The organism is Epilithonimonas xixisoli, from assembly GCF_004365655.1.
Taxonomy (GTDB): Bacteria; Bacteroidota; Bacteroidia; order Flavobacteriales; family Weeksellaceae; genus Epilithonimonas; species Epilithonimonas xixisoli.
The window spans coordinates 576,715-692,057 of sequence record NZ_SOEO01000003.1; the positions used below are offsets into that span (position 1 = coordinate 576,715).

Consider the following 115,343-nt stretch of genomic DNA (forward strand, 5'->3'; position numbering starts at 1 on the left):
AAAATCTATTGATGCTTCCAAGAAATATTCTGATAAATCTCAAGAAAAAGAATTTGCAGTTTTGGGCGTTGCTGATGTGAAAAATACAATAATTTCCATCTATCCAAATCCTGTGAAAGATGTCTTGAATGTGAAATCTACAAGCAAAATCAAATCGCATAAAGTTTACAATCTCTCTGGTCAAATTGTGAATGCGAGATTGACTTCTGATTCTACGATTGATTTCTCTCGTTTGGAAAAAGGAATTTACGTTGTAGAAATCCAATTGGAAAATGGTAAAAAAACGACTCAGAAAATAATTAAAAACTAATAACCAAAGTTTTCATATCCATATCTACATTTTAAAGAAAATCCCATTCACTTGTTTGAATGGGATTTTCGATTTTATTTGTCGTGAAAAGAAATGCAAAATGTGAACATAGCCCTGATGGGAACGGCATCCTTTTTTGTTTTTTTTGATTGATCTTCGATGGGAAAAGCAAACGTTGTAAAAAACAAAAAAGATATAGTGGACAGCAGGCAGGAAATGTCCTACGATAAAACAATCGTCTTGCTCCTAAAATTTATAAAAAGCTTCCGTCAAAAGAAAAAGGCAGTAAATCTCTTACAGATTTTGTTTTGATGATTTCTCCGTCGGGTGCGGCAAAATAGATTTCTATGACTTCTTTTTGCTTGGCTTCATACTCCAAGATTGCTTGTCTGCAACCGCCACAAGGCGGGATTGGAACAGAGCTGGCGATGTCTTTTGGGCCTCCAATCACAAATATTTTTTTGATTTTTACATCGGGATAATTGGCAGAAGTCCAGAAGATTGTGGTTCTCTCGGCGCACAATCCAGATGGATAGGCGGCGTTTTCTTGGTTGCTTCCGGTGATTATTTCGCCATTTTCCAATAGAAGAGCACATCCAACGGCGAAGTTTGAATACTTGGCGTAAGCTTGCTCGCGGATGGTTTTGGCCTTTTCGAAAAGTGTTTTTTCTATATCGCTGAGTTGATTGTAATTCGGGATTACATCAAATTGTATTTTTATTTCTTTTTCCATTTTTTAAAATGAGGGGAGGTAAAAATACAAGTTTTGTGGATATAAATTAACATTTATTCAAAAAATTAATCCAACAGTTATGCTAAAACAAATTTTGATTCTCATTCCTCTGTTTTTCTTAGGATTCACCAAGGCTCAGGACAAGATTTTCTGGGACGAAAACCGCAAGTTGGAATGGATAGATTTCCAATCCAAAACTCAACCCAATACTTCCAAAACCGCTGCGACAACATTTTGCGGAATCTCTTATTTGCTGAGTAGTTCTACCAAAAAATTCACGTCCAAGCAGGTGAAAATTGAGTCGTTCTTCGTTCCGTCCAAATCTTGGGCGCATCGGGATCATCGGACAGATTTGATCTTGATGCACGAGCAAAGTCATTTTGATATTGCGGAATTGTTTGCGAGGCGATTCAGAAAAATAATCAGTGACAAAACGATGGATGCGAAAGCTTTGCAAAAATATTACACCGAGATTTATGATGATTATAAAAATTATCAGCAAGATTATGAAACGGCTACAAATCACGGCAGAATCCGGGATAAACAACTTGAATATTCTGCTAAAATAGATGCGGAAATCGAGAAGTTGTCGGATTTTAAAATTTAAATTTCCGATTCTCCTTTTTGTCCGACAATTTCTTTTTGTTGTCCAATCTTTTCTGGACTTGACCTCTTGAAGGTTTGGTTTTGAAACGTTTTTTCGGGATGAAAAGTGCTTGTTCTACCAATTCCAACATTTTCTCTGTCACGATTTTCTTGTTCGCAAGTTGCGTTCTGCTTTCCGACGATGTCATTTGAAGAAGCCCTTCGGAATTGATTCTGTTTTTTAGTTTTTCCGAGATTCTCAGTTTTTCGTCGAAGGTGAACATTGCGCTTTCCATCACGTTCCAAATCGCTGTGACAGCCGTTTCCACTTTGTTCACGTTTTGTCCGCCAGCGCCTGAGGAACGGGAAGTTTTGTAAGTTATTTCGGTAGAAAAATCTTTCATAAATTGATGATTTTGGCAATTGCCACAGATTTCCAGCGCCAATTCCATTCCAAAATCTGTGTCACCGCGCTATCCACTATTATCTTTCTGCTTGCCTAGCAAGGCAAGCAAAAAGGATAACCGTTTCTATCGCTATTGCGGACGTTTGCTTATTCTTTTCAACATTTCTTTCAGTTCCATCCGGTTCACTTTTCCGTTTGGCGTTCTTGGGATTTCTTTTACAAAAATAATCTCTTTTGGTTTATGAAAAGACTTTTCGAATTTGAGATTTGAGATTTGAGATTTGAGATTTTGTAGTTCAGAATTTGGATCATTATTTGCCAAACCTTGCAACTTGCACCTTTCATCTTCTAAAACTAAAATCAATTTTTGTCCGAGTTTTTCATCCGCAATTCCAAGAAAGATAACTTCATTTGGAATGTTTTGTTTGACTAATTTTTCTAATTCTTCAGGGAAAATCTTTGCGCCTGCGGAGTTGATGACGTTATCAATTCTTCCTAAAAATCTGAATTGATTTTCATTATTGATTTCAACCAAATCATTTGTCTGCAAAACCTCCGAATTCAATTTTGGCGCAAATATTTTCAAGCAATCTCTCTCGTCCAAAGAAATTTCAACGCCTTCAAAAACGGTGAACCAATTTTCCTGATTGGGAAAAATTTGTTTTAGAGCAATGTGAGAAAGCGTTTCGCTCATTCCGTATGTCTCGAAGATTCGAGTTGGAGAGTTTGAGAGTTTGAGAGTTTTAGAGATTTTTTGTTTTAAAGTTTCGGAAACTGATGCTCCACCTATGATTAGATTTTTTATCAAATGAAGTTTGTCCAGAGAGCTCTCAACTTGCAAAGGCGTCATCGCGCAAAAGTCAATTTCTTGATTGATATTCTCTAATTGATTTATGGAAGGTTCGACGATTTTTAGTTTTAATTTTCTAAGAATACTTCTCACAACCATCATTTTTCCGGAGATGTATTCTATCGGAAGGCAAATTAATGCAATATTTCCTTCTTTTAAACCCAGAAAATCACAAGTCATTTCCGCCGAATTCAACATTTTTGATTTTTCTACCTCAAAAATTTTTGGAATTCCAGTAGAGCCAGAACTTTGGATTTTAACCGTTTTTGAGTCCGAAAAGCATTCTTTGATGAAGTCTAAAACTTTGGTTTCAAATTCGTTAGATGGTGTTTCTTGATTGGATAAAGGTTTGTAAAGGTCGATTAACATTAGGTTGAGCGAAAATTTATTTTATAAAATTATGCAATTTTTTTTAAAAATAATTTGGAAGTTCAGAAAAAAGCTCTAAATTTGCACCACAATAAAGGACAGACCTATGGTGTAGCGGTAACACTACTGTTTTTGGTGCAGTCATCTGGGGTTCGAATCCCTGTGGGTCTACAATTGTAAACTAACAATCAACTGAAAATCAGTTGATTGTTTTTTTTGGAGTATAGTGTTAAAATTAATAGGAGATTCCAAATCTGAAATCTCCTCTAATATTTAGTAAACTCAAAAGACTAAATGATTCCAAAGTCTTTGCAAAATGCCACAAGTTGCTCGTTGCTGCTAACTTCCAAAGAAATTTTGATGTCTCTCAATCTTTTTTCGACTGAGCTCATTCCGTTGGGTTTGATGTCTAATTCTTTCAAAAGCGTGGGAATTTCTTTCACCAAAATTCCTTGCGAAATGTAAGAAATAAGAAGCGTGTCGTAGGTTGTGAACTCAAATGCATTTTTTTCTATTCCCTTCAAGTCATAAGTCAAATGTTTTTCATTATTATAAACAGCTTTTACAGCACGTTTTAGATCTTTCACGTCCTCTCTGGCTTTTCTTACATAGGCATTGATTTGCTGCTCCTGAAAGAGTTCGTCTATAATAGATTGCTTCTTGTTGACAGAGAAAACGACGACTTTTATCTCGGGCTGTATTGCTTTGATAGCGTTTATCAATTCTTTCCCATTCTTGATTTTTTGTTCTCTATGATCCTCTTCAAAGGAAAGATCGGTAATCAATAGCTCGTAGGGATTATTTTCTACGAGAGCCATTTTTACTCGGCTTAGCGCATCATCACAATAGCTTACAAAACTTGGATGCGGAACTCTAAGATCTTCCAAAGCTTTTTGTACAGATATGTTGGAACTTTCATAGTCTTCAGCGATTAAAATTTTCTTGAACATTTGTTGTTTTTTTTAGATCGGAAACGAAATATTAATTTTCAGTAACCGGTTTGTTTCGGTGTCAAAAGTAATTGTTCCGTGGATAGTATTAATACGGTTTTCCGTATTTTGAAGTCCATTTTTTTTGGAAAGTTGTTGGATGCCTATTCCATTGTCGATGTAGGCTATGTTTATGACGGATGTTTCGTCGGAAAATTTGATAAAAACTTTTTCTGCTTTGCTGTGTTTTTTCATATTGGTCATCAACTCCTGTAGAATGAGATAGATCTCGGTTTTCTGAAGGTGATTCGTTTTTTGCCAGATTTCTTCTTCGTTTCCGGTGATGAAAATTTTTATCCGCTCAGAAGCGTAAGATCTCAGCATATTAGAAAGTTGAAGGCGAAAATTCTGAGTTTCGGAAACATCAGCATTCTCATAAGATATATCCCGCGATGTTTCATAGACGTTTTCTAGATTGAATAAAAGGGCATCTCTGTCAATATTTTCGGTGTTTTCCACCTGAGACAAAATCTGATAAATCCTATTAGCAACGCGGTCGTGTACTTTTTTGGAATATTTGAGTTCCGTGTTCTTTACTCCCAAAAGTTTTTCCTGCTGATGTATTTTTTTTCTTCTGTTGAGGTAAAGATAAAGTCCGATGATGACGAGTAACGCAATAGATAAAAATACATATTGAGTGATGATGTGATTTTCCTTCTCAATACCCTCAGCTTGCGCTTTCAAAAAATCTGCTTTATTTTTTTCGGTTTCGTAGCGGACGAGTGCAAACTGATTTTTCGCTTTGCTTCTCGCGGTTTGCAGGCTGTCATTTAGTTTTTGATAAGCTTTGAAATATTGTTTTGAATGATTGGCATCTTCCAAAGAAATTAATTTTTGAAGAGCTTCTACTTGATCGTCGGGGCTTTTAATTTCTTTTGCTACGAGTAGCATTTTTCTCGCGTACACAAGAGCAGAATCCTTTTGATTTTCAATATAGTAATCCGCAAGGTGTGCATAGCTGGAATTGAGTCCCCAGTTATCTTTCTCTTTTAATCTTATTCTTAAAGCTTTCTTGAATTCTGGAACAGGATTATAATTTGGGTTTTGAAGAAATTTGTTTTCAGCAATGTTTGTGATAGTTCGAGCAAAATCTTTGTCGTTTTTCACAGAATTGTCCATTAAAATTTTTTGATAAATATTTAATGCGTTTTTATACTCTTTATTTTTTCTGTAAGCATTGGCTTTGTTATTCAAATAGACTTTTGTATCCAAAGGACTATCTGAAAAATCTATAGCTAATTTGTAGAATTCTATAGCTTGTTTGTACTCATTAATTTTGGAGCTTGTAATCCCTAAGTTATTGTAATTGGTACCCAGATAATGCTGATGAGAACTATTGCTTTTATTAAAGTATTTTATCGCATCTAGACCCGTCTCCTGACTTCCAAAATAGTCTCCTTTGTCATTTAGGATAATAGCTGCATTTATCAAACACTTACCAGCACCAAAACTGTCATTACTTTTAAGAAATGTTTCTTTTGCCTTGTAAAAATAGAAAAATGCGCTATCTAGATTTTTATTATCCCTATATTCAATTGCTTTCTCATAATACAAACTATCATTCGTGTTCATTTGCTTAATGACTGGGTCATTTTGGGAACAAGAGAGTAGGATGAGAAAGACTAAGAGTAAATTGAGTTTCAGATTCAAAGTTTTTAGTAAAATTAAAAAAAAATAAGCGAAACTGCTGTTTCGCTTATCATTAATGGTTTATTTTCTTGGTGGAACTTGTCCGTCATCACCGCCAGTTCCTCCAGGATTGGGATTAGGTTGTGGAGCTGATGATGTAGTTGTTGTACTTCCATCATTTCCAGAGTTTGAAGTGTTATTTGAGTTAGGATTCGAAATCAATCCCAATAAGATTAAAATTAAGTTTAACATAGTTGTAAAAATTTAAAAAATTGACATTCGTGTTCTTTCCCGCAAAGCTGATTGCGAGCAGTAGACACAGATTGAAAAAGAAGCGCTTCTTAAATTTTTGGGAAGTCAACCTTCAAAAACGGAAGAGAAATTTCTGCTTCCCAAGCCAGAGATTTTCCTCCGTCTTATCGGGTTGTTTTTTGGAGATCAGTTTTGTAACTTTGTGTTTGTAAAGTTTTGTTTATCACTGATTTCTGAGGCAAAGATGCAGAGGAAATGAAAGCAGATGTTAGACAATTCTTGGACACGGATGGACAGCTAGGAATATGGATTACGGATTTCCGTAAAATTGAGTGTCAGAAAATCATCAATTTTACAAGAACTAAAAACTAACTATGTCCAAAAAATTACTAATTCGTGAGATTTTTGAAAAAGGAAAAAAAGAATCGGGGAGAGATAGCAAAAGTGGAATAGCGCTTTATCTCAGCCTTTACTTTTATGATGAATGGAAATTTGAAATATCAGAAAGAACTTTTGTAAGATATTATGATTCATTTCTGATAGATAATGAAGATAAAAATATTGATTCGCAAACGCTGGATAAACTCAGTCAATATCTGGAATTTAAAGATTACAAAGACTTCTGCAACACAGCGACTTTGACGAAAGAAAACCCGGATTCGTCTTTTACAAGTGTGAAAGTTAGCATTGATGATGATTCCGATTCAGATAAAAAGCATCCAAATATTACAGTTAACATCACGACCAATCCTATTCTAAAACTGCAAGAATTTTTCGCAAAGCAAAGCGGTTTTGGAATTATTGGAATATTGATTTTCGGTGGATTTCTGACGAATAATTATTTGAAAAAAGAAGAAACTCCGGTTGCTAAATTTGCAGAGATAAAAGATTCTATTGTAAGTGATGACAATGTTCCCAAAGAGAATTCAAATGCTTCAGAGATAAAAATTATTCCAATTGAAGTAATTGTGAACAAAGAAGAAGATAAGGAGGAAAAAATGCAATGTATGTTTTGGACTGGGAAAGAATATATGCCGGCGCATTGCAGTGAAACGCCAAATGGTTTGATTGCTCTTGATATGAAATTGGTCAATAATTTCAAAAAAATCACAACGCCAGACACGATTACTTCAATTAAAAACATTTGGTATTCCAAACATCAAAATGTGGTGGAATTTTTCACCGCGGATGGGGTAAATCCCGAAAATGGAAAAGCATTGCAAAAATTATCAGAACACATGTTTGATAAATATATCAGAAAGAATGGAGAATAATTAGAGTAAAAATGAGTTTTATTTTTTATAAAATGTTTCACTGGAGTCTTTCAAATCTTTACGACCAGTCCAAAAATTTCTGATAACTAATTTGTTACCGTCATAAAATTCAACTTTACGTATCCAAACAGGAGGTGCACAATCATCATCTTCCGATTGGTTAAAAATTGTGACAAACGTATTTCCATCAATCCATTTCAGTCTCATAGAATGGGGATCCATCGGGAACATTTCGTTCGTCCAAGTGATGGTATTCGAATCAATAAATTCGAATCCTGCATAGTCTGCACCAGCCAGAATATATTTTCCTTTTAATGTTTTTGAAAAATTCTGCTCTGTTTGAGTTGAACTGCTCATTTGCTTTTGGTTCGTACTACTATCGATATTTTTCTTTTGAATGCTATCATTAGTCGTGCTCACAATTTTCATTTCGGATTTTTTTTCCTTATAGATCTTCGCACCTGCAAATCCTAAACAAAGACAGACAAGGCATAAAATAATGATCAATAAGATTTGCTTGGCTTTCATAATATTCTTTTTTAATAAATTTCATTCGAATGAATACGATAAATTCAGAAGAACTAAGTTAACTGAAAAATTAATAATCTAAATTGAATAAAATTAAAAATGCGTCAAACTCAATTATTCCAAGTCACAAAAAAACTCCGCCAAAGCAGAGTTTTAATATTATTTTCAAATCGAAAGCCAATCGCCAAAAGCAATCCACCATCAGCCAATTACATTCTATTCACTACATTGATTCCCAACATCGTCAAAGCTTTCTTAATCGTCTTCCCAACCAAATCAGAAACCTGAAGACGGAACTGTTTCGCATCCAGATCTTCCTGTTTTACAATCGGATTATTCTGATAAAATGAATTGTAAGATTTCACCAATTCATAAACGTAATTCGCTACCAAAGCTGGACTTAGAGATTCCGCAGAACGAGAAACAACTTCTTTAAATTCAGCCAAAAGCATAATCACTTCTTTTTCGCTTTCATTCGGAACGTAAGCGCCAGAATTTCCTTTTCCAGCATATTCAGCCTTAGTCAAAAGCGACTGGATTCTCGCGTAAGTATATTGAATAAATGGCCCCGTATTTCCATTAAAATCAATACTTTCCGCAGGATTGAAGAGCATTTTCTTTCTCGGGTCCACTTTCAAAATGAAATATTTCAAAGCACCCAGTCCAACCGTTTCGTAAGATTTAACTTTATCTTCGTCAGAAAGCGTTTCCAATTTCCCCAATTCCTCAGATTTTTCTTTCGCAGTGGAGATCATTTCTTCAACCAATTCGTCCGCATCAACCACGGTTCCTTCTCGGGATTTCATTTTTCCTTCGGGCAATTCCACCATTCCGTAAGACAAATGGTAAAGCTGATCTGCCCATTCGTAACCTAATTTTTTCAAGATTTTGAATAAAACCTGGAAGTGATAATCTTGCTCATTTCCAACTGTATAGATCAATTTCTGAATATCATTTTCCTTAAATCGCTCCACCGCAGTTCCAAGATCTTGTGTCATATAAACCGAAGTTCCGTCCGAACGCAAAAGTAGTTTCTGATCCAAACCTTCATCCGTCAAATCGCACCAGATAGAACCGTCGTCTTTTTTGTAAAGAATCCCGCTGTCAAGCCCTTTTTGAATCAAATCTTTCCCAAGAATATAAGTATTACTTTCATACTGAACTTGGTCAAAATTAACGCCCAATCGGGAATATGTTTCATTGAAACCAGCATAGACCCATTCGTTCATCATCGCCCAAAGTTTTCGAACTTCCGGATCGTTATTTTCCCATTTCAAAAGCATTTCCTGAGCTTGGATGATGCTTGGAGCCTGCTTTTTCGCCGTTTCCTCATCTATGCCGTCCGCGACCATTGCTTTGATCTCGGATTTGTATAGCTTATCGAATTCCACGTAGTAATTTCCGACCAATTTATCGCCTTTCAGACCAGTAGATTCAGGTGTTTCGCCGTTCCCAAATTTCTCCCAAGCCAACATCGATTTGCAGATGTGAATCCCACGGTCGTTGATGATCTGAGATTTAATTACATTGTAACCATCAGCTTTCAAAATCTCAGCAACAGAATAACCTAAAAGATTATTTCTAACGTGTCCAAGGTGCAAAGGTTTGTTGGTGTTTGGCGAAGAATATTCCACCATTACTGTAGAATTTTTCGGCGTTACGTTGTCAAAATCATCCTGAAGTTCGGACAATTGATTCGCAAAAACCACGTCTTTCAATTTAAGATTAAGAAAACCTTTCACGATGTTGAAGCTTTCGATAAAATCGATTTCATTTTTGATAGCTTCTCCAAGTTCGTTTCCAATAGCATCCGGACTTTTCTTAGCCAGTTTTACCAATGGAAAAATAACGATAGTAAAATCACCTTCGAACTCTGTTTTATTTTTTTGAACATCCAGATTCACACCTTCCACATTGTAAAGTTTCGGGATGATCTCGGATATTTTTGATTGTATATGTTGTATGATATTCATTTCAGAATTTTGTGTTGCAAATTTAAAAATTTAAAATAGCTTTTTGAAGCAAAGTCGCAAATTATATAATTGAGATTATTTGGGCAGCTATTTCCGCCTTCCACTCCCAATCTTTTTTGCAGACGATTTCAGTTTAAATAGAACTTTAGTCCACGCAAAAAAGGATTTCCGTTCAAGTCGGGCTGCAGATTCGGTTTCCTAATCTCGTTTTGTCTCTAAAAGTTTGTGTCAGTGTCAGTCTGAGCGGAGTCGAAGACTTATTCCCGATTCCAACTTGGCGACTTGTAAACATATCAATAGGAAAAAAATTGCGCCTTTGCAATAAAGTATTAGCTGATTACAGCCAAAGCTTTCCTCTTACTCAATCTCAAAAACCTGATGACCAAAAGAATCGCAGAGATCGTCAAACCAATTCCCAAAGCGATCCACATCCCAAATGCGCCCATTTTCATCGTTACACAAAGGAAATATCCAACCGGAATCGTGAAAACCCAATATGCCAAAAATGTAATTACACTCGGTATTTTTACATCCTGAATTCCTCTCAAGCAACCTAAAGCAGTAACCTGAATTCCATCAGACAACTGGAAAAGTGCTGCAATAATCATTAGTTTTGAGGCCAATTCGATTACCAAAACATCACTTTCTTTCGTGAAGAAATGCGGCAAAACATTTCGGAAGAGAATGAACATAACGCCACAGAATCCCATATAAATTAGAGTTAATTTAAAATTATTAATTCCGATTTTTCTTAATCCAACAAAATCATTCACACCCATTTTGTTTCCAATCATCACGGTCGAAGCGACGCTGAATCCAATACAAAGATTGAAGGTAAATGACGCCATCGACAAAGCAATCTGATGCGACGCAATATCTTGAGAACTTACTAATCCACAAATGAAAGCGGCTGCCGCAAAAGCCGTTACCTCAAAGAACATTTGTAAAGCCGTTGGCAATCCAAGTTTGAACATTTTACTGAACATTTCTCTGCTGAATTCTGCAATTTTTAAAGAGAATTCTTTGATGTAGCGTCTTGTTTTTGGCTCTTTTACTAAGACATAATATAGAAAAACCACCATAAAAATTCTGGCAATCAATGTTGCCAAAGCAGATCCTTCAACGCCCATTTCTGGGAATCCAAACATTCCTTTGATGAATACATAATTCAAAATGATGTTTATCACATTCGCAATAATTGTTGCTTTTGTTACACCAATCGTAAATGACAAACCTTCCGAAACTTCTCTCAAAGTCTGGAACATCATAAATGGAATCATCGTAAATGCCATAATGCTTAAGAAAGCAATCGTGTCCGGGATAATTTCCGCTGGTTGATCCATGTGATAAATCAAAGGAAGTGCAGCCAATAAAATAATCATCAGCAAAATCCCTATTCCCAAATTGATGACAAATCCGTGTCTGAAAACTGAATTAATTGTATCGTGTTTTCCTTGTGAATTAGCCTCGGAAACCAAAGGTGGAATCGCGAAAGAAAATCCCAATGCCAAAACGAAGATGGAAAAGAATAAGGCATTTCCCAAAGACACAGAAGCCAAAGCCTGCGCGCCCAAAAGTTTCCCAACGATGATATTATCGAAAAGGTTTACGGACACTTGTCCGACTTGTGTCAACATCACAGGAAGTGCCAGTTTCAACCCTTGCTGTGTGTATTGTTTATCTAAAAATTTCATTTTTTTAAATGGTGTTTATTATTGTCAAATGAAAAATAATAATTGGTGATTTTTCATTTTTATTCAAAAAAAAACCGCAGAATAAACTGCGGTTAAATATAATATTTAATTTAGTTTATTTCTTTACAAAACTCGCAACGTCATCAGCAGTCACAGGATCAGCTCCAAGAATAATCAAACGCTCCACAACATTCCTTAGTTCACGGATGTTTCCAGTCCAGTCATATTGCTGCAAAGCTTTGATGGATTTATCATCAAATTTCTTTGGCGCAGAACCATTTTCTGAAGCAATTAAATTGGTAAAATGCTCTACCAACAATGGAATATCTTCTGCTCTGTCATTAAGAGACGGCACGCTGATTTCGATCACGGAAAGCCTGTGATACAAATCCTCACGGAATTTTCCTTGCTCAATTTCTTTAGCCAAATTTTTGTTGGTTGCAGCGATGACACGAACGTCAACTTTGATTTCTTTGTCGCTTCCCACAGGAGAAACTTTGCTCTCTTGCAATGCCCTAAGCACTTTTGCCTGAGCAACCAAACTCATATCACCAATCTCGTCCAAGAAAATTGTTCCGCCAGTTGCCTGCTCGAATTTCCCTGATTTGTCTTTGATTGCGCCAGTGAAAGAACCTTTCACGTGACCGAATAATTCGCTTTCTATCAATTCTGATGGAATCGCAGCACAGTTTACTTCTACCATTGGGCCACGTGAACGTTCGCTTTGGGAATGGATGGCGTGTGCTACCAATTCTTTACCAGCACCGTTGGGTCCTGTGATAAGAACTCTAGCGTCAGAAACTGCCACTTTTTCTATGATTTCCTGAATCTTCTTAAGCGCAGGCGATTGCCCAACCATTTGGTATTTCTTATTCACTTTTTTCTTCAGCTGGGAGTTTTCCTGCTTCAGATTGGTGTTTGCTTTCAGGAGATTACCTTTGTCTAATGCATTTTTGACGCTGGTAATCAATCTGTTGATGTCGATCGGTTTTGAGATGAAATCATAAGCGCCTTCTCTCAAACAGCCGACTGCAGTGTCTATGTCTGCGTGCCCGGAGATCATCACAAAAGTGGTTTCAGGTTTTAGCTGAAGGCTTTGTTTCAGAAGTTCGGTTCCGGAGATTTTTGGCATTTTGATGTCAGAAATCACCAAAGCAAAATCTTCTTTTTCTATGAATTTGAAACCTTCAAGACCATCTTCGGCTATTTCGAATTGGTAATCAGGAAGTTCGTCCGATAAAATACTGTGTAGAACGCCGGAAATTGCTTTTTCGTCTTCTACTATTAAGATTTTCTGCATAACGGCAAAGATACAAATTTTAAAATTCGTAAAGTGAAATTATTATGATTGTTTATTCGCGAAAATGAAAATACGATTTACAAATTCTAATTTGATATTTTTTAGAATTCTATGTTTTCTTGAAAACCAATTTCCATTTTGAGATTTTTTCCAAATTTTCCAATGATTATCAGATAGTTTAAAAGGTAAATTAGTTTTTAATTCATTAATATATTCTTTTTCAAATTTGTTGATTTCTTCAAAAGGAAAAGCAAACCAAGTAGAAATGGTTGATTTTTTCGAAATTCTCAAATAAATCTGTGAGTTTTTATTTCTAAAATCTATTTCTGGGATTAAGTTTTGATTTGGAAAGGTAATGTTTGTTTTGTTATTCTTAAAGTGGAAATTCCATTTGAAGTTTAAAGATATTGGACCGAAAGGATTATTTGGTAATTGATTATTTAACTCAAGAATTTCAAATCCTTTTTGAAATTTTTTTTGAGATAAATTCCAAGTCCAAGATTTTAACAAACCATCATTTAAATATTTTGGAAGTCCAAATTTCAGAATTAATTTAAATAAAAGTTTGAATGTAGAATATGTTTTTTCTTTTGATTCATATAAAGAGACTTCAATTTGGTTTAATTTTACATCCGAAGCAAAATTTTTCAAAAAGAATGAAATTTCATTATAGATTTCTTTTGAATCTTTTTTATTTAATTTATGTGCACCACCTGATTTTATAGGCAAACCTTCGTACGAGATGAAAGTGTTCATAATTGTCAGGTAGATTATGTTTTGAATAAAGAATTAATTAATCGATAATAATTTTCTTTGTGATGGTTTGGTCTTCTACTATGAAAGTTCCGAGGTAAATTCCTTTCGGAAGTTTGGAAACATCAATCCTTGTTTGATTTTGGGTTTCACTCACGGTCTTTCCTTCCAGACTTGTAATCGTAAAACTAAATTTTTGATTTTTGCTGTTTTGAAAGTCTAATTGAATGTAATCTTTTGCGGGATTTGGAGATACTGTGAAACTTGAGATAGCTTCTTTTGCATTGTCAACACTCAAATTCTGGGTGGCAACTGCAAAATGCTGAACTGCGCCTGTTGTAGCTTTCGCAATGTTGTAGATGTAAACGGGATCGAGATTGATGTATTTGTCATTCGCGGTGTGGGCGTGAGGCGTTTCGTTGTACTCGAACAAGCCTGTGATGATTTCGCCGTTGCTTTGGAAAGGCATATAATCTGAAGAATAGGCATGGCTAAGATTGGTCTTGAGCGGAGAATAAAGCTTCACACAATTGATTAATTGTTGTGTGAAAGTGTTTGATGCGGTGTTGTTTGTGCTTGGATTGGGAGATTCGTCTCGTTCGCAAGTGACGGTGTCATTGGTTTGTCCTTTGATTCCGCCAACTTCATCGATGTTTAGAACCAATCGGATGTTCATTTTTGGGCTGGTGGCATTCACGACATTGTTTACATAATGAGATGAACCAATCAAGCCTTGTTCCTCGCCAGAGAAATTGATGAATTTGATAGAATATTCTGTGTTGATGTTTTTCAAAAGTCGCGCTACTTCCAAGATGACGGAAACGCCACTTCCGTTGTCGTTGGTTCCGGGGCCATTGATGGTGTCGTAATGTCCGCAGATGATGACGAAGATGTTTGGATATTTGGAGCCTTGTTTTGTGACGATGATGTTGGAAGACGACTGTCCGCCGTAAGTGAAATTATCTTTTGTGATTTGATTTTCCAAATATCCAAAAGATAGATACTTATTTTTCAACCAATTGTAAGCATTGTTGTTGGCTGTGGAACCTGTTGTCTTGACGCCCAAATCTTCGAATTCTAACAAATTATTATTGATGTTGGTTTGAGAAACCAGATTGCTGACATTCGCATAATCTTGATTGAAAGTTTGAGAATTTGCAAAGAATCCTGAAAATATAACGGCGAAAAGTAAGTTTTTCATTATGAATAAAATAGGACGCAAATATAAATAAAAAGGAGAAGACTTGATAACTGTCTTCTCCTTTCGTTTGAAAAACTATTACTAACTTAAAACTAATTCGTTGCTTTTCTGACTTCTGCTTTTACATCTTCGCTAGCATCCTTGGTTTTTTCCCAAGCGTCAGAAGCGGTATCTTTTGTGCTTTCCCAAGCTTTCTCTGCAAAGTCTTTGGTGTCTTCCCAAGTTTCTTTTGCATTTGCTTTTAGGTTTTCAAAGAATCCTTCTTTTGTAGATTCCTGATTGGTTCTTTTTTGTTCGTCAATGTAATTTCTTGCTCTGTCTGCATATTCATTGACTTTGTTTTTAGCATTTTCTGCTGCGTTTTCTAATGAGTTTTCAGTTCTGTCAACTGCTCTTTCTGCGTCATTATATTTTTCGTCTTGCGTACTCATAATATTTTGTTTTTGTGATTAGTATTGAAAAATTTGATTTGATACTCATCAATTATTCAATTAGAATGCCGAGAAATCTTAATGAACGTTAAAGTAATTATAAATAAAACCAAACACGAAAAAAGCAACACTCATTTCTGAATGTTGCTTCTCATATCTAAAGTCTAAGCTCTAATGTCTTATTTAATGATTCTCTCAAGAACCCACTCAATCATCATTTTTTCTGATGCGTGGTGGTCGCTTGCAAATTCGCCACGTCTTCTGTTGGCGATGACGCAGTTTACAGTAAGTGCTTTGTGGCCTAATAGTTTTGATAAACCATAGATTGCGGAAGTTTCCATTTCAAAGTTGGAAACGCCAAGGTCATTCAACGTTTCAAGGAATTGGTCATCCAAAGCTTTCAATCTCAACTGACGACCCTGAGGTGCGTAGAAACCTGGGAAAGTTGCTGTGTTCCCTCTGTATTTTGCATCAGCATAATAATCCGAAATATCCTTTGCCCAATCTGAAAAATACAACATTGGTTTGATGTTAGCATAAGGAAATTTCTCCAAGAAATTTTTACTGAATTCATTCTCAAATTGATAATCTTGATAGAAATGCAAAAGTCCGTCCAGACCAACTACATTTTCTGTCACCAACATATTATTAACCTCGATGTCCGGATTTACACTTCCGCAAGTTCCCAAACGGAAAAGTTCCAAAGCTTTATGGTCGGTTTTGAATTCCTTAGCTTTCAAATCGATATTCACCAAAGCATCCAGCTCGTTCATCACAATATCGATGTTCTCTGTCCCGATTCCCGTTGACATTACGGTGATTCTTTCACCACGCAAAGTTCCCGTGTGCGTGTAGAATTCTCTTTTATTTTTTTTAACGTCAATCGTATCAAAGTATTTTGAAACTTTCGGAACTCTGTCCGGATCGCCCACCAAGATTACTTTTTCGGCAAGGTCTTCGGGTAGAAGGTTAAGGTGATAAACACTTCCGTCGTCGTTTAGAACCAGTTCGGAATCTGCTAATTTGTTAATCATATTTATAATTTATTTATTTGAATATTTTGAAAATAAAAAGGTCTTAAAGTTAACAAAATTCTTCATCCGCAAAAGGATTGAGGCTTTTTAATTTTGAAAACATTTAAAATTCTAAGAATTTTCGATTTGATTGGCAATCCAATTTCCCGTGCTGAAACAAGCCTGCAAAAGATAACCGCCAGTTGGCGCTTCCCAATCTATCATTTCGCCAGCGCAGAAAACATTTGGGAATTTTTTCAATTCAAGTTTGTCATTCAATTCTGAAAATGAAACACCGCCAGAAGTTGAAATCACTTCATCAATCGGTCGATAACTGAGAACTTCTATCGGGAATTTCTTGATTAATTTTGAAAGAATTTCAATGTTGGTGTAGCTTTCTTTGTCTAATGTTTTCAGCAGATTGAGCGCAGTTGTCGAGAGTTTTAATTTCCGTTTTAAAACCTGACTTATCTTTTCAGTTCCGTTGAGTTGTCTTAAGATTTCTGCTTCTGAGAGATTTGGTTTTAAATCGATGTTGATGATTAATGGAAAATCGTGTTTTCTTGTGAATCGATTCAGGTAATAAATTGGACTTCCTTCGATGCCGTATTTTGTGAAAACAACTTCTCCAATTTTATCATTATTCTCAAATGAAACTTTGATGTTTTTAAGGTATTGACCTTGTAATTGATGGAATTTAAAATCTGTGTCATAACCGGAATTTGCAGATTCCAAAGGTGTGATTTCTATGTTTTTTGATTTTAAAATCTCAATCCATTTCGCATCAGAACCTGTCTTTTTCCAAGAGCCTCCGCCCATTGCTAAGATTAATTTTGAATATTCAATTTTAATTTCGTTCTCTTTATTTTTAAGAGTGACAGAATTCTCATCGAAATCAATAAAAGTATGTTCGTAATGAATTTTAACTCCAAGTTCTTCCAATCTATCCAGCCAAGCTTTCAAAACCTGAATTGGCTTGAAATTCTTCGTAGGAAAAATCTTCCCCGAACTTCCAACATAGGTCGCAACTCCCAAGTCAGAAAGCCAATCCACCACTTTTTTATTATCGAAATTTTTTACAATCTCCCGAATTTCTGGCGCGTCATATTTTTCGATAAAACTTTCTAATTCTTCACTGTGCGTTAGATTGAAACCACCATTTCCTGCCACCAGAAATTTTCTTCCGGGAGCTTTATTTTGTTCAAATATTTGAACTTTGAAACCTTTTTTCGCAAGGATTTGTGATGCCATCAATCCTGCAGGACCAGCGCCAATGATGACAATGTTATCCTCCAACACGTTTGGTTTTGTAGCCCATTTCTTTTAGGATGGTCATTATTTTATCGCGGTTGTCACCTTGGATGATGATGACGCCGTCTTTTTCCGAGCCACCGATGCCGAGTTTTGTTTTGATTTTTTTAGAGATCTCTTTCAAACTTTCGTCATCGCCTTCCCAGCCCTCTATGATGGTGACTGGTTTCCCGTTTCTGCCTTTCTTCTCGAATTTGCAAACGAGCGGTTCTTTCTGTTTGAAATTTTCTTTTTCTTCGTCAGGCATTTCAAAATCCTGCTCATCGTGTTGTGGAAAAAGGTTTTTCAGTTGGTCTCTCAAGTCCATTTTATCAATTTAAATAAGGGTTTTAAAGGTAGTGATATTTATTATTCTGGAAAAGATGTGGTGGGGGGGGTGTTGTGGTTTTTATTTTGAGAATTAAATGTGAGGAGTTTTTATATTGCTTGTTGAGCAAAAAAATACTTACAAATTTTATACTTATATTTGGTTTTTTACTTCTTAATTTTACTAAAGTAGAGCTTATTACAAATTGAATTTTAGTTACTTAATTTAAAAAGAAATCTAACAAAGTGAAACCTCAAGACTTAATTGACGAAATTTTAGAACAATTTTATAATGGGATTGGTATTAAATATAAACATCAAAAAGATGAATCTATAAGTTTGTCAAGATACTTTAATTTTCGATTAAAATTAATCGCCGTAAGACCAAGAAATGTCTATGTTTCTAAAGAATCTTTACCAAATATTTATTTTTCTGAAAATAGAGAAAGCATTTTTCTTTTACTTGAAAAATTAAGAAATGGAATTGATGTTAATCCTTTTCAAAGCAAACAATTTTTCAATTCAGATTATCACGATATGATGTTCAACGATTGGGCAATTCATCATTTACATTTAAATCATACAAAAAAGAATTCAACGGATTACTTTAATATTAGAACGGGAGAACTTTTATTTGTGAAAATATCTGAAGATACGGCATATGTTTTAGATTTAAAGAAGCATAATGACAAAAACGTTTGGAGTAATAAAGATATTATTCGAATAATCAGAAATAATTGGAATTATCTTATAGAACCTTATGAAGTTGGAGGAGGGCAATGGTATCCAAATTTAAACGATGAAGAAATAGGAATTATGCGAAATAAGGGATTTTCATTTTCAATTAATGTAGATGATAAAACATATCTTATGATTGGTCACGGATATTCAGTTTCTGGAGATAATGGAACGGCAGTAGAATTAGCAAATGAGATTTATAGATGGATAGGGAAAAATATAGATTTATTTGATAGTGATATCAAAAAATTTAAAATTCTTTTAAAAAAGCAAATGCAATTGTAAGCTAAGACTATATTTAATATTAAGTTATTGTGGCCTCAAACTTTGCTTTTTTAAGCATCTCAAAAAAAACACCCACCAAAATTCCCCCATTCCCCATTCCATTTCGTAAATTTGTAGTAACAAAACAAAATTAAAAATGTCAAAAAAAGCAATACTAGCCATATTAGACGGCTGGGGAATCGGTCTTAATGACGAAGTTTCCGCTCTCAAACAAGCCAAAACGCCTTTTATAGATTACGCCCTTCAAACTTTTCCAAGCACAACCCTCGAAGCAAGTGGTTTGGCAGTTGGTCTTCCCGCCGGACAAATGGGAAATTCCGAAGTTGGACATATGAATCTTGGCGCCGGTAGAGTCGTTTACCAAAATCTCGTAAGACTGAATATGGCGGTGGAAACTGGAAGTCTCGGCAGAGAAAACGTCATCCAAAACGCTTTCGAATATGCAAAGGCAAACAACAAAAAAGTACATTTCATAGGTTTAGTTTCCAATGGTGGTGTGCATTCTCACATCAATCACTTGAAAGGCTTATTGACAGCCGCTCACGAGTTTGGATTGGATAAAAATGTCTTCGTTCACGCTTTCACAGACGGTAGAGATTGTGACCCAAAATCCGGGAAAGGTTTTATTGAAGAGCTTTTGGCGCATATGAAATCTACAACCGGACAACTGGCGTCGCTCATCGGCCGTTATTACGCGATGGACAGAGATAGACGTTGGGAGCGCATGAAGTTGGCGTATGACCTGATGGTAAACGGTGTTGGAAAGGAAAGTAAAGATTTTGTACAATCGATTCAGGATTCTTATAATGAAGATGTGACGGATGAGTTTATCCAGCCAATTGTTGCAATTCAAAACCATTTCCCAATTGGTAAAATCGAAGACCACGATGTTGTGATTTCTTTCAATTTCCGGACTGACAGAGGCCGTGAGATCACAGAAGTTTTAACGCAACAAGACTTCCCAGAGTATGGAATGAAAAAGCTGGATTTATATTATGTTACTTTGACCAATTATGATAAATCTTTCCAAAATGTAAAAGTTGTTTTCGATGAGAATGTTCTACAAAAAACAATGGGCGAAGTGTTGGAATCTGCAGGCAAATCCCAAATCAGAATTGCTGAAACAGAAAAGTATCCGCACGTAACTTTCTTCTTCTCAGGCGGTCGCGAGGCAGAATTTGTTCAAGAAAGAAGATTGCTATGCCCAAGTCCAAAAGACGTTGCAACCTACGATTTGAAACCAGAAATGTCCGCTTACGACATCACAAACTCAATCGTTCCAGAATTGGAAAAAGGAACAGCAGATTTTGTGGTTCTCAACTTTGCAAATACAGATATGGTAGGTCACACAGGCGTTTTCTCCGCAGCGGTGAAGGCCGCAGAAGTGGTGGACGAGTGCATTCAAAAAGTGGCAACTACGGCTTACGACAATGGTTATGCGGTTTTCATCTTGGCAGATCACGGAAACTCAGATGTAATGATTAATCCGGATGGTTCTCCAAACACGCAACATTCCACAAACTTGGTTCCTCTCATCGTGATGGATAAAGACCACACTTGGAATCTGACACCAGGAAAATTGGGTGACGTCGCTCCAACGATTTTGAAAGTAATGGGCGTGGATATTCCGGAAGAAATGACTGGGAATATTATTGCAAATTAAGATTAAAACAATAAATTAAATAGAAAGTCGGTTTTTACAGCCGGCTTTTTTTATTAAAATTATTTGGGCAGCTTTTCCGCCTTCCGTTCCCAAACCTAACGAAGTGGTTCGATGAAGTCAATCTTTTTTGCAGACGATTTCCATTTCAATAGAACTTGAGATTACGCAAAAAAGGATTTCCACTCAAGTCGGGCTGCGAGAGATTCTATTATAAAATCAAACTTTATCCATTGTAACACAACAGCTTCATACTCAAAAACAATCACAAACTTCGGTAGTTCAATATCATTGGTATGATTTTGTTATATTTGAAACCATAAAATAATTTTCAGATTAATGCACGAAAAAGAGTTACAAATAGAGGTAATGAGATCGATGGAAAAGAATATGGACGAGTTTATCGCATCATATCTCACCCCGATCGAAAAAATATGGCAACCTTCGGATTTCCTTCCGGACAGTTCTAGCGACAATTTCAAATATGAAATCGAAGAACTTCAAACGTTTGCCAGAGAAATGCCTTATGATCTTTTTGTAACATTAATTGGCGATTGCATCACAGAAGAAGCGTTGCCAACTTACGAATCTTGGTTAATGAACCTAGACGGTGTAAATCAAGAAAAAAACACAGGCTGGACCAAATGGATCCGAGCTTGGACCGCAGAAGAAAACCGTCACGGTGATCTTCTCGGAAAATATCTTTATCTCTGTGGCCGCGTGAATATGCGCGAAATGGAGATCACAACTCAACATTTGATCAGCGACGGTTTCGATATCGGAACAAGTTCAGATCCTTACAAAAACTTCGTTTATACAAGTTTTCAGGAAACAGCAACCAATATTTCCCACAGAAGAGTAGGAACTTTGGCAAAGCAATCCGGGAACAAAAAATTAGCACAAATGTGTGGCGTCATCGCAGCAGATGAAGCAAGACACGCAAAAGCTTACAAGGATTTCTCAGCCAGAATTTTCGAAATGGATGCCAGCGGAATGATGCTCGCCTTCGAAGATATGATGAAAAGAAAAATTGTTATGCCAGCACATTTACTCAGAGAGTCTGGACAAAAAGCTGGTGAACTTTGGGAGCATTTTTCCGATGCAGCGCAGAGAGCAATGGTTTATACAGCTCAAGATTACATCAATATTCTTTCTGATCTCTTGGACGAATGGAAAATCGATCAAATGAAAAATTTGAACGACCAAGCCGAAAGAGCCAGAGATTATCTAATGAAGTTACCGGACAGATTGCAAAGAATCTCAGACAGAATCAAAACGCCGGAACTGCCTTACAGTTTCAAATGGGTGAAAAGTTAAAATATCAATGCGTCAAACAGACGCATTTTTTACGGGTTATAAGTTATCATCTTAAAAATTGCTCTGGATCCAATATCTAATTCTATCTTAAAAAAGGAATTTATATAATTCGTATATTTGCTCACTTATTTTCATAAAAAAACAGTAATGATAAAAAGTAATAAAAAACTAGCAATCGATTTTGATGGAACTATTGTAGATGACGCTTATCCGGGAATCGGGAAGGCAAAAACATTTGCATTCGAAACTTTAAAAAAACTTCAGGGAGAAGGTTACAGATTGATTCTTTGGACTTACCGTCACGGAAAATCTTTGGAAGATGCTGTGGAATTCTGCAGAAAAAACGGAATAGAATTTTATGCAGTGAATTCCAGTTTTGAAGGCGAAGTTTTCGATTCTGAAACTCAATCAAGAAAATTAGACGCCGACCTTTTCATCGATGACAGAAATCTTGGTGGATTCCCAGGTTGGGGAGAAATCTATCAAATCATCAACGAAAGAATAGAGTTCCAAGTAGCAGGAGGCGAAGTTCACGCTTACTCCAAAATGAAAAAGGAAAAGAAAAGAGGGCTTTTTTGGTAAGTCTTTTTGTACAAAGTAAAATGTAATTAAGTACAAAGTATCGCATTGAAAATACATTGTACATTTTACATCATACATTAATACAATTATAAATGATTCAACTCAAAACAATAGAGGAGCTTCGGTTGATGAAGCAAAGTGCAAGATTGGTTTCCCAGACTTTGGGAATGTTGGCGAAAGAAATTAAGCCGGGCGTTACAACCTTACATCTGGACAAATTAGCTTACGATTTTATCAAAGATCACGGTGCAGAACCAGCATTTTTAGGTTATGGCGGATTTCCTGCATCACTTTGTATTTCACCGAATGACCAAGTTGTTCACGGAATTCCTAATTCTGAACCTGTAAAAGAAGGGACAATTTTGTCCGTAGATTGCGGTGTTTTCTGGAATGGATTTGTGGGCGATCACGCTTACACTTTTGAAGTGGGTGAAGTTTCTGCCGAAGACAAAAAATTGTTGAAAGTTGCGAAAGAATCACTTTATAAGGGAATTGAGCAATGTGTGAGAGGAAAACGTGTTGGTGATATTTCCAACGCAATCCAAAAACACTGTGAGAAAGAAGGCTATGGCGTTGTCCGCGAATTGGTAGGACACGGCGTTGGTAGAAAAATGCACGAAGACCCACAGGTTCCAAACTACGGAAAACCGGGAAGCGGAAAAGTCCTGAAAGATGGAATAGCGCTTGCCATCGAGCCCATGATCAACCTTGGAACTGAGAAAGTGAAATTCCATAATGATGGTTGGACTGTAACTACGCTTGACAACAAAACATCCGCACATTTTGAACACGATGTTTGCATCATCAATGGAAAACCGGTTCTGCTTTCCACTTATGATTACATCTACGAAGCTTTGGGAATCAAGTCGGATGAGGAAAAATCGTTTCAGCTGGATTTTTAATTAATGAAAAAATTCACCAAATTTCTACTCAATAAAATCCCAAGACCAATGCTTATTAACTTAAGCATTTTTTTGCGTCCGTTGATTGTTCTCTTTTTCAAAGGCGATAATTTTACGGATCCGATTGATGGGAAATCATATCGCAAATTTTTACCTTACGGCTACGGAAAACAGCGTGCGAATGCCCTTTCACCAGGAACTTTGTCATTGGAAAGACATCGCCAAATGTGGCTTTATCTTCAAAACGAAACTGACTTTTTTACAGCGAAACTGAAAGTTCTTCATATCGCTCCAGAGCAAGAATTTTTGAGAAAGTTCAAGAAGATGAAGAATTTGGATTACACTTCAGCCGATCTTTTTTCACCGATTGTGGATGTGAAAGCTGATATTTTGGATTTGCCTTTTGAGGATAATACTTACGATGTCATCATTTGCAATCACGTTTTGGAACACATTATCGATGATAGAAAAGCGATTTCCGAACTTTATCGCGTAATGAAACCAAAAGGTTGGGGAATCGTGCAAGTTCCGATGAAAAATTCTCTTGAAACAACTTACGAAGATTTCACAATCACAGATCCGAAAGAACGTCAGAAACATTTTGGACAGTACGATCACGTTCGTTGGTATGGAATGGATTATTTTGATCGTTTGAGAAGCGTTGGCTTCGAGGCTGATGTCAATTTCTATTCTCAAAAATTCTCAGAAACGGAAATCAAAAGATTTGGCCTTAATAAGAATGAGATTCTTCCTGTCGTAAGGAAATAAAAACTATTGTTCTGTTAGGAATTTAGATTTATTGACATAATAATCTAAGATTGCCACGCCTAAATAATAGATTCCGCCAAACATCAGATTCATCTTGATTTCGTTGTCATCAAACAAAAAATAAGACAAAGAAAAGAGTAAAAGGAAAAACCATAACAATAATTTTCCTGCATAAACACTTGCAAATCTCACTGTCATTTCTTCATCTTTTATGGTTTGAGATTGAATCAAACATTGAATCAAAATCACCAAATAACCGCACAAAAGTTCTTCTTGCTCAAACAAATCGAACGTGTAGAAATACAAAACCGGACCAGACAAAACCAATCCAAAAATCACAAATTTGAGAAATATATTGGCATTGGCACCTTTCGAAAAAATCAGAATCGAGAAGATGAAAAGCGGATATACCAAGAAGACGGAATAGAGTGCGTATTTATAAATCAAATATTCGGGCGTTTCAAAGCCATTAGAAACCCAAAATAACCTGAAGTATAGAAACGACAGGTATAATGAGTTGAGGCTGAATATGATTGGAAGTTGTTGAGGTTTCATTTGCATCTAGATTTAATTAAGAATATCTTTTAAAAAGACTTCTGTACTATCTTTTGAGCTGTAGATTTCTTGTCCATTTCCGTTGGTGTCATAATATTTGAACGTCAAAATACTGTCGCCCATTTTTTCTGGCTCAAACCAATCATCATCGCTGGAAAGTCCGGATGTTTTTATTTTTTCAAACTCAAATTCTTTTTGGGCTAATATTCTTTTCAATTCTTGCGGACAAGTTTTGAAATGAAGCAAAATGGCATAATCAATTATTGGAGCTGTCTGGTCTTGATAATTCAAAATCTCGACACAATTAGTTTCTGGTTTTCCAAGTAAACTATCATAAATTTCCATCCCAGTTCTTGGTTTGCTCAATTCTGAAACCTCGTTATAAACCTTTTTTGTGATGTGATAAGTTTTCTTCGTAATTGTGAAAATCGCAATGGATCCAGCAATTATTGAAATAAATAAAATGACGATTGACGTGATTACCAAATTCTTTTTCTTTTTTAAAAGTCCAAGAATTAAAAATACCACGAAAAACATAAACGTGATTCCAGCAAATAAAAGTTCGAAAAAGACTTCTTTCATAGACAAAATTATTAAATGTAAATATAAGTGATATTGGTAATCAATTCTGTAATTCAGGTAAGTGGTTTGTGAAAATTAGAACATAGTTTTGTTGCGAGCAAATTTATCAAGATCAAAGATGGAATATTTGAAATCAAATTTTTGATGTTGAAATCAGGATTTATCTTTAAAAAAAATCAAAATTGAAAAGGTGTTTCAAACATTTGTTTGATTGCGAAGTGTTAAATATTCATTAAAATTATTTTTTAACTTATTGAAAGTCAATTGTCATAGTTTTGTTGATTATATTTGATAGATTTTATTATTGAATACGTAACGTGTATTTTGTATTTAATCAATAAATTTGAACGTTTGTTTGAAAACATATCTAAAAAATTAGTATTTATGAGGAATATCGCGCTTAGCTTTTTTGTTGTTTTAGGTCTTCTGACTTCTTGTTCCAAGTCAGAAAACAAAGACGAGAAAAAAGAATTACCGCCTCAACCATATCAATATATCGTTGCAAAAAGTGGTCCCGCTGAAAATTTGACACAATATCCTGCCAGATTGGAAGGTGTAGAAAATGTAGAAATCCGTCCGAAAATTGACGGTTTTGTAGAAAAAATCTACATTGATGAAGGTAGCCAAGTCAGCAAAGGTCAGCTTTTATTCCTTATCAGAAATCCACAATACGAGCAATCTGTTTTGGCAGCACAAGCAACAGTAAACAGCGCAAGAGCTGCAGTTGCAACCGCGCAAATGCAAGTCACAAAAACCAAACCTTTGGTTGATAAAAAAATCATCTCTGCTTACGAACTTCAGGCGGCGGAGTTGGCGCTTAAATCTGCAAAAGCATCTTTGGCAGAAACACAAGCTCAATTAACCAATGCACAAGTAAATCAAGGTTATACGAAACTTTACAGCCCAGTGAGTGGAGTAGTTGGAACACTACCATACAAAGCGGGAAGTTATATCAGCACAGCTACAGCGCAACCGTTGACAACGGTTTCAAATGTTTCAAAGATATTCGCTTATTTTTCAATTAATGAAAAGCAACAGTTAGACTTCTTCAAACATTCAGAAGGTGCAACCATCAAAGAAAAATTGAAAAATTCACCTTTAGTCGAATTGATTTTATCAGACGGAAGTAAATATGACGAAAAAGGAAAAATTGAATCCATCAGTGGATTGGTTGATCCAAACACAGGCTCATTCTCTATGAGAGCAACCTTCGCAAATCCAAAAGGTTTGCTCAGAAGTGGTTACAGCGCAACGGTTCAATTGCCAAACAATCTGGAAGATGTGATCATCGTTCCTCAAGCGGCAACTTATGAACTTCAAGGGAAATTTTTTGTTTATCTAATTGGCGCGGACAACAAAGTAAAATCTGCAGAAATCAAAGTTGAAAATCTCCCAGACGGTGTGACTTACGCCGTGACTTCTGGATTGAAGGCAGGCGACAAAGTGGTTGTAGAAGGTGTTGGGCTTTTGAAAGATGAAACCGTCGTAGTTCCAAAAGAAACGACTTTGCAAAATGTCATCAACAGAAAATAGTCTTTCGAATTATTTTATTAATGTCAAAAGTGAGAATTTGAAAGCTTTTAATTTTGAAAGTTTTTTATCCTTCATCTTTTTTCTTTTAGTCTAAAAATATATGTTTAAAAAATTTATAGAACGTCCGGTATTATCCACCGTTATTTCCATCATCATCGTGATCCTTGGTGTGTTGGGAATCGTGACTTTGCCGGTTTCTCAATATCCAGATATTGCGCCGCCAACGGTTGTGGTGAACACAAGTTACCAAGGTGCGAATGCCGATGTAATCCTGAAAAGTGTAATCGTTCCTCTCGAGGAGCAGATCAATGGTGTGGAAGGAATGACGTATATGACTTCTTCCGCTACCAACGACGGGTCGGGATCGGTGACTGTTTATTTCAAACAAGGTGTTGATCCGGATATCGCCGCGGTAAACGTTCAAAATAGGGTTTCCAGAGCGAATTCTCTTCTACCTCGAGAAGTAACACAAGCCGGAGTTACCGTTTTGAAAAGACAAAGTTCCAACGTATTGATCTTCTCGCTCTACAGTGAGAATCCTGCGTACGATATGACTTTCCTTCAAAATTACACCAATATCAATATTGTTCCTCAAATCAAAAGGGTAACGGGAGTTGGTGATGTAACGGTTTTTGGTTCTAAGGATTACTCAATCAGAATTTGGTTGGATCCAAACAAGATGGCTTCCTACGGACTTGTACCATCGGATATCAGCACGCTTTTGGCTGAACAAAATATCGAGGCGGCGCCGGGAAGTTTAGGAGACGAAAGTAACCAAAGTTTCCGATATACTTTAAAATATAAGGGAAGATTAACGCAAATTCCAGAATTTGATAATATCATCATCAAAGCCACTGAGAACGGACAAACCTTGAAACTGAAAGATGTGGCAAGAGTTGAACTTGGTGCGCAAGATTATACAGGAACCAGTGTCACAGACGGAAGCCCTTCCATTGGTATGGCGGTTGCACAGACGGCAGGTTCCAATGCGCAGGAAGTTATCGACCAATCGATTGCGGTTCTTGATAAAGCACAAGAATCTTTTCCTAAAGGCGTGAAATATGTTGCGCTTGTCAACGCCAACGACTTTTTGGATGCGTCTATCGAGAAAGTGATTCATACTTTGTTTGAGGCGTTTATCCTTGTATTTATCGTGGTTTTCTTATTCCTTCAAGATTGGCGTTCTACTTTGATTCCGGCGATTTCGGTTCCGGTAGCCATTGTGGGAACATTTTTCTTTCTAAGTATTTTTGGATTTACAATCAATCTATTAACGCTTTTCGCCTTGATTTTGGCGGTAGGAATTGTGGTCGATGATGCAATTGTAGTTGTAGAAGCGGTTCACAGTAAATTGGAAAATGGCGAGAAATCACCACTTCGAGCTTCCGTGAATGCGATGGATGAGATCAGTGGCGCAATTATCAGTATTACTTTGGTAATGGCAGCGGTTTTCATTCCGGTGAGTTTTATCTCCGGTTCTGCTGGGGTTTTCTACAAACAATTTGGATTGACATTAGCCATTTCGATTATATTATCCGCCGTAAATGCCTTGACATTGAGTCCAGCATTATGTGCGATTTTCCTTAAGCCTCATTCTCACGAAGAAAAGAAAAAGAATTTCTTGGAAAGATTTTTCACCAATTTCAACATCATTTTTGATGCAATGGTAAAACGTTATACACGAGGAATTTTATTTTTATTAAGAAAAAAATGGATGGCCTTCGCAGGTCTGGCAGTTTTCGCTGGAATCTTTGTTTGGTTAATGAACACGACGCCTAAATCCTTCGTTCCAAGTGAAGATATGGGTGGGATTTTTATGGATATCTCGCTTCCAATCGGTTCCAATGAGAATCGGACGAGAGAAGTGATGCAGAAAGTGGAAGACATCGTCAAAAAACAACCGGAAGTTCTACACATCTTCAAAGTTTCTGGTCGAGGAATGATCAGTGGAAGTGGTTCTAACAACGGAATGCTCATCGTAAAACTGAAAGACTGGAAAGATAGAACAGATAAAGGAACCGACTTGCAATCTTTCGTTGCGAGGATGTACAAAGAAACTGCAGGAATCAAGGATGCAAAAATGACTTTCTTCGGAAGGCCAACGTTGCAAGGTTTTGGTAATGCCGCAGGTTTCGAAATGCAAATCCAAGATCAGAAAGGTGGAAGCATTGCCGACCTTACAAAAGTGACCAATGATTTTATCGATAAAATGAATCAGCAACCGGATATCCAGAGAACATTTACATCTTTCAACCCCAATTATCCGCAATATATGATTGATATTGATATTGCTGCAACCAAAGCCGCAGGATTCACCATCAATGATATTTTGACGACGATGCAAGGTTATTATGGTGGTGTTTATGCCTCGAATGTCAATCTCTTTGGTAAGCAATATCGTGTAATTTATCAAGCACCTTTCGAAGACAGAGAAAATCTGGAAAGTTTCAATATGATCCAAGTTCGAAATTCAAATGGCGAAATGGCACCATTAAGCAGATTCATCACAGCAAGAAAAGTTTATGGTCCGCAAGCCATTGGGCGATTTAATTTATTTACAGCAATCTCTCTGAACGGAACACCAAATCCTGGTTTCTCTTCTGGAGACGCAATCAACACTGTTGAAAGAGTTGCAAAAGAAACTTTGCCACAAGGCTACGGCTACGAATTTTCTGGATTGACAAGAGAAGAAGTTACCGCAGGAGGACAAACAGTTTTCATCTTTATTTTATGTTGTGTTTTCGTTTATTTCCTTTTGGCGGCGCAGTATGAGAGTTATATTTTACCATTTGCAGTAATGTTATCGTTGCCGGTTGGTTTGGCAGGCGTAATGATGTTCAGTAGCTGGATTGGTGGTTCTAATAATATCTACACGCAGATTTCACTCATTATGTTGATTGGACTTTTGGCGAAAAATGCGATCCTAATTGTGGAATTTGCCCTCGATGCGAGGCGAAAAGGTTACACAATTGCCCACGCAGCAATTAGTGGCGCTAAACAAAGGCTTCGTCCGATTTTGATGACCTCGTTTGCGTTCATTTTCGGTTTGATTCCGTTAGCGATTTCTACAGGAGCAGGAGCGGTCGGAAACCAGTCCATCGGAATTGGAGCGATTGGAGGAATGTTATTCGGAACTATTTTCGGTGTGTTTTTTATCCCGATTTTGTTTGCTGTCTTTATGTATTTGCAAGAAAAAGTGAGCAGCAAAAAAGTCTCTGATAAATATGAAGGCGAACTTAGCGAATAACCAAAATTGAGAAAAATGAAACGCAAAGCGTTCCATATGATCTCTTAAAAATTAAATCTAACAGATGAAATTAAAAAATCTAATCATATTAGCAGGTGTCGCTGGTTTCTTTTACTCGTGCAAAGTCACGGATACTTATCAGAATCCGGAAGTGGAGCAGTCCAAAAAAGACAATCTCTTCCGCGAGAAAACCAGTTCTGACACGCTTTCCACAGCAAACGTAAGTTGGAATCAGATCTTTACGGATGTCAAGCTACAGAATATCATCAAAAAAACGGTTGAGAACAATCTGGACCTAAAAATTGCAATTACAAGAATCCAAGAAGCGGATGCTGTTTTCAAACAATCAAAACTGCAAAACCTTCCAACTATAGATGGAATTGCATCTGTCCGTGATACCAAAAACAGTGCAGCGGCGCAAGGTGCAAATTTCAGAATGCCAGATTTAATGAACTACCAACTCGGACTTTCCGCAGGTTGGGAAATCGATATTTGGGGAAGAATCAAATCTTTGAAGAAATCTGCTTATGCCAATTTCCTTCAGACCGATGCTGCCAAAAGAGCTGTTCAAACGCAATTGGTTGCTCAGGCGGCAACTTTGTATTATCAGTTGGTGTCACTGGACAAACAATTGGAAATTACGAAACAAACCATCGAACTTCGTAAAAAAGATGTGGAAACTGTCCAATTGTTGATGGATGCTGCTTATCTTACCGGAGCAGATGTGGAGCAGAGCAAGGCCAATCTTTATTCTGCACAATTGATGATTCCGGATTTGGAACTTCAGATCCAACAGACGGAAAATTCTTTAAGTATTTTGATGAATGACAATCCGCAAACGATTGATAGAAATTCTATTGATTCTCAGTTAGTTTATTCAGATTTGAAAACAGGCGTTCCGGTTTCATTGTTGAAAAATCGACCGGATGTTCAAGCTTCAGAGTTGGCTTTTCGCGCCGCATTCGAAAACAAAAATGTTGCAATGGCAGAGGTTTACCCATCTTTGAACATCACTGCAACTCTGGGATTATCCACAAGATTATTAGAAAACTTCTTCACCAATTCTCTTTTTTATACATTGGGTGGAACTTTGACGCAAAATATCTTCCAGCAAGGAAGCAGAAAAGCACAGGTCAAAATCACAGAAGCGAGAAAAATGCAGGCTTATTATACTTTTGAAAAAACATTGTTGACAGCAGGTTCCGAAGTGTCAAATTCTCTATTATCTTATCAAAAAGCGAAGGAAAAAGAAACCACAAGACAACTTCAAATTCAATCTTTAGAAAAAGCGTTGGAATTTAATAAAGAATTATTAACCTATTCATCTAATGTGAATTATGTCAATGTTTTGACTTCCGAACAATCATTATTATCGGCGAAACTAGCAGCTGTGAATGACAAGCTTCAGCAATTGCAAGCTGTTACGGAATTTTACCGCGCACTCGGAGGAGGACAATTTTAGACCACCAAATTTTTTTATTATATTTTGAAACCCGACAATCTTGTTGGGTTTTTTGTTTCAGATATTTTCAAAAATTTAATATAGTCCTATCAAAAAAATCATTAGTTTAGTCTTACTAAAAAATACAACTATGAGCAAATTTTCTATCGAAGCTTTCGTCAACGAAACCAAAGAAAATCCACACGAAAGAGACTATTTCGAGCTGGAAAAACCAGAACTTCTGGAGATCAATCTTAGCAACCAAGCCGTTTGGACAAAGGCCGGAAGTATGGTTGGCTATGTCGGGAACATCAATTTTGAAAGACAAGGAATGTTGTCGGGCGGACTGGGCAATCTTCTCAAAAAAGCCATCTCCGGAGAAGGCACAAAACTAATGAAAGCTGAAGGTTCAGGAAGACTTTACGTTGCAGACAACGGCAAAAAAGTAAGAATTCTTCATCTTGAAAACGAATCGATTTCTGTCAACGGAAACGATATTTTGGCGCACGACCAAAGCATCAAAAGCGACATCAAAATGCTAAAAAGCATCGCAGGCGTAATGGCAGGCGGACTTTTCCAAGTCAAGTTGAGCGGAACGGGTCACATCGCCATCACAACGCACGGACATCCACTCACGCTTTTGGTAACGCCAGACGCGCCAGTTTTCACAGATCCCAATGCAACAGTTGCGTGGTCCGGAAACCTGACGCCAGAACTTAAAACCAACGTATCCCTCAAAAGTCTCATCGGCAGAGGAAGTGGCGAAGAATTCCAAATGAAATTTGCTGGTAGCGGTTGGGTTTTGATTCAACCTTACGAAGAAGTTTACGTCGTAACAAAATAAATATTTAGGAGCTTAATCCCGCTATCCGCTATTACTCCTCGCGCCAACGCTTTTCCCAAGGCTAGCTGTGGGGTAACCGCTACTATCGGGGCTATGAGATACCACAACCTCAGACGATTTGTCTGAGGTTTTTTGGTTTTTAAAAATCTTTGATGAGTGATAACGTCCTTGCGAATCTTAAAAGCAATCACATTTATCAAAAATCTTTGCGCGCTTTGCGTTTAAAAATCATCCATAATTCCACAAAACACTAAATTTGCCCAATGATTGCTTTAGAAAAATTCGGGGTTGAGATTTTTACTCAGGAAACAATTCATCAGAGAATTTCTGCTGATAAACCTTTCCGTCCAGAAAACCCTGCATTTTTGTTTATAAAAAGTGGAAGCATAAAACTAAAACAACATCTCAATGATATCGAGCTTTCTGCCAATACTTTCATCGTTACAGACCCGCAAACTGTATATGAGCTAATTTCCATCAGCGATGATTTTCAGTCCAGGATGGTTTCTTACAAACGGGATTTTATTTCTGCCTTATCTTTGAAATTCAACAGATTAATTACGTATCGATATTTTCGTCAGCAGATGAATGTCGCAGTTCCATTTTCTCAAGATGATTTAGATGTCGTCTGGAAAAGCGTCAATTTCCTCAAATATATTCTCGATTCCGAAACGGAAATGACCTATAAAAAGGAAATTGTAGAACATCTTTTCTCGGTTTTCTGTTATCAGATGGCGGGAATTATTTCTAAGGAGGACAATAACTCGATGAATCAGATGTCCAGACAGGAAGAAATCGTTTTTGTTTTCCTGAATGATTTGTCAAACAATCACCTCAATAACCGGAATGTTGAGTTCTACGCAGAACGGCAGTCGATTACAACCAGACATCTTTCATCGGTTGTCAAGTCGGCTACAGGAAAGTCTGCAAGTCAGATTATTGCCTCCATTGTAATCAATGAAGCTAAAGTGTATCTTAATTCCTCTAAAATGCCTATTTCAGAGATTTCAACTGTTCTTGGTTTTAGCGACCAGTATTCGTTTTCGCACTTTTTTAAGAAGCATTTGGAGATGAGTCCGAGTCAATACAGACAACAATACCAATAATTAAATCCTACATTTGAACATCTTTTTCCAAAATTCAAACATTTGTTTGAATTTGTTATCGCCATAACTTTGCATCTGTAAAACAAGGTAAAATGGTTAAGAACATAAAAACAGCACTATCAGTTTTGATAGGTCTTTTTCCTGCGCTGTTTTTTTCACAAGAAATAAAACAGATGACAGCAGATGAAGTTGCCAATTTGGCAATTCAGAATCATCAGCAAATCAAAGTTTCTGCCCAAAATATCGACATTGCAAAACAGCAGATCGATATTATAAAACTTCAGAAACTTCCTACAATCACCGCTTCTACAAGTCAATTTTACTTGGGAAATGTGGTGGCAATCGACAAAGATTTTTCCAATTCAACAACGATTCCGATGCCACATTACGGGAGTTCGTATGCGGTTCAGGCAAATCAATTGATTTTTAAAGGAGGATTAGTTAATAAGTCTATTGAATTGGCTGGACTTCGTGAACAACTTTCTGAATTGGATTTAGAGAAAAATAAACAGGATGTGAAGTTCCTGGTGATTTCAAATTATTTAGATATTTATAAAATCATCAATCAGGAAAAAGTTTTTCAGAACAACAAAAAATTGGCTCAGGAAAGATTAAAAAACATCAACGATTTTTATAAACAAGGGATGATTACTAGAAACGAAATCATCCGCGGAGAATTGAACATCAAAAACCTTGACCAGGGAATTTTAGCCTTAGTCAACAACAAAAAAATCCTTAATTATAATCTAAACATTGCTTTAGGTTTAAATTCTAAAACACAGATTGTTCCTGTAGAAGATTTAGGAAACAAGGAAACTGGAATCGGAATGGATTATTATCTTAATCTCGCTCACGACAGTAATCCTCAGATGAAATCAGCAAAAACCAACATTGCAGTTGCCGATAAAAATATCGAAATCATTAAAACCGATAAAATGCCAACGCTCGCAGGTTTTGGAGGTTATACTCTGCAAAGACCGATTACGACGAGAAATCCTGTTCTGGATATGTATTCCAGCGGTTGGCAAGGTGGCGTTTCTTTGAGTTACAATATCGATAATTTATATAAAACCAAAGAAAGAGTAAAGCTTGGTGAACTACAGAAAAATCAGGCGAATGATGCGATGACTTTGGTACAGCAGAATCTTGATATGGCGGTGAATGCGGCCTACACAAAATATCAGGAAGCGATTCAGCAGGCAGAAATTCTGAATGATGCTAAAAATCTGGCCGACGAAAACTACAAAATTACAGAAGCCAAATATCTGAATCAATTGGCTGTTCAGGCAGAAATGATTGATGCGCAAAACCAAAAACTGCAGTCGGAATTAGACTTTGCCAATGCAGAAATCAATGTGCTTTATCAATATTACAATCTTTTGAAATCAACGGGAACGCTTTAACACCGGAATAGTCAAAAATTTTTAACGCAAAGTTTTTAGGTTATTGAAAATTTGATTTAGTGGGCAAAGATCAATCAACAAAGTTGATTTTATGAAGCTAATGTACAAGCTTCGCATAGCAAATTTATTTGCCTTTGCACACTTAGAAATCATCACTTTCAAAATGAAATCTTTGCGTTTAAATTAAGTCAATACAAAAATTATTTAAAACTGAAAATCAAGATAATGGAAAACAAGGAACAAAATACTCAAGATACAAAACCTGTGGTTTCAAGCGCAGAAGCTAAGAAAAAACAAAATAAAAAGAATAAAATCAGAGCCATCATTTCAAACGTTATCGTTTTTGCGGTGATTGGTTTCGGATTGTATTGGTTGGTTCGTCAGTACTTTCACATCGGCGACAAAACTTATACGGAAGCCGCTCAGGTGGAGGAATTTATTAATCCAATCAATACGAGAGTTTCGGCTTACATTAAGGAAATTAAATTTATCGAACACCAACAGGTGAAAAAAGGCGATACTTTGGTGATTCTAGATGACAGAGAAATTCTGACACAGCTTGGTCAGGCGGAAGCGGCTTATCAAAATGCAATGGCTCAAAGGTCAGCAACAAGTTCATCTGTGAACACTGTTTCTAATAACGTAAGCGTAATAGAATCTAATATTGCTGGAGCAAAAGCCAGACTTTGGAATGCCGAACAAAACTTAAACCGATACAAAAATTTATTGGCTTCAGAAGCTGTGACAAGACAGCAATACGACCAAATGAAAACCGAATACGATGCGCAAAAAGCAGCTTACGAAACATTAGTCAACCAAAAGCAATCGGCAAATCTTTCAACGACCGAGGTGAAATCTAAATTAGGAATCAACGATGCAGAAATCAAAAGAACAAAATCGGCTTTGGATATGGCGAAAATCAATCTTTCTTATACGGTAATTATTGCACCTTACGACGGTGTGATGGGAAGAAGAATGATTTCGGAAGGTCAGCTCATCCAGCCGGGACAACAGGTTGGAACCATCGTTTTGAACAATCAAAAATGGGTAACCGCCAACTTTTTGGAAAGTCAAATGCCAAATATCAAAATCGGACAAAAGATAATGATGACTGCCGATGCGTTAGGCGGAAAACAGTTTGAAGGAACAGTCACTGCGGTTTCTGCGGCAACAGGTTCAAGATATTCCAGCGTTCCAACAGATTATTCTACAGGAAATTTCATCAAAGTTCAACAGAGAATTCCGGTAAGAATCGAGTTTACAGATTCCAACAAAAAAGAAGATGTAGCAAAATTGAGTGCGGGAATGAATATGAATGTAAATATTAAATAAATGGCTGGAAGAAGGATGATGGAAGTAACATCTGACATCCAACTTCCAGCATCCAACAACGTTATGTACAACAAAGGTCTTTTCAGTGATTGGGTTCCCAAACCTGTTCAGCTGTTAATCATAGTTTTGCTTCTCACAGCCGTGATGCCTTTGGGAGGTGTTTACACGGGGAATATTAGCTTTATGGTAAGCGGAACGGGACAACTTACCGAATATTTTTTGTGGGCAAATTATGCCACCACCATCGGGATGGGCGCTTGTATGCCGGTTGTTCTCAGATTCAAAATGAGATATAAAGTCCGTAATAAAGTCGTGCTTTTACTCGTGCTTTTAGGATTGCTGAGTTACATCAACGGTTCTACAATGGAACCTGCAATTATTATCGTCAGTGCTTTGATTATCGGATTTTTAAAAATGATGATTACCATCGAGCTGTTTCTGCCTTTGATGGCGATGATGGGCGGAAGAGGAATTTTTTACGGGGTGTTTTACACTTTCGTTTTGACGTTGAATCAGATTTCAAGTTATTATGCGGTAGAGATTTCCATACTTTACAATTGGCAACAGTTTTTCATCATCGCAGCGATTCAGTGTTTTGTGATGGCTTTGATTTGCTGGATTTTTATGCACGATAAATATTTTGCTATAAAAGTTCCGTTGCATTACATCGATTGGTTAAGCATTTTATTATTCGTTTCTACGTTTATGTTTTCCGCTTATGTTTTTTCATTTGGTAAACAACAGGATTGGCTGAATTCAACCAAAATCATCAATGTAAGTATCGCAGCATTCGTCAGTTTTGCACTATTGGCAATTCGACAGCTGACTTTGAAAAGACCTTATCTGTCTTTCAAAATATTTACCCGAAGTAATGTTCAGAACGGATTATTTATGCTATTTTGTCTGGGGATGTTTTTAGGAACAACTTCCATTCAGAATATATTTTCAGTTGGCGTTTTAGGTTATGACCAATTGACCAATGCGAAACTCAGTCTGATGATGATTCCGGGCTTAATTTTGGCAGGAATTGTCGCAGTTTTCTGGTTTAAAAAAGAAAAACCGCTCAAAATGTTCATCTTCTCAGGATTTTCAGCAATGCTGGGATATACGATCATAATGTACTTTTCGATGGTGTTGGAATTCAATTATGAAAACTGGTATTTACCGATGTTCTTGAAAGGTTTCGGGATGGGCTCGCTTTTTATTTCCGTTTGGTATTACACTTTAGATAAATTGGAATTAGATGATATGTTGGCCGCTATCGGATTGGTTTTGGTATGGCGAACGTTCCTTGCAGTAGGATTTTTCTCCGCTTTGTTTTCGTGGTTTCAATATCAGTTTCAGGTTGAGAGTCTTGGTGATTTAGCAGTCTATTTAGACGGAATGACATTGACTTCTCAAAACCTTTCAACCAATTTAAAAAGCATTCAGCTCAATGCGATTCTTGCAGCCAATAAGAAAATTTTCGGATATATTATTGTGGCTGGTTTCGGAGTTTTGTTGTTCGTTTTGACACATCATTTCGGTGAAGAGAAATTCAAATATCCAAGATTGATTAGATTGGTAAGCGGAAAATCTGTGATTGCAAGAAGAAGATTGCGGGAGAGAAAGAGATTATTAGAAGAAATAAAAGACGCCGCTGGGCCTGTAATATAAAAGTTAACCTTTGTTTTTACTTGCGAAGTCCTGTTTTGTTTTCAAAGCGGGGCTTTGCTTTTCAGATTGGTATCACCATTGGGGTTTTAATTGTTTTATGATGTTAATTTTAAAATATCGGTTTTGTTTGGTTGATATTGTTGTTGATTTAAAATTAATATCTAATTAATTTTATCATATTGATTTCAATTGTTATATTTACTTAAAACTAAAACTTTGGAAAAAAACACCACTAGCATTCAAAAACTGCACGATGTGTGGTCTCTCAGCCGTTCAAAAGACTTGCAGGCGTCGGATCAAATTGGGTTTGATGATTTGATTAATTCCATTATTTCCACCGGTCCATTTTATTATTACATCATTGATTTTTTTGACTTGAGTCTTTCAAGTATCAGTCCTAGTATTTATGATATTCATGATTTTCAGACTGGCCCGTTGTCATTGGATTTGATACTGGAAACCATACATCCCGATGATTTGGAATTCGTAGTGCAGGCAGAGGCATTTATTACCCAATTTTTTTATGAAAAATTAGGAAAAGACAAGCTTCTGAATTACAAAATGAGTTACAGCTTCCGAAGCAAAATGAAGGATGGAAAGTACAAACTGCTCAATCATCAGGCGATTATGCTGTCTATGAGCGGGGATGGACTTACCGGAAAATCGCTCAACATTCACACCCAGATAGACCATCTCAGTCATCAGAATACCTACAAGATTTCTCTCATTGGCCTCAATGGTGAGCCTTCTTATATGAATCTAAGCCTAGAGGACAAAAATAACAGCCGGATAGAACTCTCCAAAAGAGAAATTGATATCATCCGATTAATAAGTGACGGCAATAGCAATGAGCAGATTGCAATCCTGCTATCCATCAGTCCTCACACCGTCAAAAAGCACAGAAGCAATATTCTGGAAAAGACAGAATGCAACAATACGGCTCAGCTGATTAAAAATTGTATTCAGCAGGGAATTTTTTAAAAATAGATTTTATATAATCATAATCAAAAAACATGCTCTTGAGTGTGTTTTTTTTACGAATATGATTAATTTTTCATTAAAAATAATATTGAATATTTTTCATTTTTAAACCTTATTGATGATGATTAGTTGTGTTAATGATAATAAAATGAGGATAATTTATTTTTTAATATTAAATTTTATTAATTTTAAAATCAAATACTGGACGAGCTGGTATGATAATTTCGCATTAAAAAACATACACAAATGCCAATCACAAATCTAAACAACACGCATCTCTCTGTGGCACAAATTACCGCTGCCAAGGATTCTGTAGCAGAACTGGAAAATGCACTTCAACCCATCAATGTCACGCTGACGCCAGAAGACCGCAAAAAGTATGGAAGCATCAACGAGCAGAATAAGCTCTTCGTGAACAAAGTGAGTGACTTTCATCAAAACCAATCTCAGCTGGACACTGCGCAGGTGGACTGGTCAGAGTTTGAGAAAGACCACACCAGCCGATTGGGGATGGAAAACATCATCAGCCGTCTGGAAAGTCTGATCATCAAACTGAAAAATGCCAAGATTCTGCATGATTACGACAATTACCAAGCGGCACTTACAGACTACGCCTACACCTGCTACATGGCTGGTACCGGCGCCGCCGATGGTTTTGAAAACAAGATGAATGAACTAAAACAATTCTTCTCCAAAACCCCAGCGAAGGACACCCCGAAAGATCCGGAGAACTAAAACAGACCTTCCGATACGTTATTTAATAGTCGGTTGTGGTAGTCTTACCGCAACCGACTTGTTTTTTACCTCAAGGTTGCGGTCTCTCACCCCATCCGAGACATCCGGAACCCCAAACTTAAGGTCTGCCAACGCCAACCGACCTCCGCCAGACGCCAACCGAATGCCAAACCACGGCTCCGAACTACTAAGACACGTGTCAGGATACGCACCTCACCAGAAGAGATGGGTGCGAAACCTCAGTATATTTTCGACAAACCTCAAATACTACTAAAATGCTTTTGTTGCTGAGGTTTTTGACGGTTTTGTAATGATTTTTCAATCTTAATTATCCGTTAAAAATACCTCTTTTGGGTTATTTTTTATGGCTTTGAATTGATATAGATTTGTAGTAAACTAAATTATACATTATGAAAACAAAACAATTTCTCCGAACCATTTTTTTATGTTTTACACTATTGACCTTTAATTATTCTTGTGACATGCTTGAAGAAGAGGAGGAGGTTGAAGCTACTACAACAAATGAAAAACCAGGTTACGATTACACATTCACCTGTCCATCTGGAACGAAGAGTACGGTTCCAATACCAAAAGGTAGCGAAAAATGCCAAAAAGCTCAAGAATATTTTGCTAAAATCTACGGTTGCAACGAAGCAGATTACTTCAATCAAGCCAATTGCCGCGTTTGCAATGATTGTGGATGGACAAATTACTGTTCGGTTTGTAAATAAAATAAGATTATGAAAACTAAAATTACAGTTTTGCTCTTGTTGCTTACAGTAGCAATGAAAGCTCAAAAGTTGGTTCATTATTGGAATTTTAACAATAATTCAACTCTTGAAAGTATTTCAAATCCAAATGTATCTCTTGTTGGTGGAGCATCATTGATTTCTGCGGGAAGTGGTGTTGTAAATTTCAACGGAGGAACTGGACAGAATTTCAATGTTCAGAATTTAAATGCACGAAATGGCGATGTATCTGGGACTCACCTTCGCTACAATAGTCCGACTTCGGGTTCTTTGGTTTTTTCTCTTCCTACAACGCTTTTTGAAAATATTGTTGTAAAATTCGCAACACGTGTTGCAGATATGTCCAGCGGCGTACAACGATGGTCCTACACGACAGATGGAAGTACCTATAATGTCTTTCAGTCTGTAACGGTTCAGAATATAAATCCACAGCTCATCACTTTGAATTTTAAGAATGTTGCGAACGTAAAGAATAATCCAAACTTTAAATTAAAAGTAGAGTTTCTCTCTGGCAACTCGGGTAGTCATAGATTTGATAATTTTTCTTTGGATGGTAATCCTATTCCTACAACAATTTCTTATTATCCAACTAGTTGTATTACTAATGTTCCAATGAATACGGATATAGAAGTAGGTTTCAGTAATGCATATGTATTAATTGATGGAACGCCTCTCAACAATATCAATATTATAAGTATACTAGATTTTGGTAATTATCTTGTAGAAGATTTTGTGTTTCCTACAGCGGTAGTTAGTCCTGCAGATGGTTCTACAGTTTCTACTGCGTTTACAGCTACAGTTCAATTTAGTGAAGCCATCAGATATGCCAATTGCACAGAGATTGGAAATACTACTTCTGTACATCCGCTTTTTGAGCTTAAGCAAGGGATGCTTCCAATGGGACTTTCATTTGATACCATATATGACCCGTTTACATATACTTTTACAATTATATCAACCGATGAGATTTATCCAAATAGTGATTATTTGTATCTAATTGTAAAACCCAATGTAGTGAAAGATTTAGCAAATAATTCTTTCGCCACTCAAATGATGTATAATTTTAAAACGGGATCGAACAAAAGTACAGGTGAAGGTAAAAATGTTGCTGTTTCCGAAGATGATACAGAAAATAAAACTATCAAATCTAACAATTCACCAAGTAACAAAACAGAAAAAAAGACTTTAGGTTTTACAGCTACGATAGATAATAATATCATTAAGATAAAACCTAATTCTATTTTGGAGCCAAATAAACAATATTATGTTCGTATCAAACCAAATGTTTTGAAGGATTTAAATAATAATATTCTTACACAGACTTCTTATTCAACATTTACAACTGGAACAACCTTGTCTACGAACGAATCATTAACGAAATTGAACAAAATAAGCATCTACCCAAACCCAGTAAAAGACATTCTCCACATCCAAAATAATGGAGAGAGTGTGAAAACTATTACAATCTATGATGCAAGCGGAAGACAGATGCTTACGAAAAAAGCAGCCAAAGAAATCAATGTGAGCAAACTGCAAAAAGGTGCTTATGTGGTGACTTTAGAAACGGATAAAGAAGTAAAAAGCTTTAAAATAATCAAAGAATAAATCTATAATTTTTCAATAAAAACCAGCCTGCAAAATTAATCTTGCAGGCTGTTTTTTTAATTTACTAATTAACTCCTAAAAAACTGCCCAATCCCAGCAGATTCAAAACTAAAGGCAGAAGCATTCTCAGACTTATCCAATTTCTTACTGATGGTCAAAGCCCATAATACCAATTCTTTGCAGAAGTTTTTATCGTTGTTGTCTAATTCTGGGACGTTTTCTTCAATCAAAGTTGTCAAAGGTTTAATACTGTCTAGCTTTTTGTAGAATTCTTTGTCAGTGTCAGAATAGTTTAGTTCCAGATGATTGTTGTTGAACCATTGGATGATATCAGTATAAGGTGTTTTCAGGCCTTCTTTTTCTAATTTGGAAACTCGAGGGAAGAGACTTTCAAACTGAACCATCACTGCATCATCAATCAAGATTTTGGCAACATAATCCGCACCTTCTTGTTCGCCTTCATAAACCAATTCGATCTTACCTGTGATGGATGGAATAATCGACATAAAATCCAACAAACGAATATTGGTTTTATCAGAATCAGATTCTAATAATCTCAGTTTCGCAGCAGCAATAAGATTTTCCATTGCGCTAATGGTTAATCTTGCACTAACGCCGCTTTTGGCATCGACGTATTCACTCTCTCTGGCGGCAAAAGCGACTTCTTCCAAAAGGTTTCTCGCCAAATCCGGAACTTGGATTTTTGCTTTATCATCTTCAGAAATCAACGCTTCCTGCTCCGTAATTTGTCTTGCTAATGCGATGGTTTTCGGATAATGTGTGAAAATCTGAGAACCAATTCTATCCTTCAACGGAGTTACAATACTTCCTCTGTTGGTGTAATCTTCAGGATTTGCTGTAAACACAAACTGAATATCCAAAGGCATTCTCAATTGGAAACCTCGGATTTGAACATCGCCTTCCTGCAAAATATTAAACAAAGAAACCTGAATTCTCGCCTGCAAATCCGGTAATTCATTTAAAACAAAAATCGAACGGTTCGCTCTCGGAATCATTCCGTAATGTAGAACACGTTCGTCGGAATAAGGTAATTTTAAAGTTGCTGCTTTGATGGGGTCGATATCTCCAATCAAATCGGCGACATTCACGTCTGGAGTCGCCAGTTTTTCAAAGAATCTCTCCGAACGATGAACCCAAGAAATTGGCGTTTCATCCCCCAACTCAGCAATCACATCTCTAGCGAATTTTGAAATCGGCTGAAATGGACTGTCATTGATTTCGGAGCCTTTGACAATTGGCATATATTCGTCTAAAAGGTTAACCATACTTCTGGCAATTCTGGTTTTTGCCTGTCCGCGCAATCCCAAAAGATTGATGTGATGTCCAGCCAAGATTGCTTTTTTCAATTGTGGAATCACAGTGTCTTCGTAACCCCAAAGTCCTTCGAACACTGGTTCTTTAGCTTTGATTTTTGCAATCAGATTCGCTTGGATTTCCTGATTGATGGTTTTATCTGTGTATCCCGATTGTTTTAATTCTTTGAATGTTGTATCGTTCTTCATTTCTTTTACTAATTAATAATGTTTTTAATTCTCGCAGATTGGTCAGATTACGCAAATTATTTAGTTTAAAATTAATCTGCAAAATTTGTAAAATCAGCGAGAGAATATTTACTTTTTCTTAAATCCTTTTAATTCTATTTTTTTCGTAATCCTCAAAAATCATTTGCCCCAAATCGGAAAGTCCAGTCAGAAAGGCTTTTCCTTTGTTTTGAGCTGTGAAAGCTTTTACAAATTGTCTGAGGTAAGGATCCTGCGCAATCATAAAAGTGGTGATGGGGATTTTCAGTTTTCTGGCTTGTGCTGCCTTGTTGAGGCACTCAGAAACTATTTTTTCATCCAGACCCACGCTGTTCATATAATATTCGCCGGTTGGAAGTTTCAGACAACTTGGTTTTCCGTCGGTAATCATAAAGATTTGCTTGTTCGTATTTCGTTTTCTGCGGAGAATGTCCATCGCTAATTCCAGTCCCGCAACGGTATTGGTGTGATATGGACCGACCTGTAGATAAGGTAAATCCTTGATCTGGATTGGCCAGGCTTCGTTCCCGAAAACAATGATGTCTATGGAATCTTTCGGATATTTTCTTTTTATTAATTCTACCAAAGCCATCGCCACTTTTTTGGCTGGTGTGATTCGGTCTTCGCCGTAGAGAATCATCGAGTGGCTGATGTCGATCATCAAAACCGTGCTCATCTGCGCTTTGTGTTTGGTTTCTTCCACTATGAGGTCGTCCTCTGTCATCCGAAGATCAGAAATTCCGTGGTTGATTTGGGCATTTTTTAAACTCTCGGTCATATTCACGGTGGAGAGATCATCACCATATTGGAAGTTTCGGTTTTCACCATCGCGCTCGTCGCCCACGCCGGATTTTGTAGTTCTGTGATTTCCGATGCCGCTTTTTTTCAACTTACCAAAGATTTGATCCAATGCGTATTGTCGCAGGGCAGCTTCCAGTTTTGCGGTAAGAATATTCTTGCCTTTTCCCGTTCCAGTGTTTCCGTCTTCCGGATCTTCTTCTTTGATGTAACCTCGCTTTTTCAAATCTTCTTCGAAATCTTCCAACGTGTAGTCGTCTGTGAAAATATCGTATTCTTTATCAAGCATATCGAGCCAACTGAAAGCTTCTTCGATATCGCCGGAAGTATGCGTCAACAAATCTTTGAAAATGCCAAAAACCCTGTCGAAATTGGATATTTCTTCAGGTATATGTTTGCTGAAAGTAAAGCCTTGATGGAAATTAAAATCTCTATTTGTCATTACCTTGTCTTACTATTTTTAGAATAGACAAGTTAGGGAAATATTGCCACAACTAAGATCAATTGCAAATAGATAAATCTAATGAGAGTGATATAAAATGAAAATTTTTTGAACAGTAGAACAGTGAAATTATGAAGAAAAATATCGAGAAGTATCCTTATTTTAATAAGCCTACCAGAAAGTAAGAAGGCAAAAAGCCATTATAATTAATATAAATTAAGAATGATGCGAGTAAACCTATAATCGTGGGAATTACTAAAGAATCTGGTCTGTATGGAAGTTTTTTGATTGTTTCTATCCAAATGAAATAAAGTATCAAAAAACCTAAAATAGTGAAAAACACTTCAGGACTGAGTCTGTAACTTGTAATGTGGTTATTTGTTTTTATCTGATGCATCAAAGGAATCCCAAAGTGTTGCAAGATAGAAAACAGGATTCCAAGTATGATAATTCCGATTCCGTCTTTGTATTTTTTTATTTTGAAACAATTGAAACTCAATAAAAGCGCTCCAGAGATAAAGCCGAAGAAAACTCCAAAAAATAAGATTACTCCGCGTGAGTGAAGCATGATTGCATTTGGATCTTCTGTGATATGATCTTTTCCTATTTCCTGTTTTTCAATCTTTTCCGTTTCTTGACTGTCTTTTTTATTTAGAATAATTTCCTTAATTCGAAGTGTGTCTTCATCGGAAAAAATCCTGCCTCGTTCCTCTAAAATTTCAAAAGCTATCTGAACAGCTTCGGGAACAAAGCGGCTGTCTTCCTTCAAATATTTTTCCAGTTCAGAATCAGAAAGCTTTTTTAAAACATTTCGATTGACCATAAATTATAAAAAATGGGCACTCGAAAATGCCCATCTGTATATTTTTAATTTTAGAATTATCCTATTTCAATTCCGTTTTCCACAGTTTCATCCGGCGTTACGAAAGATAATTTTCCGTCTGGCTTTGTGGTTAGCAAAAACATCCCTTGAGATTCGATTCCTCGGATTTTTCTTGGCGCAAGATTTAGCAAAATCATTACTTGTTTTCCAATCAATTCTTCAGGAGAAAAACTTTCTGCAACACCAGAAACGACTGTTCTTACATCAACGCCTGTATCAACCGTGAATTTCAGAAGTTTGTCTGCTTTCTCTACTTTTTCAGCTGTTAAAATGGTAGCTGTTCTAAGGTCGATTTTAGAAAAATCATCAAATTGGATTTCTTCTTTCATTGGATTGGCGTTAGGATTTGTTTTTTTGTTGGATTGCTTTGTATTTTCTAATTTCTGAATTTGAGCTTCAATTACGTCATCTTCAATTTTTGAGAAAAGAAGAGACGCTTCGTTGATTTGATGTCCGGTTTCTATCAATACAGAATTAGTTTCCACATCATTCCAATCTGATTTTTGAATATTGAACATCGTCAATAATTTCTCAGAACTGAAAGGCATAAACGGTTCGCACAACTGTGCTAATGCAACAGCAATCTGAGCACCAACAAATAAAGAATGTGCTGCTTTTTCAGGATTGTCCTTTATGGTTTTCCAAGGCTCTTCTGTCTGCAAATATTGATTTCCGAAACGTGCCAAATTCATCAAAGCCGTCAAAGAATTTCTAAATTCATAGTTTTCCAAGAAACCTGAAATTTCTTTCGCTGATTTATTGATTTCTCCTAATTCAGGAGCATTAATATCACGTTGAGGAACAATTCCATCATAGTATTTGTGAATCAAAACCGCAACTCTGTTGATGAAGTTTCCGAAAATTCCCACCAACTCAGAATTATTCTTAGTCTGGAAATCTTTCCAAGTAAAGTTATTATCTTTCGTTTCCGGAGCTGAAGAAAGTAATGCATAACGCAAAACATCCTGCTGTCCTGGGAAATCTTCTACATATTCGTGCGCCCAAACAGCCCAGTTTCTGGAAGTTGAAATTTTATCGTTTTCAAGGTTCAAAAATTCGAAAGCGGGAACATTTTTTGGCATTTTGAAATCGCCGTGAGCCTTCATCATCGCCGGGAAAATGATGCAATGGAAAACAATATTGTCTTTTCCGATGAAGTGAACCAAATCTGATTCTTCGCTTTGCCAGTAATCTTTCCAGTCTTTTCCGTTTTTCTCTGCCCATTCTTTAGTAAAAGAAATGTATCCGATTGGTGCGTCAAACCAAACGTAAAGCACTTTTCCGTCTGCATTTGGAAGTGGAACGGGAACGCCCCAATTCAAATCTCTGGTCATTGCACGAGGTTTCAAACCGTCATTCAACCAAGATTTTACCTGGCCATAAACGTTGGGTTTCCAGTCATCTTTATGACCTTCGATAATCCATTCGTTTAGAAAATCTTCATATTCATTTAAAGGTAAATACCAGTTTTTGGTTTCCTTAAGAATAGGGACATTTCCACTCAACATAGATTTTGGATTGATCAATTCTGATGGCGAAAGAGTAGAACCACATTTTTCACATTGGTCGCCGTAAGCATTGTCGTTACCACAATTCGGGCAAGTTCCAACGATATATCGATCTGCCAAGAATTCATTGGCTTGCTCGTCAAAGTATTGCTCAGACATTTCTTCTGTGAATTTGCCTTTCTCGTACAAAACTTTGAAGAAATCCTGGCTTGTTTCAGAGTGGTTTTTAGAAGTCGTTCTGGAATATTCATCAAAAGAAATTCCCAAATCTGCGAAAGATTTTTTGATAATTCCGTGATATTTATCGACGATATCTTGAGGCGTGACACCTTCTTTTTTTGCTCTTATAGTAATAGGAATGCCGTGCTCATCTGATCCACAGATAAAAGCTACATCTTTTCCCGATCTTCTTTGGAATCTTGCGTAAACATCTGCAGGAATATAAACTCCCGCCAAATGCCCAATATGAACCGGTCCGTTTGCATAAGGCAAAGCCGCCGTAATCATCTTTCTGTTTGACATTTTTTAATTGAAATTTTGAGTTGCAAAAGTACAACTTTCCGCTTTAAAATCGATGGCGTTGTGATTTTATTAAATTGATGACGAATGTTAAAAAGCGTTCGAAAATCGGTAATCAGAATTTTAACATTTGTTTTTTTTAATTTCATTTTTCATTAATATAGGATTAATATTGGTTAATTTAGGAGTAAAAAACGCTAAACAATCGTTTAAAAAAACGTTAAAATTTCACATTTGTAGCAATTGTGTTAAATGTTTTAAGTTTCTGATTTGTAGCTAATTGAAATAAAAATAAATCATAATTGACCTGATTTAAATCGTCAAAATCTAAAAATTTAAAAATATTTTAACAGAATGATGAAATTTTTATAAATTGCAAAACGGGATTGTGTACAATTCTGAATTAAGAAAATAATATTAAACCTTAAAAATTTATTTTTTGTGAGAAACTATAATGTATTAAAAATTGCTCCTGCATTCTTATTGCTCGGATCAATGCTACATGCACAACAAACCACAGATACGGTGAGCAAAGAAACCGAGATCGAGCAGGTTGTGCTGATTGGTTATGGTAAGCAGAAGAAAACGGATCTTACGGGATCTATTACTTCTTTAACTACAGAAGACTTTAACAAAGGTGCGGTAACTACAGCAGAAGGATTGATAAATGGTCGTTCTTCTGGTTTGGTTATTACCCAATCGGGAACACCAGGTAGTGAAGCAACTATTAGAATTAGAGGAGGATCTTCTCTAAATGCGAGTAACGATCCATTATTAGTTGTGGATGGATTGCCTCTAGATGGAGTTTCTCTATCTACCATAAATCCTAATGATATTGAATCTTTCTCTATTTTGAAAGATGCTGCTTCTACTGCGATTTATGGATCTAGAGGTTCTAATGGAGTGATTCTAGTTACTACAAAAAAAGGTAGTAAAAAACTGAGAGTATCACTTAATGCTTTTACAACAGTTAATACGCTAGCTAAAAAAATTGATGTGTACTCTGGGGATCAATTCAGAGAAATTATTAATCAATATGCTCCAGAAAAAGCTTACTTACTGGGTACTGCAAATACTGATTGGCAAAAAGAAATTTTTAGAACTACTGTAACTACTGACATCAATGCTTCTGTTTCTGGAAGTTTGTTTGGGAAAGTGCCAACCCGTTTTTCTATAGATAATCTTGATAACTCGGGACTTTTAATGACTTCAAGATTTAGAAGAACTACGGCTAATCTTGCAATAAGTCCAAGTTTTTTCGATGACCATTTGAAGTTTAATATTACAGGTACATATTCTTATACTTTTAAGAATAATGCAAGTGAGGATGCTATTAAAAATGCAATTTCTTACGATCCAACAAAACCTGTTTATGATGCAAATTCCCCATTTGATGGATATACAGAATGGACAAGGGAAGATGCGGGTGTCTTAAAGACTTTTGGAGTGAGTAACCCTGTAAGTATGCTTAGAAATAGACATGATGTTCAGAATTTTAGAAGATTCTTTGGAAACGTAAATATGGAATATAAATTTCATTTTTTGCCAGAATTAAGATTAATCGTAAATGCTGGACTTGATAGTAAAGAATTGGATGGACACGTAACAACCAATCCTTATTCTAGAAATGGATATTTTTCAGTTGCGGGAGGTAATCCTAATTTCTATGGAGAAAATTCTTATTCGGATGAAAGTATTCTTAACAAAAACGGAAATGTTCAGTTAAACTATTCAAAGACTTTTGGAAAGTTTAATCTAGAAGCTATGGGAGGTTATGAGTATCAAAATTATCATAAAATAAGCTCCAGTTCGGGTAATACTTTGTTGTATTCTTTAGATCCTTCGAATAATTTTTATAATCCTGATACAAAACCAGATTTGAACCTTCAAGCATTTTTTGGGAGATTCAATTTTGGTTGGGATAACAAATACTTACTTACAATTAATTATAGAAGAGACGGATCTTCTCGTTTTAGCAAAAACAACAGATGGGGAGACTTTGGTGGTATTGCTGCTGCTTGGAAGATTTCCGAAGAAAGTTTCTTAAAAGGTAATTCTACACTTTCTGATTTGAAATTTAGAGCTAGTGTAGGTAAAACTGGTCAGCAAGATATTGGTAATTGGAGATATGATTACTTCAAAACTTATAATGTCTCTTCCACATTGTATTATCAATTAGGAAATGAATATTATCTTATTGCTAAGCCAAATGGATATAATGAAAATCTAAAATGGGAAGAGAGTTTGAAATACAACTTAGGTTTGGATTTTGGATTTGCTAATAACAGAATTAAAGGAACCCTAGACTTCTATATGGCGGATACAAAAGATCTATTATCAATTGTACCAGAAGGACCATTAGAAAATTTAAGAATTATAGGACCTCAAAACATTGGAAAATTACAATCAAAAGGTGTTGATCTAGGTTTGGATGTTAAAGCTGTAAGAAATGAGAGTTTTTCTTTGAACTTTAATTATAATGTCTCTTACAACAAAATGGAGATAAAAGAATTACAGGTTAATGGAGTTGATAAAGGAGGTGTTGGCTTAGGTGGTTTTGTTCAAACATTTAGAGAAGGTTATTCTCCATATGCATTCTGGGTTTATCAACAAGTTTATGACTCCAATGGAAGACCTGTTGAAGGTGCTTATGTAGATCGAAATGGTGATGGTGAAATAACATCTTCGGATAAATACAATTACAAAAAACCGCAAGCTGATGTGACAATGGGGCTAATGACTAATGCTACAATTGGTAAACATTGGGACTTTTCTATGGGATGGAGAGCGAGTTTAGGTAATTATGTATATGATCAGATTTCTGCTGATAGATCTCAAATGAATCATATTAACAATACTGTAGATAATAATATCAATAATGCACCAGTAGATTTTAATAGTACTCGTTTTACGGAGGCTAATAAAGTGTCAGATTACTATATCAAGAATGGTAATTTCCTAAAACTTGATAATCTTACTGTAGGTTATACTTTTACAAATTTTATGGGTAATAACGCTACTTTCAGAGTGTATGGTGCTGCTCAAAATGTATTGATAATCACAAAATACAAAAATTTAGATCCTGAGGTATTTAATAATGGTATGGATAACTCTATCTATCCAAGAGCAAGAATGTTTACTTTGGGAATCAACGCTAATTTTTAAATCTACTTAAAATGAAAATTAAGAAACTAAATATATTTAAATTAAGAAACCTAGCTATTGCAGGCGTATTTTTCTTAACAACAACTTCATGTTTGAATGATCTTGATGTATCTGTAAATGATGATGAACTATACACATCGGAGCAATTTTATTCCAATCCAGCTTCATACAAACAATTTTTAGCAAAAATCTATGCAGGTTTATCCGTAACTGGTCAACAATCGGGAAATGGGCAATCAGATTTAGGCTCTGAAGATGATGGTGGACCAAATGAAGGTTTTTCTCAATATCTTCGAGGATATTGGCAATTGCAAGAATTGACTACTGATGAAGCGATAATTGCTTGGGGAGAAAGTGATAATCCAACGATTAGAGATCTTAACTTCAATACTTGGAATGCGGATAATGTCTTCAATGAAGCATTTTTTGCTAGAGTGTTTTTCCAGGTAGGCTTAGTGAATGAATATCTAAGAGAAACGACAGATGAAAAATTGAGCTCAAGAGGTGTTTCGGAAGATTTGAAAAATCAAATTAAAACTTATAGAGCTGAAGCAAGATTTTTAAGAGCATTGACTTATTATCACGCAATTGATATTTATGGAAAAATGCCTTTTGCAACAGAAAATGATGCATTAGGAACTAAACCAATTATGCAATCGAGAGAATTTATGTTTAATTATGTTATTACTGAATTAAATGCCTTAGAAGCCGACCTGCCAGCACCCAAAATGAACGAGTATGGTAGAGCTGATAAAGCTGCTGTATGGATGCTTAAAGCGAAATTATATCTCAATTCAAAAGTATACACAGGAGCGGATAAAAGTACTGAAGCTTTAACAGAGGTAGAAAAAGTAATTGGATCGTCATATAAAGTAGCACAAATTCCTTATTCTAATCTTTTTAAGGCTGATAATAATACAAATGGAGCTCAAGATGAAATTATTTTTCCAATAAATTTTGACGGAGTTAAAACTAGAACATATGGAGGAACTACCTACCTTATCCATGCAAGCTGTACAAATGAAGTCGGTGCAACATTAGGAATAGACTTTGGATGGCAAGGATTTAGAGTTCGCCAAGAATTCATGCAAACCGTTGGAAATACAGATCCAAGAGTTATGAAGGTTTTAGGCAGTACAGATCCAGAATTTATATCAGATTATTCCAAGTTTGAACAAGGAACTAAATTAATTAAATTTTCAAACAAAACATCTACTGGAGCAAACGGAAGTGATCTTAATTTTACAGATGCAGACTTCCCTTTATTTAGAATGGCAGATGCTTACTTAATGTACGCAGAATTAGCGGTTGTAAATGGTAAAGGTAGTATGGCAAATGCATTAACTTATATCAATGCACTTAGAACCAGAGGTGGATCTGCAACTGTTTTACAATCTGCTTTAAATGCTGATTTCATACTAGCAGAACGTGCAAGAGAATTATACTGGGAAGGTTATAGACGTCAAGACTTAATTCGTTTCGGTAAATATACATCAGGGTATAACTGGCAGTGGAAAGGCGGTAGTATCAATGGAAACAGTCTTCCAGAGTACAGACAAGTATTCCCAATACCAAACAAATATCTTAATCTCAATAGTAATCTTTCTCAAAATACAGGGTATTAATTTTAAAGATTTAAAAAATGAAAAATTATAATATATATAAATTTTTCTTCGCAATAGTAGTATTTCTAGGTATTATATCTTGCGAAGAAAGGGAAGAACTTGTTATTGATTCCACAGGTTCTCCAATTGTAATGGATTTGTCTAAAGAATCGGTTTTTCTTGATGGTAATTTTCCAAACAATCCAGCTTTAACAGTTAACTGGGAAGCAGCGAGCTATTCAATTCCAACAGAGGTTAATTATATCATTGAAGCTTCTAGCACGGAAAATTTTACAGAACCTTATGTCTTAGGGACATTTGGGCAGTCTGTTAAATATGCAACTTTCACTGCTGTTCAAATGAATAATGCAGCCGCAGGGATTGGATTACCTGCAAATGTTGCGGGGAAGATGTATCTGAAAATTAAGTCTTACATTGGAACAACTCAACAATTACAACAAGAATCCAATGTAACATCTGTAATGGTAACCCCTTATAAACTTGTATATCCAGATTTCTTTCTAGTAGGTGAAGCTTCTTATGTTGGATGGACAGCAAGTGCTGCACAGATTCTTCATAAGTCTGAAAATGAGTCTATTATCTATACATATCTAGAAAAAGATAAAAATTTTAGATTTCTTGGTCAACAAGATTGGAATCCAATTAATTACAGTATAGATGATGCAACAACAGATGCTGGAAACAGATATTTCAAACAAGTCTCTTCAAATATTACTGTAGCAGATCACGAGAATATGAAGTTTGGTGGTGAATCAGGTATTTATAAAGTTGTTATTGATGCAGATAAAACTGTTCAGTCTTTAAAAATTACAGCTTCACCTATTTTAGCTTTTGATATTCCACAAGTTTATCTTGTAGGGAATGTAGCAGGTGTAAACTGGACTGTAGAAAGTGCGGTGGCTATGACAAAAACGGGAGCTGGAGTATTCGAATTTACAACTACTTTACCTGCCGATGCTGAGTTCAAATTCTTAGGACAGCAATCTTGGGGAGCTCTTGATTGGGGGAATATCTCGTCAACTGGTAATACCGGATTTTTAGGACCAAAGGATGATAACGGTAATATTAAATTCGCAGGAGACGGAGGATCATACAAAATTACAGTAAATATCAAAGCTGGTATTTATACTATTGTTAAACAATAATTTTCAGTTTAATTTTTAGAATATGAAAAATTTATTAAAACTATTATTTGCATCAATTCTTGTTTCAATCTTGTTTGTAGCTTGTGACAACGATGCTGATAGAGATTGGACAACGCCCGAAGCCAGTTTCAAACTATATGATACAACATTAGGTAGCAATGTCTTGTACGAGACAATGAAAAACAATCCTTTTGTACTGAGTTGGGATAAGACAAGTTCTTCAGATTATACTATTGTATTTTCTACCACCGAAGATTTTGCCAATAAAATTACTTTAGGGACATCTACTACCAATACTTTTACCACAACTATTGGAGATATTAACAGCAAGTTTCTTTCAGCTGGCATGTCTCCATTTTCATCATCCGCTGTATATGTAAGAATAGAAGCAGGATCTGAAGTTTCTAATGTAATATCTTTTGCAATTACACCTTATCCAATTGCAGGACCGGTTATTACAGCTCCTACAAACGGAAGTACTATTGTTCTTAATTCTTCTGATCAATCAGCAATTGCGACAACTATTACTTGGAGTGATTATTCAAAATATGGTGCAACAGTAAAATATCTTGTGGAAATAGCTAAGAAAGGATCGTCAGATTTTGTTTCTTTAGGAGAGGTGACAATTCCAATTCCAAATCCGGATAACATTACAAGATCTTTAGCAATTTCTAATAAAGATCTAAATACGGCAGCTCTTAATGCTGGCGCAGTAGTAAATGTGGAAACAGAGTTAGATTTTAGAGTAACTGCCAAAACAGAATTTTCTACACCAGGTATTGAATTAATATCTGAAGTTTCAACTGCAAAATTAACTACATATCAAGTAGATTATCCAGATTTCTTTCTAGTTGGTGGTGCGAGCGCTGTTGGTTGGAATGCTTCTGGAGCTCAGAAATTGCACAAGCATGATAATATTTCAGAAATCTATACTTATTTGCAACCAGACGAGTTCAGATTCTTAGGTCAGGCAGATTGGAACCCGATCAATTATAGTATGGATGTGGCAGGTATCAAAGATAATTACAAATACTTCAAAACTGTTTCATCAAACATCGTGAAAGGCGGTGGAGATGAGAATATGAAATTAACAGGAACAGCAGGTATTTACAAAGTTGTCATTGACGCAGATTTTGGAGTTAAATCTCTTACTGTGACGCCTACAACAGCTTCTTGGGATATTCCAAACCTTTATCTAGTTGGTTCTTTGCAAGGTTGGAGTGATTCTACCGCTGAAGCTTTCAGTCCAATTGGAAATGGTAAGTTTGAAATGATAAGAGAAATTCCTGATGGAGCAGAATTTAAATTCCTAGGCCAGCAAAATTGGACTGGTAAAGAATGGGGTAATATCCACGCTGTAGGTAACACAGGTTTCTTAGGTCCAAATGGAGATAACAACAATATCAAATTCGATGGAGGAGGTACTTTCTACACAATCACTGTTGATTTGAAAATGGGAACTTACACAATCAAACCGATATAGTAAATTGATATTAAAATATCTAAAAGTGTTGCCAATGTGCAACACTTTTTTTATATTGTAGTCATATATAAACCTTAGAAATAAATTTAGTCAAATGAAAAAATTCACCATTGGAGCAGCTTTGCTTACTATGATGTTTAATGGAGTTTATGCCCAAAGTCTAAAATCTCCAGACGGAAAATTTGAGATGAATTTCCAACTGAAAAACGGCGTTCCAGTTTATAATTTAAAGTATAACGGAAGTGTCGTAGTAGAAGATTCAAAATTAGGAATTAGATTGTTCAAAGATTCGTCTATCAAGTTCGCTTCCGAGATTGCAAAACCGGAAGACGCAAGTTTTGACCTGAATAACGGCTTTACAAAAACAGCCGAAAAAAGAGATTCCAAAAACGAAACTTGGCAACCAATTCTTGGCGAAAAGAAAAATTATATCAACCATTATAATGAGTTAGCATTAACATTGAATCAAGCTTCTTCTGACAGAAGTATTATTGTGAAATTCAGATTGTTCAATGACGGATTAGGTTTCAGATACGAGTTTCCTCAGCAGAAAAATCTTAATTATTTCGTCATCAGAGAAGAAGATTCTGAAATAGATTTTCCAACAGATATGAAAGCTTGGTGGATTGTTGCAGACTACGATTCTCAGGAATATCAATACCAGACCACAAAAATCTCCGAGATTCCAACGCAATGGCCAAAAGCTTATGACTCAAATGCGTCTCAGACCTTGATCAAAAATGCAGTTCAGTCACCTTTGATGTTGAAAAAAGAAGGTAAAGAACCACTTTACGTAAACGTTGGTGAAGCTGCAGTTCTGGATTATCCGGCTTCTCATTTGGAAGTAGATGCTCAGAATTTCAAATTCAAAACGCATTTGACGGCTGACAGACAAGGCGCAAAAGCTTACGTTCAAACACCATCTACTACGCCTTGGAGAACCATCATCGTTTCGCCAAAAGCGGAAGTGGTAATGGATTCCAAAATGATGTTCAACCTGAACGAACCTACAAAATACAAAGACACGTCTTACATCAAACCAACCAAGTATATGGGCGTTTGGTGGGAAATGATCATCGGAAAATCCCAATGGGCATACTCCACAGCAGAAAATGTTCACATCGATAAAACCGATTTCTCAAAACTGACACCCAACGGAAAACACGCTGCCAACAATACAAAAGTTAAAGAATACATCGATTTTGCATCAGCAAACGGTTTCCAAGGCTTGTTGATAGAAGGTTGGAACACAGGTTGGGAAGATTGGTTCGGACATTCCAAGGAATTCGTTTTCGATTTCATCACGCCATATCCAGATTTCGACATCAAAATGTTAAATGAGTACGCACATTCCAAAAACGTAGATTTGATAATGCATCACGAGACATCTGGCTCCGCAACCAACTACGAAAGATGGGCAGACAAAGCTTTCCAATTGATGAACAAATACGGTTACAAATCTGTGAAAACTGGCTATGTGGGCGACATTATTCCAAGAGGTGAACACCATTATTCGCAATGGACCAACAACCATTATTACAGAATTGCTGAGAAAGCAAACGAGTACAAAATTATGGTCAACTCGCACGAATCTGTGCGTCCGGGCGGAGAAAGTAGAACCTATCCAAACTGGATTTCTGCAGAAGCAGCACGTGGAACAGAGTATGACGCTTTTGGCGGCAACAATCCAGACCACCACGTTATTTTGCCATTTACAAGATGGATGGGCGGATCTATGGACTACACGCCAGGGATTTTCCAAACCAAGTTAGATTACTACTTCCCAGGCGACAAGCGTTTCGTGAAAACCACGTTGGCAAAGCAGTTGGCACTTTATGTAACGATGTATATGCCTTTGCAGATGGCGGCAGATTTGCCAGAGAATTATGCGAAACATATGGACGCTTTCCAGTTTATCAAAGATGTGGCGGCAGATTGGGATGATACCAAAATATTGTCCGCAGAACCAGGCGAATATGTTCACACAGCAAGAAAAGCAAAAGGAACAGACAACTGGTTTGTAGGTGGAATTACTGATGAAAACGCCAGAGATTACACCGTAGATTTTTCTTTCCTAGACAAAGGTAAAAAGTACGAAGCAACTGTTTACGAAGACGGAAAAGATGCAGATTATGAGAAAAATCCGCAGAGTTACAAAATCTACAAAAAAACAGTTGACAGCAAAACAAAATTGCCAATCCATTTGGTAAGAAGCGGTGGTTACGCCATCTCTTTGAAACCGATAAAATAATAAAAATTCCCCTTCCCTGAAGGGGAGATTTTCGAACTTGTTCGGAAATTGGGGGTAGTTTTTTCAGGAGCTTAATCCCGCTATCCGCTGTATCTTTTTTGTTTTATTAATTTTTGTCATCAAATCCAGATTTTTACAAAAACAAAAAAGGATGCCGCTACTATCGGGGCTATGGGTTTCCAAAACCAAACAAAACTTTGTCAAATCGAAGATTCGGCGTAGCCAAAGTTTAACGCTTTGACAAAGTTTTTTTTCTCAATTTTTCTCCAAATCCTATAATATGAACTGGATTTCCAAACTTTTCAACAAACAAAATACCTTTCTTTTCCTTTTGATAGGAATGGTCATATTGGCGAAAGTCATTCCGTTCCAAGAATCTTATAATCAATATTTTAATCTTTCAGGATTCATAGATTGGGGAATTGCAGGGATTTTCCTGCTTTATGGACTCAAACTAAATCTCAAAGAAGTCGTAAAAGATGTCTCCAACTGGAAACTGCACTTGCTGATTCAGTCGGGAACTTTCATTATTTTTCCATTGTTGGCGTTGATGTTTTATCCGTTTTTGAAAGATACATCGTATTACAATATTTGGCTTTCAGTTTTCTTTTTGGCAAGTTTGCCTTCCACAGTTTCATCTTCCGTGGTAATGGTTTCCATTGCAAAAGGAAATGTCACGTCAGCAATTTTCAATGCTTCAATTTCCGGAATTATAGGCATCGTAATGACACCACTTTTGATGAGTTTTTTCCTAATCAAAAATGGAGAATCTGGCGACCAAGGCGAGATTATTCAACAATTGCTACTCAAAGTTTTGTTGCCAATCATTTTAGGAATTTTATTCAACCCGATTTTCAAAAAATGGGTAACAAAATATGCCAATATCATTTCAGAATTTGACAGACTGATAATTTTGTTGATTGTTTACGAAAGTTTCTCGCACGCATTTATAGAAAATATTTTTGTTGCAGTTCCAGCATTTGTATTCTTAGCGTTGGCATTTAGCGTTGTCTTTTTGTTTTTCGCGACCTATTACATTCTGAAATTCATTGCAGAAAAACTGAACTTCAAACCGAAAGATGTCATCACAACAACCTTTTGTGGTTCAAAGAAATCCTTAGTTCACGGGAGTTTGTTTCTATTGGTTTTAGGAATTCCGGATGAGCAAAAAGTTTTGTTTTTGTTGCCGGTAATGATTTACCACAGTTTTCAATTATTCTACGTAAGTTGGCTTGCTAATAAATTGGCGAAAAGAGCAGAACTTGTTGAGATTTAATTTTAAAATTAATCTTAATAATCAATATTTTAGCAACCAATTTTTTATTTAAATTTAATATAGACCTTAAAAAATATTCACTCAAAAAATTGACATTATGAAAAAAATAATAACAATTTCTTCACTAGTGTTTTCATCCGTTTTCTATTCTCAGGTTCAGAAAGTAGAACCTGCATTTTGGTGGAGCGGAATGAAGAATCCTGAACTTCAACTTTTAGTTTACGGAAAAGACATTCAAAATCTTCAACCCGAATTCTCAACCGGAATCAAAATCAAAGAAGTCAAAAAAGTAGAAAATCCAAACTACCTTTTTGTGACAATCGATACAAACGGCGTTCAACCAGGAAAAACAAAATTGAACTTCAAAAACGCAAACAAGACCGTTAAAACCATTGATTACGAATTCAAACAAAGACAACAAAACTCGGCGAGCAGAGATTCTTACACGTCTTCTGATGTGATGTATCTCATTATGCCAGACCGTTTCGCCAATGGAAATCCGAAAAATGACAACACGCCAGACACTGCGGAAAAAGCAGACAGAAGCAAAACCGGCGGTCGCCACGGTGGAGATATTGCCGGAATTGTGAAAAATCTGGATTATCTGCAAGAATTAGGAATTACCACGATTTGGAACACGCCGTTGCTGGAGGATAACGAGCCAAGTTTTTCTTACCACGGCTACGCACAAAGCGATTATTACAAAATCGACCCTCGCTACGGAACTAATGAAGATTACAAAAATCTGGCAGATGAACTTCACAAAAGAAAAATGAAATTGGTGATGGATTATGTGACCAATCACTGGGGTTCAAAAAGTTGGATTATCAAAGATTTGCCTGCGAAAGATTGGATTCACCATTGGGCTGGTGGAAAAGATGGTTTCCAGAGAAGTAATTACAGAATGACAACGCAGTTCGATACCAACGCTTCAAAAGTGGATGAAGCGGCTTGTATGGACGGCTGGTTTGATACCACGATGCCGGATATGAACCAAAGCAATCCTATGGTTGTAAATTATATGGCTCAAAATGCGATTTGGTGGATAGAATATGCTGGTTTGGATGGTTTCCGTGTAGATACCTATTCTTACAACGATAAAAAAGGAATCGCCGATTGGACAAAAAAAATTACGGATGAGTATCCAAAATTCAATATCGTAGGAGAAGTCTGGATGCACGATCAGGCTCAGATGTCTTATTGGCAAAAGGATTCCAAGATTGCGGCGATAGAAGGTTACAATTCCTATTTGCCTTCTGTGATGGATTTTACGATGCACGACGCTCTTGGTCAGGTTTTCCGTGAGGATTCAGGTTGGGATTCTGGGATGCAGAGAGTTTATGATAATCTGGCGAATGATTTCCTTTATCCGGATATCAATAATCTTTTGGTTTTTGCTGAGAATCACGATACAAATAGATTCAACCAGATTTTCCCGAATGTTGCAGATTACAAACTGGCGATGAGCTTAATCCTAACAGTTCGTGGAATTCCACAATTGTATTACGGTTCCGAGATTGGAATGGCTGGCGATAAAAACAATGGTGGCGATGGCGAAATCAGAAAAGACTTCCCAGGCGGTTGGGCTGGCGATGCAAACAATGCTTTCACAAAATCTGGAAGAACGGCTTCTCAAAATGAATACTTCGATTACACCAAAAAACTTCTGAACTGGAGAAAAGGAAACGAAGCAGTTCATACCGGGAAAACTTTGCATTATATCCCGAATGACAATGTTTATGTTTATTTCCGATATACAGATAACAAACGCGTAATGGTTGTCATCAACAATAATAAAAAAGATCAGAACCTAGATTTGAAGCGTTTTTCTGAAGGTATCAAAAACTTTACAAAAGGAAAAGATATCATCTCTGACAAAGATTTTGATTTGAAAACAAATTTGTCTGTCGCTGGAAAATCTTCATTAATTTTAGAGCTTAAATAAAATTAAAATGAAAAAAATAATTTCACTTTTCATCCTGACTTTTTTAATATTTTCAGGTTCAATTTCTGCCCAGAAAAAAGGCTTTTACGAAAATGTTCAGAAAAAGAATATCAATAAATTATTGGATGACCTCAATGTTTTGGCAGCGAATGCAGAGTTCGAAAAATATTTCGAATGTTTTGCAGAAGAATCTCAATACATCGGAACAGATGCGACGGAAGTTTGGACGAAAAAAGAATTCAAAGACTGGTCAAAACCATACTTCGACAAAAAGACAACCTGGAATTTCAAATCCTTGAAACGAAATATTTTTTTCAGCAAAGACGGAAATTACGCTTGGTTTGATGAGATTCTGGATACTCAAATGAAAATCTGCAGAGGCTCCGGCGTGGTAGAAAAAATCAACGGAAAGTGGAAAATCAGACAATACGTTCTCTCAGTTACAGTTCCAAATGATGTCGTGGATGAAGTGACAAAAATCAAAGCACCGATTGAAGATGCATTGATTCAGAAATTAAAGTAGACCTTAAAAACCTTAAAATAAACAATGACAAAAAAAATTAAACCAAATCTTTCCATTGCTCAGATTATCAATATGAGTATGGGATTTTTGGGAATCCAGATGGCATTTGGATTGCAAAACGGAAACGCGAGCCGTATTCTCGCAAACCTTGGAGCTGACGTTCACGAACTTTCTTGGTTTTGGTTGGTCGCGCCGGTTACAGGATTGATTGTCCAGCCAATTATTGGGCATATGGGAGACAACACTTGGAGTCCGCTTGGTCGCAGAAAACCGTACTTTTTGATTGGTGCGATTTTATGTGCCATCGGATTGGTTCTCCTTCCGAATGCTGCGTCCGTCACACATATGATTGCCGCAAATGTTTTATTGCTTGCTGTGATTTTCCTTGCAATGATGGACTTTTCCGTAAACATAGCAATGGAACCTTTCCGAGCTTTGGTTGGCGATATGTTGCCAAAACATCAAGGAACGTTAGGTTTTTCAATCCAAACCATTTTGATTGGAATTGGAGCGGTGATTGGTTCAGAAATGCCAAACTGGTTAACTAAATTAGGAATCTCTAATGTTGCGCCAGAAGGTTATGTTGCGGACAATGTGATTTATGCATTTTATGTTGGTGCCACAGTTTTGATTGTTTCAATTCTCTACACGATTTTCACAACCAAAGAATATTCGCCACAGGAATTTGCAGAGTTTGAAGGTGGAAAAGACGTGGTGGAAGAACCCTCAAAATTTTCTGATATGTTTAGAGATTTTGCAAACATTCCAAACCTAATGAAAAAATTAGGAATTGTACAATTCTTTTCTTGGTTTGCGCTTTTCACGATGTGGGTTTTTACCACAAGTGCTTTGGCGACTCATCATTTCGGGCTTTCTCCGGAAGACACAAAATCCGTTGACTTTAACAAAGCTGGAGATTTGACAGGACATTTATTCGGTTTATATAATCTTTTCGCGATTCCATTTGCATTTTTGTTAACGCCTATTGCAAAAGCGATTGGAAAAAAACAAACCCACGCTTTGGCTTTAGCAAGTGGAGGTTTAGGTTTGATTTCTATGTATTTCATCAAGGATACATCGATGCTGTGGATTTCGATGATAGGTTTAGGATTTGCGTGGGCAAGTATTTTAGCAATGCCTTACGCAATGTTGATAGATGCGATTCCACAAAGGAAAATGGGCGTTTATATGGGGATTTTCAATTTCTTTATTGTAGTTCCACAGATTATCAATGGTATTTTCGGAGGACCAATTGTTTCTAATATTTTTGGGAAAATGGCGATAGATTATGTTGTGGTTGGAGGAGTTTGTATGTTGTTAGGAGCAATTATCACTTTGGCTTTTATCAAATCTCAAGATGAAACACCAAAAGAAATCGAAGAAGAAATCCAACAAGTTCATTTTTAAGAACTGTCACACTGAGCTTGTCTAAGTGCTCATATATAAAAATCCGCCACAGTGCGGATTTTTTCGTTCTTACCGTACATCAATGCGCAAGGTTTTTGAATTGATGAAATTTGTGGAACAAAAATCAACAAACAAATTATCATCAATTATGAAAACAGTATATCACAGCGCAGACAGCAGAGGCAAAGCCAATCACGGATGGTTGAAAAGCAATCACACATTTAGTTTTGCTAAGTATCACAATCCAGAAAGAATGAACTTCGGTGTTCTTCGTGTTTTGAACGACGATTTTGTGGAAGGCAGTATGGGATTTGGCAGACATCCACATAGAGATATGGAAATTATTTCTATTCCATTGGAAGGCGAGTTGCGCCACGGCGACAATATGGGCAATTCCGGGATTATTAAGAAAGGCGATATTCAGGTAATGTCAGCCGGAACTGGAATTATGCACAGCGAAGAAAATGCGACGGAACAACCCGTGAAATTCTTGCAAATCTGGATCATCCCAAACAAAACCGATGTTACACCAAGATACGACCAAGTCAATATCGAGGAAAATTCTGTCAAAAATGATTTCCAACAAATCTTATCTCCCAATGCAGATGATGCGGGCGTTTGGATTCATCAAGACGCTTGGTTCAACTTAGCGAAATTTGACAAAGGTTTTTCCAAAGAATATAAAATCAACAAATCTGGAAACGGAGTTTACGCTTTTGTTATCAAAGGAAAAGTGAAAATCGGCGAACAAATTTTGGATGACAGAGACGGATTCGGAATTTGGGATGCAGAAAGTTTTGTAATGGAAGCTCAGGAAAATTCAGAAATATTATTGATGGAAGTTCCAATGCAATTGCCAAATTAAATTAATAATTTATTAAATATTTAAGAAATTACAGCAAAAAGGGTATAACATTTGTCCTCAAAAAAACTTAAATTCGCAGTTTAAAAAGTAAAACTGAAAAACGGATGAAACGCTCACGTTTAATTTCTTTTTGAAACAGAAATAAGATTTGAGCGTTGCATTTGAAAAAAAGATTAAATATTAGCAAATGAGATTACTTATTGTTGGAAATGGTGGCCGTGCTTCGGCTTTAGCTGTAAAATTGAGCGAGGATAGGAGAATTACAAAAATGTTCTTCGCACCTGGAAACGCCACTACCGAAAAATTAGGAGAAAACATCAACGAAACCGACATTATTCTACTGAGAGATTTTGCCATCAAAAACAAAGTCGATCTTACCATTGTTGGACCAGAAGCACCGCTTGTAGAAGGCATTGTGGATGAGTTCAAAAAAGTTGATCTCAAAGTTTTCGGTCCTTCACAAAAAGCGGCATCTTTGGAAGGTAGCAAGGCATTCTCTAAGAAGTTTATGCAGACTTACGGCATCAAAACCGCAAAATCTGTCACTTTTGATTCTTACCTAGAAGCTAAAGAATATTTGCAAACTCAGCAGTTTCCTTTGGTAATCAAAGCTAGCGGATTGGCTGGCGGAAAAGGTGTTGTGATTGCAGAAGATCTGGAAGAAGCAGAAGGAACGATTCACGATTTTATGATCAAAAGAATCTTCGGAGATGCAGGAATCCAAGTGATTATAGAGGAGTTTTTGAAAGGTTTTGAAGCATCTATCATAGGAGTTTCAAACGGTGAAAAAATATTCCCTTTCGTTGCTGCAAAAGATTATAAAAAAGCAGGTAACGGCGACAAAGGTCCAAACACAGGCGGAATGGGTTCTGTGGCGCCAAGCCCAGAATTTTCAGAAGCACACAACCAGGATTTCATCCAGAATATTATGAATCCAACGGTGGAAGGTCTTAAAAAAGAAGGACTTAGCTTCAAAGGATTCATCTTCTTCGGATTGATGATTACCAACAACGGAACATACCTTCTCGAGTACAATATGAGATTGGGAGATCCTGAAACTCAGGTGCTTTTGCCACTTTTGGAAAACAATTTGGTAGATGTTATCGATGATTGTCTGAACGGAAGAGAACTAGATCTCAAATTCAAAAACAAAAAAGCAGTTTGCCTAGTTGTTTGTTCCGGCGGTTATCCAAAAAACCACGAGACAGGTTACGAAATCACAGGCGCAGAAAAAGTGAAAAACAGCACACTTCTCTACGCAGGTGCAGATTACCGAGGCGACAGAATTGTTTCCACAGGCGGTAGAGTTCTGAACATCGTTGCCCTTGGCGACACGTACGAAGAGGCGCGCAAAAAAGTATATGAGGACGCAGTTCCGGTAGATTTCGACTACGGATTTTACCGCGACGATATTGCGAAATTTTAAAGTACGAAGAGATGTTGGGCGACCAACGTCTCTTTTTTTTAGGAGCTTGATCCCGCTTTCCACTATATCTTTTTTTGTTTACGACGTTTTGTCATCAATACAAAATTTACTCAAAAACAAAAAAAGGATGCCGTTGCAATCGGGGCTAGGGTTTTCCATATCGATTGAAGATTTGTCAATCAATAGAACATTTATAAAAATCAAAAAATTAAAAAAACAATTTTGAAAATGTAAAAAAATCTTAGCGAACTTAGCCGTAAAGATTCATCATTTATCAATCATCATTTATATTTTATCAACCATCATTTATCAATTATATAAAATGCACAACGGAATTATCATTTTAGACTTCGGTTCCCAATACAACCAACTTATCGGAAGAAGAATCCGCGAGATGGAAGTCTATTCAGAAATATTACCATTCAACACACCATTGTCTGAGATTTTGGAAAGAAAACCAAAAGGAATCATCCTTTCCGGCGGACCAAGTTCTGTGAATGCAGACAATGCCCATCTCGTAGAAAAAGAACTCTACGAACAAGGAATCCCAGTTCTTGGAATCTGCTACGGAATGCAACTCACAGCACATCTTTTAGGCGGAAAAGTCACCAAAGGCGAGAAAGGCGAGTACGGAAAAGCACATCTGGAAATCATCAAAGAAAATGATTTGCTGAAAGGCGTTTACCAAAATTCCATCGTTTGGATGAGCCATTTTGATGAGGTTTCAGAATTGCCAGTTGGTTTCGAACTGAATGCAAAATCTGGCGTTATCGCTTCCATTTCAAATCCTGAAAAGAAAATCTACGGTGTTCAGTTTCATCCGGAAGTTTCTCATTCCGAAGAAGGTGGGAAGATGTTGGAGAATTTCGTTTTCGAAATTTGCAAGTCAGAAAAAAATTGGAAACTAACCAATTATATCGAAAAAACTGTTGCCGAAATCAAAGAAAAAGTGGGCGACAACAAAGTGATTTTAGGACTTTCCGGCGGTGTAGATTCTTCCGTTGCGGCCGTTTTAATCCATAAGGCAATCGGTGACCAACTGAATTGTATCTTCGTGGACACAGGACTTTTGAGAAAAGACGAAGACAAAAAAGTAATGGAAAATTATGGCAAGCATTTCCAGATGAACATCAAACTGGTGGAAGCTTCCGAAAGATTCTTATCCAAATTAGCTGGCGTTGGCGACCCGGAAGAAAAAAGAAAAATCATCGGTAACGAATTCGTTCACTTGTTCGATGAAGAATCCAAAAAAATCGAAGGTGCAAAATTCCTAGCGCAAGGAACAATCTATCCAGATGTCATCGAATCTCAGTCTGTGAAAGGACCTTCTGCTGTTATCAAATCGCATCACAACGTTGGTGGATTGCCAGAGGAAATGGAATTTGAATTGTTGGAACCTTTGAGAGAGTTGTTCAAAGATGAGGTTAGAAAAGTAGGAGAGGAATTGGGAATTCCGCACGAGTTGGTTTACAGGCATCCGTTTCCTGGTCCAGGTTTAGGCATCCGGGTTTTGGGAGAAGTGGATGCAGAAAAAGTAAGAATCTTGCAGGAAGCTGATGATATCTTCATTGAGGAATTGTATAAAAATGACCTTTACGAAAAAGTATCTCAAGCATTCGTGGTTCTTCTTCCAGTAAAATCCGTTGGTGTAATGGGTGACGAAAGAACTTATGAATACACAGCAGTTGTTCGTTCTGCAAACACCATTGACTTTATGACTGCAACTTGGAGTAGATTACCTTACGAGTTTTTGGATACAGTTTCCAGCAGAATCATCAATGAAGTTCGTGGAATCAATAGAGTTGCCTACGACATCAGTTCAAAACCACCTGCGACTATTGAGTGGGAATAATTTATGAATGATAGATCATAGTTGATAAATGATAAAACCAGCAACGAATTGCTGGTTTTTTTTAAGTTTTACAAATTATTGCTTTGAATAAAAAATGTAATAATTCTTATTGAATTCCACAGGTTTGTCAGATTTCAAAGTCCCAGTTTGCGATTGCTCTGTCGGGTTCAATTCTTGTCCGTCTGCGAGTCTGATTGGGAATTTCAAATTAGGAATTACATTTGTCCATCTGTATGTCAATTGATTTCCCGTTTGTTTATATTCCAAAGTTGGGATTTTCGCCGTTCTCAGATATTGGTCAAAAATTGATTTCAAATCAACGCCGGATTTTTCAATGAAATAATTTTGAATTTGTTCCGATGTCACGGTTTGGTGGTAGAAATCTTTATTAAGTCCTCTCAAGATTTGACGGAACTTCTCATCATTATTAATGACCGTTCGAATAGTGTGAATCATATTTGAGCCTTTTGGATACATATCGCCACTTCCTTCGTTTCTCACGCCATATTTCCCGATGATTGCTTTGTCGTTTTGAATGTTGTTTCTGATGCCCTGTGTATATTTATCACCATCAGCTTTTCCCCAAAGGCTTTCCACATAAAGTGTTTCCGAATAAGTTGTGAAACTCTCGTGAATCCACATATCCGCTTGGTCTTTCGCCGTGATGTTGTTCGCAAACCACTCGTGTCCCGTTTCGTGGATGATGATGTAATCCCACTTCATCCCGATGCCAGTTCCAGACATATCGTGACCCAAATAGCCGTTCATATATTTGTTTCCGTACGCCACGTTGCTCTGATGTTCCATCCCAAGATGTGGCGACTCTACCAATTTGTAAGAATCTTCGTAAAACGGATAAGGACCAAACCAACTTTCAAAAGATTTCATCATCGGTTTCACTTGCTCGAATTGTTTTTTGGCTTTGTCAAGATTGTAATCCAAAACCCAATAGTCCAAATCCAGTTTTCCTTTTTCACCATCAAAAGTATCTTTGAAATTCACATATTTTCCGATGGATGGAATGATAGAATAAGCATTGATAGGATTTTTCACTTCCCAAAGCCAAGATTTTTTATCACCAATATTTTCTTGTTTAATGAGCCTTCCGCCTGCAATTCCAACCAAATCTTTCGGTGTAATGATTTTGAAAGTTGTTCCGTTATCAGGCTCATCACTCCAAATATCTTTGCAAGGAAGCCAAATGCTCGCGCCAATTCCTTCATCCGCAACCGTCATCCAAGGATTGCCGTTTTTGTCTTTTGCGAACATCCAACCGCCGTCCCAAGGTGCATTTTTTGCAATCACAGGATTTCCGGAAAAGTCAATGTCAATCACAAACTTTTCTCCCTTTTTGAAACTTCTTTTCGTGTGAAGGAATATAAAATCACCGTCAACTCTTTGCTCTACAATTGGAAAATTTGCTTTGATTTTATCAGCCTTCATCGGATTTTGAAGGTCGATTTGAAAAATAGGATTGGTCACATTTTTTTCAACTTCGATGCTGATTTTGTTGCTTCCTTTGATGCTTTTTGCTTCGAAGTTCGGTTCCAAAACGATGTCATATTTTTTAACATCCCAAAAGTTCCTGAATTTGGTATTAGAACCTTTCAGTGAATCAGTTTTGGTAAATTTCTCAGGAGATTCGAAAAACTGAGCTTTGGAAAATCCCATCGCCAAAACGGAAAGAAGAAGTAGTTTTTTCATTTTTATTTTTTTGAGATTTAATAAGTTGATGGTGAACTGTTAAAAGTTACAGGATTTTAGAATTATTTTTTGCGTTTCAAAAAACCCTTTCAGAGTTTCAAACTCTGAAAGGGTTAGCAACCTTTATTATATCACATTTTCCAAATAAAAATGCTTCGTCTCCTCAATGATTTCATCGATTTGTTCAAGTGTCAAAGCCTGAAGAAACTTAGTTTTAAATTCTTTGAAATGCGGAATTCCACGGAAATAATTGCTGTAATGTTGTCTCATTTCCACGATTCCTGGACGTTCGCCCTTCCATTCCACAGACCAAAGTGCGTGATTTTTCACCGCGTCCAGTCTTTCTGCAATGGTTGGTTCTGGTAAAATCTCGCCCGTTTCAAAAAAATGTTTCACCTCATTGAAAATCCAAGGATAGCCAATCGCACCACGACCAATCATAATGCCGTCGCAGTTGTATTTGTTTTTGTATTCTAAAGCCTTTTGAGGGGAATCGATGTCGCCGTTTCCAAAGATTGGGATTTCGATATTCGGATTGTTTTTGATTCTTGAAATATGTTCCCAGTCAGCCTCGCCTTTATACATTTGAGCGCGAGTTCTGGCGTGAATGGTCAAAGCCTTGATTCCGACATCTTGCAATCTTTCGGCAACTTCATCGATATTAATGGAGTCATTATCCCAACCCAATCTGGTTTTTACGGTCACTGGCAAATGGGTGGAATTTACAACGGCCTTGGTCAATCTTACCATCAAGTCAATATCCTTCAAAACGCCTGCACCTGCACCTTTGCAAACCACTTTTTTTACAGGACAACCATAATTAATATCAACAATATCCGGCTCAACAGTTTCCACAATCCGCGCGGACATTGCCATCGCTTCCTCATCACCACCAAAAATCTGGATTCCTACAGGTCTTTCATAATCGAAAATATCCAGCTTTTTTCGGCTCTTAATCGCATCACGAATCAAGCCTTCCGAAGAGATAAACTCGGAATACATCAAGTCTGCGCCGTGCATTTTGCACAATTTTCTGAAAGGCGGATCACTCACATCCTCCATAGGAGCCAAAAGAAGTGGAAAATCCGGAAGTTCTATGTTGCCAATTTTTACCATTCTGCAAAGATAATGATTCATTTTGGGACTAATTTAAAATCAATCTTGATTCTTTATTTAATAAATTTGTGATATAATAATTAATAATGAAAAGAATATTACTAGCAACTGTTCTAGCCGTCACATTTTCCTGTTCCGATAAGTCTAAAGCCGAAAAAGAAGAAGTCGCTTTTGAACCTGAGCCAGCTCCAAAAGTTGTAACAGACCCAATTGCCGAAGGAAAGTCTTTGATTGAAGGTGCAGACTGCCTCGGTTGCCACAAATTGGATGAAAAAATGATTGGCCCGTCGTACAAAGAAGTTTCGGCGAAATATGAAAACACGCCGGAAAATGTAGAAATCTTGGCCGAAAAAATCATCAAAGGAAGTTCTGGAATTTGGGGCGATGTTCCAATGCCGGCGCACAACGGAATGAGCAAAGAAAATGCTAAATATATGGCGCAATATATTTTATCTTCGAAATAATGACCGAAAAATCCAGCCTTCATCCCAGAAATATCCACCGCAATTCCTACAATTTCGAAGAATTGATTGTATCAGTTCCCGAACTCAAACATTACGTTTTCAAAAACGATTACGATACTTTGACCATCAATTTCAGTCTTCCACAAGCGGTGAAATTGCTCAACAAAGCTTTGCTTTTGAAATATTATAATATCAAAGATTGGGACATTCCCGAAGGTAATCTTTGTCCTCCGATTCCAGGTCGTGCAGATTACGTTCATTATTTGGCAGATTTGTTAGCGGAAGAAAATGGCGAGATTCCAACTGGAAATTCAGTGAAAGGTTTGGATATTGGAACGGGCGCCAATCTCGTGTATCCATTGATTGCCAATAGTTCATACGGTTGGAAAATCTTGGGAACCGATATTAATAAAGACTTCTTGGAAAACGCTCAGAAGATTTTAGACACCAATCCGGATTTATCAGAAAATATCAATTTAAAATTCCAACCAGATTCTGATTTTATCTTAAAAAATATATTGTCATCCGAAGACAGATTCACATTCTCGATGTGCAATCCGCCTTTTCACGAATCTGCGGAAGACGCCTTGCAAGGCAATCGCAGAAAAACCAAGAATCTAAGAAACAACAAAGTTCAAAAACCAATTCTCAACTTCGGCGGAAATCAATCCGAACTTTGGTGCGAAGGCGGCGAAGAAGCTTTCATCAAAAAAATGATAAACGAAAGTGTCCAGTTCAAGTCGCAGGTTTTGTGGTTCACCACTTTGGTTTCCAAAAAAGACAATCTCCACCAGCTCACGACCTTACTGAAAAACCTCAAAGTCCCAGAATTCAAAACCATCGATATGGCGCAAGGTCAAAAAATCAGCCGGATTTTGGCGTGGACATTTGTACCGAAAGAAAGCAGAAAAAGGTGGTTTTAAAATTCTTTTAGCTTTTTACATTATTTTTAAATATTCTTACCCTTTCAAAGTTCCCACCTATGAAAGGGTTTTTTCTGTGAAAAAATACTCCTTTTGGGTTATTTCATACGTGGAAACTGTACGATAATTTTGAAGTCATAAAATTTATAGCTTATGAAATACAAAATTTATTTTTCAGGGCTTTTGTTATTTTCATTTATTGGGAATGTGAAATCACAAAGCCTCACGCTTTCCGGGGGAGAATCCGAAAGTAGTTCAGGGGGAAGTATCTCTTCTTCTATAGGTCTTTCGCCAGCTACTGTTGTCGGGAATGGGTCTTACACAGTTTCGTCTGGTAGCCAACAGCCGTATGAAATTTCTATGCATTTGAGTGTGGTTGATATCAAAAATAAAAATATTGAAATCAAAATCTATCCAAATCCTTTTTCTGAAAATGTCTCTGTGAAATTTTCGCAGGATTATAAAAATGAAAAATACAGCTACAGAATTTTTGACTTAAACGGCAGATTGATTACTAAAGGTGAATTAAAAGAAATCTCAAATGTTCTCAATCTGCAAAATCTATCCACTGGCAATTATATGCTTGAGATCAACCATTTTGGCAAAACTATCAATACTTACAAAATCATCAAAAAATAAAAACTATGAAAACTTTTTTACAAATTTTAATCTTGTTTGTTTCTGTATCAATTTTTGGACAGGCGACACAAAATATTGGATATCAGGCTGTAGTTAGAAATGCTGCAAATCAACTGGTTCAAAACCAAAATGTGAAAGTAAAGGTTAGTCTAATGATAGGCGCAACTGGAGAACCTTTTTATACAGAGAGACATACAGTTCAGACCAATAACAATGGATTGTTCAACATCCAGATTGGAGGTGGAACAGCAGAAAGTGGAAATTATACCAATGCAATCTACTGGGCTGGAGGAAATCATTTTGTAAAAACCGAGATAGATCCTCTTGGTGGAAGTAATTATTCTATTACCAGTACAACGCAATTGTTGAGTGTTCCTTATGCTAATTATTCTAATACTGCTGGTTACGCATTTGCAGCAGGTGGATTAGCTGGTTTAGCAACGAATTTTCAAGGTATGTATAAGGCGAATCTGGATGGATTAGATTTATATTTATTAGTTTCTTATGTAGAGGGAAGTAAAATTTATCTAAAAATTAATGAGGTGAATCCTGATAATCCTGATAATCCAAATGATACTACATTGTTTGCTGTTATTAATCCTCTTATCAACAATGGTAATTATGTTACCTCATCAATTATACATTTGGCAGGAGATCTTTTTGAAAGTATAGGAGATATTGATTTCGAGGCTTCTCTAAATTTGCAATCAACTGAATTAACACTCAAATGTATAGAAAATTATGAAGGCGGTGATACATATGATGTTGTTTTTACAAAACTTTAAAAATTAGAATATGTTTTAAATGTAATAAACCTTTTGGATGACTAATTTCCGAAAGGTTTTTTTATGATTAATGTAAATTTAAAATTCATAAATTTGCAATTCCAAAAAATTGAATTAAAATGTCATTATCAGAACAGGAAATTATCCGTCGCGAAAAATTGCAAAAACTGACCGACCTGGGAATCGATGCATTCCCGGCCGCTGAATACAAAATCACCGATTCCACAAAATCTATAAAACAGGATTTCCAGGAAGGGAAGAAGGTGGTAATCGCTGGAAGATTGATGTCCAGAAGAATTCAGGGAAAGGCAAGTTTTGCAGAATTGCAGGATTCCGAAGGCAAGATTCAGGTTTATTTTAACCGAGACGAGATCTGTACTGGTGAAGACAAAACTTTATACAACGAGGTTTACAAACATCTCCTTGACATTGGTGACATCATTGGCGTGGAAGGTGAATTGTTCAACACGCAAGTTGGCGAGATGACCGTGAAGGTGACCAATTTTCAAATTTTAACCAAAACACTTCGCCCGCTTCCTCAACCAAGAACTGATGAAAATGGAGTCGTGCACGATGCTTTCAATGATGCAGAATTGCGTTACAGACAGCGTTATGTAGATTTAATCGTGAATCCTCAAGTGAAAGAGATCTTCGTAAAAAGAACAAAATTGTTCAATGCGATGAGAACTTTCTTCAATGATGCTGGATATTTCGAAGTAGAAACACCAATTCTTCAGTCGATTCCTGGTGGTGCTGCGGCAAGACCTTTCATCACGCATCACAATGCTTTGGATATTCCATTATATCTTAGAATTGCGAACGAATTATATTTGAAAAGATTGATTGTTGGCGGATTTGACGGTGTTTATGAATTCTCGAAAAACTTCAGAAATGAAGGAATGGACAGAACCCACAACCCGGAATTTACCGCGATGGAAATCTATGTCGCGTACAAAGATTACAATTGGATGATGGATTTCACCGAGAAATTGTTGGAATTCTGTGCAAATCAAGTAAATGGCGCTTCGGAATCAACTTTCGGAGAACACACCATCAGCTGGAAAGCACCTTATCCGAGAGTTTCTATGACAGAAGCCATCTTGAAATATACAGGTTTTGACATCACCGGAAAATCTGAACAGGAATTGTTCGATTTCGCCAGATCTATCGGAATCGATGTAAATGAAACAATGGGTAAAGGAAAATTGATCGACGAGATCTTCGGAGAGAAATGTGAGGGCAACTTCATCCAACCAACGTTCATCACAGATTATCCTGTGGAAATGTCGCCTTTGACCAAAAAACACAGAACGCAAGAAGGTTTGACCGAACGTTTCGAATTGATGGTTTGTGGAAAAGAGATCGCAAATGCTTATTCTGAGCTTAATGACCCGATCGACCAAAGGGAACGTTTCGAAGAACAATTGAAATTAGCCGAAAAAGGTGACGACGAAGCAACAGGTTTCATCGATGAAGATTTCCTAAGAGCTTTGGAGTACGGGATGCCACCAACATCTGGATTAGGAATCGGAATGGACAGATTGATTATGTTTTTAACAAATAATCCTTCAATCCAAGAAGTTCTTTTCTTCCCTCAAATGAGACCAGAAAAAGTGGTTCCAAAAGTAGAGTTGGGAGAAGATGAAAAAGTAATTCTCGAAATCCTTAATTCTCAGGAAGAACCTTTAGAACTTAATGAAGTTAAAAATCGTTCCCAACTTTCCGGGAAAAAATGGGACAAAGCTTCTAAAACTTTGACTAAAAATAACTTGGTGAAAGTTGATAAGATAGATGAGGTTTTGTGGATGAAATTGGTTTGATGTTTTACATGCTAAGATACTAAAGGCGAGTTTTTTAAGACTCGCTTTTTTATTTATAAAATAGTATATTTACCAATAAAAAAACTATGAAAAATCTAAATTTTTTACTTGTTTTACTATGTTTTAACGCGTTTTGTAGTTTACATGCTCAACAGTATTCTGTCATAAAAGATTCAGAATACAATTCGATCTATGATCTCAGACCTTATTGTTTGGCTGATGATGGAAGTATTTATAAGTATGTGGCTCCCAAAAAACTTGCTAAATATTCCGTTACTGGTTATTTGGATGTTAATTTTGGTGTGAATGGTGTGGTTACTATACCGGATGATAACATTGATTTGATGAAATTTTATAATAACAGTATCTATGTAATAATTTCAAATAGATATGATGCTTATCTCTCAAAATATTCAATGGCGGGAATTCTGGATACTACGTTTGGTAACAATGGAAAGGTTTTAATAGATAGTTATATGGAGGATTTTTTGGTTAATTCCGACGGATCTGTTTATATAACTGGTTTTGGTGAAGTCAAAAAACTTTTACCTAATGGTTCATACGATACAAATTTTGGCATTATTGATACAGGTAATATGTATACAGAATTTAAAAGATCTGAAGATGATTCTTTAATCTATTTTCTTAGGAATGGCAGTAATACAATTATTAAAAAAAATCTACCTACTGGAGCCGTGGATTTGACTTTTGGAAATAATGGTACTCTGATATTTAATTCTACACTGTATCCACGAGCATTTTTTATGAATAAGCTTAATGAGATTTTTCTGTTTTTAAATGATAATAAGACTATCACAAAGTTGAAGGCAAACGGAATTGTTGATGATACTTTTGGTTCTGCTGGTAGTATAATGATTGATTTTACGGCTTTAATAGATGTAGGTCCAAATGGACCTAAATATTCTTTAGGAGGTTATCCACAATTAGATTTTGACTCCAATAGTAATCTGCTAATATTTGCACGAATAAGTAATATTCATTACTCCTCTCTTGCTATTCTGAGATTTAACAATTATGGTGTTACAGATAATACTTTTTCAAATAACAAATATTTTTCAACCCATGGTATTAATGGCATAAGTGGTGCTACTGCTGGGAATGTTGATGGATATAAAATTTTGTCAGATAACGAATATTTAGTAACGTTACAAGTAAGATATGGAATTAGTCCGGCTATTCAATCTTTTAAGTATAAAAGAATTGATTTGCTTTCCGTAGATAACCTTACAAATGATAACGTCTTGGTGTATCCTAACCCAGTAAATAATATCATTAATATTAGATTAAAAGAGAATGAAAAGTTAAATGATGTAAAAGTCTATACAATGGATGGAAAGTTAGTTCAACAGTCTAAAAATAAAAACGTTAGTGTAACTTTTTTATCTGTTGGAGCTTATATTATTGAGATAACTACTAATAATGGCAGTTACAGAAAAAAAATAATAAAACAATAATTTGAAGTTATTATATAAATTTATTTTCTTAGAAAAAAGCGAGTCCAAATTACTAGACTCGCTTTTTTTGTGAAAATAACTGTTTAATGGACTATTTGCCCATCGCAGCATTGGTCATATCCTGCGCTAGTTTTGTGTAATAATCTGACCAAAGTTTTTGGTCTTCTGCAGTCATTTTTGCCATTGCAGTTTGCGATTTTGTAGCCCATTCCTGTGCTTTTGCAGAAAGTTCTTGGATTTTCGCTGCGTCCTGAGCTTTACTTGCAGCCATCATATCTTTTACGTAAGTATTGTATTCCTCTGCAAATTTGGTAATCTCTGGGTCGCTAAATTTTGGAACATCGGATGATGAAACTACATCTTCCACTTTTTCAGCAGCTTCTGTTGAGTTTGCTACTGGTGTTGTCTCTGTGGTTTTCGGTTCTTCTTTTTTGCAAGAAGTTAATGATAGTGCCGCTAAAGCACCAAGGGTGAAAATTATCTTTTTCATAATAATGGGTTTGATTAATTGTTGTAAATATAATTATTTTGTTTAATTATTGTAATTAATTATAAATTTTAATCAATTATTTGTATTGTCTAAAATTATTTTAACTGTGAATGATTTAATTATAAAAATTTAAAATTATTTTAATGTTAATTGTAATCCACTATCATTGAAAATTAAATGACGTATTGGCTTTATTATTTCATTAATTTTTTCTTAAAAAACATCATTTTATTCCCAAACATCCCTGTTAAAAACTTATCATTTTCGACTGATTTTAAACCTTTCATATCTCGTTTTTTTTCACGATATTTGTGAGCATTTTTAATGAAAATTAATCTAAAAAAGCTATGAGCCTAAAGCTAATAGCCATCAACAAAATATGAGTCAAAAACAATATACAGCAAGTAGCATCCAGGCATTGGAAGGGATGGAACACGTGAGATTGAGACCGTCGATGTACATCGGGGACGTTGGCGTGAGAGGTCTTCACCATTTGGTTTATGAAGTAGTGGATAACTCCATAGATGAGGCTTTGGCCGGATATTGCGACACGATAAAAGTAACCATTCACGAAGGCGAAAGCATTTCTGTGAAAGATAATGGACGTGGGATTCCGGTAGATTTCCACGAGAAAGAACAAAAATCTGCATTGGAGGTTGTAATGACCAAAATTGGAGCTGGAGGTAAGTTTGACAAAGATTCCTACAAAGTTTCCGGAGGTCTTCATGGGGTTGGGGTTTCTTGTGTGAACGCACTTTCTACACTATTGGTAGCGACAGTGAGCCGTGATGGTAAATTGTACCAACAAAAATATTCTGAAGGAAAAGCTTTGGCAGATGTTGCTGAAATTGGAACGACTGAGGAAAGAGGAACGGAAGTTTTCTTCCAACCAGACGGAACTATTTTCCAAGAGTTGGTTTACAACTATGATACTTTGGCGAATAGATTGAGAGAATTGTCTTTCCTAAACAAAGGTATTTCGATTACTTTGATTGATGAGAGACATCCAAACGAAGACGGAAGTTTCCAATCAGAAGTTTTCCATTCCGAAGGTGGACTTAAAGAATTCGTAGCATACATCGATGGAAACCGCGAGTCTATTATGGAGCACGTGATTTTTATGGAAAGCGAAAGAGAAGGGATTCCTGTAGAAGTGGCGATGCGTTACAATACCTCGTTTACAGAGAATTTGCACTCTTATGTTAATAATATCAATACCCACGAGGGTGGAACGCACTTGGCAGGTTTCAGAAGAGCTTTGACAAGAACGCTTAAAAAATATGCGGATGACCTTGGGATTCCGGCAAAAGAAAAAGTGGAGATTACAGGTGACGATTTCCGTGAAGGATTGACTGCTGTAGTTTCTGTAAAAGTAATGGAACCTCAGTTCGAAGGACAAACCAAAACGAAATTAGGTAACTCCGAAGTTTCTGGTGCGGTGGACAAAATCGTTGGCGAGATGCTAACGAACTTCCTTGAGGAGAATCCTAACGAAGCAAAAATCATCGTTCAGAAAGTTGTTTTGGCAGCGAAAGCGAGACAAGCAGCGAAGAAAGCGCGTGAGATGGTGCAAAGAAAATCTCCAATGGGAGGTTCTGGATTGCCAGGAAAATTGTCCGATTGTTCTTCTAAAGACCCAGCAGAATCAGAATTGTTCCTTGTGGAGGGAGATTCTGCAGGTGGAACGGCTAAGCAAGGTCGTGACCGTCATTTCCAAGCAATTTTGCCTTTGAGAGGTAAGATTTTGAATGTAGAGAAATCAATGGTTCACAAAGTTTATGACAACGAGGAAATCAAGAATATCTACACAGCGCTTGGCGTTTCTGTAGGAACAGAAGAGGATTCCAAAGCTTTGAATATGGCAAAACTTCGTTACCACAAAATCGTCATTATGACCGATGCGGATATCGATGGTTCTCATATTTCGACTTTGATTTTGACTTTCTTCTTCAGATATATGAAAGAATTGATCGAGAACGGATACATTTATATTGCTCAACCACCTTTGTATCTATTGAAAAAAGGAAACAAAAAAATCTACGCTTACAACGAAAAAGAACGTGAGCAATTCACTTTCGAAATGGCGCCAGACGGAAAAGGTGTTGAAGTTCAGCGATATAAAGGTCTTGGGGAAATGAATCCTGAGCAACTTTGGGAAACGACACTGAATCCGGATGGCAGAATTCTGAAACAAGTGACGATTGACAATGCTGTAGAAGCAGATTCCACTTTCTCAATGCTGATGGGCGACGAAGTTCCGCCACGAAGAGAATTTATTGAGAAAAATGCGGTTTACGCAAGAATTGATGTTTAAATCATTTTTATAAATCAAACCTTCCAATTTTGGAAGGTTTTTTGTTATCAAATCAAAAAATTAAAATTTATGAAAAACCTAATCGCAATCTTATCTTTCGGTGCATTGATTTTCTCTTGCAACAAAACAGATCAAAAAGTTGTTTCCAATACAAAATCCGACAGTCTCGCAACCAAAAACGAATTCGCAATAGATTCTATCAAAGTTCAAGACTCGCTACAAGTCGCAAAAACATTGACTTTGTCATTTGAAAAACAAATTTTGCTCTTCCCAAATATTACCAACAAAACCATTTTGGACAGTATTTACAAACCTGCCAACATCACGTCTGAGGATTATTCTAAGAAGACTTTGACGGAAGTTTTGGAAAAGTTTAAAACAGCCTCTTTGAAAAAAGACGATTCTCAGGATTATATGCCAGAGTCCAAACAAACTTGGGAAGAATCTTCTGCTATGAAGCTTGTTTCACATCAAAACAATCTTTTGACTTTGCAATATTTCGGAGACGGATATTCTGGTGGTGCGCACGGTTATTATTTTGAAAGCTATAAAACTTTTGATTTGAAAAACAACAAAGTAATTTCCCAAAACGATATTTTCAAAAATCTGACTGATGTGAATTGGGACAAGATTCTCAAAAATAATTTCGTAGAGAAAGATCAAAAAGATATGATGATTGTTGACAAAATTGCTCTGAACAATAATTTTTATTTTGATAATGAAAAAATTACTTTCGTTTACAATCAATACGAGATTACGGCTTATGCAGCTGGAGTAGTTTACATCACTCTAAATTTCAAAGACATCAAAGATCAACTGAAACCAGAATTCATCAAACAATTTAACATCAAATAAAATGAGCGCTCAAAACTTAAAAAATCACAAGAAGTTTTATCCGCTTCATCATTTTATTTTTTATCCGGTTTCGTTGATTCTGTTGTGTGTTTCTTTGTTTCAGATTTTCATTAACATCAATCACAATAGCTCTTTTGTGATGATTTGGAGTGCGATTGCAGCAGTTGTGGTTTTGATGATCGTCTTATCATTTATGCTCCGCCAACATTATGCTTTGGGATTGCAAGACCGAATTATAATTAATGAATTCAAATTTAGATACTTCACTTTAGCAGGAACAAGATTGGAAAATTCCAATTATCACTTTTCCGATTCTCAGGTTTTTGCGTTGAGGTTTTCTGAGGATGAAGATTTATTAGAATTAATGAACAAAACCATCGAAAATGATTGGTCGTCTTCTCAAATCAAACAAAATATTAAAAATTGGAAAGCTGATAACAAACGGATTTAGAATTTTTAAATTCTTCGCAAGTAATTATAAGCATTGTCAGGCTGAGGTTCTCGAAGCCCAATAAATAAAAATTAATCCATAAATAATAAAAAAATACTCTGAAATCCTCAGAGTATTTTTACTTTTGAAGAATGAAATTTGCTTTCATCATCAATCCTTATTCTGCGAAGAAAAACTATCAGCCTTTTCTGGAAAGTCTTTCCAAAAAGGTTGAAAATCCGCTTTACATCGTGTCACAATCTTTGGAAGATACAGATGATTTTATTCAGAAAAACTGGAATGAGGTGGATGTTTTTGTGGCAGTTGGTGGAGATGGAACGATCTCTGTGGTGGCGCAAAAGCTCATTAATACGGATAAAATTCTAGCCGTTTTTCCCGCAGGTTCAGGAAATGGATTTTCGAATGAAACCAACTTTAGCAAGAATATTTCTTTGCTTTTGGAAAAATTGGAACAGAAAAAATCCCGAAGTATCGATACTTTTACGGTGAATAATCATTTTTCCATCAACGTTTCAGGAACCGGATTTGACGGAAAAGTAGTAAAAGAATTTGAAAAAACAAGCCGAGGTTTTAAGAATTACATCAAAGTTTCTATCCAGACTTTTTTTAATTATAAACCAATCAAAATCAAATTTTTAGAAGAGAATTACCAGCAATACAACGGCAAATATCTGATGTTGAATATCGCCAACACGCGCCAATTTGGGAACAACGCTTACATTGCGCCAATGGCAAGTAAAAGCGATGGTTTGGTGGATTTGGTTTTGGTAAAGAAATTTCCGTTGACTTATTCTCCATTTTTCGCCTTCCGAATGTTCACAAAACGTTTGAAAGACGATGATTATGTGACCTATCTTCCGGTTTCGGAAATAGAATTCGAAGTCAACACCAGAAACTGGCACATCGACGGCGAATTCAAAAAGATAAAATCTCCGATTTCTATTAAGGTTTTGCCGAAGAGTTTGAGGATTTTGGTTTAAGGAGTGTATATTATTTTTTAAAATATTCAATAATTTTTTTAAAATCAATTCCCAATCCATTAAAATTAGGTTCTAATATTAATGAGTCAGCCAAAGCTTTTCCAAATCCCTTTTTTACCTCTTTCGCTATTTTAAAATCATTCAGATCTTTTTGTTGACGGACATCATTGAATAATTTTGATATTAATTCAGTTACATCTGTAGTGGTTTGACAAAACTTTTTTAATGGAATTAAAATCATTTTTAAATCATTTTCGATTTCCTCTGAACGATTTGTACCGAAAGACTCCTTAAATTTTGCTGGATGTCTATTTGTTATTAAAATTGCAGGTAGTATTTTTTCTGCATTTTCACCATTTATATTATGCCAAGATAGTACTTCATCTTCAAAGTGTACTTTTCTAGTTCCTTAATTACAACAGCATTATTTTCTGCAGCAAATTGAGCCATTCTATCATAATTTTTTTCTAAAGCTTCAATTAAAGGTTCATTCCATCCATAATCTAATAAGTAAATAAAATAATTTCGATTTGCATTTTCTGGAATATGCTGTAATGAAGAAATGTATAATCCCATTTACATTGTGAGTTTTATGATTGTAGTTACGTTCAAATATACAAACATATTTTAAAATTTCAATTTGAAATTGATTGTTTAAAATTAAATTTCCATTCTATTATTTATTACATAAAACCATTTTAATTTCCCTATTTTTGTATCAATCATCAACTATAAAAGGTGCAGAATAAACTCAAAATTATCAACGATCCGGTTCACGGTTTTATCAAAATTCCACACGAGATTTTGTTCGATGTTATAGAACATCCGTATTTTCAGAGACTCAGAAGGATTTCTCAGACGGGACTTCTCTCCCTTATTTTTCCCGGTGCAAAACATACGAGATTTCACCACGCTCTTGGAGCAATGAATCTGATGTTCAAAGCTCTGGAAACTTTAAAACTAAAAGGAATTACGATTTCGAAAGAAGAAGAGGAAGCTGCAATGTTGGCAATTTTGATGCACGATATTGGTCACGGGCCATTTTCTCACGCTTTGGAAAATATGCTGATGGACGATTGGCACCACGAGAAAATTTCGATTTTACTAATGACAAGGTTGAACGAAGAATTCGATGGGAAACTGGATTTAGCGATTGAAATGTTCCAGGGAAAATACCACAGAATGTTTTTCAATCAATTGATTTCCTCACAGTTGGATGTTGACAGAATGGATTATTTGAAACGCGATAGTTTTTACACAGGCGTTTCCGAAGGCAGCGTAAATGTAGAGAGAATCATTTCTATGATGAATGTGAGCGATGAGAAATTGGTCATCGATGCCAAAGGAATTTATTCAATCGAAAATTATCTCACCGCCCGAATGTTTATGTATTGGCAGGTGTATTATCACAAGACTGCGGCATTGGCGGAGCATATTTTGGTAGAGATTCTCAACAGAGCAAAATTCCTAGTCTCTCAGAATATCGATTTGGAAGCACCAGCAAATTTGAAGTATTTTTTGATTAAAAATAAATTCGATGAAGCCACGGAAGAAGACATCAGAAGATTCACAATGCTGGATGATATGGATGTTTTCCAGGCAATTAAAGTTTGGACGGAAAGTGAAGATTTCATTCTCTCAAAATTATGTAAAGTTGTTATTTACAGAGATTTTCCGAAAAGTATCATTTCATCCAAACCATTTTCTGAGGATTTCATTCAGAATAAAATTAATAAGACCAATCAATATTTTAATATCACAAATGGTGAAGAATTGGTTGGGCAGATTTCACGTTCGCTTTTGCCCTATGATACAGAGAAACAACCGATTTATCTGATGGATAAAACCGGAAACAAATTCAAACTGGAAGAGTCGGAAAATCAGATACTGTTTGGATGTATGGAGAATGCGACGAAAAAATATATTATCTATTTTCCACGAGAGATTTTATGATTAAAGTAAAAGTAATTCTGATTCGTCATAAAAAATTAAAAGATAATTAATAAAATATTTATCTTTGCAAACTATGGAATTTAGCGCACAACAAATTGCAGAATTAATAAACGGCAAAATAATTGGTGACGGCAAAACTGTTATTACAGGTGTTTCTCCAATAGAAAATGGTCAGCAGGGACATTTGTCTTTCGTTGGGCAGGAGCGTTTCTCAGATTATATAGACAGAACAGATTGTGCTGTCTTGATAGTTTCTGAAAAACTTGTACAGGACAAGGCTTACAAACCCGTTATCATTGCTGTGGAAGATGCATATCTTTCTTTTCAGGTTTTGATGAATCTGTATCAGGAGATGCAGGGCAGGAAAACAGGAATTGAAGAAGGTTCTTTCTTTCACGAGACTGCGAAAGTAGGCGAGGGCGTTTACATAGGCGCATTTACTTATGTTTCAGAAAAAGCCACAGTTGGCGATGGAACACAGATTTTTCCTCACGTTTACATCGGAAAAGGTGTGAAGATTGGAAAGAATTGCAAAATTGACAGCGGTGCAAGAATATATGATTATTGTATTGTAGGTGATAATTGTGTGATCCATTCCAACACTGTAGTTGGTGGCGACGGATTTGGTTTCCAGCCGACGGCAGATGGTTTTAAGAAAATTCCACAGTTAGGAAATGTCATTATTGGTGATGATGTAGAAATAGGTTCCAATTGTAGTATAGACCGTGCAACTATTGGTTCTACAATGATAGGAAAAGGAACTAAGATTGATAATTTGATTCAGATTGCACACAATGTGATAATCGGTGAGAATAATGTAATTGCTTCACAAGCGGGGATTGCAGGCTCCACAGTTATTGGTGATTGGAATCAGATTGGCGGACAGGTAGGAATTGTTGGTCACATCAAAATTGGAAATCAGGTTAAGATTCAGGCGCAAAGTGGCGTGAACTCCTCTGCAAAAGATGGAGAAACACTTTACGGTTCGCCTGCGATCAATTACAGCGATTACAGAAGGAATTACGTGCATTTCCGTAATTTCACAGACATAGTTAAGAGAATAAACGATTTAGAAAATAAAAAATCAGAGTAAAGGTATCAGGAGCCAAGACACAGTTCTTCCCGCCTCAAAACTAATACAATGAGCGATAAACAAAAAACAATCAGAGAAGACATACACCTTTCAGGAATTGGTCTTCACACAGGAAAAGAGGTTAATTTGACAATCAAACCAGCTAAAGAAAACACTGGATTTGTATTTGTAAGAACAGACCTCGAAGGTCACCCTCAGGTAGAGGCAGACGTCAATTACGTCACAACTACAGAGAGAGGAACCACGCTGGAAAAACTAGGCGTCAAAATCCACACTTGCGAGCATCTTTTGGCAGCATTGGTGGGAATGGACGTTGATAATGTTTTTCTGGAAATGAATAGTGCAGAACCTCCAATTTTGGATGGTTCTTCCAAGTATTTTGTAGAGGCTATCGAGAAAGCTGGTGTTAAAGAACAAGACTTGGCAAGAGAATATCTTGTGGTGAAAGAAGTGATGAATTACATCGATCCTTCTACTGGTTCTGAGATTACAGTGATTCCTGCAGACGATTACGAGATTACAACCATGGTAGATTTTGGGACTAAAGTGTTAGGAACTCAAAACGCCAGTATGAAAAACTTGTCTGAGTTCAAAGAAGAAATTGCACCTGCCAGAACTTTCAGTTTCCTGCACGAGTTAGAACAACTTTTGGATGCTAATTTGATAAAAGGAGGCGATATCAGCAATGCCATCGTCTATGTAGATAAAGAATTAACGCCGGAAACTTTAGAAAAACTAAAAGTTGCTTTTGGTAAAGACGAAGTTTCTATCCGTCCCAACGGTATTTTGGACAATTTGACGCTCAATTTTACCAATGAAGCTGCTAGACACAAATTGCTAGATGTGATTGGTGATTTGGCCCTAGTTGGTGTAAGAATCAAAGGAAGAATTATTGCCAATAAACCTGGGCATTTTGTGAATACACAGTTCGCAAAAAAACTAAACAGACAATACAAATTGCAAAAAAGAAAAAATGTTCCTGATTTTGATTTGAAGGCAGAACCTGTTTTCGATATCAACGGAATTATGAGGTTATTGCCTCACAGACCGCCGTTTCTTTTAGTCGATAAGATTTTACAATTGTCAGAAACCCACGTGGTTGGATTGAAAAATGTATCGATGAATGAGCCGTTTTTCGTAGGTCACTTCCCGAAAGAACCAGTGATGCCGGGCGTTTTGCAAATCGAAGCGATGGCACAAGTTGGAGGGATTTTGGTTTTGGCTAATGTGCCAGATCCGGAAAATTATTCCACTTACTTTGTGAAGATGGATAATGTAAAATTCAAGAAAAAAGTAGTTCCTGGAGATCAGCTGATATTCAAAATCGAATTGATAGAGCCGATCAGAAGAGGAATTGTACATATGCAAGGTTACGGTTATGTGGGCGACAGCGTAGTCGTAGAAGCTGAACTGATGGCCCAAGTTGCAAAAACAAAAAATTAATCTATGATTCATCAGCTTACAGCAGTAGATCCTCGCGCAAAGATTGGGAAAAACGTCACGATAGAGCCTTTTACAACCATTGGTGCCAATGTAACCGTAGGTTCAGACACTTGGATTGGTCCAAACGTTACCATTATGGAGAACGTGAAGATTGGTAAAAATTGTAAGATTTTCCCCGGAACAGTAATTGGTGCCGTTCCGCAAGATCTCAAATTTGATGGCGAAGACACGCAGGTAATCATTGGAGACGGAACTACGCTAAGAGAATGCGTGACCATCAACAGAGGAACGAAAGCTTTAGGATACACAAAAATTGGAAATAATTGTCTGATAATGGCAACCTCGCACGTTGCTCACGATTGCATCGTTGGTGATAATGTGATTATTGCAAACGGTTGTGGAATCGCAGGACACGTTGAGATTGGCGATTTTGTAGTAATGGGAGGACTTTCCGCAGTACAACAATTTGGAAAAATCGGAAAACACGTAATGGTTTCCGGAGGATCACTGATTAGAAAAGATATTCCGCCTTACGTAAAAGTAGCGAGAGAACCAATATCTTACGCCGGTATCAATTCTGTGGGACTCAGAAGAAGAGGTTTTACCAATGATAAAATTTTCGAAATCCAAAAAATCTACAGAGCCATTTTCCAAATGAAAATGAATACAACCCAAGCAATTGAATTCATTGAGAAAGAAATGCTTCCAACGGTGGAAAGAGATGAGATCATCCAATTCATCCAAAATTCTCCAAGAGGCATTGTAAAAGGATACGGTTCTAACAAAGAATAATTCAAATGAAGAAATATGTTGTTTTAAGTTGTATTTCTCTAGGTTGCTTTTGTTTTGGACAATTGAAAATTCAAGAAAATCAATTTGTTATGAAAGATGGTTTGTATTCTTCGGTCAACAAAAGTCTAAACTTAAGTAAACAGCAAATTTTAATTTCAAACAATTATTTTAGAAAAGATATTAATTATTTCTCGTCTGATAACCCATTTCAGAGTAAACAAGAGAAATTGAGACAAGATATTCAAAAACCATTAGTTGCATCTCTACTAGAAGGTGTTGTAAGTGGGATTCTGAATAATAAAAAAAATAATAAATAAGTTTATACATAACTAATGGCAACAAGCAACGATATCAGAAAAGGACTTTGCATAGAATACAGCAATGATATTTTCAAAGTAATCGAATTTCTACACGTAAAACCAGGCAAAGGTCCTGCTTTCGTAAGAACAAAATTAAAATCTGTAACCAATGGAAAAGTGTTGGACAACACATTCTCCGCTGGTCACAAGATTGACGAAGTAAAGGTAATCACAAGAAAATTCCAATATCTATATGATGATGAGAACGGATTCCACTTTATGAACAACGAGGATTTTTCTCAGCTTTATCTTAACAAAGAAATGATTGAGAACTCCAACTTGATGAAAGCCGGAGAAGAAGTTACAATCATCTTGAAAGAAGCGGACGAAACACCCCTTTCTGCAGAACTTCCTCAATCAGTTTATTTGGAGGTTGTAGAAGCTGACCCAGGCGTGAAAGGAAACACTGCGACCAACGCTTTGAAAAACGCCATCGTAGAAACTGGAGCGAGAGTAATGGTTCCATTGTTCATTGAGCCAGGCGACAAAATCAAAATCAGTACAGAAGACGGTTCTTACTTGGAAAGAGTAAAATAAAATATAGCAGGAAGCTGGAAGCATTAAGTTTTCCAGCTTTCGTTTTTTTATGGCAGCTTTTCCGCCTTCCGCTCCCAATCTTTTTTGCCTTAGCTTTTCCAGCCACAAAAAAGGATTTCCGCTCAAGTCGGGCTGCAGATTCGTATTTATAAAGACGATTCTCACTAAAATCTAACATCTAATGTCAAATTCTAATATCAAACTATGACATTCAATCAGCCACAGCAACTGAAGACCATTGCAGATATCATCAATGCAAAATATATAGGCGCAGAAGATTTCCCTGTGCTCGGAACCAATGAAATTCATATGGTAAAAGCCGGAGAAATTGTGTTCGTCAATCATCCAAAATATTACGACAAAGCGCTCAATTCTGCCGCAACAATTATTTTAATTGACAAAGAAGTAGAATGTCCTGAGGGCAAAGCACTTTTGGTTTCCGATGATCCTTTCAGAGATTTCAATAAAATCAATACACATTTCACAAGAATTTCAAATTTCAAAGAAGAACTTCACGACTTGGAAGTTGGTGATGGAACATTTATTCATCCTTCTGTTACGATTGGAAATGAAGTTAGAATAGGGAAGAACTGCCACATTTTCCCCAATGTTGTGATTGGAGACAGAACCATAATCGGTGACAATGTCATTATCCAGGCCAATACTGTCTTGGGTGGAGACGCTTTCTATTACAGAAAACTCAACGGCAACTTTGACAGATTAATTTCAGTAGGAAATGTTATTATCGAAAATAACGTGGAAATAGGAAACGGCTGTACGATTGATAGAGGTGTGACTGATCCAACAATCATTGGAGAAGGTTCTGTTTTGGACAATCAAATCCAAATTGGTCACGACACAATTATTGGTAAAAGATGTTTGATCGCTTCCCAAACGGGAATTGCAGGTTGTTGTATTATTGAGGATGATGTCACAATTTGGGGACAAGTTGGTATGGCATCCGGAGTCCGTGTAGAAAGTGGGACCATTCTGCTGGCAAAAAGCGGGGTCAACAGAGATTTGAAAAAAGGAACTTACTTTGGACCAATTGCTGAAGAATTCCGAGATTATCTCAGAAAAGAGGTGAAACTAAAAAATCTGAAGTAAATCATATTTTATTAATCTAAAAAATTATTGATTACAAGAAATTTTTGGATTATTATCGTTATTTTTGCGAGTAACAAAGTTTTATAAAATCAATAAATTACAATAAAAAATGTCAGTATTAGTAAACAAAGATTCTAAAGTTATCGTACAAGGATTTACAGGTAACGAAGGTACTTTCCACGCAGGTCAAATGATCGACTACGGAACCAACGTTGTTGGAGGTGTAACTCCAGGAAAAGGAGGTTCTGAGCACCTTGGTAAGCCGGTTTTTAACTCAGTTTCAGAAGCTGTAGAGAAAGCAGGTGCTAATGTGAGTATTATTTTCGTTCCGCCTGCATTTGCTGCAGATGCTGTAATGGAAGCTGCTGAGGCAGGTATCAAAGTTATTGTATGTATCACAGAAGGGATTCCTGTTGCTGATATGGTAAAAGTTAAAGATTATATCCAAGACAGAGACGTTCGTTTGATCGGTCCAAACTGTCCTGGTATCATTACTTCAGACGAAGCTAAAATTGGAATTATGCCAGGTTTCGTTTTCAAAAAAGGAAAAGTTGGTATCGTTTCAAAATCTGGAACTTTAACTTACGAAGCGGCAGATCAAGTTGTGAAAGCTGGTTTCGGAGTTTCTACAGCTATCGGAATTGGTGGAGATCCAATCATTGGAACGACTACAAAAGAAGCTTTGGAATTGTTCATCAACGATCCAGAAACGGAAGCGGTTGTAATGATCGGAGAAATTGGTGGATCTTTGGAAGCTGAGGCTGCAAGATGGTACAAAGCAAGTGGTTCTACAAAACCGGTTGTAGGTTTCATCGCAGGACAAACGGCTCCAAAAGGAAGAACAATGGGTCACGCAGGTGCAATCGTAGGTGGTGATGATGATACGGCACAAGCGAAAATGGCTATTATGAAAGAAAACGGAATTCACGTTGTAGATTCTCCAGCAGAGATTGGCGTAACTGTAGCGAAAGTTCTTGCATAATTTAGTTATTATTTTAATTAAAATATATTTTGAGAAGCTCTATCTGGGCTTCTCATTTTTTTTGATTAAATTTGAAACTGAAAATACTTATAAACACACAGAATATGAAAAAAATCCTTTTCGGATCTTTATTTTTAATGTCATTCTTCTCCCAAGCACAGTTGGATCTTCGATCCACTGAATTCGGTTTGGTGGCAGGAGGCACTTACTCCAGAGTTAGAAACGCACACAATCCTTCTGGGCCCAGAATTTCGGTTTTAGGAGGTGTTACCGCACAAGCACCAATAGGTTCTACAGAGCAATATTATCTTCAGATAGAAGCTTTGTATTTTGGAGCTGGCGAAACAGGTAAAGCGAAAGATGCTAAAGGAAGTAAAGGTTACGACGCAATCTATGGTAATAACTACCTAAGTGTTCCCCTTAATTTCAAAGCGTATTTCTCCGAAGCAGAATCAGAGTTTTATGGATTGATAGGTCCTAGATTTAATTTTCTAATTAACCAAAAAGTAAAAAATGTTCCTGCAGGAAGAGAATATTACGATCCCAATGTGGTAAATCCCGATTATCCTGAAATCAATGGAAAAGCTAATGCTTTTAATTTAGGTGTTGGCGTTGGTGTCGGATTTAGCTACAAGCGTCAGTTGGAGATTGCACTGAAATATGATATAGGATTGTCCAATGCCTATCCCAACTTGGTAGAAGCTTGGACTATGGATCCAGATTCGCAAAAGAAAAAATCTGAACAAGTTTTGAGTTTAGGATTGACTTATTTCTTCAAATAAAAAACAAAGGCTGTGAATTTTCACAGCCTTTGTTTTATCGTAATGATCTTATTTATTCTTGATAATCTCTCGGATTTTATTTTCAATTTCTTCGGAAAGTTCCGGATTATCTTTCAAGAGGTCTTTCACTGCATCTCTACCTTGTCCCAGTTTTGTATCCTCATAGCTGAACCAAGATCCGCTTTTCTTCACAACAGCAAGATCTACTGCAGTATCCAGGATTTCTCCAGATTTCGAAATTCCTTCGCCGTACATAATGTCAAATTCAGCCATTTTGAAAGGAGGAGCGACTTTGTTTTTCACCACTTTCACTTTCACGCGGCTACCAATCGCTTCGTCACCGTTTTTGATTGGTGCGCTTGCTTTTCTGATGTCAATTCTTACAGAAGCATAAAACTTAAGTGCATTTCCACCAGTTGTCGTTTCAGGATTTCCAAACATCACGCCGATTTTTTCACGAAGCTGGTTGATGAAGATTACAGTACATTTGGTTCTAGAAATAGAGCCTGTCAGTTTTCTCAAAGCCTGAGACATCAATCTCGCGTGCAATCCCATTTTGGAATCTCCCATTTCGCCTTCGATCTCCGCTTTCGGTGTCAAAGCAGCAACAGAATCTATGACCACGATGTCGATTGCGCCGGATCTGATTAAGTTGTCTGCGATTTCCAAAGCTTGCTCACCATTATCTGGCTGAGAAATGATTAGGTTTTCAAGATCCACGCCTAGTTTTGCTGCATAGCTTCTGTCGAATGCGTGCTCAGCATCTATAAAAGCGGCAATTCCGCCAGTTTTTTGAGCTTCTGCGATGGCGTGCAAAGTCAATGTCGTTTTACCGGAAGATTCTGGACCGTAGATTTCTATTACTCTACCTTTTGGATAGCCGCCTACGCCCAAAGCCAAGTCGATTCCCAAAGATCCAGAAGAGATAACCTCAATTGTATGATCTACAGAATCCTCGCCCAAAGTCATTACGGTACCTTTTCCGTAGGTTTTATCTAGTTTTTCCAGCACCAGTTGCAGTGCTTTTTTCTTATCGTCGTTTGTACTCATTATATCAAAAAATTATTCTCAAAAATAATCATTTTAATCTTGATTCACTAATTTTTTTGTTGGATTAAATTCTACAAAATCAACAATCTTATTTAATATTAAACAAATTGTTGATTATTAAAATTGAAACATTTATCTCTTTTTAATCATTATGTTTTGATTGAAAATTATAAAATATTAATAAAAAAATACCCCAAAATAGGTATTGACCAATATGTGTTATCGTATCTAAATTTGATAAAAATCTTTACGATATGAAAACAATATTTACAACTTTAGCGATTACAACTTCGGTAATTTTATTTGCGCAACAATCTCCACCATCTGTGGAATGGACGCAGAATTATAAGATTAATAATACCTATTCTTATAATCTAGGACTGGATAACGATAATAATTTTACTTTTTTTGCAAAAGATTCTTACTTTGATACAGAGTCAGGAGAAACTATTGATAATATTCATCTGGTAAGATTAAATGCTGGGGGAGTTGTATCAGATGTTACTGTAAATATAGACGCAGAATTTTATTATCCATACAAGCTTTTAGCTACTACAGATAATGCATTTATAACTTCAAATGAAAATGATGGATCTTTGCAGAAATTCAGCGCCACGGGAGCATTGGTTTGGGAAAAAAGTTTTGGTAACGATTTTTTCACCAATGAGTTTATTAAAACTTCCGATAATAATTTGTTGACTATTGGGGTGAACTTCGATGAAAATGACTTCTATTATCTGTTTAGAAAAATGAACAATAATGGAACTACGATTTGGGAAAAAAAATCACAGAAATTGAACGGAATGTATTTTGAGCCAACAGCAATAACTCAAACAAATGATGGAGGTTACATTGTTGCTGGAGTTTATGGTGATAATTTGGAAGCGGAATATATGCTGGGTACTAATCTAGTGAAATTAAATGCTAATGGTGATGTGAATTGGGAAAAGAGAATCGCAGTTCCTGCAAATTCAGAAGTTTGGCCGCAAAAAATATTGTTATCCAATGATGGTGGATTTGTAATATTATCAGAATTTGATGATGACAGTGGCACTACAAATTACAACTGTCAATATGCAAAATATGATTCTAATGGAAATGTGTTGTGGAGTAAAGTGACAACAGATTACATCTCTTCTATACAGAAAAGTCTTGATAATGGCTACGTTCTGTCAACGATAGAAGAAAATACGGATCCTTCTTTGAATACATTTGAACTTCGGAAAATTGATGAATCTGGAAATTTTGTTTGGAAGAAAAACTTTGGTGCTTTGGGTAATTCTTCATCCGATAGCTTAGTAAGAACAAGTGATGGTTTTGCTTCCCTTACTAATTTTTATAATGATTTAGGAACTTCTGTAAAAATTACAAAATTTGGTGTTCCTATTGCGGCCACCTCTGATATTGCCAAGCAAAGCATCACACTCTACCCAAATCCTACAGTAGATTTTCTTAATCTGAAAATTGATAACGTGAAATCTATCGAGCAAATTGATTTTTACGACGTGTCGGGAAGACTTGTGAAATCGATTCTAGATTCCATTGCGATTAATATTAATGTAAAAGACTTGAAGAAAGGTAGTTACATCGTAAAAGTAAAAGCTGGAGATCGTCATCTTGTTTCTAAATTTATCAAAAATTAATCAAAAAGATTACCCGAATTCGGTATTTACTTGAATGATTTTCCGAAATACATTTGTATCAAACTAATAACCATGGAAACTTAATTAATCAAAAAAATTAATAACCATAAAAACTAAAACTAACTTTAAAAACTAATAACCATGAAAAAACTCATTTATTTTTTAGGAATCTGTGCTTTGCCATTTCTAATGTTTTCTTGTGACAAAGACGATGATGAGCCAGAAGATGACACAAACGAGGTAGAAGAATTGATAGGAAATCCTGGAAATCCGAGATTCAATCTTCAGTTCACAAATCCGGAAAATGTAGATTTGGATCTGTACGTGAAAACACCGGCTGGAAATATTATTTCTTATCAGAATGTACGGGCAGATAATGGTCAGCTGGATGTTGATTGTCTCTGTGACGACTGTCCGCAAGGTCCAAACGAAAATATTTATTGGGCAGATGGGACAGCGCCAAAAGGAAAGTACGAGTTCTGGATCAAATATTATGACAATTGTGGAAGTACTGGAAGCAAGAATTCTGATTTTACGGTACGATTGGTTAAGAACAATCAAGTTCTACAAAAATATACTGGGAGCCTAAATACAATAGATCAACAATCGGCCCATTGGACACATACGCAGGATTAGCACGTTAGATTTTTCATTAAAAAAACCTCTGAAAATTAATTCAGAGGTTTTGTTTTTATAGCTTGCTTCAAAAATTATAGAGAAGCAGAATGTACCAATAGGTCAGTTAATTTGTTAGAATAACCCCATTCGTTGTCATACCAAGAAACTAATTTTACGAAAGTTGGAGAAAGCATAATTCCAGCTTCTTTGTCGAAGATAGAAGTTCTTGGATCGCTCACGAAATCCTGAGAAACAACAGCATCTTCTGTGTAACCAAGAATACCTTTCAATTCACCTTCAGACGCCGCTTTGATAGCTGCAGAGATTTCATCGTAAGAAGTTGGTTTTTCCAATCTTACAGTAAGATCCACTACAGAAACGTCAGCAGTTGGAACTCTGAAAGACATTCCAGTCAATTTTCCGTTAAGAGAAGGGATTACTTTTCCTACCGCTTTTGCAGCACCTGTAGAAGAAGGGATGATGTTGTTTAGCGCAGATCTACCACCTCTCCAGTCTTTTGCAGATGGTCCATCTACAGTTTTTTGAGTTGCAGTAGTCGCGTGAACTGTAGTCATAAGTCCTTCTGCAATTCCGAAGTTATCGTGGATTACTTTTGCCAATGGCGCAAGACAGTTAGTTGTACAAGAAGCGTTTGAGAAAACAGTTACGTCATCTGTCAATTCTGTGTGGTTTACACCCATTACGAACATTGGCGTATCATCTTTAGAAGGAGCAGAAAGAATTACTTTCTTTGCACCAGCGTTGATATGAGCTTGTGCTGTATCTTTTGATAAGAATAAACCTGTAGATTCTACGATATATTCTGCACCTACTTCATTCCATTTTAGGTTGTTAGGATCTTTCTCAGCAGTTACACGGATTGTTTTTCCGTTTACCACAAGGTTGTTTCCTTGTACTGATACTTCTCCTTTGAACGTTCCGTGAACCGAATCGTATTTTAGCATATAAGCCATGTATTCAGCATCGATAAGGTCATTAATTCCTACTACTTCGATGTTGCTTCTTTCAGTCATTGCTCTGAAAACTAAACGTCCGATTCTCCCGAATCCGTTGATTCCTACTTTAATTGTTGACATATTATTTAAAATATTAAGGTTTTATTTTGTTCTATAAATTTACGAAAATTTGACGAATTACATAGCAAGAATTTCTGCTATTTTAAGCAAATCCTTATCAATTTCGTTGTGTTTTTTGATGGCTTCTTCAATGGGTGTGTAAACAATTTTGTTGGATTGCATTCCCACCATCACTTTATTTTTGCCTTCCATCAGTCCTATCACAGCTCCGTATCCAAGATGACTTGCCAGCACTCGGTCTGCACAACTAGGAGATCCACCTCTCTGGATGTGACCAAGAATGGTTACGCGGATATCATAATTGGGAAATTCCTCTTTCGTAGCTTTTGCCAAATCATAGATGCTTCCAAGTTCTTCACCTTCTGCAACGACAACAACGCTGGACGATTTGCCCACTTTTTCTGCCGTTTTGAAAGTATTGAAAAGATCTTCCAAACTATCTTTTCTTTCCGGAATAAGGATGTCTAGTGCGCCAGTTGCGATTCCACTATTTAATGCGATAAAACCAGCATCACGGCCCATCACCTCTACAAAGAATACTCTGTTGTGGGAAGTTGCTGTGTCACGGATTTTATCAATCGCATCCATCGCAGTGTTGAGTGCCGTGTCGTATCCAATTGTTTTATCCGTTCCGAAAATGTCATTGTCGATAGTTCCCGGGATTCCGATAACTTTGATTCCAAACTCCTCATTGAAAACTTTTGCACCGGTAAAACTTCCGTCTCCACCAATGCAAACCAATGCATCTACACCAAGTTTTTGACATTGTTCAAAGGCTTTCTTTCTGCCTTCTGGTGTCATAAATTCTTTGGATCTAGCGGATTTCAAGATCGTTCCGCCTTGGTTGATTATATTTTTTACGGAACGAGGTCCCATTTTTGTAACATCACCTGCAATAAGACCATTGTAGCCCTCACGGATTCCGTAGCAATCTATATTGAAATGGTTTGCTGTTCTTACAACAGCTCTCAAAGCGGCATTCATTCCAGGAGCGTCGCCACCTGAGGTTAAAACAGCAATAGATTTTATGTTGTTTTCTGACATATTTTCAATTTTTTCAAAGCAAATTTACGAAATATCAATCACATTTAAGAATGGACAGCAATATTGTAATGTAAAATATATCATAAATTAATGATTAGCATTTTCTTAGAATATGACAAATGTTAGAATTAAATTTTTTTTCAGTTTTGGAAGTTTTATTATATTTACGAGCAATACTTAAATAAATTTTTAAACAAATATAAATATGAAAGTTACCGTAGTTGGCGCAGGCGCAGTAGGAGCTAGTTGTGCAGAATACATCGCAATGAAAGATTTTGCAGCAGAAGTAGTTTTGGTGGACATCAAAGAAGGTTTCGCAGAAGGAAAAGCAATGGATCTAATGCAAACAGCTTCTCTTAATGGTTTCGATACCAAAATCACTGGAACAACTGGAGATTACTCCAAAACTGCAGGTTCCAAAGTTGCCGTGATCACTTCTGGAATCCCAAGAAAACCGGGAATGACGAGAGAAGAATTGATCGGAATCAATGCTGGAATCGTAAAAGAAGTAACGGAAAACTTGGTAAAACATTCGCCAGATGTTATCATCATCGTGGTTTCAAATCCGATGGATACAATGGCATATTTGGTGCACAAAACTTCTGGTCTTCCAAAGGAAAGAATCATTGGAATGGGTGGTGCTTTGGATTCTGCAAGATTCAAATACAGGTTGGCAGAAGCATTGGAGGCTCCGATCTCAGACGTTGACGGGATGGTAATCGCAGCACATTCTGACACAGGAATGTTGCCACTTTTCAGCAAAGCAACAAGAAACGGTGTTCCAGTGTCAGAATTCTTGAGCGATGAGCAAAAAGCTTCTGTAATCGAAGAAACTAAAGTTGGCGGTGCAACTCTAACTAAATTATTAGGAACTTCTGCTTGGTATGCTCCAGGTGCGGCAGTTTCTGTAATGGTTCAAGCAATTCTTTGTGACCACAAAAAAATGATTCCTTGTTCTCTAATGTTGGACGGAGAGTATGGACAAAGCGACATCTGTCTTGGTGTTCCTGCAATCATCGGGAAAAATGGTGTTGAGAAAATCGTAAACATCACTTTGACAGAAGAAGAACAAGCGAAATTTGCTGAAGCGGCTCAAGCTGTAAGAGAAGTGAATGGCGATTTGAAGTTTTAAGATTTCAAACTTGATATAAATGAAAAACCACATCGTGAGATGTGGTTTTTTCTGTTTTAAAAATTATCATTGACTAACTCCGCATTCACCATCGCGCCAGCAAGATTTCCCGTATAAACCGCACTGGCAACAGAACGCATTGGACTGGAATTATCGCCACAAGCCAACAATCCTGCAACATTTGTCTTCTGAAATTGGTCAATTTTGATGTGACCCATTTCTGTCATTTCGCAACCCAAAGATTCTGGAATATCAGAATGTTGTTTAAAAGGAAACGCTCCATAAACTGCTTCGAAATTCAAAACTTTACCATCAGATAAAATCAGACTTTCAACATTTCCATTTTGATGCTTCAATTCTTCAATTTCAGTTTCGATGATTTTAATATTATTTTTTTCTAATTTCTGAAATTGTTCTTCTGTAAAATCAGCTTTACCTCTTGTGAAAATGGTAATGTCTGTTGTAAGATTATTGACCAATGATGCGATATGAAAACCACGTTCGCCATTCGCAATAATTCCTGTTTTTTTGTTTTGGAATTCATAACCGTGGCAATAAGGACAATGAATTAATGAAATTCCCCAAGATTCTTTAAAGCCTTTAATATTCGGAATTTCATCAACAATTCCTGTTGCAATAATTATTTTTTTGGAATTAAATTTTTCTCCATTTTCTGTGATAACTTCAAAACCATTTTGAATCTTTTTAGCTTCAATTGCTTTACCTTGATGAAATTCTACCGTTTTATATTCTAAAACCTGATTCTTCGATAATTCAGAAATTTCTTTCGGTGTTTTTCTATCTTGTGTCAAAAAATTATGAGAATGAGGCGTTTGCTCATTGCAGGGTTTTCCGTTGTCTATGATTAATACTTTTCTAAAAGAGCGCCCCAAAGACATTCCTGCCGAAAGTCCTGCATAACTTCCTCCAACTATAATAACATCAAATTGATTTTGCTTTAACATTTTAAATAATTTACGTCGTTTTATTTGTCAAAGTTAAGATTAATTTTTATTATTGCAACATAATCGCATTAATAAAAATGATAAGAAGAAATACGCCAGCAAAAGAAGCCGTTTTGAATTTGTTAACTCATAAAGCTAAAGCGATGAGTCAGGATTCTATCGAAAAAAATATCAATATTGATATTGACAGAGCCACGATTTATCGGGTATTAAACAGATTCTGCGAAGACGGAATTCTCCACAGAATTGTTGCCGAGGACGGAAAACAATATTTTGCAGTTTGCATTAAATGTGAAGAAAAAAAACTGGCAGACCATCATTTTCATTTCAGATGTAAACAATGTGAAACGATAGAATGCCTGCCAATTGAAGTTCAGTTTTCTTTAGAAAATGGATATTCTGTGGAAAGTGTAAATTGTATTTTGACGGGAACCTGTAAGGATTGCGCTTAATTTGATAATTGCTTAAAAACTTTATCAAGATTGTCAAATTTTAATTTGCCAAAATCATCACTTGGAACTTGTATTCCATTTAAGTCGGTAAAAAGTATAGAATAATCTAATGTTCCAAATTCATTTTCCATTATATCATTCGCCTGTTCTCTTGTTACAGTTATGGTCTTTTTAAAATTACTATAATATTTATTTTTATCATCATAATCAATAGGAATTGAAGTTATTGTAATTTTATTTATTGGAGTTTGAGCGAAAGCTTGAAAAGCAACATACACAATATCTCTCTTTACAATGTCGTTGATTGATTTTTCTAATTCGCCCTTTACAATAGTTTTCGAAATTTGAATTTTCAAATCATTTTCATCATTATTTATGAGTTTCAAAGTCCCTTGTTCAATGCTGAAATCGTTTGCGTCTTCTAGCATTTCTTTAACTGAATTATATTTTGTTAATTCAGAAGAGTCAATCTTTTTTGTTAAAAGAGAATCTGTTGCTGGAGTTTTTATTTTCTCTGTTATAGATATATTTGATTTATTTTCAGAACAACTTTTAAATAATAGAGATATTGTGAAAACTAATAATATTTTCTTCATCAAAATTTCATTTTTTAATTATCAAACAAATGTAAAAATACATCTAGAATAAACTTTACGGAAAACCATAAAAAGAAAAACTAAACTTTCAAAAACCCACGAAAACCTCTCGCAGCATAATAAGATTCCGCACCATTGTGATAAAGGAAAATCGTATTGTAACGTTTATCGCAGAAGATTGCACCACCTAATTTCCTAATATCTTCCGGCGTTTTCACCCAGCTTGATGTTTTCAAATCAAAATTTCCAAGTTTTTGTAATTCTCTGTACTGCTCTTCATTTAAAATTTCAATTCCGATTTCGTTTGCTAAATCTATTGCGCTGTTTGCCGGTTTGTTTTCTTTTCTGGAGTCCAATGCTTTTCTGTCGTAGCAAAGACTTCGCCTTCCTTTTGGACTTTCTGCGGAACAATCAAAGAAAAGATATTCGTCTGATTTTTCATCGTAACCTACAACATCTGGTTCGCCTTCAGTTTTTTCCATTTCGTGGAGCGACCAGAGTTTTTCAGGGTTGGATTCTAGTTTTTTCTGAACATTTTCCCATTTAAGATTCTCGTGACGCGTCGGATTTTTTTCGAAACGAATTTTTATAGTTTGGATAAGCTCTTCTTGCTGTTGAGGTGTTAGTTTATTTTTAGGGCTCATAATGTGTTAATATTGAAAAGATTATAAATTTAAAAGTATAAATTTCGTACAATCGATTTCCCAAATTTAATTAAAATATGATTTGATTAATAAATATTATTTTTCGGATGTAACATTATCGCAATCACAGTTGTCTAATAAGCAAACTAAACTACAATGAAATCATCGATAACCCTTTTGGGATTATTAGTTACAACATTTGCAATTGCTCAAACTCAAGATACTTTAAAGTCCAAAGAAATAGAAGCGGTAAGCATCATCGCCAGAAAACCAACCGTAGAAAGCAAAGCGGACAGAACGGTTTTCAATGTGGCAAACAGCTCTATTCTTGCTGGAAACACGACTTGGGACATCGTAAGAATGACGCCTCTCGTAAGCATCGATAACAACGACAACGTGAAAGCGGAAGGCGAATCGGTTACGGTTTACATTAATGATAGAAAATCGGTTTTCACAGGCAAAGAATTGAAGGAATATCTTAAGACGATTCCGGCAGATAACTTGATGAAAATCGAAGTTATTACAAGTCCGTCTTCGCGTTATGAAGCTTCTGGTTCTGTCATCAATATTGTCCTCAAAAAACGTGATGACGAAGGTATGAAAGGTAGTATTTCCCTTACCAATAACCAGAATACGAAGAACAACCAATACGGAAGTTTGAATCTTAATTATCACAAAAAGAATTTCACGCAGACTTTTACGGGAAGTTATAGTGATAATGTTTTCATCACAAAAAATTCCAGCAAGAATACTTATTATAAAGATAATTCTTTGCAATTGATTGATGTGGAAAGCACTTATACAGGTAAGAATCCATCTTTTTCTTCTACTTCAGAATTTGAACTGAATGACAAGAATAACATTGGTCTTGTTATGGAATATTTCCGAGGAAATCGTACGTCGGAATCTAATTCTGTTGAAAGTAATTATCTTAATGATGTTTTGTTGAATTCTTTTTCTCAAGATAATCTGGGGCGTACAAATAGTAATACTTTGGGAACCAATTTGTTCTATAAATATTATGATAAGGAGAAAAACAGGATTTTAGATGTGAATCTGGGAATTAATTATGATTCGGAAAAAGGAACAACAGATTTCACAAGAAAAAATCCTAACAATGAAATTACCGAACTTAGACATTTTGCAAATTTTAATCAAAACCGAAATTACTTTGTAAAAGTGGATTACACATCGCCATTGGGGAAAGGTGGAAATTTTGAAGTTGGTGGAAAGGCTAACTTTAATAATAATGTGATTCCGAATGATTATCGTGTGATTTCTAACAATAGTCTGTTGGAAAATGTTAATCAATTTCAATACACGGAAAATCTGAATTCCCTTTACGCCAACTATAGCAAAACATTTTTCGAAAAACTGGAAACCAGAATTGGACTTCGCTACGAATTTATCGACTACAAAATTCATCAAAACGGAACCGAAACCAGACGAGAATCTTATGGAACTTTGTTACCGAATTTGTTGGTGAAATATGCTTTCACACCGAATTATGATTTAAGCTTAACTTACAATCACAACCTTTGGAGACCTTGGTATTCTGAGTTCAATGATTTTGAAATGCCTGGTAACAACGGATTTTTTTACAGAGGAAATGTCAATCTTTTACCAAATCCTAGTGACAGAATTGGATTGAAATTCGGAATTCATAAAAAATATTTCCTTTCTGCGAGATATACTTTTACAGACCAGGATTATTGGACCAGTTACAGTCAAGAAACTCAAAACGGACTCGTGAAAACGATTTCATTCCCAGATAACTTCAAAGGAAAAGTGGAGAAATTTTATCTTTCTGCCAATACCAATCAGAATTTCTTGAAAAATAAACTGAATGTCAATCTGAGTTTAGGCTGGTCTTATACAGACAACAGCGATTTCAACACAAGAAATAAATTGGAACGTGCGAATAATTATCTCAATTTCTTCTCGGGTTCTACCAATTTGTCTTACACCAATTTGTTTAATAAAAACATCAACATTAGTGCTTGGATGAGTATTGATAATCAGAATTATGGAAACTCCGTAGCGAATCAATACAACTTTTTCCACAATATTTCTGTGACCAAGCTTTTCCCGGTTTCACAAATCGAGACCAGTTTGCAGTTGATGAATATTTTCAAAAGACCAAGTATGGACACCACGACTTTTACCCAAATCGGATCTTTTCAAAATACAAACAAATGGGATTGGTACGGATTCTCGCTCACATTCGTGAAGCGTTTCGGAAACCAAAAAGTAAAAGAAAACACCAAAACAGATGTTGAGAAAAACTCTGGCGGAAGCAAGTAGCGAATTGCTTTTAGCTTTTAAAATTTATATTATTAATGAGAACGGGCAAATTTGCTCGTTTTTTTTTAAAAATTAAATCGAACTCTTTGCTGAGTGAAACGCCTTTGCGAACTTTAAAAATATTTTCAATTAGGTCAAAAAAAACCTTTGCGCACTTTGCGTTTAATTTCCGCAACATAACAAACTTTAATAAAAATTTCACACCCAAAACTTTTGAAAGCCGTAAATTTGGCTTCAATAAAAGTAAAATTAAATGTTCAGAAAAATTCAGATTTTCGTTTTGGCGGTTGCTACATTCGGAAATGTAAATGCTCAGAAAACAAAAATCAATTCAGGAGAAAGACCAAAATTAGTCGTAGGATTAGTCGTTGACCAGATGCGTTGGGATTACCTTTACCGTTATGAAAAGAAATTCGGGAAAGGCGGATTTCAGAGGCTTTTGGGCGAAGGCTATTCTCTTAATAATGTTCATATTCCGTACATTCCTACGGTGACGGCGATTGGTCACACTTCGATTTATACAGGTTCAGTTCCGTCTATTCACGGGATTGCTGGGAACGATTGGACGGACAAAGCAACCGGAAAAAACGTTTATTGTACTGCGGACGAGGATATGAAACCTGTCGGAACCGATAACAAAAGAAGCGGAAGTCATTCTCCGAAAAATCTTTGGTCTACCACAATGACAGACCAATTGATGATTGCAAGCAATTTCCGTTCAAAAGTTGTGGGTGTTTCTTTGAAAGATCGGGCTTCGATTTTGCCTGCTGGTCACAATCCAACTGGCGCTTTTTGGTTTGATGATTCTAATGGAAAATTCATCACAAGTTCTTATTATATGAACGAATTGCCAAAATGGGTCAATGATTTTAACGATCAGAAAGTTCCGGAAAAACTCTTGGCAAACGGTTGGCAAACAGCTTTACCAATTAGCGAATACACCGAAAGCACAGCGGATAATGTGGCGTGGGAAAAACCAGTTGGAACGGCGAAAGATCCAGTTTTTCCTTACAATAATTTGTTAACAGATTATGCAACGAAAAAAGGTGTGATCAGAACGACACCTTTCGGAAATACTTTGACTTTGAAATTTGCGGAATCTGCGCTGGATAATTATAGTTTAGGAAAAGGTTCTGAAACAGATTTCTTGGCTATCAACTTGGCTTCTACTGATTATGTTGGGCATTCTTATGGTCCAAATTCTATTGAGGTTGAGGATACTTACATCAGATTGGACAGAGATTTGGCGACATTTTTCAAAATGTTGGATGAGAAAGTTGGGAAGAACAATTATCTCGTTTTCCTTTCCGCAGACCACGGTGGCGCAAATGCAGAAGGATTCTTGAAAGCCAATAAAATTTTAGGCGGATTTTTCGATGATGGAATGGAAAAAAATCTAGGTGCAGAATTGGAAAATAAATTCGCAAACTCTAAAATAATTCACGGGATTGACAATTATCAAATTTATTTGAATCAAAGTCTTATCAAAGAAAAAAATCTGAACGAAGACGATATCAAATCTACAATCATCGATAATCTGAACAAAGACCCGCGAGTTTTATACGCTGTTGATTTGAAAAAATTGGGTTCTTCAGCTATTCCGGAACCGATAAAATCAAGAGCAATTAATGGATATAACTGGCAAAGAAGTGGTGATATTCAAATCATTTCGCACGACGGAATGTTGCCTAGCTACGCCAAAAAAGGGACGACTCACAGCGTTTGGAATTCCTACGATTCTCACATTCCATTGATTTTTATGGGTTGGGGAATCAAGCACGGCGAGAGCAATGCACCGTACAATATGACCGATATTGCGCCAACAGTTTCCGCACTTCTCCACATCGAATTCCCAAGTGGAAATATCGGAAATCCAATTACAGAAGTGATTGGAAGATAGGAGAGTAGAAGTTAGATGTTAGAATCTAGAATTTAGATGATTTTAGTTTCTGTTTTAATTCCAAAGCGACGAAGTTGCGAAATATTGGTAGAAAAATGAAACATCAAAATAGATAGGAGGGAAGCTCCGGAATATTGGTTTAAAAATCTGAAATATAATTTAATCAATTATTATAATCACGATTTTAAATTAATCTAAAACACAATATTGTCATTCTGAAAGAATCTAAACTTCGAGATTCCGACAGAATGACAATTTTTTTGTGGAAATTTGCAACTGATTATGAATTTAAAAGAAAAAGACATCTTCGATTTGCTCAATGAAAAAGCAGAACTCTACAATTCTCCAGAGTTTATAAATGATGACCCAATCCAAATTCCGCATCGTTTTTCTTTGAAACAAGATATTGAGATTGCAGGTTTTCTATCAGCAAGTATTGCTTGGGGGAACCGAAAATCCATCATCAATGATGCCAATAAAATGATGGAATTGATGGGGAATTCGCCGTACGATTTTGTAATGAATTTTAGTGATTCTGATTTAAATAAAATTCCACAAAAAGCGATTCACAGAACTTTCAATCACGAAGATTTTATTTTCTTTCTAAGGAATTTCCGTCGGATTTATTCTCAATTTGAAAGTTTGGAAGATGCGTTTCTCATCAATGAAAACGAAACCAATTTCTATCATTCGATTGAACGATTCAGAAATCAATTCATTTCTGAAAAACATCGTGGTCAGAAACACGTGAGTTCACCTTATAAAAATTCGGCTTCCAAAAGATTGATTATGTTTTTGCGCTGGATGGTTCGGAAAGATAAAAAAGGCGTTGATTTTGGAATTTGGGAAAACATTGACCCGAAGTTTCTGTCTGTTCCTTTGGATGTTCACACAGCTAATATTTCCAGAAAATTAGGAATCTTAACCAGAAAACAAAACGACTGGAAAGCGGTGGAAGAGTTGGATTTAATTCTCAGAAAATATAATTCTGCTGACCCAGCAATCTATGATTTTGCTTTGTTTGGATTGGGAGTTTCTAAAGAGTTTGAATGAATTTAAAATCTCGCTGATTTGACAGATTAAGCAGATTTTTTTGATAATGAATCTGCGAAATTCGCTAAATCAGCGAGATGAAAAAAAGAGGATTTTCTTATTTTAAAATATCATTAATCTTAGGATAATCTGATATTTTTCGGAATTCAAAACGGTTGCTGTTTTGCAAATCGGAAATAAACAAATCCAATTCTCTCACCGAATCATCGTCCTGAAGATATTGGTCGTGTGTGAGGAAAACCAAATGTCGGGAAGTTTTTTCCAAATCGTTGAAAAAAATGCTGTCTATTTTTTTGGAAATTTCTTTGTGAGAACCTTTCAGTTTCATTTGATTGTCAGGTTTCCATTCCAAATCCCAACCAACCAAAACGTAACCAGCTCTTTGCAATTCGTCGGCAGAAGTTTTCGAAGTTTTGATGTCGGTAGCGTTGATGTTTGTGGTTCTCCAGATATTTCTTCCTGGTGTTCTGGCGTATTTGTTTTGGAATTTCAAATTGTCTTTTGCTCTGTCAAAATCGTGGATGACTTTTTCTGGATTTTTATAAAATTCCGAATATCGATTTTCTGCGTGTGAATAGCTGTGGTTTGCCAATTCTACGAGTTTGTGATTTTTTAATTCGGTCAAGTTTTTTGCTTGCGTTTTGCTATCGTAAGCGTGTTTGCCTACGATAAATGAAGTAATTGGGATTTGATATTTGTTGATGATTTTAATTAAATTTTCCGTTCCTTTATTTGGTCCATCGTCGAAGGTGAGATAGATGTAGCGTTTATTCGGGTCGTCGGGAATATCTGGTTTTGCGGAGATTACTTTTGCGGAATTGGGGACAATTTTGTTGGCGTCTGTTTCTTTTGATAGTCTTACCTGATCTGTTTTCGAATTTTTGTTACAGGATTTCAAAAAGAAAACTGCTGTGATCATTAGAGTAGCAGTCCCAAGAAAAACCAAAATGTTTGATTTTTCTGCAAAAGTTTTTTTCATTGTAATTAAAGGAATTTAAGATTGTTAAAAAATGTTAATAATGTTAAGATTTAATATCAAATTTTATACCGATTTGAATTAATATAGAAAATATTTTTAAAATAATTAGGTTGGTAATCAGTGTTTTATAAATCGTTAGCACTTTTGTGTTTAATAGATTTGATTATGTTAAATAATTGAACTGATATTTTTTAATTTACTCTTAACGAAGTTAAATTATCAATTGGTGAATTAAAGTTTAAAAAATTCTAAAATATGCTTTCTTGATGTACATCAACGTGGGTTGGATGTTTAAGGTATTAAATTTGCAGGATTAGAAAATTATTAACAACAAAATATTATCAATGAAAAAATTAACAGTATTGGCATTTGCGGGTGCAGCATTATTATTCACGGCGTGTAACGAAAAATCTAAAGAGGGCGGGAAAGACCCAGTGGAGGTTGCAGAGAAATCTGGAGATGCGTATAATGTAGATTTGGCAACGTCTAACGTAAACTGGAAAGCGTTTCACAAAGGCGGTTTCGCACCACGTTGGGGAACTATCAACTTGAAATCTGGTGAAATTACAGTTGCGGACAACGCGGTAACTTCTGGAGATTTCGTGATTGATATGACGACTTTGAAAGTAGATCCTGCATCTGTAACAGAAGCCGACAAAAAACCAGCAGATCTTGAAGGTCACTTGAAAAATGAAGATTTCTTCAATGTAACAAAAAATCCAACTTCTGACTTCAAAATCACGTCTGTAACTGACTTGGCTGGAGAACTTCCAAAAGATGCAGTTGCTGGAGCTAATAAAACTGTAAGCGGAAACTTGACATTGCTTGGAAAGACTTTGAACGTTTCTTTCCCTGCGAAAGTGACTGTTGCTGATGGAAAAGCTGGCATCGAAGCTAAATTCACTGTAAATAGAGCGGATTGGGGAATCAAGTTCGGGACAGATGAAACTGACCCAGCAGAATGGATGATCAGCAAAGACATTGAGATTGGAATCAATGTGAATGCTACCAAATAATTAGTTTTTAAAATGAAAAGGAGAAGACTGTTTCGCAAGAAACAGTCTTTTTTATGTTTAATGAACACAAAAGAACCGACTCTTTAGAAGCCGGCTCAGTAGATAAAGACATCTCATTTTTTTAGTTAAACAACAACAAAAAAGGATAGCCGACAGTGCTATCCTTTGATTTTTATATCAAATTTAGTTTGATTGATTCTGATTGAAAATAGATAAGTTTTCATAACGATTTCCTTAATCTTATAATGTAAATTTATAAAGAAAAACAATACGAAATGTAAACTGAATGTTAAAGTTTCGTAGTTATCCACATTTTTTTGTGGATAAGTCTGTTGTTTTACAATTTCTCCGCAACATACTTCGCCGTAGCAGAACCTTTCACTTTCACCAAATCCTCCGGCGTTCCGGCAAAAACAACTTCACCACCGTATTTTCCGGCATTTGGACCGATGTCGATGATGTAATCTGCTGTTTTCATAATATCCGGCTGATGCTCAATCACAACAACAGAATGTCCGAGTTCTATCAAAGCCTGAAGTGATTTCAGTAATTTTTTGATGTCGTGGAAATGCAGTCCTGTCGAAGGTTCATCGAAGACGAAAAGCGTTTTGTCGGTCGTCACACCTTTTACAAGGAATGATGCGAGTTTCACTCTTTGCGCTTCACCGCCGGAAAGGGTAGAAGAGGATTGTCCGAGTTGAAGATAGCCCAAACCAACGTCCTGCAAAGGTTTTATTTTGGTCGCAATTTTTTCTTCGTGGTTTTCTGAGAAGAATTCCAAAGCCTCATCAACCGTCATATGAAGAATGTCGGAAATATTTTTCTCGTCGTATTTGATTTCCAGAATTTCTTTCTTGAAACGCGTGCCGTGGCAATGTTCGCATTCCAGCTCGATGTCTGCCATAAACTGCATTGAAACTGTGATGACACCGTCGCCTTTACATTCGTCACAACGTCCACCATCCACATTGAATGAGAAATGTTTCGGCTTCAAACCTTGAACTTTCGCTGATTTTTGTTTCGCGAAAAGGTCACGGATGTCGTCATAAGCTTTCAGGTAAGTCACAGGATTGGAACGTGACGATTTTCCAATCGGATTTTGGTCAATCAATTCGATATTTTGAATCAATCTAGAAGGAAATTCCACGGAGTCATAATCCGCTTTTTTTCCACCCATTCCGAGTTGGATTTGAATCGCATTCGTCATCACTTCTTTCATCAAAGTCGATTTCCCACTTCCGGAAACGCCTGTGATAACCGTCAAACATTCCAACGGAACATTCACATCGATGTTCTTCAAATTGTTTTGACGCGCGCCTTTGATGGTGATAAATTCTTTCGTTTTCCTGCGTTTTTTAGGCACTTCGATTTCCATCTCGCCACTCAGATATTTTGCGGTCAGCGTATCGGATTTCATCATTTCCTCATAGTTTCCATTGAAAACCAAATCACCACCGAGATAGCCAGCTTCCGGTCCAATATCAATGACGTGGTCCGCAGATTTCATCACATCTTCATCGTGTTCTACAACGATTACCGTGTTGCCAAGGTCTCGAAGTTGCTTCAAAACGCCAATTAGATTTTCCGTATCTCTGGAGTGTAAACCAATACTTGGCTCATCCAAAATATAAATCGAACCAACCAACGAACTTCCCAAACTGGTTGCCAGATTAATTCTCTGACTTTCTCCACCGGAAAGTGTATTCGAAGTTCTGTTTAAGGTTAAATAACCAAGACCAACTTTTGTCAAGAATTCTAATCGGGTTTCGAGTTCGTAGGTCAGTCGTTTGGCGATTTCTCTGTCGTGTTCGTTGAGTTTTAAAGTTTTTATTAACGGGAGAAATTCATCCAGAGGCAATTCGATAAACGATTGAATATTGTGTCCATCAATTTTCACCCAGCTCGTTTCTTCTCTTAATCTTAATCCTTCGCAAGTCGGGCAAAGCGTTTTACCACGGTAGCGCGAAAGCATCACGCGGTACTGGATTTTATAAAGATTTTCCTCCAGCATTTTGAAGAAATTATCAATGCTTGGGAAGGTTTTCGTTTTGTCGCCTCTCCAAAGTAACTGTTTTTGTTCTTTGGTCAACTGGTGGTAAGGCTTATGAATAGGGAAGTCTTTGTTCTTTTTGATGAAATCCTTTTTCCATTCGCTCATACTTTCGCCACGCCAGGACGCGACTGCATCCTCGTGAAGCGATAGATTTTTGTTTGGAATCACCAAATCTTCATCAATGCCAATCACTTTTCCGTAACCTTCGCAAGTCGGGCAGGCGCCATAAGGATTATTAAAACTGAAATAATGAACGGTTGGCTCATTGAAAACAATGCCGTCCAATTCAAATTTATTCGAGAAATCCCGTACTTTTTCTGTGTCTGTATTTTTCAAAGAACAATAGCCGTGACCTTCGTAGAAAGCCATTTGGATAGAATCCGCCAATCGTTGAAGGAAACTCTCATCTTCTTCATAACTAAATCTGTCGATGACCAAATTAATCGTCATATCTTTCTCTGGCACAAATCCGAAACTTTCCAAATCCTCGATTCCAGCCACATTTCCATTGACTTCCAATCTTGTGAAACCTGAAACTTTCAAGGTTTTAAGTTGTTCTGCAAAGTTTTCAGCATCAAATGCTAAAGGAGCCAAAAGCAAAAACGTCGAATCTTTTTTTGAATTTTTAATGAAATCTATCACATCCGTTACGCTATCTTTCTTTACTTCTTCACCTGAAACTGGAGAATAAGTTCTTCCAACTCGCGCAAACAGCAACTTCATATAATCGTAAATCTCCGTAGAAGTTCCAACCGTAGAACGCGGATTTGACGAAATCACCTTTTGCTGAATCGCAATCGATGGCGCCAAACCTTTGATGTCATCGATTTTCGGTTTTTCTAATTTCCCCAAAAACTGACGCGCGTAGGAACTCAAACTTTCCACATAACGCCTCTGTCCTTCGGCATAAATGGTGTCGAAAGCCAGTGAAGATTTTCCACTTCCGGAGACGCCTGTAATCACAATCAGTTTGTTCTTCGGGATGAGAACGTCGATGTGTTTCAGGTTGTTGAGGTGTGCGTTTTTAACGAAAAGAAATTTCTTGATATCGATGTCGGTTGTTGTAGCCATAGTAAAAATAAGACCTACAAATTTACGGAAAAAATGTAAAGAAACCTGCCAACTTTTAGTCCGTTGACAGGTTTTAGAAAATAGTTAGTTAGTTAGTTAGTTAGTTAGTTAGTTAGTTAGTTAGTTAGTTAGTTAGTTAGTTAGTTAGTTAGTTAGTTAGTTAGTTAGTTAGTTAGTTAGTTAGTTAGTTAGTGCAATGATGAATGCTAAATTCTATCATCAAAATTAGCGAAACTGTGATTGTGATGAAATACCTATTTTTCGTTATTTTTCCAAATCTATGGACAGAGAAACTGTGGTTCCGGAATCGTCGGAAATTAATGAAAATTCACCATCCAAACTTTCTGTTCGGGATCTCATAGATGACAATCCGTAGCCGACTGAGGAAGATTCTGAGGAGAAACCTTTGCCATTATCGGAAATTTTGATTTTGAGATTTTGGTTTTCATCTGTGATTTGGAAAGTGGATTGGCTTGCCTGGCTGTGCTTCACAATATTGTGGGCAGATTCCTTGATTACCATTAGAATGTTCCGCCGGATTTCGGATTTGATGATGCTTTTTTGATTCTGGATATTCTTTTGGAAATTAAAATTGATATTGGTTTTTGAAAAGTAATTCTCCAAATAATGAATGCAGTAATCTGTAAAATTCTCAATGTTGTCATTCGCTACATTCAAGGACCAAAGCATCTCGCGCATAGAATGGTTCATATTTTCAGAAATCTTGATGAGTTCATCTATTTCCTGATGACTGATGTTTTGGCTTTGCATTTTCAGAATCTCAGATTGCAGTTTGATGGCGGAGATTCCGGCACCAATTTCGTCGTGCATATCGCGTGAGATTCTGGCTCTTTCGTTTTCCAAAGATTTTTGTTTTTCGAGTTCTTTTTCTAGAATTTGATTTTTGAATTCGGCGTCTTTGAGTTGTTTTTCTTTGATGTAAAATTGCTGTCTTTTGTTATACATTAATATGACGAAAATTACAAATCCTGTCAGAATCATCATAACAATGAAAATGAAAAAATAAGTGATTTTAATTTCGTAAGGAAGAGACTTCATCTAAGGATTTTTACAATTGAGGCCAATTAAGAAAAGCAGATAAGAAAATACTGTAACGTAATGAAAAATATTGTTCACTAATTTCATAAAGACCAAATCAGCGTTGGATAAATAATACAATGGAAATGCATTAAAGGCATAGGCGATGCTCCAAATAAAAAGTCCCGTCGCAATCCAGAATTTTTGTTTTTTTTGAATTGGAATCTCATTGGGTGTCAAGATTTGAGTGATGAAATAATGAAATGCCAAAATCAAATAGAGAAGAATGAGACTGATGTTATCAATCTCATTGTAAAGTTTACCCTTCATTATTACAAATACGGAGACAACTGCATACACAATGAGAAGATAAATCCAAAGCGGGGTCTTTTTTAGAAAATAATAAATTAGATAGAAGTTACATAGCATGACTGAGTAAAAGTAAATCTCAAAAACATACCTTGCCTGAAAAAAGAAAACGTAAATTTCTGCTATCCAAACAACTACAAAATATACCCACAATTTTTCCCGTCGTGCAATTGGCATTATTATAGAAGCAATTGCACAAAGAGAAATTATAATAATGTATGTCCAATCTATTATTTCCACATTCTTACTTTTTTAGCACAATGGAGGACAGTTTCTGTACTTGTCATCTACAGGAGGACCGAAGGTAATTGCTGTTTCCTCATTCTTTAATTCTACCGAAGAACTAATAAGACCGAATGAAAATAGTTGAAGAATATTTTTTTCATCCAAATCTTCTAATTTATTTAAAGCAAGGGTTTGGATAGCAGGATGCATAAAAATAGCTTTTGAATTTTCTTTCCCAAGTTCACCCAAAACTATATTCTTTCCACTTTCAATATCATCAATAATAATTTTCCGGGTGTTTTTAGAGTGGATGCCTTTAGTATTATTAAAAATAAATTTATCCAGAGATTTGCATAGACTACTTGTTTCAAAGTTGGCTTGGAATTCTTGAAATTTGTCTCCTGAAAGTTTGATTAATTTGTCGGTGTTTAGACCGATGTAATACTCTTTTTTATTGTTTACTTCGAAAGCAAATTGCAAATGCACATCTTTCCTGTTCAGATCCTGATGAAAATCTTTTGAAACAATTATAAGATGAAGCGTTAACGTATTAATTTTTGGAGGACTCAAAGATTTTACCAATTCTTCTTGTACTTCCTCTTTCATCATATAAGAATTGGAAATGAGGCTACCATCATCAAATTTTTCTGATGCAAACTTTTTTAGCATGTCCATAGCATTTTCATAATCAATTGGACCTACAACAGGAATTGATCTCGGTGTTTTAAGTCTTTTAAATCCATCATCAAGACCTAGTTTTAATAGATTGATTAGTTTCTCTGTGTCGTTCATAGTTTTAAATTTATTTTTGGTTAAAGATATTTGCTGCCTCCGTTTTATTATTCACGCCTAGTTTTTTGTAGATATTGGCGATGTGTTTTTTCACGGTTTCGGTAGAGATGCTTTTGGATTCTGCGATTTCTTTATACTGATGACCTTTTGATATTAATGAAAGAATCTCCATTTCAGATTTTGTCAGGCTTTGCAAAAGTTGTTTTTCCATATTTTGATTTTGAAAATACTTCAACACTTTTCGCCCGATAGAATTACTCATAGGCGACGCACCGTTGGAAGCGTCTAAAATTGAAGCCACAATTTTGTCCAGACTTTCCCCTTTTATAAGATAGCCGATTGCGCCAGCCTTCAATGCATCAAATATTTTGTCTTCCTCCTCGTGGTTGGAACATACAATGAAACTCGTTTTTGGAAGTTGCGGAAGTAGCGCAGAGATGATTTGATGTCCCATAGAATCGCGCAATTGCAAATCCATCATCACAACATCTGGATGAAGATTGGGAATGTTTTCCAGCGCACTTTGCCCAGAAAAAAACTGACCAGCACAATGCAGGTCTGGATGATAGTCCAAAACTTTTTTCAGAGTATCGTTATAAAATTTGTCATCTTCTACGATTGCAACAGAAATCATTATATTTTGTTTTTACAAAGATTACACCTTTAAAGTTAAATTAAAATACCGATAAAGGGGTATATTTTTACAAATTATTTTCTAATTAAAGATATTGATTATCAATTAATGAAAATGAAGATGAAATCTATTTTCTATACTTTCGCCGAAATTTTTTAGGAAATTAAACTATGAAAAAATTAATTCTTGCGCTTTCTGTATTGGCTTTTCAACAGAACTTGATGGCGCAGAATCAGGAAAAAGAGATTGATGAGGTTAATTTGCAAGGCAGATTTCTCTCGATTCCTTATAATGATGTGAATGAAAATGTGACGGTCATTACCAAGCAACAAATCCAAAACAGCCCAGCGACAAGCATCGATGAATTGTTGCAATTCCACTCGGGGTTGGATATCAAAAGGCGAGGTTCGAATGGTGTTCAGAGCGATATTACGATTCGCGGAAGTTCGTTTGAACAGGTTTTGATTTTGGTGAATGGCATCAGGATGAATGATTCGCAGACTGGTCACAATACTTTCAATCTTCCGTTTGATATTTCGGCGGTTGAAAGGATTGAAATAATGAAAGGGTCGTCGGCAAAACTCTATGGGCAGAATGTTTACGCGGGTGTCATTAACATCGTTACTAAATCATCTTCCGAAGAACAAGTGACGATAAAAGCGCAAGGTGGTGATTTCAAAACTTATGATTTGTCGGCTTCTGCAACTTTTGGTTCGGAGAAATTTACAAACCTTTTTACCATTAGCAATGGCGCATCCGACGGTTATCGTTACAATACGGATTATCAAATAAGAAATTTTTTCTATCAAAATAAATTAAAACTGAATGATGGGAGTCTGAGATTACAAGCTGGTTTTTCTGAGAAGAAATTTGGTGCTAATGGTTTTTATGCATCGCCAACCGCCATCAATCAATACGAAGAGACGCAGGCTTCTGTGGTGAGTTTGCAGTATGAGCAAAGGTTTGATAAATTGTCTGTAAACTCCAGTGTTTATTGGCGAAGAGGGCAGGATATGTATCTTTTTATCCGTCAAAATCCGTCGTATTACAGGAATATGCACATCGGAAATAACGTTGGCGGAACGGTGAATGCGACTTATGAATCATCACTTGGAACCACTGGAATTGGTGTGGATTACAGGAAAGAATTTCTTGCGAGTAGCAATCTTGGAGATAGAGAAAGAGACGTGACGCAGGTGTTTTTTGACCACCAATTCAAGTTTTTTAATCAGAAATTGGAAATCAATCCTGGCGCAAGTTGGGCGAATTATTCTGGGCAGAATTTCTTCTATCCTGGGATGGATGTTGGTTTTATCTTTAATCCTAATCATAAAGTGTTCGGAGCGGTTTCGAAAGGTTTCAGAATCCCAACTTTCACCGATTTGTATTATGTGAGTCCGGCGGAAATTGGAAATCCTAATTTGGTTCCGGAAAGTGCGATTTCATCAGAATTAGGTTATCGATTCCAGAATGAAAAGATATTGGCGAAAGTCAGTGGTTTTATCCGAAATACAGATAACGGAATCGATTGGCTGAAAGAAACGGCGGAAAGTCCTTGGAAAGCGGAAAACGTTGGAAAAATCCATCTCAAAGGTTTTGAAACTGAGTTTAAACATCAATTGTTTTCGTTCCTGAACTATCGTTTGGACTACACTTATCTTGATAATCAATATAAAAATGAAGAACTTTCCAGATATGCTTTGCAGAATCTGAGACATCAGTTTGTGGCGCAAGTCGATGTGAAATTCTTGAAATATTTCAGCAATCAGTTAATTTATAAATATTCGGAACGTGTGAATCTTGGAAGTTATAATGTCTTGGATGAGCAAATTAATTTCCGATACAAAGACCTGAATTTTTATGTCTTAATCAACAATCTGACGAATGCGAAATATGTAGAAACTAACTTGGTTCCAATGCCTGGAAGATGGTTTCACGTAGGTTTCACTTATCAGATTAAAATGAACTAAATTTTTTTAACCATAAAGGCACAAAGGTTCTGCACAAGGTTCACAAGTTTTCTAAGCTTAAAAATTCTTTGTGTTCTTTGTGAAAAACTTCGTGACTTTGTGGTTTTAACCTAAATTTGCAAAAAATTAAACAATGGCAGCTTATCTGGAATTCAATTTTAAAATAAAACCTCTCCAACCTTGGAACGAAATATTGATGGCGGAACTGATAGAAATCGGTTTTGACAGCTTCACAGAAGAGTATGACGGCATCCTTGGCTATATCCAAAAAGACCTTTTTAAAGAAGATGAGTTGAAAAATATCTATCTTCTTCAGAACGAAGAAGTCGAGATTTCTTACACTTATGAAGAAATGCCAAATATCAACTGGAATGAGGAATGGGAAAAGAATTTTTCGCCCATCAATGTAGAAGATAAAGTCTTAATCCGAGCCGAATTCCACGACTCGGATCCGCAAATGCACGAGATTGTGATTCAGCCGAAAATGTCATTCGGAACCGGCCATCATCCTACGACGCACTTGATGATTCAGCAGATGTTGGATATGGATTTGGCGGACAAAAAAGTGCTTGATATGGGTTGCGGAACCTCGGTTTTGGCCATTTTCGCCAAACAGAAAGGCGCTGGTAGAACTGTTGCTATCGACATTGATGAATGGTCTGTTGAAAATTCCAAAGAAAATGCTATTCGAAATAATGTAGAATTGGACATCGAGTTGGGAACGGCGGATAATCTTGGTAAAGAAAAATTCGAAATCATCTTGGCGAACATCAACAGAAATATTTTGATTTCTGACATCCCGACTTATGTTTCGGTTTTGGAAGATGGAGGAAAATTGCTGTTGTCCGGACTTTGCTTCTTCGATGTGGACGATATTCTGGAAGTTTGCAAGGAGCAAAATCTGAAGCTTGAGAAGAAAATCCAAAGAGAAGAATGGGTTTCTTTGTTGTTGAGTAAGTAATAAAATTAAAAACCTCGAATTATTTTCGAGGTTTTTTTATGACAATATTTATAGTTACAGAGCGATTATTTTCTTAAGTCTGTTTCCAAAA

Annotated in this window: 103 protein-coding genes and 1 tRNA gene (2 of these 104 only partly in view); 64 read left to right on the forward strand and 40 right to left on the reverse strand. The window is 36.3% G+C overall.

All coding sequences use genetic code 11. The features are described from left to right. Window positions 1-310 carry the 3' end of a T9SS type A sorting domain-containing protein gene (locus B0I22_RS14615; protein ID WP_133946100.1) on the forward strand. It extends 1,418 nt beyond the left edge of the window, so the window shows 310 of its 1,728 coding nt (coding positions 1,419-1,728); its start codon lies beyond the left edge, outside the window; its stop codon occupies window positions 308-310. A 253-nt stretch (window positions 311-563) separates the two neighbouring features. Here B0I22_RS14615 and cdd read toward each other — a convergent pair whose 3' ends face one another. Beyond that, window positions 564-1,043, reverse strand: coding sequence for a cytidine deaminase (cdd, locus tag B0I22_RS14620; protein WP_133946102.1), 480 nt, complete (start codon window positions 1,041-1,043; stop codon window positions 564-566). 79 nt (window positions 1,044-1,122) lie between these two features. On the opposite strand from cdd, the gene B0I22_RS14625 reads away from it, so the two are divergent. After that, window positions 1,123-1,650: a DUF922 domain-containing protein gene (locus B0I22_RS14625; RefSeq protein WP_133946104.1), complete on the forward strand. Its 528-nt coding sequence runs from the start codon at window positions 1,123-1,125 to the stop codon at window positions 1,648-1,650. On the opposite strand, the gene arfB is transcribed toward B0I22_RS14625, so the two are convergent. Continuing rightward, window positions 1,640-2,032, reverse strand: a complete 393-nt coding sequence (arfB, locus tag B0I22_RS14630; protein ID WP_133946105.1) for an alternative ribosome rescue aminoacyl-tRNA hydrolase ArfB — start codon at window positions 2,030-2,032, stop codon at window positions 1,640-1,642. The two genes, B0I22_RS14625 and arfB, sit on opposite strands and share 11 nt — an antisense overlap. Window positions 2,033-2,164: 132 nt before the next feature. Then, window positions 2,165-3,253 carry an AMP-binding protein gene (locus B0I22_RS14635; RefSeq protein WP_133946107.1) on the reverse strand — a complete coding sequence of 363 codons (1,089 nt, stop codon included), beginning with the start codon at window positions 3,251-3,253 and terminating at the stop codon, window positions 2,165-2,167. A 100-nt stretch (window positions 3,254-3,353) separates the two neighbouring features. Between B0I22_RS14635 and B0I22_RS14640 the strand changes: the two genes are divergently transcribed. Beyond that, a tRNA-Gln gene (locus tag B0I22_RS14640) sits at window positions 3,354-3,424 on the forward strand. Between the two features lie 119 nt (window positions 3,425-3,543). Here the strand turns inward: B0I22_RS14640 and B0I22_RS14645 are convergent. The 3 genes from B0I22_RS14645 to B0I22_RS16195 all read right to left on the reverse strand — a co-directional run bounded on the left by B0I22_RS14645 (window position 3,544) and on the right by B0I22_RS16195 (window position 6,123). Then, window positions 3,544-4,203 carry a response regulator gene (locus B0I22_RS14645; RefSeq protein WP_133946109.1) on the reverse strand — a complete coding sequence of 220 codons (660 nt, stop codon included), beginning with the start codon at window positions 4,201-4,203 and terminating at the stop codon, window positions 3,544-3,546. Window positions 4,204-4,215: 12 nt separating this feature from the next. Next, window positions 4,216-5,814, reverse strand: coding sequence for a tetratricopeptide repeat-containing sensor histidine kinase (locus B0I22_RS14650; protein WP_133946111.1), 1,599 nt, complete (start codon window positions 5,812-5,814; stop codon window positions 4,216-4,218). A gap of 138 nt (window positions 5,815-5,952) precedes the next feature. Continuing rightward, window positions 5,953-6,123, reverse strand: coding sequence for a hypothetical protein (locus B0I22_RS16195; RefSeq protein ID WP_166668248.1), 171 nt, complete (start codon window positions 6,121-6,123; stop codon window positions 5,953-5,955). A gap of 374 nt (window positions 6,124-6,497) precedes the next feature. Here B0I22_RS16195 and B0I22_RS14655 point away from each other — a divergent pair, with 374 nt between their 5' ends. Continuing rightward, complete coding sequence (locus tag B0I22_RS14655) at window positions 6,498-7,397, forward strand: hypothetical protein (RefSeq protein ID WP_133946113.1); 900 nt, start codon at window positions 6,498-6,500, stop codon at window positions 7,395-7,397. A gap of 18 nt (window positions 7,398-7,415) precedes the next feature. On the opposite strand, the gene B0I22_RS14660 is transcribed toward B0I22_RS14655, so the two are convergent. The 10 genes from B0I22_RS14660 to B0I22_RS14705 all read right to left on the reverse strand — a co-directional run bounded on the left by B0I22_RS14660 (window position 7,416) and on the right by B0I22_RS14705 (window position 17,908). Continuing rightward, window positions 7,416-7,925, reverse strand: a complete 510-nt coding sequence (locus B0I22_RS14660; RefSeq protein ID WP_133946115.1) for a hypothetical protein — start codon at window positions 7,923-7,925, stop codon at window positions 7,416-7,418. Between the two features lie 209 nt (window positions 7,926-8,134). Further along, complete coding sequence (gene argS / locus B0I22_RS14665; RefSeq protein ID WP_133946117.1) at window positions 8,135-9,898, reverse strand: arginine--tRNA ligase; 1,764 nt, start codon at window positions 9,896-9,898, stop codon at window positions 8,135-8,137. A gap of 329 nt (window positions 9,899-10,227) precedes the next feature. Next, window positions 10,228-11,592: an MATE family efflux transporter gene (locus B0I22_RS14670; protein WP_133946119.1), complete on the reverse strand. Its 1,365-nt coding sequence runs from the start codon at window positions 11,590-11,592 to the stop codon at window positions 10,228-10,230. Between the two features lie 115 nt (window positions 11,593-11,707). Further along, a complete protein-coding gene (locus B0I22_RS14675) occupies window positions 11,708-12,892 on the reverse strand; it encodes a sigma-54-dependent transcriptional regulator (RefSeq protein WP_133946121.1) in 1,185 nt (394 codons plus the stop codon). A 42-nt stretch (window positions 12,893-12,934) separates the two neighbouring features. Further along, window positions 12,935-13,648 (reverse strand): hypothetical protein, encoded by a 714-nt coding sequence (locus B0I22_RS14680; protein ID WP_133946123.1) that lies wholly within the window; start codon window positions 13,646-13,648, stop codon window positions 12,935-12,937. A 37-nt stretch (window positions 13,649-13,685) separates the two neighbouring features. After that, window positions 13,686-14,846 (reverse strand): M20/M25/M40 family metallo-hydrolase, encoded by a 1,161-nt coding sequence (locus B0I22_RS14685; RefSeq protein WP_133946124.1) that lies wholly within the window; start codon window positions 14,844-14,846, stop codon window positions 13,686-13,688. A gap of 92 nt (window positions 14,847-14,938) precedes the next feature. Beyond that, window positions 14,939-15,277, reverse strand: a complete 339-nt coding sequence (locus tag B0I22_RS14690; RefSeq protein WP_133946126.1) for a hypothetical protein — start codon at window positions 15,275-15,277, stop codon at window positions 14,939-14,941. Between the two features lie 179 nt (window positions 15,278-15,456). After that, window positions 15,457-16,311 (reverse strand): nucleoside phosphorylase, encoded by an 855-nt coding sequence (locus B0I22_RS14695; protein ID WP_133946128.1) that lies wholly within the window; start codon window positions 16,309-16,311, stop codon window positions 15,457-15,459. 111 nt (window positions 16,312-16,422) lie between these two features. Beyond that, window positions 16,423-17,586, reverse strand: coding sequence for a BaiN/RdsA family NAD(P)/FAD-dependent oxidoreductase (locus tag B0I22_RS14700; RefSeq protein ID WP_166668249.1), 1,164 nt, complete (start codon window positions 17,584-17,586; stop codon window positions 16,423-16,425). Continuing rightward, the gene (locus B0I22_RS14705) at window positions 17,576-17,908 is read right to left on the reverse strand and encodes a translation initiation factor (RefSeq protein WP_133946132.1); all 333 of its coding nucleotides are present in this window, start codon (window positions 17,906-17,908) and stop codon (window positions 17,576-17,578) included. The genes B0I22_RS14700 and B0I22_RS14705 overlap by 11 nt, the downstream gene beginning before the upstream one ends. Before the next feature lie 245 nt (window positions 17,909-18,153). Here B0I22_RS14705 and B0I22_RS14710 point away from each other — a divergent pair, with 245 nt between their 5' ends. The 6 genes from B0I22_RS14710 (at window position 18,154) to B0I22_RS14735 (ending at window position 24,159) form a co-directional block, all read left to right on the forward strand. Then, window positions 18,154-18,930 carry a hypothetical protein gene (locus tag B0I22_RS14710; protein ID WP_133946134.1) on the forward strand — a complete coding sequence of 259 codons (777 nt, stop codon included), beginning with the start codon at window positions 18,154-18,156 and terminating at the stop codon, window positions 18,928-18,930. 136 nt (window positions 18,931-19,066) lie between these two features. Continuing rightward, window positions 19,067-20,593 (forward strand): 2,3-bisphosphoglycerate-independent phosphoglycerate mutase, encoded by a 1,527-nt coding sequence (gene gpmI, locus B0I22_RS14715; protein ID WP_133946136.1) that lies wholly within the window; start codon window positions 19,067-19,069, stop codon window positions 20,591-20,593. 336 nt (window positions 20,594-20,929) lie between these two features. Next, window positions 20,930-21,907: an acyl-ACP desaturase gene (locus B0I22_RS14720; protein WP_133946137.1), complete on the forward strand. Its 978-nt coding sequence runs from the start codon at window positions 20,930-20,932 to the stop codon at window positions 21,905-21,907. Between the two features lie 150 nt (window positions 21,908-22,057). After that, window positions 22,058-22,489: a BT0820 family HAD-type phosphatase gene (locus tag B0I22_RS14725; protein WP_133946587.1), complete on the forward strand. Its 432-nt coding sequence runs from the start codon at window positions 22,058-22,060 to the stop codon at window positions 22,487-22,489. A gap of 92 nt (window positions 22,490-22,581) precedes the next feature. Beyond that, window positions 22,582-23,391, forward strand: a complete 810-nt coding sequence (gene map / locus B0I22_RS14730; RefSeq protein WP_133946139.1) for a type I methionyl aminopeptidase — start codon at window positions 22,582-22,584, stop codon at window positions 23,389-23,391. A 3-nt stretch (window positions 23,392-23,394) separates the two neighbouring features. Then, window positions 23,395-24,159 carry a class I SAM-dependent methyltransferase gene (locus tag B0I22_RS14735; protein WP_133946141.1) on the forward strand — a complete coding sequence of 255 codons (765 nt, stop codon included), beginning with the start codon at window positions 23,395-23,397 and terminating at the stop codon, window positions 24,157-24,159. A gap of 3 nt (window positions 24,160-24,162) precedes the next feature. Here B0I22_RS14735 and B0I22_RS14740 read toward each other — a convergent pair whose 3' ends face one another. Further along, a complete protein-coding gene (locus B0I22_RS14740) occupies window positions 24,163-24,714 on the reverse strand; it encodes a hypothetical protein (RefSeq protein WP_133946142.1) in 552 nt (183 codons plus the stop codon). A gap of 12 nt (window positions 24,715-24,726) precedes the next feature. Continuing rightward, window positions 24,727-25,296 (reverse strand): hypothetical protein, encoded by a 570-nt coding sequence (locus B0I22_RS14745; RefSeq protein ID WP_133946144.1) that lies wholly within the window; start codon window positions 25,294-25,296, stop codon window positions 24,727-24,729. 384 nt (window positions 25,297-25,680) lie between these two features. On the opposite strand from B0I22_RS14745, the gene B0I22_RS14750 reads away from it, so the two are divergent. The 13 genes from B0I22_RS14750 to B0I22_RS14810 all read left to right on the forward strand — a co-directional run bounded on the left by B0I22_RS14750 (window position 25,681) and on the right by B0I22_RS14810 (window position 41,928). Next, a complete protein-coding gene (locus B0I22_RS14750; RefSeq protein WP_133946145.1) occupies window positions 25,681-26,829 on the forward strand; it encodes an efflux RND transporter periplasmic adaptor subunit in 1,149 nt (382 codons plus the stop codon). A 100-nt stretch (window positions 26,830-26,929) separates the two neighbouring features. After that, complete coding sequence (locus B0I22_RS14755) at window positions 26,930-30,076, forward strand: efflux RND transporter permease subunit (RefSeq protein ID WP_133946147.1); 3,147 nt, start codon at window positions 26,930-26,932, stop codon at window positions 30,074-30,076. Between the two features lie 64 nt (window positions 30,077-30,140). Next, window positions 30,141-31,538 carry an efflux transporter outer membrane subunit gene (locus tag B0I22_RS14760; protein ID WP_133946149.1) on the forward strand — a complete coding sequence of 466 codons (1,398 nt, stop codon included), beginning with the start codon at window positions 30,141-30,143 and terminating at the stop codon, window positions 31,536-31,538. Window positions 31,539-31,668: 130 nt separating this feature from the next. After that, a complete protein-coding gene (locus tag B0I22_RS14765) occupies window positions 31,669-32,361 on the forward strand; it encodes an AIM24 family protein (RefSeq protein ID WP_133946151.1) in 693 nt (230 codons plus the stop codon). Window positions 32,362-32,624: 263 nt separating this feature from the next. Beyond that, on the forward strand, window positions 32,625-33,467 hold the full coding sequence (locus B0I22_RS14770; protein ID WP_133946152.1) for a helix-turn-helix domain-containing protein: 843 nt from the start codon (window positions 32,625-32,627) through the stop codon (window positions 33,465-33,467). 92 nt (window positions 33,468-33,559) lie between these two features. Beyond that, on the forward strand, window positions 33,560-34,870 hold the full coding sequence (locus B0I22_RS14775) for a TolC family protein (RefSeq protein ID WP_133946154.1): 1,311 nt from the start codon (window positions 33,560-33,562) through the stop codon (window positions 34,868-34,870). 225 nt (window positions 34,871-35,095) lie between these two features. Further along, window positions 35,096-36,202: an HlyD family secretion protein gene (locus B0I22_RS14780; protein ID WP_133946155.1), complete on the forward strand. Its 1,107-nt coding sequence runs from the start codon at window positions 35,096-35,098 to the stop codon at window positions 36,200-36,202. After that, a complete protein-coding gene (locus tag B0I22_RS14785; RefSeq protein WP_246022249.1) occupies window positions 36,203-37,858 on the forward strand; it encodes an MFS transporter in 1,656 nt (551 codons plus the stop codon). It begins immediately after the preceding gene. Window positions 37,859-38,074: 216 nt separating this feature from the next. After that, window positions 38,075-38,839, forward strand: coding sequence for a response regulator transcription factor (locus tag B0I22_RS14790; RefSeq protein ID WP_133946157.1), 765 nt, complete (start codon window positions 38,075-38,077; stop codon window positions 38,837-38,839). A gap of 246 nt (window positions 38,840-39,085) precedes the next feature. Continuing rightward, window positions 39,086-39,574, forward strand: coding sequence for a hypothetical protein (locus B0I22_RS14795; RefSeq protein ID WP_133946158.1), 489 nt, complete (start codon window positions 39,086-39,088; stop codon window positions 39,572-39,574). Window positions 39,575-39,650: 76 nt separating this feature from the next. Beyond that, window positions 39,651-39,848 carry a hypothetical protein gene (locus tag B0I22_RS14800; RefSeq protein WP_133946160.1) on the forward strand — a complete coding sequence of 66 codons (198 nt, stop codon included), beginning with the start codon at window positions 39,651-39,653 and terminating at the stop codon, window positions 39,846-39,848. 208 nt (window positions 39,849-40,056) lie between these two features. Further along, the gene (locus B0I22_RS14805) at window positions 40,057-40,305 is read left to right on the forward strand and encodes a hypothetical protein (RefSeq protein ID WP_133946161.1); all 249 of its coding nucleotides are present in this window, start codon (window positions 40,057-40,059) and stop codon (window positions 40,303-40,305) included. A 9-nt stretch (window positions 40,306-40,314) separates the two neighbouring features. Further along, window positions 40,315-41,928 carry a T9SS type A sorting domain-containing protein gene (locus B0I22_RS14810; RefSeq protein ID WP_133946163.1) on the forward strand — a complete coding sequence of 538 codons (1,614 nt, stop codon included), beginning with the start codon at window positions 40,315-40,317 and terminating at the stop codon, window positions 41,926-41,928. 68 nt (window positions 41,929-41,996) lie between these two features. Here the strand turns inward: B0I22_RS14810 and B0I22_RS14815 are convergent, their stop codons facing one another. The 4 genes from B0I22_RS14815 to metG all read right to left on the reverse strand — a co-directional run bounded on the left by B0I22_RS14815 (window position 41,997) and on the right by metG (window position 47,622). After that, window positions 41,997-43,451 (reverse strand): sigma 54-interacting transcriptional regulator, encoded by a 1,455-nt coding sequence (locus B0I22_RS14815; RefSeq protein WP_133946165.1) that lies wholly within the window; start codon window positions 43,449-43,451, stop codon window positions 41,997-41,999. 118 nt (window positions 43,452-43,569) lie between these two features. Continuing rightward, a complete protein-coding gene (locus B0I22_RS14820; RefSeq protein ID WP_133946166.1) occupies window positions 43,570-44,709 on the reverse strand; it encodes a vWA domain-containing protein in 1,140 nt (379 codons plus the stop codon). A 157-nt stretch (window positions 44,710-44,866) separates the two neighbouring features. After that, entirely contained in the window at window positions 44,867-45,532 is a 666-nt protein-coding gene (locus B0I22_RS14825) for a hypothetical protein (RefSeq protein WP_133946168.1), read from the reverse strand. A gap of 56 nt (window positions 45,533-45,588) precedes the next feature. Beyond that, window positions 45,589-47,622 carry a methionine--tRNA ligase gene (gene metG, locus B0I22_RS14830; protein ID WP_133946169.1) on the reverse strand — a complete coding sequence of 678 codons (2,034 nt, stop codon included), beginning with the start codon at window positions 47,620-47,622 and terminating at the stop codon, window positions 45,589-45,591. 438 nt (window positions 47,623-48,060) lie between these two features. On the opposite strand from metG, the gene B0I22_RS14835 reads away from it, so the two are divergent. The 12 genes from B0I22_RS14835 to guaA all read left to right on the forward strand — a co-directional run bounded on the left by B0I22_RS14835 (window position 48,061) and on the right by guaA (window position 66,582). Beyond that, entirely contained in the window at window positions 48,061-50,784 is a 2,724-nt protein-coding gene (locus B0I22_RS14835) for a SusC/RagA family TonB-linked outer membrane protein (protein WP_133946171.1), read from the forward strand. Between the two features lie 11 nt (window positions 50,785-50,795). After that, a complete protein-coding gene (locus tag B0I22_RS14840; protein ID WP_133946173.1) occupies window positions 50,796-52,409 on the forward strand; it encodes a RagB/SusD family nutrient uptake outer membrane protein in 1,614 nt (537 codons plus the stop codon). 17 nt (window positions 52,410-52,426) lie between these two features. Continuing rightward, entirely contained in the window at window positions 52,427-53,554 is a 1,128-nt protein-coding gene (locus tag B0I22_RS14845) for a SusE domain-containing protein (RefSeq protein ID WP_133946175.1), read from the forward strand. 22 nt (window positions 53,555-53,576) lie between these two features. Continuing rightward, window positions 53,577-55,037, forward strand: coding sequence for a SusE domain-containing protein (locus tag B0I22_RS14850; RefSeq protein WP_133946177.1), 1,461 nt, complete (start codon window positions 53,577-53,579; stop codon window positions 55,035-55,037). Between the two features lie 94 nt (window positions 55,038-55,131). Next, complete coding sequence (locus tag B0I22_RS14855) at window positions 55,132-57,288, forward strand: glycoside hydrolase family 97 protein (protein WP_133946178.1); 2,157 nt, start codon at window positions 55,132-55,134, stop codon at window positions 57,286-57,288. 280 nt (window positions 57,289-57,568) lie between these two features. Next, complete coding sequence (locus B0I22_RS14860; RefSeq protein ID WP_133946180.1) at window positions 57,569-58,564, forward strand: bile acid:sodium symporter family protein; 996 nt, start codon at window positions 57,569-57,571, stop codon at window positions 58,562-58,564. A gap of 97 nt (window positions 58,565-58,661) precedes the next feature. Then, the gene (locus B0I22_RS14865) at window positions 58,662-60,509 is read left to right on the forward strand and encodes a glycoside hydrolase family 13 protein (protein ID WP_133946182.1); all 1,848 of its coding nucleotides are present in this window, start codon (window positions 58,662-58,664) and stop codon (window positions 60,507-60,509) included. 7 nt (window positions 60,510-60,516) lie between these two features. Beyond that, window positions 60,517-61,032 carry a nuclear transport factor 2 family protein gene (locus tag B0I22_RS14870; protein ID WP_133946184.1) on the forward strand — a complete coding sequence of 172 codons (516 nt, stop codon included), beginning with the start codon at window positions 60,517-60,519 and terminating at the stop codon, window positions 61,030-61,032. Between the two features lie 24 nt (window positions 61,033-61,056). Continuing rightward, window positions 61,057-62,439, forward strand: coding sequence for an MFS transporter (locus tag B0I22_RS14875; RefSeq protein ID WP_133946186.1), 1,383 nt, complete (start codon window positions 61,057-61,059; stop codon window positions 62,437-62,439). Window positions 62,440-62,587: 148 nt separating this feature from the next. Continuing rightward, entirely contained in the window at window positions 62,588-63,304 is a 717-nt protein-coding gene (locus B0I22_RS14880; protein ID WP_133946188.1) for a pirin family protein, read from the forward strand. 187 nt (window positions 63,305-63,491) lie between these two features. Then, window positions 63,492-64,730, forward strand: coding sequence for a phosphoribosylamine--glycine ligase (gene purD / locus B0I22_RS14885; protein ID WP_133946190.1), 1,239 nt, complete (start codon window positions 63,492-63,494; stop codon window positions 64,728-64,730). Between the two features lie 322 nt (window positions 64,731-65,052). Then, window positions 65,053-66,582: a glutamine-hydrolyzing GMP synthase gene (gene guaA, locus B0I22_RS14890; protein WP_133946192.1), complete on the forward strand. Its 1,530-nt coding sequence runs from the start codon at window positions 65,053-65,055 to the stop codon at window positions 66,580-66,582. Window positions 66,583-66,657: 75 nt separating this feature from the next. On the opposite strand, the gene B0I22_RS14895 is transcribed toward guaA, so the two are convergent. Together B0I22_RS14895 and dusB are read right to left on the reverse strand one after the other, a co-directional pair. Continuing rightward, entirely contained in the window at window positions 66,658-68,286 is a 1,629-nt protein-coding gene (locus tag B0I22_RS14895) for a M1 family metallopeptidase (protein WP_133946194.1), read from the reverse strand. Window positions 68,287-68,412: 126 nt separating this feature from the next. Then, window positions 68,413-69,402: a tRNA dihydrouridine synthase DusB gene (gene dusB, locus B0I22_RS14900; protein WP_133946591.1), complete on the reverse strand. Its 990-nt coding sequence runs from the start codon at window positions 69,400-69,402 to the stop codon at window positions 68,413-68,415. Between the two features lie 86 nt (window positions 69,403-69,488). Here dusB and B0I22_RS14905 point away from each other — a divergent pair, with 86 nt between their 5' ends. The 6 genes from B0I22_RS14905 (at window position 69,489) to B0I22_RS14930 (ending at window position 75,508) form a co-directional block, all read left to right on the forward strand. Then, entirely contained in the window at window positions 69,489-69,866 is a 378-nt protein-coding gene (locus tag B0I22_RS14905; RefSeq protein WP_133946195.1) for a c-type cytochrome, read from the forward strand. Beyond that, complete coding sequence (gene rlmF / locus B0I22_RS14910; RefSeq protein ID WP_166668250.1) at window positions 69,866-70,789, forward strand: 23S rRNA (adenine(1618)-N(6))-methyltransferase RlmF; 924 nt, start codon at window positions 69,866-69,868, stop codon at window positions 70,787-70,789. The genes B0I22_RS14905 and rlmF overlap by 1 nt, the downstream gene beginning before the upstream one ends. 153 nt (window positions 70,790-70,942) lie before the next feature. Next, window positions 70,943-71,428 carry a T9SS type A sorting domain-containing protein gene (locus tag B0I22_RS14915; RefSeq protein WP_133946199.1) on the forward strand — a complete coding sequence of 162 codons (486 nt, stop codon included), beginning with the start codon at window positions 70,943-70,945 and terminating at the stop codon, window positions 71,426-71,428. 5 nt (window positions 71,429-71,433) lie between these two features. Further along, window positions 71,434-72,213, forward strand: a complete 780-nt coding sequence (locus B0I22_RS14920) for a hypothetical protein (RefSeq protein WP_133946201.1) — start codon at window positions 71,434-71,436, stop codon at window positions 72,211-72,213. A 119-nt stretch (window positions 72,214-72,332) separates the two neighbouring features. After that, a complete protein-coding gene (gene lysS / locus B0I22_RS14925; RefSeq protein ID WP_133946203.1) occupies window positions 72,333-74,033 on the forward strand; it encodes a lysine--tRNA ligase in 1,701 nt (566 codons plus the stop codon). 86 nt (window positions 74,034-74,119) lie between these two features. Continuing rightward, on the forward strand, window positions 74,120-75,508 hold the full coding sequence (locus B0I22_RS14930; protein WP_133946205.1) for a T9SS type A sorting domain-containing protein: 1,389 nt from the start codon (window positions 74,120-74,122) through the stop codon (window positions 75,506-75,508). Window positions 75,509-75,599: 91 nt separating this feature from the next. Here B0I22_RS14930 and B0I22_RS14935 read toward each other — a convergent pair whose 3' ends face one another. Next, window positions 75,600-75,998, reverse strand: coding sequence for a hypothetical protein (locus B0I22_RS14935; RefSeq protein WP_133946207.1), 399 nt, complete (start codon window positions 75,996-75,998; stop codon window positions 75,600-75,602). Window positions 75,999-76,377: 379 nt separating this feature from the next. Between B0I22_RS14935 and gyrB the strand changes: the two genes are divergently transcribed. From gyrB to B0I22_RS14955, 4 genes are all read left to right on the forward strand, one after another. Next, window positions 76,378-78,312, forward strand: a complete 1,935-nt coding sequence (gene gyrB / locus B0I22_RS14940) for a DNA topoisomerase (ATP-hydrolyzing) subunit B (RefSeq protein ID WP_133946209.1) — start codon at window positions 76,378-76,380, stop codon at window positions 78,310-78,312. Between the two features lie 69 nt (window positions 78,313-78,381). Then, window positions 78,382-79,167: an RsiV family protein gene (locus B0I22_RS14945; protein WP_133946210.1), complete on the forward strand. Its 786-nt coding sequence runs from the start codon at window positions 78,382-78,384 to the stop codon at window positions 79,165-79,167. 1 nt (window position 79,168) lies between these two features. Next, complete coding sequence (locus B0I22_RS14950) at window positions 79,169-79,618, forward strand: DUF6526 family protein (protein WP_133946212.1); 450 nt, start codon at window positions 79,169-79,171, stop codon at window positions 79,616-79,618. A gap of 131 nt (window positions 79,619-79,749) precedes the next feature. After that, the gene (locus B0I22_RS14955) at window positions 79,750-80,598 is read left to right on the forward strand and encodes a diacylglycerol/lipid kinase family protein (protein ID WP_133946214.1); all 849 of its coding nucleotides are present in this window, start codon (window positions 79,750-79,752) and stop codon (window positions 80,596-80,598) included. A gap of 10 nt (window positions 80,599-80,608) precedes the next feature. On the opposite strand, the gene B0I22_RS16250 is transcribed toward B0I22_RS14955, so the two are convergent. Both B0I22_RS16250 and B0I22_RS16255 read right to left on the reverse strand, forming a co-directional pair. After that, entirely contained in the window at window positions 80,609-80,839 is a 231-nt protein-coding gene (locus B0I22_RS16250) for a hypothetical protein (RefSeq protein WP_221411236.1), read from the reverse strand. A 116-nt stretch (window positions 80,840-80,955) separates the two neighbouring features. After that, window positions 80,956-81,174, reverse strand: coding sequence for a hypothetical protein (locus tag B0I22_RS16255; protein ID WP_221411237.1), 219 nt, complete (start codon window positions 81,172-81,174; stop codon window positions 80,956-80,958). Between the two features lie 162 nt (window positions 81,175-81,336). Between B0I22_RS16255 and B0I22_RS14965 the strand changes: the two genes are divergently transcribed. From B0I22_RS14965 to B0I22_RS15005, 9 genes are all read left to right on the forward strand, one after another. Next, entirely contained in the window at window positions 81,337-82,551 is a 1,215-nt protein-coding gene (locus B0I22_RS14965) for an HD domain-containing protein (protein WP_133946216.1), read from the forward strand. Window positions 82,552-82,624: 73 nt separating this feature from the next. Continuing rightward, window positions 82,625-83,644, forward strand: coding sequence for a UDP-3-O-(3-hydroxymyristoyl)glucosamine N-acyltransferase (gene lpxD / locus B0I22_RS14970; protein WP_133946219.1), 1,020 nt, complete (start codon window positions 82,625-82,627; stop codon window positions 83,642-83,644). 48 nt (window positions 83,645-83,692) lie between these two features. Further along, entirely contained in the window at window positions 83,693-85,087 is a 1,395-nt protein-coding gene (locus tag B0I22_RS14975; RefSeq protein WP_133946221.1) for a bifunctional UDP-3-O-[3-hydroxymyristoyl] N-acetylglucosamine deacetylase/3-hydroxyacyl-ACP dehydratase, read from the forward strand. A 3-nt stretch (window positions 85,088-85,090) separates the two neighbouring features. Next, on the forward strand, window positions 85,091-85,879 hold the full coding sequence (gene lpxA, locus B0I22_RS14980) for an acyl-ACP--UDP-N-acetylglucosamine O-acyltransferase (protein WP_133946223.1): 789 nt from the start codon (window positions 85,091-85,093) through the stop codon (window positions 85,877-85,879). 5 nt (window positions 85,880-85,884) lie between these two features. Continuing rightward, window positions 85,885-86,196 carry a hypothetical protein gene (locus B0I22_RS14985; RefSeq protein ID WP_133946224.1) on the forward strand — a complete coding sequence of 104 codons (312 nt, stop codon included), beginning with the start codon at window positions 85,885-85,887 and terminating at the stop codon, window positions 86,194-86,196. Window positions 86,197-86,211: 15 nt separating this feature from the next. After that, a complete protein-coding gene (efp, locus tag B0I22_RS14990; RefSeq protein WP_133946226.1) occupies window positions 86,212-86,775 on the forward strand; it encodes an elongation factor P in 564 nt (187 codons plus the stop codon). A gap of 204 nt (window positions 86,776-86,979) precedes the next feature. Further along, the gene (locus B0I22_RS14995) at window positions 86,980-87,882 is read left to right on the forward strand and encodes an LpxD N-terminal domain-containing protein (RefSeq protein WP_133946228.1); all 903 of its coding nucleotides are present in this window, start codon (window positions 86,980-86,982) and stop codon (window positions 87,880-87,882) included. A 109-nt stretch (window positions 87,883-87,991) separates the two neighbouring features. Continuing rightward, window positions 87,992-88,864: a succinate--CoA ligase subunit alpha gene (gene sucD, locus B0I22_RS15000; protein ID WP_133946230.1), complete on the forward strand. Its 873-nt coding sequence runs from the start codon at window positions 87,992-87,994 to the stop codon at window positions 88,862-88,864. Window positions 88,865-88,968: 104 nt separating this feature from the next. Further along, window positions 88,969-89,646 carry a porin family protein gene (locus B0I22_RS15005; RefSeq protein WP_133946232.1) on the forward strand — a complete coding sequence of 226 codons (678 nt, stop codon included), beginning with the start codon at window positions 88,969-88,971 and terminating at the stop codon, window positions 89,644-89,646. A gap of 48 nt (window positions 89,647-89,694) precedes the next feature. Here B0I22_RS15005 and recA read toward each other — a convergent pair whose 3' ends face one another. Beyond that, on the reverse strand, window positions 89,695-90,696 hold the full coding sequence (gene recA / locus B0I22_RS15010; protein ID WP_133946234.1) for a recombinase RecA: 1,002 nt from the start codon (window positions 90,694-90,696) through the stop codon (window positions 89,695-89,697). A gap of 254 nt (window positions 90,697-90,950) precedes the next feature. On the opposite strand from recA, the gene B0I22_RS15015 reads away from it, so the two are divergent. Then, a complete protein-coding gene (locus B0I22_RS15015) occupies window positions 90,951-92,339 on the forward strand; it encodes a T9SS type A sorting domain-containing protein (RefSeq protein ID WP_133946236.1) in 1,389 nt (462 codons plus the stop codon). A 141-nt stretch (window positions 92,340-92,480) separates the two neighbouring features. Next, window positions 92,481-92,975: a hypothetical protein gene (locus B0I22_RS15020; protein WP_133946238.1), complete on the forward strand. Its 495-nt coding sequence runs from the start codon at window positions 92,481-92,483 to the stop codon at window positions 92,973-92,975. A 74-nt stretch (window positions 92,976-93,049) separates the two neighbouring features. On the opposite strand, the gene gap is transcribed toward B0I22_RS15020, so the two are convergent. After that, on the reverse strand, window positions 93,050-94,054 hold the full coding sequence (gene gap / locus B0I22_RS15025; RefSeq protein ID WP_133946239.1) for a type I glyceraldehyde-3-phosphate dehydrogenase: 1,005 nt from the start codon (window positions 94,052-94,054) through the stop codon (window positions 93,050-93,052). A gap of 57 nt (window positions 94,055-94,111) precedes the next feature. Further along, a complete protein-coding gene (gene pfkA, locus B0I22_RS15030) occupies window positions 94,112-95,098 on the reverse strand; it encodes a 6-phosphofructokinase (RefSeq protein WP_133946241.1) in 987 nt (328 codons plus the stop codon). A gap of 205 nt (window positions 95,099-95,303) precedes the next feature. Between pfkA and B0I22_RS15035 the strand changes: the two genes are divergently transcribed. Continuing rightward, on the forward strand, window positions 95,304-96,230 hold the full coding sequence (locus tag B0I22_RS15035; protein ID WP_133946243.1) for a malate dehydrogenase: 927 nt from the start codon (window positions 95,304-95,306) through the stop codon (window positions 96,228-96,230). 56 nt (window positions 96,231-96,286) lie between these two features. Here the strand turns inward: B0I22_RS15035 and B0I22_RS15040 are convergent, their stop codons facing one another. Beyond that, the gene (locus B0I22_RS15040) at window positions 96,287-97,195 is read right to left on the reverse strand and encodes an NAD(P)/FAD-dependent oxidoreductase (protein WP_133946245.1); all 909 of its coding nucleotides are present in this window, start codon (window positions 97,193-97,195) and stop codon (window positions 96,287-96,289) included. A gap of 77 nt (window positions 97,196-97,272) precedes the next feature. Here B0I22_RS15040 and B0I22_RS15045 point away from each other — a divergent pair, with 77 nt between their 5' ends. Then, window positions 97,273-97,647, forward strand: coding sequence for a Fur family transcriptional regulator (locus B0I22_RS15045; RefSeq protein WP_133946247.1), 375 nt, complete (start codon window positions 97,273-97,275; stop codon window positions 97,645-97,647). Here the strand turns inward: B0I22_RS15045 and B0I22_RS15050 are convergent. Both B0I22_RS15050 and B0I22_RS15055 read right to left on the reverse strand, forming a co-directional pair. After that, on the reverse strand, window positions 97,644-98,243 hold the full coding sequence (locus B0I22_RS15050) for a hypothetical protein (protein ID WP_133946249.1): 600 nt from the start codon (window positions 98,241-98,243) through the stop codon (window positions 97,644-97,646). The genes B0I22_RS15045 and B0I22_RS15050 overlap by 4 nt on opposite strands. Window positions 98,244-98,323: 80 nt before the next feature. Next, a complete protein-coding gene (locus B0I22_RS15055; RefSeq protein ID WP_185145351.1) occupies window positions 98,324-98,887 on the reverse strand; it encodes a DUF4256 domain-containing protein in 564 nt (187 codons plus the stop codon). A gap of 156 nt (window positions 98,888-99,043) precedes the next feature. Here B0I22_RS15055 and B0I22_RS15060 point away from each other — a divergent pair, with 156 nt between their 5' ends. The 3 genes from B0I22_RS15060 (at window position 99,044) to B0I22_RS15070 (ending at window position 104,144) form a co-directional block, all read left to right on the forward strand. Beyond that, window positions 99,044-101,191 (forward strand): outer membrane beta-barrel protein, encoded by a 2,148-nt coding sequence (locus B0I22_RS15060; RefSeq protein WP_133946253.1) that lies wholly within the window; start codon window positions 99,044-99,046, stop codon window positions 101,189-101,191. Between the two features lie 253 nt (window positions 101,192-101,444). Next, a complete protein-coding gene (gene pafA, locus B0I22_RS15065; protein WP_133946255.1) occupies window positions 101,445-103,091 on the forward strand; it encodes an alkaline phosphatase PafA in 1,647 nt (548 codons plus the stop codon). A 282-nt stretch (window positions 103,092-103,373) separates the two neighbouring features. Further along, the gene (locus B0I22_RS15070; protein WP_133946257.1) at window positions 103,374-104,144 is read left to right on the forward strand and encodes a TIGR02757 family protein; all 771 of its coding nucleotides are present in this window, start codon (window positions 103,374-103,376) and stop codon (window positions 104,142-104,144) included. A gap of 97 nt (window positions 104,145-104,241) precedes the next feature. Here B0I22_RS15070 and B0I22_RS15075 read toward each other — a convergent pair whose 3' ends face one another. Then, window positions 104,242-105,123, reverse strand: coding sequence for a polysaccharide deacetylase family protein (locus B0I22_RS15075; RefSeq protein ID WP_246022251.1), 882 nt, complete (start codon window positions 105,121-105,123; stop codon window positions 104,242-104,244). A 344-nt stretch (window positions 105,124-105,467) separates the two neighbouring features. Between B0I22_RS15075 and B0I22_RS15080 the strand changes: the two genes are divergently transcribed. After that, window positions 105,468-106,139: a YceI family protein gene (locus tag B0I22_RS15080; protein WP_133946259.1), complete on the forward strand. Its 672-nt coding sequence runs from the start codon at window positions 105,468-105,470 to the stop codon at window positions 106,137-106,139. Window positions 106,140-106,476: 337 nt separating this feature from the next. Here the strand turns inward: B0I22_RS15080 and uvrA are convergent, their stop codons facing one another. From uvrA to B0I22_RS15105, 5 genes are all read right to left on the reverse strand, one after another. Further along, a complete protein-coding gene (gene uvrA, locus B0I22_RS15085; RefSeq protein ID WP_133946260.1) occupies window positions 106,477-109,263 on the reverse strand; it encodes an excinuclease ABC subunit UvrA in 2,787 nt (928 codons plus the stop codon). 264 nt (window positions 109,264-109,527) lie between these two features. Then, entirely contained in the window at window positions 109,528-110,322 is a 795-nt protein-coding gene (locus B0I22_RS15090) for a sensor histidine kinase (RefSeq protein WP_133946262.1), read from the reverse strand. Continuing rightward, window positions 110,323-110,631 carry a hypothetical protein gene (locus tag B0I22_RS15095; RefSeq protein WP_133946264.1) on the reverse strand — a complete coding sequence of 103 codons (309 nt, stop codon included), beginning with the start codon at window positions 110,629-110,631 and terminating at the stop codon, window positions 110,323-110,325. Window positions 110,632-110,922: 291 nt separating this feature from the next. Then, entirely contained in the window at window positions 110,923-111,687 is a 765-nt protein-coding gene (locus B0I22_RS15100) for a hypothetical protein (protein ID WP_133946266.1), read from the reverse strand. 10 nt (window positions 111,688-111,697) lie between these two features. Beyond that, entirely contained in the window at window positions 111,698-112,321 is a 624-nt protein-coding gene (locus B0I22_RS15105) for a response regulator transcription factor (RefSeq protein WP_246022252.1), read from the reverse strand. A gap of 170 nt (window positions 112,322-112,491) precedes the next feature. Here B0I22_RS15105 and B0I22_RS15110 point away from each other — a divergent pair, with 170 nt between their 5' ends. Then, the gene (locus B0I22_RS15110) at window positions 112,492-114,291 is read left to right on the forward strand and encodes a TonB-dependent receptor plug domain-containing protein (RefSeq protein WP_133946270.1); all 1,800 of its coding nucleotides are present in this window, start codon (window positions 112,492-112,494) and stop codon (window positions 114,289-114,291) included. A gap of 133 nt (window positions 114,292-114,424) precedes the next feature. Continuing rightward, window positions 114,425-115,252 (forward strand): 50S ribosomal protein L11 methyltransferase, encoded by an 828-nt coding sequence (gene prmA / locus B0I22_RS15115; RefSeq protein ID WP_133946272.1) that lies wholly within the window; start codon window positions 114,425-114,427, stop codon window positions 115,250-115,252. 65 nt (window positions 115,253-115,317) lie between these two features. Here the strand turns inward: prmA and B0I22_RS15120 are convergent, their stop codons facing one another. Further along, on the reverse strand, window positions 115,318-115,343 hold the 3' portion of the coding sequence (locus B0I22_RS15120; protein WP_133946274.1) for a GNAT family N-acetyltransferase. Its footprint extends 520 nt past the window's final position; the window shows 26 of its 546 coding nt (coding positions 521-546); its start codon lies beyond the right edge, outside the window; it ends in the stop codon at window positions 115,318-115,320.

Coding starts and splice junctions, on each gene's coding strand:
- B0I22_RS15105 (WP_246022252.1), bottom strand. CDS start 112,321: ATGATTTCTGTTGCAATCGTAGAAGATGACAAATTTTATAACGATACT.
- B0I22_RS14635 (WP_133946107.1), bottom strand. CDS start 3,253: ATGTTAATCGACCTTTACAAACCTTTATCCAATCAAGAAACACCATCT.
- B0I22_RS14815 (WP_133946165.1), bottom strand. CDS start 43,451: ATGAAGAACGATACAACATTCAAAGAATTAAAACAATCGGGATACACA.
- arfB (WP_133946105.1), bottom strand. CDS start 2,032: ATGAAAGATTTTTCTACCGAAATAACTTACAAAACTTCCCGTTCCTCA.
- B0I22_RS14745 (WP_133946144.1), bottom strand. CDS start 25,296: ATGAAAGAAGTCTTTTTCGAACTTTTATTTGCTGGAATCACGTTTATG.
- B0I22_RS14720 (WP_133946137.1), top strand. CDS start 20,930: ATGCACGAAAAAGAGTTACAAATAGAGGTAATGAGATCGATGGAAAAG.
- B0I22_RS14875 (WP_133946186.1), top strand. CDS start 61,057: ATGACAAAAAAAATTAAACCAAATCTTTCCATTGCTCAGATTATCAAT.
- B0I22_RS14905 (WP_133946195.1), top strand. CDS start 69,489: ATGAAAAGAATATTACTAGCAACTGTTCTAGCCGTCACATTTTCCTGT.
- B0I22_RS15050 (WP_133946249.1), bottom strand. CDS start 98,243: ATGAAGAAAATATTATTAGTTTTCACAATATCTCTATTATTTAAAAGT.
- B0I22_RS14785 (WP_246022249.1), top strand. CDS start 36,203: ATGGCTGGAAGAAGGATGATGGAAGTAACATCTGACATCCAACTTCCA.
- B0I22_RS14850 (WP_133946177.1), top strand. CDS start 53,577: ATGAAAAATTTATTAAAACTATTATTTGCATCAATTCTTGTTTCAATC.
- B0I22_RS15080 (WP_133946259.1), top strand. CDS start 105,468: ATGAAAAAATTAACAGTATTGGCATTTGCGGGTGCAGCATTATTATTC.
- map (WP_133946139.1), top strand. CDS start 22,582: ATGATTCAACTCAAAACAATAGAGGAGCTTCGGTTGATGAAGCAAAGT.
- B0I22_RS14895 (WP_133946194.1), bottom strand. CDS start 68,286: ATGAAAAAACTACTTCTTCTTTCCGTTTTGGCGATGGGATTTTCCAAA.
- B0I22_RS14765 (WP_133946151.1), top strand. CDS start 31,669: ATGAGCAAATTTTCTATCGAAGCTTTCGTCAACGAAACCAAAGAAAAT.
- pafA (WP_133946255.1), top strand. CDS start 101,445: ATGTTCAGAAAAATTCAGATTTTCGTTTTGGCGGTTGCTACATTCGGA.
- dusB (WP_133946591.1), bottom strand. CDS start 69,402: ATGGTAAAAATTGGCAACATAGAACTTCCGGATTTTCCACTTCTTTTG.
- argS (WP_133946117.1), bottom strand. CDS start 9,898: ATGAATATCATACAACATATACAATCAAAAATATCCGAGATCATCCCG.
- B0I22_RS14770 (WP_133946152.1), top strand. CDS start 32,625: ATGATTGCTTTAGAAAAATTCGGGGTTGAGATTTTTACTCAGGAAACA.
- B0I22_RS14845 (WP_133946175.1), top strand. CDS start 52,427: ATGAAAAATTATAATATATATAAATTTTTCTTCGCAATAGTAGTATTT.
- B0I22_RS14870 (WP_133946184.1), top strand. CDS start 60,517: ATGAAAAAAATAATTTCACTTTTCATCCTGACTTTTTTAATATTTTCA.
- B0I22_RS14660 (WP_133946115.1), bottom strand. CDS start 7,925: ATGAAAGCCAAGCAAATCTTATTGATCATTATTTTATGCCTTGTCTGT.
- B0I22_RS14930 (WP_133946205.1), top strand. CDS start 74,120: ATGAAAAATCTAAATTTTTTACTTGTTTTACTATGTTTTAACGCGTTT.
- B0I22_RS16255 (WP_221411237.1), bottom strand. CDS start 81,174: ATGGGATTATACATTTCTTCATTACAGCATATTCCAGAAAATGCAAAT.
- B0I22_RS14695 (WP_133946128.1), bottom strand. CDS start 16,311: ATGATTAACAAATTAGCAGATTCCGAACTGGTTCTAAACGACGACGGA.
- B0I22_RS14995 (WP_133946228.1), top strand. CDS start 86,980: ATGACATTCAATCAGCCACAGCAACTGAAGACCATTGCAGATATCATC.
- cdd (WP_133946102.1), bottom strand. CDS start 1,043: ATGGAAAAAGAAATAAAAATACAATTTGATGTAATCCCGAATTACAAT.
- B0I22_RS14805 (WP_133946161.1), top strand. CDS start 40,057: ATGCTTGAAGAAGAGGAGGAGGTTGAAGCTACTACAACAAATGAAAAA.
- B0I22_RS14775 (WP_133946154.1), top strand. CDS start 33,560: ATGGTTAAGAACATAAAAACAGCACTATCAGTTTTGATAGGTCTTTTT.
- B0I22_RS15035 (WP_133946243.1), top strand. CDS start 95,304: ATGAAAGTTACCGTAGTTGGCGCAGGCGCAGTAGGAGCTAGTTGTGCA.
- lpxA (WP_133946223.1), top strand. CDS start 85,091: ATGATTCATCAGCTTACAGCAGTAGATCCTCGCGCAAAGATTGGGAAA.
- B0I22_RS14645 (WP_133946109.1), bottom strand. CDS start 4,203: ATGTTCAAGAAAATTTTAATCGCTGAAGACTATGAAAGTTCCAACATA.
- B0I22_RS14690 (WP_133946126.1), bottom strand. CDS start 15,277: ATGAGTACGCAAGACGAAAAATATAATGACGCAGAAAGAGCAGTTGAC.
- B0I22_RS14935 (WP_133946207.1), bottom strand. CDS start 75,998: ATGAAAAAGATAATTTTCACCCTTGGTGCTTTAGCGGCACTATCATTA.
- B0I22_RS15015 (WP_133946236.1), top strand. CDS start 90,951: ATGAAAACAATATTTACAACTTTAGCGATTACAACTTCGGTAATTTTA.
- B0I22_RS14755 (WP_133946147.1), top strand. CDS start 26,930: ATGTTTAAAAAATTTATAGAACGTCCGGTATTATCCACCGTTATTTCC.
- B0I22_RS16195 (WP_166668248.1), bottom strand. CDS start 6,123: ATGTTAAACTTAATTTTAATCTTATTGGGATTGATTTCGAATCCTAAC.
- B0I22_RS15040 (WP_133946245.1), bottom strand. CDS start 97,195: ATGTTAAAGCAAAATCAATTTGATGTTATTATAGTTGGAGGAAGTTAT.
- prmA (WP_133946272.1), top strand. CDS start 114,425: ATGGCAGCTTATCTGGAATTCAATTTTAAAATAAAACCTCTCCAACCT.
- B0I22_RS14655 (WP_133946113.1), top strand. CDS start 6,498: ATGTCCAAAAAATTACTAATTCGTGAGATTTTTGAAAAAGGAAAAAAA.
- B0I22_RS15045 (WP_133946247.1), top strand. CDS start 97,273: ATGATAAGAAGAAATACGCCAGCAAAAGAAGCCGTTTTGAATTTGTTA.
- gpmI (WP_133946136.1), top strand. CDS start 19,067: ATGTCAAAAAAAGCAATACTAGCCATATTAGACGGCTGGGGAATCGGT.
- B0I22_RS15020 (WP_133946238.1), top strand. CDS start 92,481: ATGAAAAAACTCATTTATTTTTTAGGAATCTGTGCTTTGCCATTTCTA.
- recA (WP_133946234.1), bottom strand. CDS start 90,696: ATGAGTACAAACGACGATAAGAAAAAAGCACTGCAACTGGTGCTGGAA.
- pfkA (WP_133946241.1), bottom strand. CDS start 95,098: ATGTCAGAAAACAACATAAAATCTATTGCTGTTTTAACCTCAGGTGGC.
- B0I22_RS14880 (WP_133946188.1), top strand. CDS start 62,588: ATGAAAACAGTATATCACAGCGCAGACAGCAGAGGCAAAGCCAATCAC.
- sucD (WP_133946230.1), top strand. CDS start 87,992: ATGTCAGTATTAGTAAACAAAGATTCTAAAGTTATCGTACAAGGATTT.
- rlmF (WP_166668250.1), top strand. CDS start 69,866: ATGACCGAAAAATCCAGCCTTCATCCCAGAAATATCCACCGCAATTCC.
- B0I22_RS14855 (WP_133946178.1), top strand. CDS start 55,132: ATGAAAAAATTCACCATTGGAGCAGCTTTGCTTACTATGATGTTTAAT.
- B0I22_RS15060 (WP_133946253.1), top strand. CDS start 99,044: ATGAAATCATCGATAACCCTTTTGGGATTATTAGTTACAACATTTGCA.
- lpxD (WP_133946219.1), top strand. CDS start 82,625: ATGGAATTTAGCGCACAACAAATTGCAGAATTAATAAACGGCAAAATA.
- B0I22_RS14820 (WP_133946166.1), bottom strand. CDS start 44,709: ATGACAAATAGAGATTTTAATTTCCATCAAGGCTTTACTTTCAGCAAA.
- B0I22_RS14650 (WP_133946111.1), bottom strand. CDS start 5,814: ATGAACACGAATGATAGTTTGTATTATGAGAAAGCAATTGAATATAGG.
- B0I22_RS14685 (WP_133946124.1), bottom strand. CDS start 14,846: ATGAAAAACTTACTTTTCGCCGTTATATTTTCAGGATTCTTTGCAAAT.
- B0I22_RS14625 (WP_133946104.1), top strand. CDS start 1,123: ATGCTAAAACAAATTTTGATTCTCATTCCTCTGTTTTTCTTAGGATTC.
- B0I22_RS14680 (WP_133946123.1), bottom strand. CDS start 13,648: ATGAACACTTTCATCTCGTACGAAGGTTTGCCTATAAAATCAGGTGGT.
- B0I22_RS14955 (WP_133946214.1), top strand. CDS start 79,750: ATGAAATTTGCTTTCATCATCAATCCTTATTCTGCGAAGAAAAACTAT.
- efp (WP_133946226.1), top strand. CDS start 86,212: ATGGCAACAAGCAACGATATCAGAAAAGGACTTTGCATAGAATACAGC.
- B0I22_RS14915 (WP_133946199.1), top strand. CDS start 70,943: ATGAAATACAAAATTTATTTTTCAGGGCTTTTGTTATTTTCATTTATT.
- B0I22_RS15090 (WP_133946262.1), bottom strand. CDS start 110,322: ATGAAGTCTCTTCCTTACGAAATTAAAATCACTTATTTTTTCATTTTC.
- B0I22_RS14975 (WP_133946221.1), top strand. CDS start 83,693: ATGAGCGATAAACAAAAAACAATCAGAGAAGACATACACCTTTCAGGA.
- guaA (WP_133946192.1), top strand. CDS start 65,053: ATGCACAACGGAATTATCATTTTAGACTTCGGTTCCCAATACAACCAA.
- metG (WP_133946169.1), bottom strand. CDS start 47,622: ATGTCAAACAGAAAGATGATTACGGCGGCTTTGCCTTATGCAAACGGA.
- B0I22_RS14840 (WP_133946173.1), top strand. CDS start 50,796: ATGAAAATTAAGAAACTAAATATATTTAAATTAAGAAACCTAGCTATT.
- B0I22_RS15095 (WP_133946264.1), bottom strand. CDS start 110,631: ATGAAGGGTAAACTTTACAATGAGATTGATAACATCAGTCTCATTCTT.
- B0I22_RS14760 (WP_133946149.1), top strand. CDS start 30,141: ATGAAATTAAAAAATCTAATCATATTAGCAGGTGTCGCTGGTTTCTTT.
- B0I22_RS15100 (WP_133946266.1), bottom strand. CDS start 111,687: ATGAACGACACAGAGAAACTAATCAATCTATTAAAACTAGGTCTTGAT.
- B0I22_RS14810 (WP_133946163.1), top strand. CDS start 40,315: ATGAAAACTAAAATTACAGTTTTGCTCTTGTTGCTTACAGTAGCAATG.
- B0I22_RS14705 (WP_133946132.1), bottom strand. CDS start 17,908: ATGGACTTGAGAGACCAACTGAAAAACCTTTTTCCACAACACGATGAG.
- B0I22_RS14945 (WP_133946210.1), top strand. CDS start 78,382: ATGAAAAACCTAATCGCAATCTTATCTTTCGGTGCATTGATTTTCTCT.
- B0I22_RS15070 (WP_133946257.1), top strand. CDS start 103,374: ATGAATTTAAAAGAAAAAGACATCTTCGATTTGCTCAATGAAAAAGCA.
- B0I22_RS15075 (WP_246022251.1), bottom strand. CDS start 105,123: ATGAAAAAAACTTTTGCAGAAAAATCAAACATTTTGGTTTTTCTTGGG.
- B0I22_RS14780 (WP_133946155.1), top strand. CDS start 35,096: ATGGAAAACAAGGAACAAAATACTCAAGATACAAAACCTGTGGTTTCA.
- B0I22_RS15005 (WP_133946232.1), top strand. CDS start 88,969: ATGAAAAAAATCCTTTTCGGATCTTTATTTTTAATGTCATTCTTCTCC.
- B0I22_RS14985 (WP_133946224.1), top strand. CDS start 85,885: ATGAAGAAATATGTTGTTTTAAGTTGTATTTCTCTAGGTTGCTTTTGT.
- B0I22_RS14865 (WP_133946182.1), top strand. CDS start 58,662: ATGAAAAAAATAATAACAATTTCTTCACTAGTGTTTTCATCCGTTTTC.
- B0I22_RS14860 (WP_133946180.1), top strand. CDS start 57,569: ATGAACTGGATTTCCAAACTTTTCAACAAACAAAATACCTTTCTTTTC.
- B0I22_RS15110 (WP_133946270.1), top strand. CDS start 112,492: ATGAAAAAATTAATTCTTGCGCTTTCTGTATTGGCTTTTCAACAGAAC.
- B0I22_RS14735 (WP_133946141.1), top strand. CDS start 23,395: ATGAAAAAATTCACCAAATTTCTACTCAATAAAATCCCAAGACCAATG.
- gyrB (WP_133946209.1), top strand. CDS start 76,378: ATGAGTCAAAAACAATATACAGCAAGTAGCATCCAGGCATTGGAAGGG.
- gap (WP_133946239.1), bottom strand. CDS start 94,054: ATGTCAACAATTAAAGTAGGAATCAACGGATTCGGGAGAATCGGACGT.
- B0I22_RS14950 (WP_133946212.1), top strand. CDS start 79,169: ATGAGCGCTCAAAACTTAAAAAATCACAAGAAGTTTTATCCGCTTCAT.
- B0I22_RS14750 (WP_133946145.1), top strand. CDS start 25,681: ATGAGGAATATCGCGCTTAGCTTTTTTGTTGTTTTAGGTCTTCTGACT.
- B0I22_RS14670 (WP_133946119.1), bottom strand. CDS start 11,592: ATGAAATTTTTAGATAAACAATACACACAGCAAGGGTTGAAACTGGCA.
- B0I22_RS14920 (WP_133946201.1), top strand. CDS start 71,434: ATGAAAACTTTTTTACAAATTTTAATCTTGTTTGTTTCTGTATCAATT.
- uvrA (WP_133946260.1), bottom strand. CDS start 109,263: ATGGCTACAACAACCGACATCGATATCAAGAAATTTCTTTTCGTTAAA.
- B0I22_RS14795 (WP_133946158.1), top strand. CDS start 39,086: ATGCCAATCACAAATCTAAACAACACGCATCTCTCTGTGGCACAAATT.
- purD (WP_133946190.1), top strand. CDS start 63,492: ATGAGATTACTTATTGTTGGAAATGGTGGCCGTGCTTCGGCTTTAGCT.
- B0I22_RS15055 (WP_185145351.1), bottom strand. CDS start 98,887: ATGAGCCCTAAAAATAAACTAACACCTCAACAGCAAGAAGAGCTTATC.
- lysS (WP_133946203.1), top strand. CDS start 72,333: ATGTCATTATCAGAACAGGAAATTATCCGTCGCGAAAAATTGCAAAAA.
- B0I22_RS14825 (WP_133946168.1), bottom strand. CDS start 45,532: ATGGTCAATCGAAATGTTTTAAAAAAGCTTTCTGATTCTGAACTGGAA.
- B0I22_RS14675 (WP_133946121.1), bottom strand. CDS start 12,892: ATGCAGAAAATCTTAATAGTAGAAGACGAAAAAGCAATTTCCGGCGTT.
- B0I22_RS14740 (WP_133946142.1), bottom strand. CDS start 24,714: ATGAAACCTCAACAACTTCCAATCATATTCAGCCTCAACTCATTATAC.
- B0I22_RS16250 (WP_221411236.1), bottom strand. CDS start 80,839: ATGATTTTAATTCCATTAAAAAAGTTTTGTCAAACCACTACAGATGTA.